This window comes from Mangrovibacter phragmitis (assembly GCF_040429585.1).
Lineage (GTDB): Bacteria > Pseudomonadota > Gammaproteobacteria > Enterobacterales > Enterobacteriaceae > Mangrovibacter > Mangrovibacter phragmitis.
Window position 1 is genome coordinate 4,890,641 of sequence record NZ_CP134782.1, and the last position, 115,343, is coordinate 5,005,983.

110 protein-coding genes, 3 tRNA genes and 1 pseudogene (2 of these 114 running past the window's edge) are annotated in these 115,343 nt (G+C 50.2%); 47 read left to right on the plus strand and 67 right to left on the minus strand.

The window, feature by feature from the left end; translation table 11 throughout:
- The 3 genes in view from MPHASIOC01_RS23525 to MPHASIOC01_RS23535 are tightly spaced (at most 2 nt apart) and all read left to right on the plus strand, a layout consistent with a single transcriptional unit that may run on beyond the window.
- On the plus strand, positions 1–589 hold the 3' portion of the coding sequence (locus tag MPHASIOC01_RS23525; protein WP_008305551.1) for a ParM/StbA family protein. The gene continues 386 nt to the left of window position 1, outside the view; the window shows 589 of its 975 coding nt (coding positions 387–975); its start codon lies beyond the left edge, outside the window; it ends in the stop codon at positions 587–589.
- A 2-nt stretch (positions 590–591) separates the two neighbouring features.
- Entirely contained in the window at positions 592–861 is a 270-nt protein-coding gene (locus tag MPHASIOC01_RS23530) for a hypothetical protein (protein WP_109248251.1), read from the plus strand.
- Position 862: 1 nt separating this feature from the next.
- Positions 863–2,104: an integrase family protein gene (locus MPHASIOC01_RS23535; protein WP_028870222.1), complete on the plus strand. Its 1,242-nt coding sequence runs from the start codon at positions 863–865 to the stop codon at positions 2,102–2,104.
- A 16-nt stretch (positions 2,105–2,120) separates the two neighbouring features.
- Here MPHASIOC01_RS23535 and MPHASIOC01_RS23540 read toward each other — a convergent pair whose 3' ends face one another.
- The 7 genes and pseudogenes from MPHASIOC01_RS23540 to MPHASIOC01_RS23565 form a co-directional block, all read right to left on the minus strand.
- The gene (locus tag MPHASIOC01_RS23540) at positions 2,121–2,315 is read right to left on the minus strand and encodes an AlpA family transcriptional regulator (protein WP_012368405.1); all 195 of its coding nucleotides are present in this window, start codon (positions 2,313–2,315) and stop codon (positions 2,121–2,123) included.
- 216 nt (positions 2,316–2,531) lie between these two features.
- The gene (locus MPHASIOC01_RS23545; RefSeq protein WP_248953018.1) at positions 2,532–3,746 is read right to left on the minus strand and encodes a type II toxin-antitoxin system HipA family toxin; all 1,215 of its coding nucleotides are present in this window, start codon (positions 3,744–3,746) and stop codon (positions 2,532–2,534) included.
- On the minus strand, positions 3,739–4,059 hold the full coding sequence (locus MPHASIOC01_RS23550) for a helix-turn-helix domain-containing protein (protein WP_109248253.1): 321 nt from the start codon (positions 4,057–4,059) through the stop codon (positions 3,739–3,741). Before MPHASIOC01_RS23550 ends, MPHASIOC01_RS23545 begins: the two co-directional genes overlap by 8 nt.
- Positions 4,060–4,839: 780 nt before the next feature.
- Positions 4,840–4,917, minus strand: a pseudogene (locus tag MPHASIOC01_RS27715) (hypothetical protein); the annotation flags it as partial.
- Positions 4,918–5,011: 94 nt separating this feature from the next.
- Entirely contained in the window at positions 5,012–5,689 is a 678-nt protein-coding gene (yjjG, locus tag MPHASIOC01_RS23555) for a pyrimidine 5'-nucleotidase (protein ID WP_064598650.1), read from the minus strand.
- 29 nt (positions 5,690–5,718) lie between these two features.
- A complete protein-coding gene (gene rimI / locus MPHASIOC01_RS23560; protein WP_353613401.1) occupies positions 5,719–6,162 on the minus strand; it encodes a ribosomal protein S18-alanine N-acetyltransferase in 444 nt (147 codons plus the stop codon).
- Positions 6,131–6,544, minus strand: coding sequence for a DNA polymerase III subunit psi (locus tag MPHASIOC01_RS23565; protein ID WP_064598647.1), 414 nt, complete (start codon positions 6,542–6,544; stop codon positions 6,131–6,133). The genes rimI and MPHASIOC01_RS23565 overlap by 32 nt, the downstream gene beginning before the upstream one ends.
- Positions 6,545–6,648: 104 nt before the next feature.
- Between MPHASIOC01_RS23565 and rsmC the strand changes: the two genes are divergently transcribed.
- From rsmC to MPHASIOC01_RS23585, 4 genes are all read left to right on the plus strand, one after another.
- Positions 6,649–7,677, plus strand: a complete 1,029-nt coding sequence (rsmC, locus tag MPHASIOC01_RS23570) for a 16S rRNA (guanine(1207)-N(2))-methyltransferase RsmC (RefSeq protein ID WP_064598645.1) — start codon at positions 6,649–6,651, stop codon at positions 7,675–7,677.
- 136 nt (positions 7,678–7,813) lie between these two features.
- Positions 7,814–7,900, plus strand: a tRNA-Leu gene (locus tag MPHASIOC01_RS23575).
- A gap of 26 nt (positions 7,901–7,926) precedes the next feature.
- Positions 7,927–8,013 (plus strand) — tRNA-Leu (locus MPHASIOC01_RS23580).
- A gap of 27 nt (positions 8,014–8,040) precedes the next feature.
- Positions 8,041–8,127, plus strand: a tRNA-Leu gene (locus MPHASIOC01_RS23585).
- A gap of 110 nt (positions 8,128–8,237) precedes the next feature.
- Here the strand turns inward: MPHASIOC01_RS23585 and MPHASIOC01_RS23590 are convergent.
- On the minus strand, positions 8,238–8,483 hold the full coding sequence (locus tag MPHASIOC01_RS23590) for a DUF1435 family protein (RefSeq protein WP_231889199.1): 246 nt from the start codon (positions 8,481–8,483) through the stop codon (positions 8,238–8,240).
- Between the two features lie 289 nt (positions 8,484–8,772).
- Here MPHASIOC01_RS23590 and MPHASIOC01_RS23595 point away from each other — a divergent pair, with 289 nt between their 5' ends.
- Together MPHASIOC01_RS23595 and fhuF are read left to right on the plus strand one after the other, a co-directional pair.
- Positions 8,773–9,843, plus strand: a complete 1,071-nt coding sequence (locus tag MPHASIOC01_RS23595; protein ID WP_353613402.1) for a diguanylate cyclase — start codon at positions 8,773–8,775, stop codon at positions 9,841–9,843.
- Positions 9,844–9,928: 85 nt separating this feature from the next.
- Complete coding sequence (fhuF, locus tag MPHASIOC01_RS23600) at positions 9,929–10,714, plus strand: siderophore-iron reductase FhuF (protein ID WP_353613403.1); 786 nt, start codon at positions 9,929–9,931, stop codon at positions 10,712–10,714.
- Between the two features lie 194 nt (positions 10,715–10,908).
- Here the strand turns inward: fhuF and MPHASIOC01_RS23605 are convergent, their stop codons facing one another.
- Entirely contained in the window at positions 10,909–11,568 is a 660-nt protein-coding gene (locus MPHASIOC01_RS23605) for a helix-turn-helix transcriptional regulator (RefSeq protein WP_064598639.1), read from the minus strand.
- A 759-nt stretch (positions 11,569–12,327) separates the two neighbouring features.
- Here MPHASIOC01_RS23605 and MPHASIOC01_RS23610 point away from each other — a divergent pair.
- From MPHASIOC01_RS23610 to MPHASIOC01_RS23635, 6 genes are all read left to right on the plus strand, one after another.
- A complete protein-coding gene (locus tag MPHASIOC01_RS23610) occupies positions 12,328–13,104 on the plus strand; it encodes a threonine/serine exporter ThrE family protein (protein ID WP_064598636.1) in 777 nt (258 codons plus the stop codon).
- Entirely contained in the window at positions 13,095–13,568 is a 474-nt protein-coding gene (locus tag MPHASIOC01_RS23615) for a threonine/serine exporter (RefSeq protein ID WP_064598633.1), read from the plus strand. The genes MPHASIOC01_RS23610 and MPHASIOC01_RS23615 overlap by 10 nt, the downstream gene beginning before the upstream one ends.
- A gap of 260 nt (positions 13,569–13,828) precedes the next feature.
- Positions 13,829–14,257 carry an organic hydroperoxide resistance protein gene (locus tag MPHASIOC01_RS23620; RefSeq protein WP_064598630.1) on the plus strand — a complete coding sequence of 143 codons (429 nt, stop codon included), beginning with the start codon at positions 13,829–13,831 and terminating at the stop codon, positions 14,255–14,257.
- A 178-nt stretch (positions 14,258–14,435) separates the two neighbouring features.
- The gene (gene dnaT / locus MPHASIOC01_RS23625; RefSeq protein ID WP_353613404.1) at positions 14,436–14,981 is read left to right on the plus strand and encodes a primosomal protein DnaT; all 546 of its coding nucleotides are present in this window, start codon (positions 14,436–14,438) and stop codon (positions 14,979–14,981) included.
- 2 nt (positions 14,982–14,983) lie between these two features.
- Positions 14,984–15,727, plus strand: coding sequence for a DNA replication protein DnaC (gene dnaC / locus MPHASIOC01_RS23630; RefSeq protein ID WP_369936274.1), 744 nt, complete (start codon positions 14,984–14,986; stop codon positions 15,725–15,727).
- Between the two features lie 88 nt (positions 15,728–15,815).
- On the plus strand, positions 15,816–16,298 hold the full coding sequence (locus MPHASIOC01_RS23635; protein ID WP_353613405.1) for a DUF2501 domain-containing protein: 483 nt from the start codon (positions 15,816–15,818) through the stop codon (positions 16,296–16,298).
- A 122-nt stretch (positions 16,299–16,420) separates the two neighbouring features.
- On the opposite strand, the gene tnpA is transcribed toward MPHASIOC01_RS23635, so the two are convergent.
- Entirely contained in the window at positions 16,421–16,879 is a 459-nt protein-coding gene (tnpA, locus tag MPHASIOC01_RS23640) for an IS200/IS605 family transposase (RefSeq protein WP_353613406.1), read from the minus strand.
- Between the two features lie 765 nt (positions 16,880–17,644).
- Here tnpA and opgB point away from each other — a divergent pair.
- On the plus strand, positions 17,645–19,933 hold the full coding sequence (gene opgB / locus MPHASIOC01_RS23645; RefSeq protein WP_353613407.1) for a phosphatidylglycerol--membrane-oligosaccharide glycerophosphotransferase: 2,289 nt from the start codon (positions 17,645–17,647) through the stop codon (positions 19,931–19,933).
- A gap of 45 nt (positions 19,934–19,978) precedes the next feature.
- On the opposite strand, the gene MPHASIOC01_RS23650 is transcribed toward opgB, so the two are convergent.
- On the minus strand, positions 19,979–21,817 hold the full coding sequence (locus MPHASIOC01_RS23650; RefSeq protein ID WP_197499280.1) for a diguanylate cyclase: 1,839 nt from the start codon (positions 21,815–21,817) through the stop codon (positions 19,979–19,981).
- Positions 21,818–22,107: 290 nt separating this feature from the next.
- On the opposite strand from MPHASIOC01_RS23650, the gene MPHASIOC01_RS23655 reads away from it, so the two are divergent.
- Positions 22,108–23,424: a D-serine ammonia-lyase gene (locus tag MPHASIOC01_RS23655; protein ID WP_353613408.1), complete on the plus strand. Its 1,317-nt coding sequence runs from the start codon at positions 22,108–22,110 to the stop codon at positions 23,422–23,424.
- 32 nt (positions 23,425–23,456) lie between these two features.
- On the opposite strand, the gene MPHASIOC01_RS23660 is transcribed toward MPHASIOC01_RS23655, so the two are convergent.
- Positions 23,457–23,975: a gluconokinase gene (locus tag MPHASIOC01_RS23660; RefSeq protein ID WP_064598614.1), complete on the minus strand. Its 519-nt coding sequence runs from the start codon at positions 23,973–23,975 to the stop codon at positions 23,457–23,459.
- A 214-nt stretch (positions 23,976–24,189) separates the two neighbouring features.
- Between MPHASIOC01_RS23660 and idnD the strand changes: the two genes are divergently transcribed.
- From idnD to MPHASIOC01_RS23680, 4 genes are all read left to right on the plus strand, one after another.
- Entirely contained in the window at positions 24,190–25,221 is a 1,032-nt protein-coding gene (gene idnD / locus MPHASIOC01_RS23665) for an L-idonate 5-dehydrogenase (RefSeq protein ID WP_353613409.1), read from the plus strand.
- 22 nt (positions 25,222–25,243) lie between these two features.
- The gene (gene idnO / locus MPHASIOC01_RS23670) at positions 25,244–26,008 is read left to right on the plus strand and encodes a gluconate 5-dehydrogenase (protein WP_064598608.1); all 765 of its coding nucleotides are present in this window, start codon (positions 25,244–25,246) and stop codon (positions 26,006–26,008) included.
- 79 nt (positions 26,009–26,087) lie between these two features.
- A complete protein-coding gene (locus tag MPHASIOC01_RS23675) occupies positions 26,088–27,407 on the plus strand; it encodes a gluconate:H+ symporter (RefSeq protein WP_353613410.1) in 1,320 nt (439 codons plus the stop codon).
- Between the two features lie 106 nt (positions 27,408–27,513).
- On the plus strand, positions 27,514–28,512 hold the full coding sequence (locus MPHASIOC01_RS23680) for a LacI family DNA-binding transcriptional regulator (RefSeq protein WP_064598604.1): 999 nt from the start codon (positions 27,514–27,516) through the stop codon (positions 28,510–28,512).
- Between the two features lie 184 nt (positions 28,513–28,696).
- Here MPHASIOC01_RS23680 and MPHASIOC01_RS23685 read toward each other — a convergent pair whose 3' ends face one another.
- From MPHASIOC01_RS23685 to MPHASIOC01_RS23710, 6 genes are read right to left on the minus strand one after another with little or no spacing between them, the layout of a single operon-like run.
- On the minus strand, positions 28,697–30,211 hold the full coding sequence (locus MPHASIOC01_RS23685; protein WP_064598602.1) for an ABC transporter substrate-binding protein: 1,515 nt from the start codon (positions 30,209–30,211) through the stop codon (positions 28,697–28,699).
- On the minus strand, positions 30,192–31,229 hold the full coding sequence (locus MPHASIOC01_RS23690; protein ID WP_353613411.1) for an ABC transporter ATP-binding protein: 1,038 nt from the start codon (positions 31,227–31,229) through the stop codon (positions 30,192–30,194). The genes MPHASIOC01_RS23685 and MPHASIOC01_RS23690 overlap by 20 nt, the downstream gene beginning before the upstream one ends.
- Entirely contained in the window at positions 31,229–32,212 is a 984-nt protein-coding gene (locus tag MPHASIOC01_RS23695) for an ABC transporter ATP-binding protein (RefSeq protein WP_353613412.1), read from the minus strand. The genes MPHASIOC01_RS23690 and MPHASIOC01_RS23695 overlap by 1 nt, the downstream gene beginning before the upstream one ends.
- Complete coding sequence (locus MPHASIOC01_RS23700; RefSeq protein ID WP_353613413.1) at positions 32,209–33,060, minus strand: ABC transporter permease; 852 nt, start codon at positions 33,058–33,060, stop codon at positions 32,209–32,211. Before MPHASIOC01_RS23700 ends, MPHASIOC01_RS23695 begins: the two co-directional genes overlap by 4 nt.
- Positions 33,057–33,995, minus strand: coding sequence for an ABC transporter permease (locus tag MPHASIOC01_RS23705; protein ID WP_353613414.1), 939 nt, complete (start codon positions 33,993–33,995; stop codon positions 33,057–33,059). The genes MPHASIOC01_RS23700 and MPHASIOC01_RS23705 overlap by 4 nt, the downstream gene beginning before the upstream one ends.
- Positions 33,995–34,894 carry a proline iminopeptidase-family hydrolase gene (locus MPHASIOC01_RS23710; protein WP_353613415.1) on the minus strand — a complete coding sequence of 300 codons (900 nt, stop codon included), beginning with the start codon at positions 34,892–34,894 and terminating at the stop codon, positions 33,995–33,997. Before MPHASIOC01_RS23710 ends, MPHASIOC01_RS23705 begins: the two co-directional genes overlap by 1 nt.
- A gap of 219 nt (positions 34,895–35,113) precedes the next feature.
- On the opposite strand from MPHASIOC01_RS23710, the gene MPHASIOC01_RS23715 reads away from it, so the two are divergent.
- The 3 genes from MPHASIOC01_RS23715 to MPHASIOC01_RS23725 all read left to right on the plus strand — a co-directional run bounded on the left by MPHASIOC01_RS23715 (position 35,114) and on the right by MPHASIOC01_RS23725 (position 37,469).
- The gene (locus MPHASIOC01_RS23715) at positions 35,114–35,866 is read left to right on the plus strand and encodes a LuxR family transcriptional regulator (protein ID WP_064598591.1); all 753 of its coding nucleotides are present in this window, start codon (positions 35,114–35,116) and stop codon (positions 35,864–35,866) included.
- A gap of 84 nt (positions 35,867–35,950) precedes the next feature.
- Entirely contained in the window at positions 35,951–36,844 is an 894-nt protein-coding gene (locus tag MPHASIOC01_RS23720; protein ID WP_064598589.1) for a proline iminopeptidase-family hydrolase, read from the plus strand.
- Between the two features lie 202 nt (positions 36,845–37,046).
- The gene (locus MPHASIOC01_RS23725) at positions 37,047–37,469 is read left to right on the plus strand and encodes a DoxX family protein (protein WP_064598587.1); all 423 of its coding nucleotides are present in this window, start codon (positions 37,047–37,049) and stop codon (positions 37,467–37,469) included.
- Positions 37,470–37,520: 51 nt separating this feature from the next.
- Here the strand turns inward: MPHASIOC01_RS23725 and proP are convergent, their stop codons facing one another.
- Complete coding sequence (proP, locus tag MPHASIOC01_RS23730) at positions 37,521–39,023, minus strand: glycine betaine/L-proline transporter ProP (protein ID WP_353614975.1); 1,503 nt, start codon at positions 39,021–39,023, stop codon at positions 37,521–37,523.
- Between the two features lie 419 nt (positions 39,024–39,442).
- On the opposite strand from proP, the gene MPHASIOC01_RS23735 reads away from it, so the two are divergent.
- Positions 39,443–39,631: a hypothetical protein gene (locus MPHASIOC01_RS23735; protein WP_353613416.1), complete on the plus strand. Its 189-nt coding sequence runs from the start codon at positions 39,443–39,445 to the stop codon at positions 39,629–39,631.
- A gap of 60 nt (positions 39,632–39,691) precedes the next feature.
- On the opposite strand, the gene MPHASIOC01_RS23740 is transcribed toward MPHASIOC01_RS23735, so the two are convergent.
- From MPHASIOC01_RS23740 to MPHASIOC01_RS23760, 5 genes are all read right to left on the minus strand, one after another.
- Entirely contained in the window at positions 39,692–40,828 is a 1,137-nt protein-coding gene (locus MPHASIOC01_RS23740; RefSeq protein WP_082917880.1) for an ABC transporter substrate-binding protein, read from the minus strand.
- Between the two features lie 130 nt (positions 40,829–40,958).
- Complete coding sequence (locus tag MPHASIOC01_RS23745; RefSeq protein WP_064598583.1) at positions 40,959–41,216, minus strand: hypothetical protein; 258 nt, start codon at positions 41,214–41,216, stop codon at positions 40,959–40,961.
- Entirely contained in the window at positions 41,197–42,009 is an 813-nt protein-coding gene (locus MPHASIOC01_RS23750) for an N-acetyltransferase (RefSeq protein WP_064598581.1), read from the minus strand. The genes MPHASIOC01_RS23745 and MPHASIOC01_RS23750 overlap by 20 nt, the downstream gene beginning before the upstream one ends.
- Before the next feature lie 513 nt (positions 42,010–42,522).
- Positions 42,523–43,164, minus strand: coding sequence for a TenA family protein (locus MPHASIOC01_RS23755; protein ID WP_353613417.1), 642 nt, complete (start codon positions 43,162–43,164; stop codon positions 42,523–42,525).
- The gene (locus MPHASIOC01_RS23760; protein ID WP_353613418.1) at positions 43,164–44,006 is read right to left on the minus strand and encodes a BtpA/SgcQ family protein; all 843 of its coding nucleotides are present in this window, start codon (positions 44,004–44,006) and stop codon (positions 43,164–43,166) included. Before MPHASIOC01_RS23760 ends, MPHASIOC01_RS23755 begins: the two co-directional genes overlap by 1 nt.
- 26 nt (positions 44,007–44,032) lie before the next feature.
- On the opposite strand from MPHASIOC01_RS23760, the gene MPHASIOC01_RS23765 reads away from it, so the two are divergent.
- Positions 44,033–44,902 carry a PfkB family carbohydrate kinase gene (locus tag MPHASIOC01_RS23765; protein WP_353613419.1) on the plus strand — a complete coding sequence of 290 codons (870 nt, stop codon included), beginning with the start codon at positions 44,033–44,035 and terminating at the stop codon, positions 44,900–44,902.
- A 13-nt stretch (positions 44,903–44,915) separates the two neighbouring features.
- Here MPHASIOC01_RS23765 and MPHASIOC01_RS23770 read toward each other — a convergent pair whose 3' ends face one another.
- The gene (locus tag MPHASIOC01_RS23770; RefSeq protein ID WP_064598576.1) at positions 44,916–45,860 is read right to left on the minus strand and encodes a substrate-binding domain-containing protein; all 945 of its coding nucleotides are present in this window, start codon (positions 45,858–45,860) and stop codon (positions 44,916–44,918) included.
- Positions 45,861–46,166: 306 nt separating this feature from the next.
- On the opposite strand from MPHASIOC01_RS23770, the gene MPHASIOC01_RS23775 reads away from it, so the two are divergent.
- The 7 genes from MPHASIOC01_RS23775 to MPHASIOC01_RS23805 all read left to right on the plus strand — a co-directional run bounded on the left by MPHASIOC01_RS23775 (position 46,167) and on the right by MPHASIOC01_RS23805 (position 53,807).
- Complete coding sequence (locus MPHASIOC01_RS23775; protein WP_064598574.1) at positions 46,167–47,186, plus strand: LacI family DNA-binding transcriptional regulator; 1,020 nt, start codon at positions 46,167–46,169, stop codon at positions 47,184–47,186.
- Positions 47,187–47,537: 351 nt separating this feature from the next.
- The gene (locus MPHASIOC01_RS23780; protein WP_353614976.1) at positions 47,538–48,284 is read left to right on the plus strand and encodes an ATP-binding cassette domain-containing protein; all 747 of its coding nucleotides are present in this window, start codon (positions 47,538–47,540) and stop codon (positions 48,282–48,284) included.
- Positions 48,285–48,303: 19 nt separating this feature from the next.
- Positions 48,304–49,305, plus strand: coding sequence for an ABC transporter permease (locus MPHASIOC01_RS23785; protein ID WP_197499281.1), 1,002 nt, complete (start codon positions 48,304–48,306; stop codon positions 49,303–49,305).
- 3 nt (positions 49,306–49,308) lie between these two features.
- Positions 49,309–50,388: a phosphotriesterase-related protein gene (locus tag MPHASIOC01_RS23790; RefSeq protein ID WP_353613420.1), complete on the plus strand. Its 1,080-nt coding sequence runs from the start codon at positions 49,309–49,311 to the stop codon at positions 50,386–50,388.
- Positions 50,389–50,401: 13 nt separating this feature from the next.
- The gene (locus tag MPHASIOC01_RS23795; RefSeq protein WP_353613421.1) at positions 50,402–51,160 is read left to right on the plus strand and encodes a glutamine amidotransferase; all 759 of its coding nucleotides are present in this window, start codon (positions 50,402–50,404) and stop codon (positions 51,158–51,160) included.
- Positions 51,157–52,296 (plus strand): M20 family metallopeptidase, encoded by a 1,140-nt coding sequence (locus tag MPHASIOC01_RS23800; RefSeq protein WP_353613422.1) that lies wholly within the window; start codon positions 51,157–51,159, stop codon positions 52,294–52,296. The genes MPHASIOC01_RS23795 and MPHASIOC01_RS23800 overlap by 4 nt, the downstream gene beginning before the upstream one ends.
- Before the next feature lie 215 nt (positions 52,297–52,511).
- Positions 52,512–53,807, plus strand: a complete 1,296-nt coding sequence (locus MPHASIOC01_RS23805; RefSeq protein ID WP_353613423.1) for a hypothetical protein — start codon at positions 52,512–52,514, stop codon at positions 53,805–53,807.
- A gap of 55 nt (positions 53,808–53,862) precedes the next feature.
- On the opposite strand, the gene MPHASIOC01_RS23810 is transcribed toward MPHASIOC01_RS23805, so the two are convergent.
- The 17 genes from MPHASIOC01_RS23810 to MPHASIOC01_RS23890 form a co-directional block, all read right to left on the minus strand.
- Positions 53,863–54,936, minus strand: a complete 1,074-nt coding sequence (locus tag MPHASIOC01_RS23810) for a VasL domain-containing protein (RefSeq protein ID WP_353613424.1) — start codon at positions 54,934–54,936, stop codon at positions 53,863–53,865.
- Entirely contained in the window at positions 54,921–57,464 is a 2,544-nt protein-coding gene (gene tssH, locus MPHASIOC01_RS23815) for a type VI secretion system ATPase TssH (protein WP_353613425.1), read from the minus strand. Before tssH ends, MPHASIOC01_RS23810 begins: the two co-directional genes overlap by 16 nt.
- A gap of 17 nt (positions 57,465–57,481) precedes the next feature.
- Positions 57,482–60,913, minus strand: a complete 3,432-nt coding sequence (locus tag MPHASIOC01_RS23820) for a type VI secretion protein IcmF/TssM N-terminal domain-containing protein (protein ID WP_353613426.1) — start codon at positions 60,911–60,913, stop codon at positions 57,482–57,484.
- Between the two features lie 5 nt (positions 60,914–60,918).
- On the minus strand, positions 60,919–61,536 hold the full coding sequence (locus tag MPHASIOC01_RS23825; RefSeq protein ID WP_064598554.1) for a DotU family type IV/VI secretion system protein: 618 nt from the start codon (positions 61,534–61,536) through the stop codon (positions 60,919–60,921).
- Complete coding sequence (tssK, locus tag MPHASIOC01_RS23830) at positions 61,536–62,897, minus strand: type VI secretion system baseplate subunit TssK (RefSeq protein ID WP_353613427.1); 1,362 nt, start codon at positions 62,895–62,897, stop codon at positions 61,536–61,538. The genes MPHASIOC01_RS23825 and tssK overlap by 1 nt, the downstream gene beginning before the upstream one ends.
- 1 nt (position 62,898) lies before the next feature.
- Positions 62,899–63,549, minus strand: coding sequence for a type VI secretion lipoprotein TssJ (locus MPHASIOC01_RS23835; RefSeq protein WP_353613428.1), 651 nt, complete (start codon positions 63,547–63,549; stop codon positions 62,899–62,901).
- Positions 63,546–64,619 carry a type VI secretion system protein TssA gene (gene tssA, locus MPHASIOC01_RS23840; protein WP_353613429.1) on the minus strand — a complete coding sequence of 358 codons (1,074 nt, stop codon included), beginning with the start codon at positions 64,617–64,619 and terminating at the stop codon, positions 63,546–63,548. The genes MPHASIOC01_RS23835 and tssA overlap by 4 nt, the downstream gene beginning before the upstream one ends.
- A 13-nt stretch (positions 64,620–64,632) precedes the next feature.
- Positions 64,633–64,929 carry a PAAR domain-containing protein gene (locus tag MPHASIOC01_RS23845; RefSeq protein WP_064598547.1) on the minus strand — a complete coding sequence of 99 codons (297 nt, stop codon included), beginning with the start codon at positions 64,927–64,929 and terminating at the stop codon, positions 64,633–64,635.
- Positions 64,926–65,381: a DUF6931 family protein gene (locus MPHASIOC01_RS23850; RefSeq protein WP_353613430.1), complete on the minus strand. Its 456-nt coding sequence runs from the start codon at positions 65,379–65,381 to the stop codon at positions 64,926–64,928. Before MPHASIOC01_RS23850 ends, MPHASIOC01_RS23845 begins: the two co-directional genes overlap by 4 nt.
- Before the next feature lie 9 nt (positions 65,382–65,390).
- Entirely contained in the window at positions 65,391–67,370 is a 1,980-nt protein-coding gene (locus tag MPHASIOC01_RS23855; RefSeq protein ID WP_353613431.1) for a type VI secretion system tip protein TssI/VgrG, read from the minus strand.
- Positions 67,371–67,383: 13 nt separating this feature from the next.
- The gene (gene tssG / locus MPHASIOC01_RS23860; RefSeq protein ID WP_353613432.1) at positions 67,384–68,325 is read right to left on the minus strand and encodes a type VI secretion system baseplate subunit TssG; all 942 of its coding nucleotides are present in this window, start codon (positions 68,323–68,325) and stop codon (positions 67,384–67,386) included.
- The gene (gene tssF, locus MPHASIOC01_RS23865; RefSeq protein ID WP_064598538.1) at positions 68,316–70,115 is read right to left on the minus strand and encodes a type VI secretion system baseplate subunit TssF; all 1,800 of its coding nucleotides are present in this window, start codon (positions 70,113–70,115) and stop codon (positions 68,316–68,318) included. Before tssF ends, tssG begins: the two co-directional genes overlap by 10 nt.
- A complete protein-coding gene (locus MPHASIOC01_RS23870) occupies positions 70,108–70,536 on the minus strand; it encodes a GPW/gp25 family protein (protein WP_064598536.1) in 429 nt (142 codons plus the stop codon). The genes tssF and MPHASIOC01_RS23870 overlap by 8 nt, the downstream gene beginning before the upstream one ends.
- Positions 70,537–70,590: 54 nt before the next feature.
- The gene (locus tag MPHASIOC01_RS23875) at positions 70,591–71,073 is read right to left on the minus strand and encodes a hypothetical protein (RefSeq protein WP_064598534.1); all 483 of its coding nucleotides are present in this window, start codon (positions 71,071–71,073) and stop codon (positions 70,591–70,593) included.
- A 27-nt stretch (positions 71,074–71,100) separates the two neighbouring features.
- Complete coding sequence (gene tssC / locus MPHASIOC01_RS23880; protein ID WP_064598532.1) at positions 71,101–72,582, minus strand: type VI secretion system contractile sheath large subunit; 1,482 nt, start codon at positions 72,580–72,582, stop codon at positions 71,101–71,103.
- Positions 72,582–73,070, minus strand: coding sequence for a type VI secretion system contractile sheath small subunit (tssB, locus tag MPHASIOC01_RS23885; protein ID WP_064598530.1), 489 nt, complete (start codon positions 73,068–73,070; stop codon positions 72,582–72,584). The genes tssC and tssB overlap by 1 nt, the downstream gene beginning before the upstream one ends.
- Positions 73,071–73,455: 385 nt before the next feature.
- On the minus strand, positions 73,456–74,436 hold the full coding sequence (locus MPHASIOC01_RS23890; RefSeq protein ID WP_000019402.1) for an IS5-like element IS5 family transposase: 981 nt from the start codon (positions 74,434–74,436) through the stop codon (positions 73,456–73,458).
- 733 nt (positions 74,437–75,169) lie between these two features.
- On the opposite strand from MPHASIOC01_RS23890, the gene MPHASIOC01_RS23895 reads away from it, so the two are divergent.
- Together MPHASIOC01_RS23895 and MPHASIOC01_RS23900 are read left to right on the plus strand one after the other, a co-directional pair.
- Positions 75,170–76,129 (plus strand): hypothetical protein, encoded by a 960-nt coding sequence (locus MPHASIOC01_RS23895; protein ID WP_353613433.1) that lies wholly within the window; start codon positions 75,170–75,172, stop codon positions 76,127–76,129.
- 16 nt (positions 76,130–76,145) lie between these two features.
- Positions 76,146–76,742 carry a hypothetical protein gene (locus MPHASIOC01_RS23900; protein WP_156519062.1) on the plus strand — a complete coding sequence of 199 codons (597 nt, stop codon included), beginning with the start codon at positions 76,146–76,148 and terminating at the stop codon, positions 76,740–76,742.
- On the opposite strand, the gene melR is transcribed toward MPHASIOC01_RS23900, so the two are convergent.
- Complete coding sequence (gene melR / locus MPHASIOC01_RS23905) at positions 76,739–77,680, minus strand: transcriptional regulator MelR (RefSeq protein ID WP_064598524.1); 942 nt, start codon at positions 77,678–77,680, stop codon at positions 76,739–76,741. The genes MPHASIOC01_RS23900 and melR overlap by 4 nt on opposite strands.
- A 273-nt stretch (positions 77,681–77,953) precedes the next feature.
- Here melR and MPHASIOC01_RS23910 point away from each other — a divergent pair, with 273 nt between their 5' ends.
- Together MPHASIOC01_RS23910 and melB are read left to right on the plus strand one after the other, a co-directional pair.
- The gene (locus tag MPHASIOC01_RS23910; protein ID WP_353614977.1) at positions 77,954–79,309 is read left to right on the plus strand and encodes an alpha-glucosidase/alpha-galactosidase; all 1,356 of its coding nucleotides are present in this window, start codon (positions 77,954–77,956) and stop codon (positions 79,307–79,309) included.
- A gap of 112 nt (positions 79,310–79,421) precedes the next feature.
- Positions 79,422–80,849 (plus strand): melibiose:sodium transporter MelB, encoded by a 1,428-nt coding sequence (gene melB, locus MPHASIOC01_RS23915; protein ID WP_353613434.1) that lies wholly within the window; start codon positions 79,422–79,424, stop codon positions 80,847–80,849.
- 177 nt (positions 80,850–81,026) lie between these two features.
- On the opposite strand, the gene MPHASIOC01_RS23920 is transcribed toward melB, so the two are convergent.
- The 9 genes from MPHASIOC01_RS23920 to MPHASIOC01_RS23960 all read right to left on the minus strand — a co-directional run bounded on the left by MPHASIOC01_RS23920 (position 81,027) and on the right by MPHASIOC01_RS23960 (position 89,854).
- Positions 81,027–81,824, minus strand: a complete 798-nt coding sequence (locus tag MPHASIOC01_RS23920) for a PhzF family phenazine biosynthesis protein (protein WP_353613435.1) — start codon at positions 81,822–81,824, stop codon at positions 81,027–81,029.
- 81 nt (positions 81,825–81,905) lie between these two features.
- The gene (locus tag MPHASIOC01_RS23925) at positions 81,906–82,964 is read right to left on the minus strand and encodes an AbrB family transcriptional regulator (RefSeq protein WP_197499279.1); all 1,059 of its coding nucleotides are present in this window, start codon (positions 82,962–82,964) and stop codon (positions 81,906–81,908) included.
- A gap of 5 nt (positions 82,965–82,969) precedes the next feature.
- Positions 82,970–83,527 carry an isochorismatase family protein gene (locus MPHASIOC01_RS23930; protein WP_353613436.1) on the minus strand — a complete coding sequence of 186 codons (558 nt, stop codon included), beginning with the start codon at positions 83,525–83,527 and terminating at the stop codon, positions 82,970–82,972.
- 10 nt (positions 83,528–83,537) lie between these two features.
- Complete coding sequence (locus MPHASIOC01_RS23935; protein WP_064598519.1) at positions 83,538–83,969, minus strand: MarR family winged helix-turn-helix transcriptional regulator; 432 nt, start codon at positions 83,967–83,969, stop codon at positions 83,538–83,540.
- A 150-nt stretch (positions 83,970–84,119) separates the two neighbouring features.
- The gene (gene ansB / locus MPHASIOC01_RS23940; RefSeq protein ID WP_064598518.1) at positions 84,120–85,172 is read right to left on the minus strand and encodes an L-asparaginase 2; all 1,053 of its coding nucleotides are present in this window, start codon (positions 85,170–85,172) and stop codon (positions 84,120–84,122) included.
- A 220-nt stretch (positions 85,173–85,392) separates the two neighbouring features.
- The gene (locus MPHASIOC01_RS23945; protein WP_064598517.1) at positions 85,393–86,349 is read right to left on the minus strand and encodes an ABC transporter permease; all 957 of its coding nucleotides are present in this window, start codon (positions 86,347–86,349) and stop codon (positions 85,393–85,395) included.
- Positions 86,346–87,317 carry an ABC transporter permease gene (locus tag MPHASIOC01_RS23950; RefSeq protein ID WP_064598515.1) on the minus strand — a complete coding sequence of 324 codons (972 nt, stop codon included), beginning with the start codon at positions 87,315–87,317 and terminating at the stop codon, positions 86,346–86,348. The genes MPHASIOC01_RS23945 and MPHASIOC01_RS23950 overlap by 4 nt, the downstream gene beginning before the upstream one ends.
- Positions 87,310–88,794, minus strand: coding sequence for a sugar ABC transporter ATP-binding protein (locus MPHASIOC01_RS23955; RefSeq protein WP_353613438.1), 1,485 nt, complete (start codon positions 88,792–88,794; stop codon positions 87,310–87,312). The genes MPHASIOC01_RS23950 and MPHASIOC01_RS23955 overlap by 8 nt, the downstream gene beginning before the upstream one ends.
- 76 nt (positions 88,795–88,870) lie before the next feature.
- Positions 88,871–89,854 (minus strand): autoinducer 2 ABC transporter substrate-binding protein, encoded by a 984-nt coding sequence (locus tag MPHASIOC01_RS23960; RefSeq protein WP_064598511.1) that lies wholly within the window; start codon positions 89,852–89,854, stop codon positions 88,871–88,873.
- A 446-nt stretch (positions 89,855–90,300) separates the two neighbouring features.
- Between MPHASIOC01_RS23960 and MPHASIOC01_RS23965 the strand changes: the two genes are divergently transcribed.
- The gene (locus MPHASIOC01_RS23965; protein WP_353613439.1) at positions 90,301–91,899 is read left to right on the plus strand and encodes a DUF2235 domain-containing protein; all 1,599 of its coding nucleotides are present in this window, start codon (positions 90,301–90,303) and stop codon (positions 91,897–91,899) included.
- A gap of 42 nt (positions 91,900–91,941) precedes the next feature.
- Here the strand turns inward: MPHASIOC01_RS23965 and MPHASIOC01_RS23970 are convergent, their stop codons facing one another.
- Positions 91,942–92,664: a GntR family transcriptional regulator gene (locus MPHASIOC01_RS23970; protein ID WP_353613440.1), complete on the minus strand. Its 723-nt coding sequence runs from the start codon at positions 92,662–92,664 to the stop codon at positions 91,942–91,944.
- 296 nt (positions 92,665–92,960) lie between these two features.
- Here MPHASIOC01_RS23970 and MPHASIOC01_RS23975 point away from each other — a divergent pair, with 296 nt between their 5' ends.
- The 3 genes from MPHASIOC01_RS23975 to MPHASIOC01_RS23985 all read left to right on the plus strand — a co-directional run bounded on the left by MPHASIOC01_RS23975 (position 92,961) and on the right by MPHASIOC01_RS23985 (position 96,579).
- On the plus strand, positions 92,961–94,580 hold the full coding sequence (locus MPHASIOC01_RS23975) for an alpha-glucoside-specific PTS transporter subunit IIBC (protein ID WP_064598505.1): 1,620 nt from the start codon (positions 92,961–92,963) through the stop codon (positions 94,578–94,580).
- Positions 94,577–95,902: a 6-phospho-alpha-glucosidase gene (locus MPHASIOC01_RS23980; protein ID WP_353613441.1), complete on the plus strand. Its 1,326-nt coding sequence runs from the start codon at positions 94,577–94,579 to the stop codon at positions 95,900–95,902. The genes MPHASIOC01_RS23975 and MPHASIOC01_RS23980 overlap by 4 nt, the downstream gene beginning before the upstream one ends.
- Before the next feature lie 392 nt (positions 95,903–96,294).
- Positions 96,295–96,579, plus strand: a complete 285-nt coding sequence (locus MPHASIOC01_RS23985; protein WP_353613442.1) for a hypothetical protein — start codon at positions 96,295–96,297, stop codon at positions 96,577–96,579.
- A gap of 364 nt (positions 96,580–96,943) precedes the next feature.
- Here the strand turns inward: MPHASIOC01_RS23985 and MPHASIOC01_RS23990 are convergent, their stop codons facing one another.
- The 6 genes from MPHASIOC01_RS23990 to MPHASIOC01_RS24015 all read right to left on the minus strand — a co-directional run bounded on the left by MPHASIOC01_RS23990 (position 96,944) and on the right by MPHASIOC01_RS24015 (position 100,464).
- Complete coding sequence (locus MPHASIOC01_RS23990; RefSeq protein ID WP_064598496.1) at positions 96,944–97,204, minus strand: HipA domain-containing protein; 261 nt, start codon at positions 97,202–97,204, stop codon at positions 96,944–96,946.
- A gap of 82 nt (positions 97,205–97,286) precedes the next feature.
- Positions 97,287–98,093 carry a DUF6933 domain-containing protein gene (locus MPHASIOC01_RS23995; RefSeq protein WP_353613443.1) on the minus strand — a complete coding sequence of 269 codons (807 nt, stop codon included), beginning with the start codon at positions 98,091–98,093 and terminating at the stop codon, positions 97,287–97,289.
- 211 nt (positions 98,094–98,304) lie between these two features.
- Positions 98,305–98,784, minus strand: coding sequence for a discoidin domain-containing protein (locus tag MPHASIOC01_RS24000; protein WP_353613444.1), 480 nt, complete (start codon positions 98,782–98,784; stop codon positions 98,305–98,307).
- Positions 98,785–99,172: 388 nt separating this feature from the next.
- Positions 99,173–99,748: an AAA family ATPase gene (locus MPHASIOC01_RS24005; RefSeq protein ID WP_353613445.1), complete on the minus strand. Its 576-nt coding sequence runs from the start codon at positions 99,746–99,748 to the stop codon at positions 99,173–99,175.
- Positions 99,745–100,182 (minus strand): PTS sugar transporter subunit IIA, encoded by a 438-nt coding sequence (locus MPHASIOC01_RS24010; RefSeq protein ID WP_064598488.1) that lies wholly within the window; start codon positions 100,180–100,182, stop codon positions 99,745–99,747. Before MPHASIOC01_RS24010 ends, MPHASIOC01_RS24005 begins: the two co-directional genes overlap by 4 nt.
- Before the next feature lie 9 nt (positions 100,183–100,191).
- Entirely contained in the window at positions 100,192–100,464 is a 273-nt protein-coding gene (locus MPHASIOC01_RS24015) for a hypothetical protein (protein ID WP_353613446.1), read from the minus strand.
- A gap of 53 nt (positions 100,465–100,517) precedes the next feature.
- On the opposite strand from MPHASIOC01_RS24015, the gene MPHASIOC01_RS24020 reads away from it, so the two are divergent.
- Positions 100,518–101,498 carry an IS5-like element IS5 family transposase gene (locus tag MPHASIOC01_RS24020; protein WP_026141915.1) on the plus strand — a complete coding sequence of 327 codons (981 nt, stop codon included), beginning with the start codon at positions 100,518–100,520 and terminating at the stop codon, positions 101,496–101,498.
- 230 nt (positions 101,499–101,728) lie between these two features.
- On the opposite strand, the gene MPHASIOC01_RS24025 is transcribed toward MPHASIOC01_RS24020, so the two are convergent.
- The 5 genes from MPHASIOC01_RS24025 to MPHASIOC01_RS24045 all read right to left on the minus strand — a co-directional run bounded on the left by MPHASIOC01_RS24025 (position 101,729) and on the right by MPHASIOC01_RS24045 (position 106,764).
- Complete coding sequence (locus MPHASIOC01_RS24025) at positions 101,729–102,571, minus strand: class II fructose-bisphosphate aldolase (RefSeq protein WP_064598483.1); 843 nt, start codon at positions 102,569–102,571, stop codon at positions 101,729–101,731.
- Positions 102,558–103,925, minus strand: coding sequence for a PTS sugar transporter subunit IIC (locus MPHASIOC01_RS24030; RefSeq protein WP_064598481.1), 1,368 nt, complete (start codon positions 103,923–103,925; stop codon positions 102,558–102,560). The genes MPHASIOC01_RS24025 and MPHASIOC01_RS24030 overlap by 14 nt, the downstream gene beginning before the upstream one ends.
- Positions 103,918–104,232: a PTS sugar transporter subunit IIB gene (locus MPHASIOC01_RS24035; protein WP_064598479.1), complete on the minus strand. Its 315-nt coding sequence runs from the start codon at positions 104,230–104,232 to the stop codon at positions 103,918–103,920. Before MPHASIOC01_RS24035 ends, MPHASIOC01_RS24030 begins: the two co-directional genes overlap by 8 nt.
- 11 nt (positions 104,233–104,243) lie before the next feature.
- Entirely contained in the window at positions 104,244–105,224 is a 981-nt protein-coding gene (locus tag MPHASIOC01_RS24040) for a 6-phosphofructokinase (RefSeq protein ID WP_064598995.1), read from the minus strand.
- Between the two features lie 598 nt (positions 105,225–105,822).
- On the minus strand, positions 105,823–106,764 hold the full coding sequence (locus MPHASIOC01_RS24045; protein WP_353613447.1) for a sugar-binding transcriptional regulator: 942 nt from the start codon (positions 106,762–106,764) through the stop codon (positions 105,823–105,825).
- Between the two features lie 218 nt (positions 106,765–106,982).
- Between MPHASIOC01_RS24045 and dalD the strand changes: the two genes are divergently transcribed.
- From dalD to MPHASIOC01_RS24070, 5 genes are all read left to right on the plus strand, one after another.
- Entirely contained in the window at positions 106,983–108,350 is a 1,368-nt protein-coding gene (dalD, locus tag MPHASIOC01_RS24050; protein WP_353613448.1) for a D-arabinitol 4-dehydrogenase, read from the plus strand.
- A gap of 9 nt (positions 108,351–108,359) precedes the next feature.
- Entirely contained in the window at positions 108,360–109,832 is a 1,473-nt protein-coding gene (gene xylB / locus MPHASIOC01_RS24055; RefSeq protein WP_353613449.1) for a xylulokinase, read from the plus strand.
- 58 nt (positions 109,833–109,890) lie between these two features.
- On the plus strand, positions 109,891–111,168 hold the full coding sequence (locus MPHASIOC01_RS24060) for an RbtT/DalT/CsbX family MFS transporter (RefSeq protein WP_064598471.1): 1,278 nt from the start codon (positions 109,891–109,893) through the stop codon (positions 111,166–111,168).
- 45 nt (positions 111,169–111,213) lie between these two features.
- Complete coding sequence (locus MPHASIOC01_RS24065; RefSeq protein WP_353613450.1) at positions 111,214–111,876, plus strand: HAD-IA family hydrolase; 663 nt, start codon at positions 111,214–111,216, stop codon at positions 111,874–111,876.
- A gap of 662 nt (positions 111,877–112,538) precedes the next feature.
- Positions 112,539–113,021, plus strand: a complete 483-nt coding sequence (locus MPHASIOC01_RS24070; RefSeq protein ID WP_353613451.1) for a hypothetical protein — start codon at positions 112,539–112,541, stop codon at positions 113,019–113,021.
- A 223-nt stretch (positions 113,022–113,244) separates the two neighbouring features.
- Here MPHASIOC01_RS24070 and MPHASIOC01_RS24075 read toward each other — a convergent pair whose 3' ends face one another.
- The 3 genes from MPHASIOC01_RS24075 to MPHASIOC01_RS24085 all read right to left on the minus strand — a co-directional run.
- The gene (locus MPHASIOC01_RS24075) at positions 113,245–113,874 is read right to left on the minus strand and encodes a hypothetical protein (RefSeq protein WP_353613452.1); all 630 of its coding nucleotides are present in this window, start codon (positions 113,872–113,874) and stop codon (positions 113,245–113,247) included.
- 659 nt (positions 113,875–114,533) lie between these two features.
- The gene (locus MPHASIOC01_RS24080; protein WP_353613453.1) at positions 114,534–115,040 is read right to left on the minus strand and encodes an SRPBCC domain-containing protein; all 507 of its coding nucleotides are present in this window, start codon (positions 115,038–115,040) and stop codon (positions 114,534–114,536) included.
- Positions 115,041–115,163: 123 nt separating this feature from the next.
- Positions 115,164–115,343 carry the 3' portion of a LysR family transcriptional regulator gene (locus MPHASIOC01_RS24085; RefSeq protein WP_353613454.1) on the minus strand. Its footprint extends 738 nt past the window's final position, so only the last 180 of its 918 coding nucleotides appear in the window; the start codon falls outside the window, past its right edge; the stop codon is at positions 115,164–115,166.

Sequence of the window (115,343 nt, forward strand, 5' to 3'; positions counted from 1 at the left end):
AGGAGTCCATCAAGTGACGCCTAAGCGCAGCATCACTGTTCATGACGTCAAAGTGCTGCCGCAGCCTGCCGGTGCCTATATGGATCTGGTTCAAACAGGTGGAGATTTGGGCTTGATTGAAGAAGGTCGCGTCGTCGTCATAGATCCCGGCTTTTTTTCTGTTGACTGGGTTGCCCTTGAGGCCGGAGAAATTCGCTACAGCTCATCAGGAACCAGTCTTCAGGCAATGTCCGTGCTACTGGAAACCATTGATAAGCTGATTTCGGAAGATCACGGTGCCAAAGTAGGTATGGATCGACTTGAAAAAGCCATGAGAACCGGCGACTTGCAGGTGCTGCTATTTGGTGAAAAAGTCGATATTTCACCTTATCTGAATGCTGCCATGAAAAAGGTAGCGCCTGTCGCTCTTACAGCCATGCGCCAATCAATGCGCGACGAAAGCATTAATGCGGACTTGGTATTGATCGCCGGAGGTGGAGCCTTGGCTTATAAGGAAGCGGCCAAGGAGATTTTTTCACGAAGCAAGATCATCGTGCCGGAACAGTCTGTTTTGGCGAACGTCCGAGGCTTCTGGTTTTATGGGGCCTGATTATGAGAGTTGTCGTCAACATTCCCCCAGGGAGCCACCCTGAACTGCTTAAAGAATTAGAAAAGACGCCACCACGGGAACGCGCTGAGCGTCTGCGGATGCTGGCCACCTTTGGGTTAATTCACATGAGCCAACCCAATCTATCCACGGCATCTGTACCGGTGGATGGCCATGCTCCAGAAGTTGAAACTACTTCTGTGAGTACAGCGCCAGAACCCAAAGCAGAATCACGTAAACAATCATTAAAATCAAAACTAGGGCTGGGCTTATAACATGGCGTTATCAGTTAGCTGGCTCGATGCCAGGTTAAATAAAGAAGCAAAAGAAACCGTAGTAAAAGCCGACCGAGATGGGCTAAGTGCTCGGGTATCGCCCAAGGGCAAAATTGTTTTTCAGTTTCGTTATCGTTTCGATGGCAAGCAACAGCGGGTAGACATAGGTACTTACCCACTAATGAAGCTTGCTGAAGCCAGGAATGAGCTGGACAGGTTAAGGGCGGTACTTGATCAGGGCAGAAACCCCAAGCTCTACCTACAGCAGGAACGGGCCAAGTATTCTGCCAACCAAAGCTTCGAATCGATTTTTCGAGACTGGATAGACTCTGCCGGTAAGCAAGGGCTAAAGGAGAAAACGTGGCACTACCAAAAACGCAGCAGTGAAATATATTTGCTGCCCCGACTTGGCAAGTACCCATTAACTGACATCAATGAATTGTCCTTGCGAAACTGTCTTCGTGAGGTTTCGGAGTCGTCCCCTTCAAACACAGAACGTCTAGTGTCTGTGCTGCACAAGTTTTATGACTGGCTGATTGATGAACAAATTTTGGAAATTAACGCTGCCGCTGGGATCACAGCAAAAAAGGTTGGCGGTAAAAAAGGCAAACGAACTCGGGTGCTAAATGACAACGAGATCAGGATACTTTGGCGCTATTTGCACGAGTCAAAAATCACAGAGAAGAACCGCATCTACATAAAACTGCTTCTCTTATTGGGAGGGCGCAAGGGCGAACTCATTCAAGCTGAAAAGCATCACTTTGACTTGCAATCTGCAATGTGGACAGTGCCCATAGAGATCCGCAAACAAGGTGAGAAAATTGGAGCGCCGATCATGCGGCCATTGATTAAGCCAGCTATTGAGCTGATTGAACTGGCGATGCAGATGAGCAAATCAACCTACTTGTTTCCCGCGAACGGACAAGAAGAGCTTGCCACAAATGGCTTTGATACCACTATTCCTAATAATGTGAAAATCTGGGCTCGCAGATCGCTTGGTGTTGAGATGGAACATTGGTCTATGCATGATCTTCGCAGAACGATGCGAACGCGAATGTCTGCCATCACGACGCAAGAAGTTGCCGAGTTGATGATTGGCCACAGCAAAAAAGGGTTGGATGCTATCTACAACCAATATCAGTACCTGGATGAAATGCGTCATGCTTACGACGTTTGGTATCAACAGCTAGAGACCATCATCGAGCCGACAGGCTTTCCATTCAACTGGCGTTTCGGACAATAAAATAAAAGAAAGAGGCTCAGTCCTCTTTCTTCTCATACTCCTCCAAATCTTCAATGTGCCACAGCTTGTTTCGTGTATTTCGGTTGATACGAGGTTGCGGCAAGCTGCCATCTTTTATTCTTCGCCAGAGAGTCGTATAGCTAATGTGGTAACGAGCCATCACTTCGTAAGATGTTAGAAAAGGGGTTATCTGGTGCGCTACGGCTGTCATCTGCATTCTCCTGAAAATCAATGTAAAGCTATCATCGCCTGATTCATCACTTGTTGATGGTCAGAAAGATGCATGATTTGTTCAGAAGATCAGCCTTATCATGACACCGGTATCATTGTGCAGTTTACCAAATTTCCAGTTTACGGCGAAAAGCGCCGTAAAATCGCATTAAGTTAAACCATCTTTATCGGTATGCACGCTCTAGCTACTAGGAATTCAGCGTAGCGGTATACTTCGTAAGTGCATTTCGATGGCTTCAATCACTGACCTAGTGAGGGGTAAATGCGCTTTTTCTTTTGCCCATACCTCATGGAAGCCAGCTACAGTTTGCTTTGCAGTATCTAACACCAATTTTTCTGGCAACATGGCTTTAGCCGCTAAGTGTGATAGCTCATCCAGCGTGAAATCGCTGAATTTCTTGCTACGGCTCACCTTCAGCGATGCACTATCATCGGGGATATAAGGAATGGTTGAAACAAAGTCATAAACAGGTGCAATAGACGCAGTGCGCTTATCTTTGTAAATCACAGACCAATTCTTCAAATGCATATCGGCATTGCCAATTAGCGTGTTGAACACCAATCGGCGAGTAAATTCTGCAATGTCTTCGTCTTGCCCTTCAATACCGATAACCTGAGCAATATTTCGCATACTGGCTTTTTTGTATTTATCTTGAGGATAGACGCCAAACACTTGCGCAAAGTCCTCAATGTGAACAGCTTGACCATCTGCACGGTCAAAACGCTTGATCACAAAAGCGCTATCTCCAAATTTGCCAATGCCATTTGGGATATTAGTAATCCGATTAATAGGGAGTAGCTGCGTTTCTGGCACGTCCATTCCCAACATTCGAGCCAGTTCCATCATTGAATATTCATTTTCTGGCACAGCTTCAAATCGAGACGACGGTAATTTTACAATCCAAGAGCCACCTTGACCGGTTGCTGGGATCGTCAAACCGCCATTTGCCTGCTGCACAGCTGAAAACTTCAATTGCACTCCCGCCAATGAAAAACGCATTGGTCCATCTGTCTTCGTTTCATCTTCTATGTCTTGATGCACATTAGGTGGTAAGGCTTCACCATTCGCAGGCTCAACCGTGATTGCGCCAGCCAAATCCTGTCCAAGTACCCACAATAGAAAAAACTCCCGCGCTGGATTAACACCGGCACGCTCAGCCAGGTAATGACGCATGGTTTCTTCTGGCAAAAGGTTAGAGAAAAACGGAGTTAACTTGGTTTGGGTCGGTTTGAAGTGAGTCAGCAGGCCACCTAGCGAATCTTTAAAGCCAAGTCCTAACACAGGACGCGATTCGTCATGAATGTACGAATCCATAAAGGCAAAAAGCGTTCTGTCATTGCCCACGTTGGTGATCGTTGCAATGGGTTCACCGTAAAGCAAAACGTTGAGCGTAGAGACATGGTTAGTCATTGTCGTCTTCCTCTAACTGATATGCGGGCGACATTGGCTCACCCTCGTCGCTGATGCCGTTAACACCTTGGCCACTTCGAATGATCGACTTGATGGCAGGTACAGATTTTTTTGGCGCAACAAATAACTCTAGGTCCAGTACACGGGCAAGTGCAATCAAACTGGATATTCTTAAATCAACACTGCCAGACTCGATTTTCGAAATATGGCTTTGAGGCACACCCGAACGAGCACTTAACTCTCTCTGGCTAAACCCCTTTCGTACCCGAGCTTCTCGAAGACTTTCTAGTATCTGCTCTGTTACATAGCTCATTTCGATACGCCTTAATGCATCACTTAAGAATAATTATATACAAAAACATATCACAGCAACTCAAATAACACAAATTTGATTAGCCATTACATATCAAAAGCCATGACCTGATACATAATTACATATAAGTAGAAGGAGATTTTTGTCATCGACAAAAGAGCGATACTCTCCCTGATAATCGCGAACTGACGCATCAAACTCCCTAAGTACTTTTGTCGCTCAGCCCTTATACAGCAAGGGCTACAGAAGAACTCGCGTCAAATCGCCAGAAGATAAGTGCAACAAAGAGGAAGTTTGTACACAGTTACAGGAAATTTTGTACACACAAGTCGAAAAACAAGTGCAAAATGATGGTGTAAACAGCAACTAAATTTGAAGGTAAGTCTGATATCTCAATTAGAAATAACCGTATTGGTTCGCTTCAAGCATCTTCAAAAACAAATACTAAAGCAAAAATCACACCAACAATAAACTCCCTCATTAAATTTTGTAATTTGGTACAGAAGAAAACATTTACCAAAAAAAGAGACTCTTTTTAACGGTAGTACTTTTTACGCCAAACCCAGTAACTACAAGGCCTACAGCCAGGTTTGTGTCATGGAATTTTCGCAAAAGGCCTCTAAAACGGAATTTGTACTCAAGTTTGTACACACTTTCCGAGGTTACGCTTGAACATCATTGAAAAGCAAAGAAACGAGAAAAAGACAAAAAGCCTTTAAATTCAGTAAGTAGAGATGTTATTGTGGTGTGCAATGAAAGGTGGTTTTAAGCGTTGAAAGGCTGGGCGGCATCAGGGTGCGAAATAATGGCAAAAGTGCGGCGGCGGGCCACCTCTTGCTCGAAAGGAGACAACGTCATAATTCAGTCTTCTGTGTCAGGGCGCGAAGCATGTTCACGCCACAAGGATTGGTAAAAATGTGCGCTATTTTACCCAACAGTCCGGGCCAGACAATCATTGTTTACACAGGCGTTGCTCCAGTTCGCTAAGCGTTGTCACCTGCCAGTCTGGTGTAATCCCTTCGGGTAGTGTGCGCTGATGGCTGTTGACCCAGCAAGTTGCCAGACCTGCATTGATGCCACCAAGAATATCGGACTCGGGTGTATCCCCAACCATTAACACACGTTCCCGGGGCGGATTTCCCATTTTATTCAGTGCGTAATCGAAGATTGAAACATCCGGTTTCGCCACACCCACCTGCTCAGAAATCACCAGCAGGTCGAACAAATGCGCGGTACCCGTTCGCGCCAGGCGGCGTTCCTGTAGCGCCGTAAATCCGTTGGTGATGATACCCATTTTCACTTTGCCATGCAGAGCATTGAGCAGGGAGATAGCGCCAGGCAAAGGCATACAAATTTCCGCCATGGCATTTAAAAAGGCATCATTCAGTTCAGCAGGTGGCACACGTAGTTTATCGGCCCACCCCTGGAAGCGTTGGTGCTGTAATTGTAACGCGCTAATCGCACCATTTTGATAATCCACCCACAACGGTTTATTTACCGCCTGATAATCCTGGAAATCTTCGGATGTGAATGTAACGCTATAATCCAGAAACATTCTTTGTAAGCCGCTGAATGCGTCAAATGTAAACAGCGTTTCATCGGCATCAAACAGAATCCAGTCCCACTGCATGGCTTCGCTCCGTTGTTTCTCGTTTTTACTCACCCCAGCGGCAGAGCCATGACAATGGCATCCTCACGCCCGGTTGCGCACGGATAGTAATTACGGCGCACGGTGACTTCGTTAAACCCTAATCGCTCATATAAGGCGCGGGCGCCCTGGTTCGATTCACGGACTTCCAGCCACAATGTTAAAACATCAGACTGTTCCAGCACCGCTATTAAATAATCAAGCAGCTCTCGCCCCAGCCCTTTACGTTGCCAGGCAGGATCAACGGCAATATTGAACAAGGTCGCCTCATCCAGCACGACCTGGGTGATGGCAAACGCCACCAACTGACTATCCACCCATAAGCCATAATTGCGGTAACGCTCACCCTGGTTGCTGATAAGCGTTTTTTCACTCCATGGGAAAGCATGGCTGCGTTGTTCAATCGCCCAGGCAGCGGCGAGATCAGCCTGCGTCAGGGAAGAGATCGTGTTCATGTTGGCAAATTTGTTTCCACAGCGCCTGGCGCGCCTGGTGGTCCTGATAAAGTTCATCCAGCCCGGGCGAAGACAGATTTACCCCGGGTAACGCCACAGTGCATGAGGCCCCCAGCCACCAGGTATGGCAGCGGCTGCCAGACGGTAACATGCCAACCCGTTCAGGGGATAACAACATGACCTGCTCTGCTGAGAGTTGCAAACTACGCAGAACATCCTGAATAAAAGGGTTGTGTAATTCAGGTAATGGCCGGGCGACTATCAATAGCCGCACCGCAGACGGCACTGTGATAGCAACCTCACCTTGCAACACGCCCGGGCGACGTAGCACCCATTGGGTGATGCCCAGTTGCTGCAATTGCCAGTCTCGTCGGGATGTCATGTGTAGCCTTGTTTCTCGTCAGAAGGGCGCAAATATAGCAAATCCGTCGAATCTGCGCCAACAAACCACTATAATCACGCCTCAGAATATTAAGGAGACAATTAATGTCAGCGTATACCCCTGCCAGTGAAGTACTGCTGCGCAACAGTGATGATTTTCAGGACAGCCATATTTTATTTGCAGGTGACCTGCAAGACATGTTGCCCGCACAACTCCCCTGCGCCTCAGCCAGAGTATTTACTCAACAATATCATCACTGGCAACAGCTACATGCGCAAATGGGTGAACAGGCTAGTTGGGGTATGTATGCAGAGGCCGAACAGGTTGCTGGCTGCGATACGCTGATTTATTACTGGCCGAAAAACAAGCCTGAGGCACATTACCAGTTAATGAACCTGCTGGCTCTGCTCCCCATTGGCAGCCATATTTTTGTTGTGGGTGAAAACCGTAGTGGGATCCGTAGCGCAGAACAAATGATTGAAGCATTTAGCCCATTAACCAAAGTTGACAGCGCACGCCGTTGTGGTCTTTACCATGGTCAACTTGAAAAATACCCCACATTCTCTCCTGACGCCTGGTGGGGTGAATACCAGGCCGACGGTGTTACGGTAAAAACACTCCCGGGCGTTTTTAGCCGTGACGGTCTGGACTCTGGCAGTCAACTGCTCCTGTCCACCTTCACACCGCACACCAAAGGCAAAGTGCTGGATGTCGGTTGTGGTGCTGGTGTACTGGCCGCATCACTGGCGGCACACTCGCCTAAAGTGCGTCTGACATTATGCGATGTCAGCGCTGCGGCGATTGAAGCCACTAAAGCCACGCTGCAGGCTAATGAAGTAGAAGGCCAGGTTCTGGCCAGTAATGTATTTAGTGACATCCAGGGCCGGTTTGACATGATAATCTCAAACCCACCGTTTCATGATGGGATCCAGACCAGTCTGGACGCGGCCCAGCAGTTAATCCGCGGTGCGGCGCGTCACCTGAATATTGGTGGGGAGTTACGCATCGTCGCCAACGCTTTTCTTCCTTATCCAAAGGTGTTGGATGAAACCTTTGGCAGCCATGAAGTCATTGCTCAAACCGGGCGTTTTAAAGTCTATAGCGCCATACTGCGACGTCCTGGTAAAAAATAACGCAAAGTGTGGGGTGTTTCCTGATGCCGTTTTTTACACCATTCAGAAAAACGGCATGTAATTAACAGTTGACGAATAGCAGAAAACCACTAGAATGCGCCTCCGTGGTTACAACACTTTCATGTGTTGATGGTATGCGAAGGTGGCGGAATTGGTAGACGCGCTAGCTTCAGGTGTTAGTGTCCTTTCGGACGTGAGGGTTCAAGTCCCTCCCCTCGCACCAATAATCACTGATATCGTTCGCACTGCGCGAAGGTGGCGGAATTGGTAGACGCGCTAGCTTCAGGTGTTAGTGTTCTTACGGACGTGAGGGTTCAAGTCCCTCCCCTCGCACCAATGCGAAAACGATATATCTCTTACTGTGCGAAGGTGGCGGAATTGGTAGACGCGCTAGCTTCAGGTGTTAGTGTCCTTTCGGACGTGAGGGTTCAAGTCCCTCCCCTCGCACCAGTTCTCTGAATTTTCCCTGTCGTCTTGTGTCATTATTGTCTGTTTGCCTTTATCTCTCCGTTTCTCTATATCAAAGCGCATTACCGGCGGCGATACTGCATAACTTGTGCTCAGGGGAAAACTGGCCATGCCAGCATAGCTTTTAGCAACAATACAGCACCGCTCCCCAGCGCCATCGCAGAAGAGAGTAAAATAAAATGCCGCAGCCGGGGGTGCCACAACATGGCGGCCGTGATTAATAACGCCACCGCAGTTAACACTCTCCATAACGAAAATGGCAGGTCAATAAACGCGAGGCCAAGAATCACCCCGCTTCCCAGTATTACTCCCCATCCCCCTTCAAGATACTTGCACATCACTTCCCCACTACAGGCAGCAAATTGATAACAAGTATCATATGCTAATGGTTATCATTTTCAATTAAATCTTGAATTCCAGGAACCGGGACACAGCGTTATCAAAATGACAAATAAGGCCAGGGTGACAGATTATTCTTAAGATGATAAATTGAGCGATTACGCATAACACTCATCCGACCTCGTTCTGGCTGAACGCCCACGGTTTAAGCCTTTAGATAAGGTCTGGACGTGAAGCCATGTAATATCTTTGATATTGCTATATATTTTATTCTTATCACTAATTTTTATGACAACACCATCATGGCAAGGCCTGATGAAAGAAAAATATCGACTTTCATTACGCCTGTTTTTGCTCCTGAACGCGCTGAGCTCAATTTATTGCATGCTCAACCCGTTAGCCAACAAAGCGCATATTATTGTGCGTACTCCTGTTGCAATGATTTTCATTGGCAGTACTTTTCTGCTTATCACAAATGTTAAAAATAAAAATTTACGTGTCCATATAAATATCATCTCACTGATATTCGGTATTTTTTGGGCCTGGAATGCCGTACTGGCACAACATGCTTTACAGACCACAGACCTTTCATGGTTTATGGTCACATTGCTGGCGGTTCTGTTTATTGGGGCAATTGCGTTTATCAATAACTTAATCAGTTTCCTGCTGCATTGTCTGCCTACCACACTAACCATTCTGTTTCTTTCCAACTGGGAATACTGGGTGCCGGTGTTGTTTGCTTTCGCATTACCAACCATTGGCATCGCCATTCACCAGATAATTAAACAGCGTAACGACCGGTTTATTCTGAGCCTGCTTAACACTCTGGAAGCAGAAAAAGAAACGTTAATCGATCTCAGTATGATAGACCCTCTCACCGGGCTGTATAATCGGCGGGGTTTTGAGAACCGGACAGAAAACGCCTTAGCGGATCCCTCGTCTGTACATACATTATTACTGTTGGATATTGACCATTTCAAAGCTTATAACGACCATTACGGGCACATGATGGGCGACCAGGCATTGACGCGTGTTTCTGCGGCCATTCGCGATGCCGTTCGTTCCAGAGACATTGTTGGTCGCTATGGTGGTGAAGAGTTTATGGTCTTACTGGTCAATACAACGCCGCAGCAAGCCAGCGAAACGGCGGAACGCATTCGCCAGCGGGTTTATGATCTCTCTATTCCACATATGTTTAATGAAAGTGTCGCAACCAATGTAACAATCAGCATTGGTACCGCGCAGGTCAAAAATAATGATATGGAAACAGCCCTGAGCCAGGCAGACCAGGCGCTTTACAGTGCAAAAAATCAGGGGCGCAACAGTATTCTGTCCTTCGATACCTGGAGTGTAGCCTGATACCCGGGTAGCAACGCTTGTATGTGTTCAATATCGTGGTTAGTATTGGTAATTATTATCATTAATATTTACATTACTAACCACTATGGCTTATCTTGCGTTTCGCGAACCAGCAGAAAAATGGGAAACAGTTCCCCGCTTATTCCCCCGCACCCTGTCTGACAAAGTAAAGATAACCTTTACGCGCTATAGTCCATGGTTTAATGATTTTATTTTCCCGGGCACCTCTACGCCCTCAGGCACCCTGACGCTGGCTGAGTGGTCGCAGCCAGCGGAACTGGCCGCCTTACTGGAACGCTACGCCAGCCATTGTTACCGTGATACGCCCGAGAAAAAACAGCAGAATAAGCCCCTGCTTTCTCTATGGGCTCAATGGTACACCGGGCTACTGGTTCCCCCTCTGATGCTGGCGCAACTGACCATGCCATGCTCTCTTGACCTCTCACCAGAACGGGTCCGTGTGCGTTTTCATGAAACAGGCCGGGCAGAAAAATTCTGGCTGAATGTTCAGCCAGCACAACACAGTGCACCACAGGATGCCATTGCCCGCATAGAAGACCTGATAGAAACCGGGATCACTCCTGTGGTCTCCGCCCTGGAAGCAACCGGCCATATCAACGGCAAGCTTGTCTGGAGCAACCTGGGTTACATTGTTAACTGGTTTCTTAATGAAATGAGCAAATTCCACTCCCAGGAAGAGCTCAATACACTGCATCACCACTGCTTCTGCTCAGCGCAATTACGCACCGGGCGTGCTAACCCACTTTTTCGCACCATGCTGGAACGGGAAGGTCAGTGGGTACGGCGCACATGCTGCCAGCGTAACCGCCTGCCGGGCGTGCAACAATGCGGTGACTGCACACTTGCATAAGTGTCAGTAAGCCGCGACAGACTGGTTGTAGTTGCGCTTGCCTCTGGGGCACACCCTGCTGAACCCGTGCAGATTACCAGAGTAAGGTGCCTGCCATTAACCGGTTATACAAACAGACACTGGTTTGCGGGAAAACACAAATGGGCCACAAAGGCCCATTTGCAGAAATGCGACGACAGACTGGTTGCCATGCCTCAAAACTCAGTAGAGAGCTCTACTTTTCCGGCTTCACTGTTAATCCATGCATACATATCAGCATTGCTTCGCAGCGATAAACGACGCAAGGCACTCCGTTTCTGCGCGCTGATCGTTTTATTGCTTTTTTGCAGCACATTCGCCACCTGGTTCACTCCAAGCCCACGCCCAAGCAAGCGCAAAACACGTTTTTCCGACGCTGTCAGTTTATATTGCCCCCTGGTTGCCCGGAGGTTGCCGCACGCGTCAGTGTCTACATCTGTTTCCCCAGAGGAATACATACAATCCAGAAGTGGATGCAACAAATCTACCAGTTCAGATTCAGGAACCAGTAAAGGAATCAAATGGATATTGGGTAAGCCATGCCATTTTTCATATTGTTGCTCATCTGCAGAGATCAACATTACCCACTGGCATCTTTGCCCACTATGAACACTTTCCAAATAGTGATAATAAACATTATCACTTTGTCTTTCATCGGAAAGATCATAAAAAATGATATCGTTATTAGTGGTTATACTAACCTGACCATCGAGTTTTTCATCAAAAACATTCAGATTAATATTATCGAAATTTCTTAAAATCAACGTTTCAATCCCGGCTGCGATTATTGCTGAACGACTAATAATCACACCGTCTTTATAGCTTCCTGCTGTCATATTTTTCTCCTGTTGATATCTGAAATCTATACCCTGCGTCGTTTCTGATGACTTACAGAGCCCTATGCAACTCTGGCATTTAAAATGACATTAATTTTTAAAAATCAATTAACTAGAAAAAACCCACATCATCATGATAACGATGGGCACCAGAAAACCGCATGACACGGAGTACAGACCTGGATAAGTTGAATAGAAAAGACATAACTTTAAAAAACCAGAACTATATTTAAATACAGAACCTGTTCAGATGAACATTATGCCTATAATCCCACGCCACACATGAATAAAACCTAAACACTACGCAATATGCAGCAAGATGAATACAACCAGGGTGCTTTACAATTATAACACGGCACATTTAAGCAAATAATTAATAGACCACAGTAAAAAAGTTTTGATGGAATATTCCTGGCTGGAAAAGTCAAAAAGTAAAAAAATCATTAATACAACGTTAAAGAAAACACACATTCAGGACATAAATCACCTCCACTGCCCGGGCACACTTTCCCGTGTAACTTTTACTCTGCCATCATCAGCAAAATGTTCACCAGACGGTTTCCCATTGCAGGTAAATATCTTAAATTGAATAAGTGTTGAACGGAGAAACCTTCTCACTAACAGTGCCTGTACATCTTAAAACAGGTCATACACCCGGCAGTTTGTGCGGGTAGCCGTTCTGCACAAAATCTCCGGCACCTCGCGTGCGCATTGGTAGCCGCGCTTTTATCTCTACTTTTGGTTTTAGCAGGTCTGAAAATGGAAGCAATAGCGGTTAAACAGCGTGAAGTAACCCGGCTGTGTATTCAGTGCGCACTCTTTCTGCTTCAGCACGGCGCAGAAAGCGCACTGGTGGAAGAACTCTCCGGGCGTCTGGGCAAAGCCCTCGGAATGGATAGCGTGGAAAGCGCTATTTCAGCTAATGCCATTGTTCTGACCACTATCGTTGATGATCATTGTCTGACCTCCACGCGCAAAAATATTGACCGCGGGATCAATATGCATGTCGTTACCCAGGTACAGCACATTGTCATTATGGCTGAACACAAACTATTGGATGATAAAGACGTCAGGCGCCGTTTTGCTCATATCCGCCCTTTGCGTTATCCCCGCTGGCTGGTCGTGCTAATGGTGGGGCTCTCTTGTGGGTGCTTTTGTAAACTGAATAATGGTGGTTGGGATGGCGCTTTTATCGCTTTCCTTGCCAGTAGCGTTGCTATGTTTGTTCGCCAGGTGCTCACTCACCGCCATTTCCACCCTCAGATTAACTTTTGTATCACCGCGTTTGTTGCAACAACGCTATCCGGGTTATTGCTTTCCACTCCTTTGTTTCGCAACACGTCCACCATTGCCATGGCGGCCAGTGTTTTACTATTAGTGCCGGGTTTTCCATTGATTAATGCCGTTGCTGATATGTTCAAAGGCCATATCAATACCGGTCTTGCTCGCTGGGCTATGGCAAGCCTGCTTACCCTGGCAACCTGCATTGGTGTGGTCACGGCACTGGCACTGTGGGGGTTACGCGGATGGGCATAATGACGTTCTTATTGAGTCTGCTGCAGGATATGGCGCTGGCCTCTATTCCGGCAGTCGGTTTTGCCATGGTATTCAACGTGCCACTCAGAGCATTGCCTTACTGTGCTTTGTTGGGAGCCATTGGTCACGGAGCCCGGTTTATTCTGATGCACTTTGGTGGCAACATTGAGTGGAGCACATTTCTCGCATCCATTCTGGTCGGCTGCATTGGAATTCAGTGGTCGCGCTGGTACCTGGCTCATCCCAAAGTTTTCACTGTTGCGGCTGTCATACCCATGTTTCCAGGTATTTATGCCTATACCGCCATGATATCCGCAGTAAAACTGAGCCACTTTGGCTACACACAACCACTGATGATAATGCTGGTGACCAATTTTCTGAAAGCCGCATTTATTGTCGGTGCGCTATCTATTGGTTTATCCCTGCCTGGCTTATGGTTGTATCGCAAACGCCCACGGGTTTAACCGGCGGCGGGTTTTCACCACAAATCACAAAGTTGTGCCAGGATTGATAGAGCTTAGGTGAAATAAAAAATAACTTGCAATTAAATAGTGCACTATTTAAATTATCGACAGAGCAAGGCTGAACTGTCGCGCGCAGGCAATCAACATTGTGCCCTGCAGCCCAGAGATTCGGGAGCTATCGACGGCATCGTTTCAGTCACTTTTATCACCGCCAGATAAGTCGCTTACGACTTAATAGCGAAATATACAAAGGAGTAAACATGTCTTTAGAACAAGTGGTTTACCGGGCAAAAGCAAAAGCCACCGGGGGCCGTGACGGCCGCGCTGTTTCATCTGATGGAGTACTGGATGTCAAACTCGGTGTGCCAAAAGAAATGGGCGGAGCCGGTGGTGAAGTTACCAACCCCGAACAACTTTTTGCCGCTGGTTACTCGGCATGCTTTTTAGGCGCGATGAAATTCGTTGCTGGCCGCGATAAAATCGCTCTGCCAAAAGAGGCCTTTATTGAAGGTGAAGTGGGCATAGGCCCGATTCCTGACGGCTTTGGCATTGAAGCTACGCTGAATATCCACCTGCCCGGCATGGACAGTGCTGAAGCCAAAAAACTGGTTGATGCCGCTCATATCGTCTGCCCGTATTCCAATGCCACCCGCGGTAACATTGATGTGACGCTGAATATCATTAACTAAGTGTTGTTACCACGGCAGCCAGGCCGCTTGTGCGGTCTGGCGCTATCTGTTTTTCTCGTCACACTGATTCAATGCTTTCCTTTCAATCTGTCCCACAGGTTATGCTACTATCTGCTGGTATGTTCCCGTTCTTTTTTGCCTGAAAGGGCGCAGTCAAATTCAGCTTTGAGATGGTGTTATGTCTTCCAGAACGCTTACCCCGGATGTTATTGGTCTTGATCAATTTAATGATGACCCGCTTTCTGCTCTGAAGCAGGCGGAAAACGGTGCTATTGCTGTTTTCCATAACAACCGCCCGGCATTCTATGCACTGACACCGCAAAGGCTTGCTGCACTGTTAGCTATTGAAGCGGCACAACAGCAACCCGTCCCCCAGGCAGATATTACTCTGGATGACTCACTTTTCAGTGACGCCCCTTTACTCACCGGCCCGGTTCCCCTGGGGAAATTTGCTATGTATTCAGGCTGGGCGCCGGATGCCGATTTTCTCCGCCAGGCTGCATTGTGGGGCATTATATTAGCCACACCCGTGGCGGCAGAGGAACTGGCGGCATTCACAGCATACTGGCAGGCGGAAGGCAAAGTATTCCATCATATTCAGTGGCAACAAAAACTGGCGCGCCATCTGCAAATCAGCCGTCAGGCCAACGGCAACACAGCACGGCGGGACATTTCGCAAATATCACGTCCGGACGAAAGCATTCCTGACGGTTTCCGGGGGTAATGATGGTAAAAAAAGCAACCGACCTGCTATCCCGTGTCCGGCGCCATATTCCTGATGGCGTTCGCCCCGCGTTTACCACACCCCAGGAGTGGCACCAGTGGCAACTTGAACAAGGCCGACAGCGCTCGCTGGCGCTCGCACGGGAAAACCAGGCGATGAAAATGCAACGCACCTTCAAGCGCTCAGGCATTCGTGAATTGCATATTAATTGCTCGTTTGATAATTATCTTGTCGAGTGTGAAGGCCAGGCTCTGGCACTGGCGCGTGCACGTAAGTATGCCGATGAATTCGAAGGAAACATTGCCAGCTTTGTCTTTTCAGGCAAACCCGGCACCGGGAAAAACCACCTGGCTGCAGCCATTTGCAACGCATTGTTATTACATGGGAAATCTGTACTGATTATAACCGTGGCAGATATCATGTCGGCGATGAAAGGCACCTTCAGTGAAGGGGCTGAAACCACAGAAGAGCGCCTGATAGAAGACCTGAGCAGAGTGGACTTACTGGTCATTGATGAAATTGGTGTCCAGACAGAATCCCGTTACGAAAAAGTCATTATTAACCAGATTGTTGACCGGCGCTCTTCTTCCAAGAGGCCAACAGGCATGCTTACCAATTTGAATATTAACGAGATGAACCAGCTATTGGGCGAGCGGGTAATGGATCGTATGCGGCTGGGCAACAGCCTGTGGGTCATTTTCAACTGGGACAGTCACCGCAGCCGGGTTACCGGAAAAGAGTACTAAAATCCGAATTATTGGGCAGGCAGCAGCACTGCCCGAAATCAGGTTTATACTAGAGCCACAATGATTGGCTTCCCTGATGGATTTTCTTATGAGCGTTAACCAACCTGTACGTCTTTCTCTTGCGCTAGCCTTTGGGCTGGTATCGGCAACAGCCAGCGCCGTAAATCTGCAGCAACTCTCCAGCTCAGCAGAGCAATTAATGGGCAGCAGCACTGGCAGTGCGAACAATAGCAACACCTCTTCACTGACCAGCCTGCTGAGCAGCAGTAATTCCCTGAGTGCGGGAAATATGAACAATGCGGCGGGAATACTGCAGTATTGCATGAAACAAAAACTGGTGAATGCAACCTCCGCAGATAACGTAAAAAATCAGTTACTTAATAAGCTTGGGCTGGAAAACCAGAGTAGCAGCACCTCACAGGATTACCAACAAGGGTTAGCTGGCCTGCTGAACAGCAAAGAGGGTCAACAAATTAACCTTGATTCACTGGGTAATTCAGAACTGGGTAAAAAGGTGAAAGCCAAAGCCTGTGATTTGGTACTGAAGCAGGGAGCCAGTTTCATATCTTAACTTACTGTATAAAAAAAAAATATCCTCCGGCATAGCCGGAGGTTTTTCATATGCGCCTGTAAGGCTCTGTTACCAGCCGCGCCCTAACAGGCGCATCGCGATCTGACATTTGCATCTAACGATTACTTACTGCCCGTGAACGGGCTGCCCGGATAAGGGATTGACAGCTGTTCCCCCATTTTATCCTCTGCAAACTGGTGCTTTATGTATTCTTGTATCCTGGCCGTATTTTTCCCTACCGTATCAACGTAATACCCTCGGCACCAAAACTCCCTGTTTCGGTATTTGAACTTCAAATCCCCAAACTGCTCATAAAGCATCAGGCTGCTTTTTCCTTTCAGGTATCCCATAAATCCCGAGACACTCATCTTGGGTGGGATTTCCAGAAGCATATGGATATGATCCACACAGCATTCCGCTTCCAGAATATTCACGTTTTTCCATTCACACAGCTTTCTTAAAATACTGCCAATTACTCGCCGTTTTTCCCCGTAGAACACCTGTCTTCGGTACTTCGGCGCGAAAACTATATGATATTTACAGTTCCATCGCGTGTGCGCTAAGCTCTTTTCGTCCCTCACTGGGACCCCCCTTTTGATTTCTTGTTGAACGTTTGCAGTTGCCAGACCGCAACCTGTTTTAACAAATCAAAAGGGGTTTTTATAACTGGCCCAAAGCTGAAAGCTTTACTGAACCCCCAGCCTAGCTGGGGGTTTTCTGTGCACAAAGAAAAAGCGCAGAAATCTGCGCTTTTTTTCTCAAATGCAACGCGCTGTTCAACTATCAACGCCGTTTTACACGATGCCGCACACGATCTGTATCCAGCATACGTTTACTGACTTCACGATAATGTTTGAAAAAACAAAACATTACGAAAGCAAACAGTCCCGCAAGACTAATAATATATAACCACATAAAGGTATCCACGATTGCTGTGCGGAATAAAGGGAAAATATCCCCAATAAAGTTGCAGTAATGTAGCATGGAGACCTTTCAGATTATCCTGAGGAAAGTCTGAAAATCATTATGTTTTAACATGATATCTTGCTAAAGAAGATCAGACAAAACCGCACTAATCCAGATTAAACACTAAAAAAAAACCTGTTTCAGGGGATAAGTCCAGAATAAAGCGCCACACCACAATAAACTTTCCTGGCTAAATCACTAAGGGAAGTCCGAAGTTTCTCTGTTTGATGACATACCCACATACACATTAAAAAAACCTCTTACTGCAGCACATTTTTGTTGCAGAAAAATTGCACGGCGTATTAACTCAGGCTAGATTAGGCTGCCCAGGATAGTCGCTCGCCTGAAGAGCCCCCGGGTATTCAGATGAGGAACCCGTAGTGTCAGAAGTTATCTCGTTTTTTCTGTTTGTCGCATCTATCGTTGTTTATACGTGGAAGGCTGGCCGCCACACCTGGTGGTTTATCTCTACGATTGTGGTACTTATTGTCTTTGTTTTGCTGAATATCGTGCTTTATGCCAGCAATTATTTTACTGGCGAAGGGATCAACGATGCCGTGCTGTACACTCTCACCAGTAGCCTCACAGGTGCAGGCATACACAAATATATCCTGCCGGGTATCGCTCTTGTTGCGCTTCTGGTGGGCCTTTTTTTCGGGTTGTCCTGGTTGTTACGCCGCCGTAAATACGCACCACATCACCGTGGCTACAGCTTGCTGGCGTTAATTCTGGCGCTGGCCTCTGTTGATGCCAGCCCGGCATTTCGCCAGCTGTCTGAACTGGTGAAATCCCAATCCCGTCAGGGTGACCCGGATTTTGCTGTTTACTATAAAGAACCCAACAAAGCGATTCCTTCCCCTCATCTGAATTTGGTGTACATCTATGGGGAAAGCCTTGAGCGCACTTACTTTGATAACGAGGCATTTCCCGGCCTGACGCCTGAACTTGGCGCACTCAAGCAGGATGCCATTGATTTCAGCAAAACCGGTCAGCTACCGGGCATGGACTACACCATCGCAGGTATGGTGGCGTCACAGTGTGGCATTCCCCTTTTTGCGCCATTTGAAGGTAATTCATCGGCCTCGATGTCCACTTTTTTCCCACAAAACATTTGCCTTGGCGACATTCTGAAGAATTCTGGCTACGAAAACTATTTTATGCAGGGCGCCAATCTACGTTTTGCCGGGAAAGATGTATTCCTCAAATCTCACGGTTTCGACTACCTCTACGGTTCGGAAGAACTCAAGCAGAGAGTCAGTGATCCGGCGTATAAAAATGACTGGGGTTACTACGACGACACCGTACTGGATGAAGTGTGGCAGCAGTTTGTCACGCTATCCAGCCAAAATAAACGCTTCGCTTTGTTTACTCTGACAGTGGATACTCACCACCCGGATGGGTTTATTTCCCGTTCCTGTACACGCCGCAGTTATAAAATAGACGGTAAGGCAAATCAGTCGTTCAGCGCTGTCACCTGCAGCCAACAGCATATCGCCGCGTTAATTGAAAAAATCAAAGCATCGCCCTGGTTTAAGAACACTGTCATCGTGGTGTCTTCGGATCATCTGGCAATGAAAAATACCGCATGGCCCTATCTCAATAAACAAGACAGGGAAAATCTGTTCTTCATCATTCGTGGAGACAAACCTACGCAACAGCTGGTTTCCGTGAAACGTAACCCCATGGATAACGGCGCAACCGTGCTGGATATTCTGGGTGGAGATAACTACCTCGGCTTAGGGCGCAGCAGCCTGTCCGGGCAGTCGCTCTCTTCGCTCTTTTTGAATATGAAGGACAAAATCCTCGCCTGGAAGCCAGACGTGATTCGCTTGTGGAATTTCCCAACGCATATTGACACCTTCAATATTGATAAAGGCAAAAACACAATCAGTTTCTCCGGCAGCACCTTCCGCCTGCCGTTACTGTTACGCGTGTCCGACAAAAAAATCGAGCCATTGCCAGAGAGTGAATATTCCGCTCCATTGCGCTACCAACTGGCAGACTTCGCGCCCCGGGATAACTTTATTTGGGTTGATACCTGCTACAAAATGGCGCGCCTGTGGTCGCCAGAACTCGCGCTTTCCAGCGATTTGTGCGTGGCGCAAGGGCAGTTGGGGGGCCAACAACAGGTTCAGGCAGTCAACACTCAGGCCTGGCAAGGCAAGGCTCATTTCCCTGACACTGTCATTGATATGGCGCGTTACCGGCAAAATATCGATAAGCTAAAAATTGTCGATAATGACATCCGCTACAAAGCAGACAGTTTCATTTTCAATGTAGCCGGGGCACCGGAAGAAGTGAAAAGCTTCACCGGAATTTCCCGCCCGGAAGCATGGGGGCGCTGGTCTAATGCCAATATCTCTCCTGAAGTGAAAATTGAATATACACGGCCCTTGCCAGCGCACTTTGATGTGGTGATTAAGGCCAAAGCCTATGGCCCCAATATCAACCAGCCAATTCCAGTGCGTGTAGGTGACCAGGAACAGGTTCTGACTGTCGGTGATACCCCAGTCACAACAACATTGCGCTTTGATAACCCGGGCAACAGCAGTACGCTGACCATTACACCGCCAGCACCGCAGGAATCCAATATGGACAATATCCTCGGGCACTCGCCGCGTAAATTAGGGGTTGGTCTGATAAGCGTGGAAATTGTCCCGTTATCCTGAACAGGCTCAGCAAGGGCCCTGAGCCCTTGTTATCTGCCCCCGATGTTACGGCCCACAAACCTGGTTACGCCCGGCAGATTTCGCCTGATAAAGGTTGGTATCTGCCCGTTGTACCCAGTCATCCATTGAGGCAAACTCTGGCTGCCAGGGTGCCACACCAATACTTACCGTAAATGAGACAGAAACTGCTTCCCAGTCAAAGGAATAAGCTGCAATTGCTGCCCGTAGCCGCTCCATTGCCAGGCAGGCATCCCGCGTCGTCACATCCCGCAATAACACAATAAACTCCTCGCCACCCAGCCGGGCCACCAGATCCGTGCCCCGGGTATGCGTCTCCAGTAAGCGTGCCAGTTCCTGCAATAAAGCATCGCCCGCCAGGTGGCCATATTTATCATTAATCCGCTTGAAGAAGTCCACATCAACCAGCGCCAGGCAATGCCTGGACATCCCTTGTGAAGGTAAGTTGAGATCAGGCAAAGCATGTAATGATTCAAAAAAAGCAATACGATTTGGTAACCGGGTCAACCCGTCGTGGGTGGCGTTGAAGCGTAACCGGTCTTCCATTTCCGAACGTTTGTCTTCGAGACTGCGGGCCCGAATGAGTGTTCCCAGGGTGGTGACTATCGGTTTCAGTTGTGCGACCAGATCGTCATCCATCCCTTGTGGCCTGTTCGCCAGGGCTATCATACCTACAGGCTGCTGATTAAACACAATGGGAATACCCAGGAAATTATGCAAAGGAGGATGGCCCGGAGGAAAACGGCGTTTTCCCGGAAATGCTGGCACATCGTTCACACATATAATTTTGTTGTGCGTAATAACTTGGCCAAACATGTTATCCAGCCGGTGAAAAATCAGCGCGTTATTCGCCCGCATCTGCTCATCAAACCACTGAGTAACAGAGTCATTCCACGATATATTTGAAATAGCCGGAATATGTAAAGACAGCCCTCCTTCGGTATCCTGCACAATACCAATAAAGCCGAATTCACACTGGGTCATATTCAGTAATGGCGTGAAAACATGGTCACAAGCCGAAGCCAGGTCGTGATCGTGCAAAAAACGGTTCTGTGCATCCAGTAAAATATCCAGTAATGCACGTTGCTGAACCATTTTCTTTTCATTCGCTACATGCTCAGTAATGTCATGAGCATACTTCACTATGCGGCACAAGCGGCCTTCAGAATCAAAGATAGGGTTATAATTGGCCTGGATCCATAATGGCTGGCCGTTCTTACGGATTCGTTTAAATCGCCCTTTCCAGCCTTCACCACTGCGCAACGCTTTCCAGAAACGCTTGTATCCGCTGGCAGATACTTCATCTTTGGCACACAAAAAAGCATGATGGCGCCCCACCAACTCACGCTCAGTGTACCCCGTCATCGCCAGGTAATTGTCATTGGCACACAGAATGAAACCGTTTTTATCAAATTCAATCACACCCTGAGCACTATCGAGCGCCTGCAAACGAGCATGATATTCCACATACATCAATTTTTCTTGAGTAATGTCCATTGCCATCATCAAAATACTTTGTAATTCATTATTTTTATTCAGTACGGGTGAATAAGATGCATGTAGCCACACAACACAATCATCATGATGGCAACGTTTAAATTCGCCACAGGTAATATTCCCGGCCAGCACATCCTGCCAGAAAACATCACCGTAACCATGACTTAATACAAATTGCGAATGGTTAATATTCGCCATTTCTTCAGCATGAGAGAAACCCATTAAATTAGCAAACTGTTGATTTGCTGAAATAACATTACCGGACAAATCAAACTCAGCCATCGCCCAGCCACTATCAAGTAATAGCTGACTGGAATCACCAAATGAAACAATGTGTTGCTCATAATTATTGTGCTGTGTTGTCATCATCGTTTTGCCTGAAAGCATTACTTAAGCCAAATAGAGAGAATGAAGAATCATTCCCCATACAAAGTTATTTTTTCTTACCATGGCTTTTAATTGAGTATGGTTTAAAATTGTATTTGCGCCACTTACAACGGCTTCATAAAAAAACAATATTCATCTCTGATAATATCCGGTACTTAATGGATTTTTTGCCTGCGACCCGGAGAACTGTGCACGCATATACACCTGCAATGTGAAAAAGTAAGAGGATAACTGCTATGCTCCTTTTATCCTTGAGCAATAAGGACACAGTCATGACAACAACGATTGCAATGCTACGTGAAACCCGCCCTTTACTGGATGACCTGGTTGCAATGAAAGAAACGGTTTGGTGCAACCCGGATATCACCTCCGCCGAAGAAGGGCTGCGCTATAGTGGGCTGACCCGCAGGGATGTACAGAGCGCAGAGCAACGTCTGACACGTTTTGCTCCCTGCCTGAAACAGCTCTTCCCGGAGACAGCGGCTGCCGAGGGTATGATTGAATCGGAACTGGTTGACATACCCGCTCTCAAGGCAGCCCTGAACCAGAAATATGGTCACGCGGTGCCCGGCCGGGTAATGCTAAAAAAGGACAGCCATTTGCCTGTTGCCGGGTCGGTAAAAGCCCGGGGAGGTATTTATGAAGTGCTCACCTGGGCTGAACACCTGGCTTTTCGTACCGGGTTACTCAACCCTCATGACGATTACAGCAAACTGGACAGCGATGTGGCCCGCCAGTGCTTCAGCGATTACGAAATTGCCGTCGGCTCCACAGGAAACCTCGGGCTGTCTATTGGTCTGATGGGGAAAAAACTGGGATTTCGTGTCACTGTGCATATGTCTGCCGATGCAAAAGCATGGAAGAAAGCACTACTGCGGGAATGTGGTGCTAATGTCATTGAATATCAGGATGATTACAGTGTGGCCGTCAGCCATGGCCGGGAAGCGGCCAAACACCATGAAAATACATTGTTTGTTGATGATGAACATTCACGTACTCTGTTTCTGGGGTACGCCGTAGCTGGCGAGCGCCTCAAAAAACAGTGTGATGAACAAGGTATTATTGTCGACCATGAACACCCGCTATTTGTCTACCTGCCATGTGGTGTGGGTGGTGCACCGGGTGGAATCAGCTTTGGGCTGAAACTGGCGTTTGGCGATAATGTGCACTGTTTTTTTGCTGAGCCAACACACTCACCCTGTATGTTCCTTGGCGTGTATAGCGGCCTGCATGACCAGATAAGTGTTCAGGATATTGGCCTTGATAACCATACCGTTGCTGATGGACTTGCTGTTGGCCGGGCGTCTGGTTTTGTCGGTAAAACGATGGCACGCCTGATTTCAGGGTATTACACTCAGTCTGACGAAACGTTGCTTTCCCTGTTGGGCGATGTCTGGCGCCATGAAAATATTTTTCTCGAACCTTCAGCTGCGGCAAGTATTTCTGGCCCATGGGTGACTGCGGCTGAAAGTGCCAAATCCTTCAGCGCGCAACAACTGGCTGGTGCCACCCATATTCTTTGGGCTACAAGTGGCGGCATGGTGCCACAAGCGGAGCGCGAAGCATTACTACTCCAGTCGGGCCAGTAAACCTTCCGGCCTGCTCCACCGCAGGCCGTAATTCACTCTGGATTCAGGCTCTGTAGCACAGCGATACAACGCGCAGTAACCTCTTCAACAGTGGCATTCACATCTACAGCAAACACATCTGTCTCATCCGCCTGAGGCTCCTCCAGTGTGGCAAACTGGCTTTGCAATAATGTCACCGGCATAAAGTGCCCCGCCCTGTCAGCCATACGAGAGTAAATTGTTTCATAATCACCCTTTAACCACAGGAATATAATATTAGGGCTGCCTTCACGTAATTTATCGCGGTAAATTCTTTTTAATGATGAACAGACAATAATTCCCACTTCATTTTTCTTATAAAGGCTATAAGAAACATCATTTAACCTTGCTAACCAGGGAAAACGGTCATCATCATTTAGTGATTCACCACGAGACATTTTATCAATATTATTTCGCGGATGAAGATCATCACCATCAATAAACTTTGCGGGTAACTGCTGTGCCAGTTTTGTTCCCACCAATGATTTACCACTACCAGAAACGCCCATTAAAATAATACTTTTCCCCGCCATTATTCGACTCCCAGCGATTGAATTGCCAGAATACTAACTCACCAATGGTAATGTCATACACCCTTTTTTCAGCCACGTTTCAGAATTTATGGCTTCATCACGTTATGCGTAACATTGTTTTGTAACAGCCATACAATGTGACAACGGTCACAAATAAACATCAAAAAAGTGCGTTTTAATGATTTGTGTCAAAACCAATCAGAGAATGCACATCATGGAAATTACGACCAGGTCCTGTGTTGTTTCAGGCAAAGAAGACGTGTCAGTTATTCAGCAAAATGTTATCTGGAATAACCAGGAAACTTTAGTAGAAATAGTGCGTGGTGGTATTTGCGGGTCTGACCTTCATTATTACCAGGAAGGTAAAGTAGGTAATTTTCAGGTTAAACAACCTATGATTCTTGGTCATGAAGTTATTGGCCGTGTGGTAGCAACAGACTCACCTGACTTACAAAAAGGACAGCGCGTTGCCATTAATCCATCGCGCCCTTGTGGACAATGTAAATATTGTCTTAATCACGAGGAAAATCAGTGTACCACCATGCGATTTTTCGGTAGTGCAATGTATTTTCCTCATGTTGATGGCGGGTTCACACAATATAAAGTGGTTGATACTGCACAGTGTGTGCCCTATGCCGAGCACGCTGATGACAAAATAGTCGCCTTCGCGGAACCCCTGGCTGTCGCTATTCATGCCGCTCACCAGGCGGGGGAGTTAGAAGGTAAACGTGTGTTCATCTCTGGTGTGGGGCCAATAGGATGTCTGATTGCCGCAGCGGTTCGCACCCTTGGCGCTGCTGAAGTGGTGTGCGCCGACATCAGTGAACGCTCACGCCAACTGGCGCAAGAGATGGGCGCAACACAAACTGTGGATGCCAAAAACGGTGATTTTACTGCCTGGGAAGAAGAGAAAGGCTATTTCGATATCGCCTTTGAAGTTTCAGGTAATGCAGCATCGGTACAACGCTGTATTGCAGTTACCCGTGCTCGCGGCGTGCTGGTACAAGTTGGTATGGGCGGCAATATTCCTGATTTCCCGCTAATGAATATTATTGCCAAAGAACTGGTTCTGAAAGGATCATTCCGTTTCACCACTGAATTTTCCACCGCCGTCAACTGGCTGAGCAATAATACTATCAATCCACTCCCGCTGCTGTCTGCGGAATATCCATTTACTGATCTGGAAAATGCACTTAAATTTGCCGGCGATAAAACCAGAGCAGCGAAAGTCCAACTTGTTTTTTAATACCAATACAGGACATTACATAATGAACGATTTATTTTCTCTTCAGGGAAAACGTATTCTTATTACCGGTTCAGCCCAGGGAATTGGTTTCTTACTGGCAAATGGTCTGGCGAAATATGGTGCGCAAATTATCGTTAATGATATTACTCAGGAACGAGCAGAAGCCGCAGCCAATAAACTGACTCAGGCCGGTTATGTGGCAAAAGCGGTGGCTTTTAATGTCACCAATAAAGCAGATATTGATAAAGCCGTCAGCCAGATTGAACAAGATATTGGCCCCATTGATGTACTGATTAATAATGCCGGGATCCAGCGCCGCCACCCATTTACCGAATTTCCGGAACAAGAGTGGAATGAGGTTATCGCCGTCAACCAGACTGCTGTTTTTTTGGTTTCTCAGGCAGTCACTCGCCACATGATGGAGCGCAAAGCAGGCAAAGTTATCAACATCTGTTCTATGCAAAGTGAATTAGGCCGGGACACCATCACCCCCTACGCGGCATCCAAAGGCGCAGTAAAAATGCTTACTCGCGGCATGTGCGTAGAACTGGCCCGCTACAACATTCAGGTCAATGGTATTGCTCCTGGTTACTTCAAAACTGAAATGACCAAAGCGCTGGTTGATGACCAGGCATTCACTGACTGGTTATGTAAACGCACACCGGCCGCACGTTGGGGTGACCCTGAAGAATTAATTGGTGCTGCTGTGTTCCTGTCAGCTAAAGCGTCTGACTTTGTAAACGGCCATCTATTGTTTGTCGATGGCGGCATGCTGGTCGCAGTCTGATTTTACTTATTAACCCTTTCCCTATATATGCGGGCGGTTTTACCCACCGCCCGATTAACCATAAAAGAGATAAAACATCATGCCACTGATTATTATCGCCATAGGCGTAGCGTTGCTGTTATTGCTTATGATTGGTTTTAAAATCAACGGCTTTATTGCCCTGATACTTGTTGCGACCGTCGTGGGCTTTGCAGAAGGAATGCCAGCCCATGACGTTATTCATTCTATTCAATCCGGCATTGGCGGAACCCTTGGTGGTCTGGCCATGATTTTAGGGTTTGGCGCAATGTTGGGGCGCCTGATTTCCGATACGGGCGCAGCACAACGCATTGCCACAACACTCATTCACTCATTTGGCCGCGAACGCGTTCAATGGGCGCTGGTTATCACCGGTTTAGTGGTTGGGCTGGCCATGTTTTTCGAAGTTGGCTTTGTTCTTTTATTGCCACTGGTATTTACCGTTGTTGCCGCATCACGTTTGCCGTTGCTGTATGTCGGCGTACCAATGGTTACGGCGCTGTCCGTCACGCATTGTTTCTTACCACCACATCCAGGCCCAACGGCTATTGCTGCCATCTATAATGCCAACCTGGGTACAACATTGCTGTACGGTATTATCATCACTATTCCAACTGTAATAGTCGCAGGCCCTATATTTTCGCGCTTTCTCACCAAATATGAAAAAACACCGCCTGAAGGGTTGTTCAACCCACATCTGTTCACTGAAGAAGAGATGCCGGGCTTTTGGAACAGTATTTTTGCCGCCATTATCCCTGTGGTACTGATGGCAATAGCCGCTATTTGTGAGATAACACTGCCCAAAGAACACCCCGTCCGTGTATTCTTCGAATTCATTGGTAACCCAGCCGTCGCGCTCTTTATCGCAATTGTGATTGCTGTCTTTACCCTGGGTTTGCGCAATGGCCGGTCTCTGGAACAGGTGATGAACATCACTGGCGATTCCATTGGTGCTATCGCAATGATTGTATTCATAATTGCTGGCGGTGGCGCATTTAAGCAGGTTCTGGTAGATAGCGGTGTGGGGAAATATATCGCTGACCTGATGAGTGGCACCACACTCTCGCCGTTATTGATGTGCTGGACGGTAGCCGCAGTGCTACGTATTGCTCTGGGGTCCGCAACCGTTGCCGCCATTACGACAGCAGGGGTTGTACTACCTATTATTGGTGTCACCCATGCAGACCCGGCGCTTATGGTGCTGGCAACCGGGGCTGGCAGTGTTATCGCCTCCCATGTGAATGACCCGGGCTTCTGGTTATTCAAAGGTTATTTTAACCTGAGTGTCACAGAAACATTGAAAACCTGGACAGTCATGGAAACACTGATTTCATTTATGGGTCTGGCTGGCGTTCTGGCCATTAACGCAATTATCCACTAATACAGACAACGGGTGGCAGGACGCGTATTCCGGGCAAAACCTGAGCAGGTCGTCTGCTTTTGCCACCCGGCTCATTCCACTGGCAGGCGAGTGTTATCCAAACATCATGAGAAACCATCGCATTTCATTACAGGATATTGCTACGCTGGCAGGCGTCACAAAAATGACCATCAGCCGTTATCTGCGTACGCCGCACAAAGTTTCACGGGAGACCGGAGAAAAAATTGCCAGCATCATTGAAGAGATAAATTACGTACCAAACCGCGCACCAGAAATGCTGCTTAATGCCCGGAGCTATACCATTGGCATCCTGATTCCTTCCTTTCAAAATCAACTCTTTTCCGACATTCTGGCAGGGATTGAATCTGTCACATCGGGCCATAATTACCAGACACTGATAGCAAATTACAATTACTGCCAGCATTCAGAAGAGGAACAGGTTATCAACCTGCTCTCTTACAATATTGACGGTATTATTCTCAGTGAAAAACACCATACATTACGTACCAGCAAGTTCCTGCGTGCGGCAAAGATCCCCGTGGTTGAAGTCATGGATACCCAGGGTAACAGGCTGGACATGGAAGTGGGGTTCAACAATAAACTGGCCGCTTACGATATGGTCAATACTATGCTGGAAAAACGCCAGCGGAAAAAAATTGTCTACCTTGGTTCAAAAGACGACGTCAGAGATGAACAACGTTTTCAGGGCTACAGTGAAGCTATGGCAGAAGCCGGGTTACCTTGCCTGCGCATCAACCCTCACTCTATCTCATCTATTCATCTCGGCTCCCGAATGCTGCAAGATGCACTGGCACAATACCCCGATTTAGACGGTGTATTTTGTACCAATGACGACATTGCGATGGGGGCTTTACTGTGGTGCCACATGCAAAATATCTGTGTACCGCAAACCCTGTCAATTGCCGGTTTCCACGGGCTGGAAATGGGTAAGCGCATGATACCAAGCCTTGCCAGTGTGATTACTCCCAGGTTTGACATTGGCCGCACTGCGGCACAGATGCTATTAAAGAAAATAGAGGATGACGAAATAGTGGGTAACAGTGTTGATTTGGGCTACCAAATCTATATGGGCGATACCTTGTGAAATGGCGCCATTTTCAGATTGATGAAAAAGAAGGAAAAAGCGTGGTTTTTCCTTCTTTTTAGTTAGCAGCCGAAAATCAATAAATTGATTTTCCTGATTTTTTATTGGGTGACATACTATCGTTCTGTGCAGACATGAGGTTTGTCACCAGACTCAAAATGGCGCCATTTTAAGGATAAAACCGTTACTCTTTAACTGTATTTTCCAGGAAGAAACGGCCTAACGGATTCTGGTAGAAACCCTTAATATTCTTACGGCTGACATTACGGTACGGGCTGTAATACAGATCGATCCAGTTCACGTCGGCTTTCGCCATTTTTTGCAGACTGATGTACATCTGCTCACGTTTTTTCGGGTCCATTTCCAGGCGAGCCGCAGCAACCAGCGCTTTCACTTTCTCATTGTGGTAGCGGGTCATGTAGTTCATGTTCGCGTCATGGCCTAGCACAAATGTGGTTTTTTGGTCCGGGTCGAGAATATCGTTGGTCCAGTACATCACAGAAATATCGTAATCACCGGCCACCAGCATGTCCCAGCTTTGGCTTGGATCCACTTTCTGTAAGTTAACTTTCACCCCGGCTTTTGCCAGTTGCTGCTGCAACAGAATAGCGATTTGTTCATCCACTTCATCGCCCGCATTCACCACATAGTTCAGCGCCAAATCCGATGCCCCGGCAGCTTTCAGCATCGCTTTGGCTTTTTCCGGATCATAAGGGCGGCGCAGGTTATCACTGTAGTGGTACAGCGCGCCCGCAGGAATATAGGAATTCGCCACCTGGCCGTAACCAAAAGTCACCGTTTTAACAATTGCGTCTTTATCAATGGCAAAATCCAGTGCCTGGCGTACCGCTACTTTGCCAAGGGCACCGTGAGAATGGTTGATCAACAAGTGATCTTCACGGGTAGAAGGATCCAGTTCAACTGTCAGGTTTTTATCTTTTTGTAAGGAAGCGATGCGCGAAAACGGCACGGTGAGCGCAGCGTCCAGTTCGCCAGCCTGCACTTTCAGCATACGGGTATTATCATCCGGGATGGTCAGCCACTCGACTCCATCCAGGCTGACATCTTTCGCCTGCCAGAACAGTGGGTTCTTCTCCAGAACCACTTTCTCACCACGCACCCACTCTTTCACACGAAACGCGCCAGAGCCGACAGGTTTTTCAGCAAACTCATCTTCCCCTTCCGCTTTCAGTGCTTTTTCTGAAATCACCGAAGCATTAGGCAATGCCAGTTGCGATAAGAAAGGTGCCGCTGGCGCTTTCAGGGTAATAACCAGTGTGCGGTCATCCGGGGTTTCCACTTTAGCGATATTACTGTAGGAATCGCGCCACAGTGATCCTGCGTTGTCCCGAATACGTAACAAGCTGAAGGCCGCATCGTGAGAGGTCAGTGGTGAGCCATCAGAAAATTTGGTATCACGGATTTTGAATGTATACACCTTACCATCGGGTGAGATAGTCCAGCTTTCCGCCACACCAGGTTCAAGTTTGGTGCCGGTCTTATCTACCCGAATAAGTGGGTCGAACACATTGGAAAACACCCAATTATCCGCATTTTGCGCCGATTTAATCGGGTCGAACGTGGTACTGTCTTCACGGCGGCCAATGGTTAAAATACCGGCTGCCTGCGCCAGTTCACTCATGGCGCTCAATGCCAACAATAACCCTGCTGCTGCCAATTTAACGTGCTTGCGCTTCATTCAACACTCCCCCAGTCAACGGAAATACAGTCTCTTCGCCTGCATGAGCTAACACGCAGGTCCAGCTATGGTCGGCAACATGCCGGGTCTGTGGTGGTGCGCCAGTGCAACATTGTGCCTGGGCATATGGACAACGCGGATGAAACGCACACCCGGCCGGAATCGCTATCGGGCTGGGAGGCTCGCCGCCCAATGGTTGGGCAGGGAGCGGTTTATCCGGGTCGATTTCGGGAATCGCGGCTACCAGTGCAGCGGTATACGGGTGGCGCGGATGAGAGAACACCGTTTCAGACGGCCCCTGTTCAACAATACGCCCCAAATACATCACCGCCACGCGGTCACATAAGTGGCGCACAATGGCCAGGTCGTGGGCGATAAACAGAATCGCCAGCCCCATTTTCTCGCGTAAGCTCATCAGCAAATTAATGATTTGCCCCTGAATAGAAACATCCAGCGCCGCCACACATTCATCTGCCACAATTAAGCGTGGTTCAATCGCCAGCGCCCTGGCAATACCTGCCCGCTGGCATTGCCCGCCACTGAGCTGGCCGGGTTTGAATGCCGCCTGCATGGGGCTTAAACCCACCAGCGTCAGCAATTCATCCACTCGCCCGGCAATATTCTCCGTGGGGACTTTGCGATGCACCCGCAGCACTTCGGCAATGCTTTCGCCAATAGTCTGGCGCGGGTTCAGTGATGAGAACGGGTCCTGAAAAATCATGGCAGTTTGCTGGCGCAGGCGAGCTACGTCGCTGCGCAACCCATGGGTAATACGCATACCATCAAACCGTACTTCGCCACTTGCCGGGCGTTCCAGTTGCAACAGCGCCCGGCCAAGGGTACTTTTGCCACTACCAGACTCACCCACCAGCCCGAGTGTTTCTCCTGGTGAAATTGCCAGGCTTACCTGATTAACCGCGTGAACAACGCGCCGCGCGCGTCCCCAACCGCCTCCGGCCGGAAAAGTTACGCTCAGGTTTTCCGCTTCCAAAAGCGGCCAGCTTTCCTGTTTCGCCATTATCCCTCCCGCTGTGTTAGTGGTTGAAAGGGGTGAAAACAGGCCGCGGCATGAGACAGGCTGTTCTGTGTATAGTGCAGTGCGGGTTGTTGCTGGCGACAGGTTTCACTGGCTGCATGGCAGCGCGGGTGAAACCGGCACCCTTCAGGAAAATGGTTTGCCACCGGTGGCTGACCGGGAATGGTTTTCAAATACCCGGCACTGCCTTCACTTTGTGGCTGGCAATCAATAAGGCCCTGAGTGTAGGGGTGCGCCGCGTGGTGGAGCACTTCGCGTTTTCCGCCTGATTCACACAACCGGCCGCCATACATTACTGCGATACGGTCACAGGTTTGCGCCACCACTCCAAGGTCGTGGGTAATCATTATCATCGCCACGCCCAGTTCACTGCGTAAATCGCTCAGCAAACGCAGGATCTGCATCTGCACGGTGACATCCAGCGCAGTCGTCGGCTCATCGGCAATTAACAGGCGTGGTTCTGCCGCCAGTGCAACCGCAATCATTGCCCGTTGCCGCATGCCCCCAGAAAACTCATGTGGGTAATTTTTTGCCCGGTTTTGTGGGTCAGGGATCCCCACCTGGCGCAAAAAATCCAGGGCATCGGCCCGCGCCTGCCTGCGGCTGGCGCCAAAGTGCAGGCGGCGGCTCTCGGCAATTTGCTCACCCACCGTCATCACCGGGTTAAGGTGGCTGGTCGGGTTTTGGAAAATCATACCGATTTCCCGCCCGCGAACACCCGCCATCTGCGCCTCACTCAGGGCAACAAGATCACGCCCGGCAAGGATGATACTTCCCCCGCTAATGCGCAGCCCCTGCCCTGGTAACAAACGCATCAGCGCACGGCAGGTCACTGTTTTACCTGAACCACTTTCCCCAACCAGGCCTAACATTTCCCCTTCAGCCAGACGAAAGCTGATGCCATCCACCAGCGTCACTTGGTTTGCGGTTGTCACGGTCAGCTGTGAGACATCCAGTAAGGTCATACGCGCTCTCCTAACCGGTCACCTAACCCATCAGCCAGCAGGCTGAACCCCATTGCCAGCAGTACAATTGCCAGCCCGGGGAAGGTGGTTATCCACCAGGCGGTGGTAATAAAGCTCTGCCCTTCAGCCACCATCACGCCCCATTCAGCAGTTGGCGGCTGAACGCCTAAGCCGAGGTAACTCACCGCGGCCCCGTTCAGCAGAACCAGAACACAGTCAGACATGGAGAACACCAGTGCGCCCGTCAGCGCGTTGGGCAATAAGTGGCGAAACAGAATACGGGTGTGGCTGTACCCCAGGCTGCGCGCGGCGAGAATAAAATCACGCTGTTTCAGGGTTAACACCTGCGCCCTCACCAGGCGGGCATATGACACCCAGCCCACCATTGCCATCGCAATATAAAAACTGCCGAGCCCGGGACCCAGAATGGCGATGATTGCCAGCATCAGAACCAGGAAAGGAAAAGCCAGGACGATATCAATGACGCGCATAACGACTGCATCCACAACACCGCCCAGGTAACCAGAAAGCGCTCCCAGCACTGTTCCCAGCGAGAACGGGAAAATCACCCCCAGCAGGCAAATTTGCAGATCCACGCGTGCGCCCCACACTACACGGGAAAAAATATCGCGCCCGAAGTTATCGGTACCAAACAAATGAACACCACCAGGAGGGAGCAGGCTCACTGACGGGTCCTGGTTTATAGGGTCGAAAGGTGCCAGCCATGGCGCAAAAATTGCGGCCAGTAACCACAACCCGATAATGCAGGCACCAGCTACCAGCGCGTGCTGGCGCGGAATAAAACGCCGCCGCCACTGCGCCACACTTGCAGACAAGGTCAGGTTCATAGTTTCACCCTCGGGTCCAGAGCAACTGTGAGCACATCCGCCACCAGGTTAACGGTGACCGTCGCCAGTGCAAAAACAATCACCACGCCCTGAACCACCATGTAGTCCCGGCTGAAAATCGCTTTGATAAGTAACTGCCCCATTCCGGGTATGGCAAACACACTTTCTATCACTACCGTGCTGCCAATCAGCCAGCCAATGTTAACCGCCAGCAGGTTGATGGTTGGCACCAGTGAATTCGGTAACACATGCCGCCAGAAGATACGTGATTCCCGCTGGCCCCGTGCCCGGGCAGCCACCACATAATCACTGCTCATTTCCATCAACAGGCTGGCGCGCAGGTTGCGAATCAGCACCGCCGATAACGCCAGCGCCACAGTAAAACACGGCAAAGCCATGTGATGCAGGCGTTCGGGCAGGTCATCGCCATAACCCGAAACCGGGAACCAGCCCAGCGTCACGCTGAACACGATTATCATCATTATTCCCAGCCAAAAGGCAGGAAAACCCAGCCCGGCGGTGGTAAACAAGCGAATACACTGATCCCACACTCCTCCTCTATGACGTGAAGCCATGGCGGCCAGAGGAATGGTAATCAAAATTGCCAACAGGACACTCCCTGCCACCAGCCAGATTGTTGGCTCCAGCCGGGAGCTTATTAACTTCAGGGTATCAACCCGGTAAACAATGGACTTACCCAGTTCTCCATGGAGCAGGTTGCGCAGAAAATAGAGATACTGCACCCATAAGGGTTCATCGAGGCCAAACTGGGCGCGAATACGGGTCAGTGCTGCAGGAGTACTGCGCACACCAAGTAAAATGCGCGCCGGGTCACCCGGGATGGCGCGCACCATGGCAAACGTGATAATGCTTATTCCCAGCAAAACTGGCAGCAATTGCAGGGGGCGAAACAGCAGAAACCGGTAACGGTGCATCAGTCGCCTCCTCCGCTACGCTGCCGTTCAAGAAAATCCAGCAGGACCGGGTAATAGGCCTGGGGTTCTTCATAAAACGGCATGTGGCTACTATTGGGGAATACATGCAGTTCCGCCTGGGGCAGACCCTGCTTCATTTTCATCGCACAGGCAGGTGTCAGTTCATCATGCTGGCCGGTGGTAATCAGGCAAGGCACCTGAATCATGTGCAAATCAGCACTGCGGTCCCAGTCTTTTAAATTACCGGTATAGAGAAACTCATTCGGCCCCTGCATTGTCTCGTAAGGCCCCATATTCCAGTCGTCCAGGGAACGTTTTACCGGGGCAGGCCAGACATCAAGCCGGCAAACATGGCGGTAATTCAGCAAGGTGACTGCGGCCTGGTATTGTGGGTGACTCAGCCAGCCCAGAGCTTCATAACGTTGCATCATCGCAACCGTTTCTGGCCCCAAAGCTTCGCGCAGGCGGTTGAGTTCTTGCACCAAATGGGGCATATCCGCCACCGTGTTTTCGAGGATCAGGCTACGAATCGCACCAGGGTGGTGCAATGCCACTTCAATAGCCAGCCAGCCGCCCCATGAATGCCCCAACAAATGCACTTTCCCAAGATTCAGCGCACGGCGTACTGTTTCAACTTCCTGAACATAGCGCTCCATTGTCCAGAAGCGCGGGTCCTGCGGACGGTCGGATTTTCCCGTCCCCAGTTGGTCAAAAGCCACCACCCGGTAGCCCTGCTGTTTCAGGCAGGAGTGGGCTTCACGCAAGTAATCGCAGGGCAACCCCGGCCCGCCATTGAGGCAAAGAACGACGTCGTCACCTTCACCAAACTCCCAGGCAACCACGTTGTAGCCATTAACCGTAATATCATGGCGTTTATCTGGCTGAATTTCGCTCCACATATTTCCCTCCGGTGCCCGTTATTCAATTCGCGGGTGTTTTCCTTACGCTAACGGCTTCGTCAGGCACTGAACAGTTAGCAAAAATACTAGTTTTGCCTGCCAGGTCAGTACAAAAAACAGGCAATTAATGGCACTGTATTTGCATATAAAGCGTTACAGACTGAAAAGGTTTTGCACAAACCATGCCGTTCACGGCACAGACAGAAAATGGAGGGGAACATGCAACCCGCTATTCAGCACCCTGGTTCATCATTTCCCAATGGACTGGATAATGCGTTCGCTGCGCTTTTTGACCAGACACAGACGCTGGGCTTTGACGCGGTTATTTATGACTACACACCCGTCCCCCGTTCACTGGAAGGGGAATTGATCACGCCGTCATTGTTACGGATGCACAACGTACCGGACGATATGCGCCAGCGCTGGTGCGATCAGGGCTATTACCAGGTTGACCCGGTACAACACTGCGCACTGGAAAGCTGCGCGCCTTTTGTGTGGTCTTATCAACGCCCGGATTACACCTCTCTGCGCGGGCGGCTTAACGACCAGCATAAACCGGTGACTCATTACATGCGTGACCACGATATGCCATGCGGCGCAACTGTACCGCTTCACTTGCCTCAGGGTGGTTTTGTCACCCTGACCGGTATCCTGACCGCACCCCATCAGGAACGGGATGTCATTGACAACCTGGCGCAACTGACCTTTATCGCCCACCGTTTCCAGGAAAGCGCATTCCCGCTATTCGATGCATCAATGCTGACCTGTCGCCATGTCAAACTCAGCAACCGCGAGCGCGAATGTCTTACCTGGTCCGCAGAAGGGCTGACAGCCAAAGAAATTGCCCGCAAGTTACACCGCTCAGTAGCCACCGTAACATTGCACCTGAACACCGCGGCGAAGAAACTGGGAGCCAGTAACCGGGTTCAGGCGGTGGTACGCGCATTGCACTACCGTTTACTGGACAGTTAAGAACTAGCATTTTTACTAGTATTCACTGCATGCGGCTGCGTTCTACCCTGAGCAAACATTCACATCACAGGGTAAACAGCAGCCATGTATACCATCCAAGAAGGCTATGCTCCGTTTCGGGAATACCAGACCTGGTTTCGTATTTGCGGCAGTCTCCATACGGGGCGCACGCCTCTGGTGGTCGCCCATGGTGGCCCGGGTTGTACCCACGACTATGTTGATGCTTTTCGTGATATCGCCCGCACCGGACGGCCTGTTATTCACTATGATCAACTCGGTAATGGTAACTCCACACACTTGCCCGACATGCCCACAGATTTCTGGAACCCGGCACTCTTTCTGGAAGAACTGGATAACCTGCTTAAGCATTTAGGTATTGAACAGGACTATGCGCTTCTGGGGCAATCCTGGGGAGGGATGCTGGCAGCCGAGCATGCAGTACGCCAGCCTGCCGGACTGAAAGCACTGGTCATCGCCAATTCCCCGGCATCTATGGCACTCTGGTTGTCGGCGGCGGCCAGACTACGTTCTGAATTACCACCAGAGGTTCAGGCTACCCTGCTGGAGCATGAAACCGCAGGCACACTGAACAGCGAAGCCTATAAAACCGCCAGCCAGGTATTTTACCAGCGCCATGTTTGCCGACTCGACCCCTGGCCGGTGGAAGTGCGCCGTACTTTTGACGCTATGGATGAAGACCCTACGGTTTACCACGCAATGAACGGACCGACAGAATTTCATGTTATTGGCACCATGAAAGACTGGACGATTATCGACCGGTTAAGCGCCATTAACGTTCCCACCTTATTGATTTCAGGCCGTTACGACGAAGCCGCCCCCGAGGTGGTACAGCCCTTTGCCGACAATATTGCCGGTGCGCAGTGGGTTATTTTTGAAGATTCAAGCCACATGCCTCATGTTGAAGAACGCGAGCAGTGTATGAAAACCGTCAGTAACTTTTTAACCGCCAATTTATAATTTTTAGCGCCAACACCACTCCCTTGCGGTTTCATTGAACAGGATGAAACCGCTACCTGCCAAAATCTGCCTGGTTTTCCCTGCATTCAGGTTGATTTAGCGCAGTTTTTTTCGAGCAGTTCTCCTGCAGAATTAAAATGCGACTCATAATTAATACACTAATTATTTAGCATACTTACCAGGACACTGGAGGGAGGGCATCATGCTCAGGCAACTCAATGTATTATTGGACAAACCCGATACTGGCAAGCTCCTGTTACGCCTGGCTATCGGTTGTATGATGTTGTTTCACGGTATCCACAAAGTGATAGACGGCATTGGGCCAATTATCAACATTGTGGAAAGCCACGGTATGCCAGGCTTTGTTGCCTGGGGCGTGTACCTGGGAGAAGTGGTGGCACCCGTTCTGTTGATAATCGGCCTGCTGGTTCGCCCGGCGGCGCTGGTGATGTGCTTTACCATGTTATTCGCCTGGTTGAGTACAGACCCGGGGCTGATTTTCACCACTACCAAAGTGGGTGCATGGGGGCTTGAAGAGATTGCGTTATTCTTTTTTGGCGGTATTACCATTGCGTTACTGGGGTGTGGCCGGTTCAGCCTGGTGAGCAACCCGGCATTGCGTTAATCGGGTGCGCCACCGCCGGGCAAACTGGCGGTGGCGGGTAATCACACCTGGTTATTCGTTGATATGCGGGTGTTGCTGAACCAGTTTGGTTCGTTTAGCCTGGAGTTCAGCAATTTCTGCATCAATTTCCTCAATTTTCTGCTCAATGTTATCGTGGTGCTCTTTGAGGATCTCTTTGGCTTCCTGAATGTCCGATGCCGCAGGCGTTGCGCCTTTTAACGGTAAATTCGCGGTTTCTTTCATCGTCAACCCGGTAATCAACCCAATCACGGCTATCACCATCAGATACCATGCTGGCATCATCAGGTTACCGGAGGTTTCCACCAGCCAGGCAGCAAGTGTGGGAGTCAGCCCCGCGATTAATATGGAGATATTGAAAGCACTGGCAAGCGCACTGTAACGAATATGCGTGGGGAACATCGCCGGGAGTGAAGAGGCCATTACCCCGGTAAATGCATTCAGTATCACAGCCAGAATCAGCAACCCGGCAAAAATTAACCCAATCACATCGCTGTTAATCAATTTAAACGCAGGAATCGCCAGTACTAATAAGGCAACACTGCCACAAATCACAAACGGACGACGACCAAAGCGGTCACTGAGCAGCCCCATAACAGGTTGCACAAACAGCATCCCAATCATGATGGCGATAATAATCAGCACACCATGGTCTTCCGAATAATGCAGGTTGTGGGACAAATAGCTCGGCATATAGGTCAGCAGCATGTAATAGGTGACATTAGTTGCAATGACTAACCCAATACACGCCAGCAGGCTGCGCCAGTGCTGTGTGGCGATTTCTTTAAATGAAATCTTCGGCCCTTCCTGTAACCCCTGGCGGTCGCCCTGTTCAAGCTTATCGACATGTTGCTGAAAGGCCGGGGTTTCCTCCAGGGCATTTCTCAGATAGAGCCCAATAATCCCAAGCGGCAACGCCAGGAAAAAAGGTAGACGCCATCCCCAGGCCATAAAATGATCCTGACCAACAATGGCGGAAATCAGTACAACCAGGCCAGCCCCCAAAACAAACCCGGCGATCGACCCAAAATCCAGCCAGCTCCCCATAAAACCACGCCGCCGGTCCGGCGAATATTCAGCCACGAAAATGGAAGCCCCTGTGTACTCCCCGCCGACCGAAAAGCCCTGCGCCATTTTGCACACTAACAACAGCACTGGAGCCCAAACCCCAATCGTTTCATAACCCGGAATTAAACCAATACCGAAAGTACTGAGCGACATAATCACTATCGTAATAGAGAGAATTCGCTGGCGACCATATTTATCACCCAGCATGCCGAAGAACAGCCCACCCAAAGGGCGAATTAAGAAGGGAACAGAGAATGTCGCTAAGGCCGCTATCATCTGCACCCCAGGGCTGGCATCCGGGAAAAAGACTTTACCCAGCGCATAAGCAACGAAGCCATAAACACCAAAATCAAACCACTCCATAGCATTTCCTAAAGAGGCTGCGGTAATGGCTTTTTTTAATTTAGCATCATCAATAATAGTGACATCGCTCAGGGCGATTGGCTTAATTTTTTTCCTTGCTCGTATCATTTGTATCCTCTTTTTTTTATTAACTATTTTCCTCTTACAGGCAGGTTTACAGAACCCTGTAGCCGGGAGCGATTACACGCATTCCCCTTACATCACACGTTCAGGTGAATGGTTACAGAATAGCAGATTCAGGGCATTACATTTGCCCAGATAGTAAGCAAACAAAATAACTCTCTAAAAAAACAAAAGAACAACCAATTGAATTTAATGTAAAAAAAATGAAAAACCTGAACATATCTGATTTTGCAAACGTTCACCAGGGGCAGTCTCAAACACCTGAATAAAATAAGGGTTTTATTCCAGCCCAAATACCCATTCCAGACAAAAAAATTACTTCATTTTTGGCGGCAGATAATTGACGGGTATTTAACCGGGATTATCAGAAATAGAATAAATGCCAGACAAGCCAAATATTGATGGTTATTATTGCGCAGACGGTTACCCATTCTGCCTGGTGGCCCGGGCTGCAATCTTCTGCAGGGCTGGTCTCCGCCAGAGGTATGTTGCCAGAACAGGCACAACGTGCAACTCACGAAATCGGGCGCCAGTGGGTACTGGACAGAATCAGCTTTATTGCTGGCAGTGATTTTTCGCCAGATAACTAAGCGTTGTTAGGAATAAACAGAGCAAACCCGCTACCGGCATACCGGAAGCGGGTTACGTTATCAGGGCTGGTAACTCAGGTTAATTGGTGCATCAGGCAGATGCGTAAAGTGGGTTACGATATAGTGGTAATCGGCTGTTGGGTCGATATCTTTCATCGCTTCAGGGTAGAAAATCTTACCCAGGATCTCCAGGCCAATAATATTCCACGGGTGGTTATAGAAGTGGTGGTAAATTCCTGCCACATGCCCGGCCTGCACTGCCGGAATACCAGCGACTGCATTACGTGCCAGTAAAGCATCAAACTTGGTTTTAATGGCCGCCGGGTCCGTATTGTAACCAAACGGGATCAACGGGTTCTGCGCATTACCGCGTTTGGAACCGGTCATCAGGTAAAAATCCGGTTTCATGGCAATAATTTTCTCCGGGTTGATGTACCCACTGGCGCCCGTTAACAAGGAAGAGCCAATGTTACGCCCACCCGCGGCTTCCACCAGCCCACCCCAGCCATTGTGCCCATGGGTAAAGCAACAGGCTCCGGATGTGCCGCCAATACCGGCGATAGGTTCAATAAAGACCTCGGGCTTTTTCTTTTGCACGGCAACAATCTGCTGGAGTTTAGCCAGGCGCTGTTGGTAGAAATCGGTATAGGCTTTTGCCTGTGATTCCCGGTTCAGAACTTTGCCTAACAACGTAATACTGGGCAGCGTGTTTTGTACCGGGTGCAATTCGTAATCAACAAACAATACCGGAATATGCAGCTCTTTTAAGCGCCCAAGCACACCGGTTTGTTCCAGCGCAGGTTTTGCCCGCAACTGCGCAATCATCAGGTCTGGCTCACTGGCAATGACCGTTTCATTATTGACTTCGCCCTGGTCGGAGAACCCCATATCCGGTATTTTTTCCGCTGCCGGCCAGGCCTTACGCAGAATATCCCAGGTTTGTTCATCTTGTTTCTTTAACAAGTTATTCCAGGCAATGACCCGGTGAAACGGGTTATCCCGGTCCAGCAAAGCCAGCGCCATCAGGTCGCGCCCGTCCTGCAAAATAATATGTTGCGGTTCGTGGTTCAGTACAACTGTACGGCCATCGATATCTTTTACGGTTAGTGGATATTGCGTGGCAATCGCCGCGGCAGGAAGCAGCACCAGAGCCATCAAGCAACTGTGCAGTAACCGGCCAGCCCATTGTTTAATCATCTTCAGTCACTCATCCCTTAACAGGTGTACTCACACCCATAACCCATTAGCTGGGGAATATAAATCAGAATGAGAAGTATTATCACAATGAATACATAACTGCAAAGAAACTTAAGGAAAATCTCATCGATTATTGAGTGATTGTTGAAGTCATATCCAGTTCAGGTAACCAGTCAGGTTCAGGATACTGGCATGGCGGCACTGCATTGTTCATTGAGCCAGCAAAACCACAACCTACCGGAACCATGCGGATCCCATACCTTACCTGGCACATTTCCCCATCCCCGTTTTCAACCAGGCCAATGAGAAAAGGAATATCCCCCCTGCAAGGCGGGCAAATAATGCTGACAGCCAGGTACACGCCACACTCAATGGGTTGACATTTCATACTGTATGACAGGCAACAGGCGATACCCGGCACGCAAAAACAACGCAGAAAAATGCTCAGGTACTGAGACTGCCGAAGTAAGGTGCGGATAATGCATCGCCAGGGCAGATAACATGGCACATGCTTCACCCTGGCGGCGGAATTCAGGTGCCGTATAGATAAAACGCAGTTGTGGTACACCGCCCAGTTCACTCACCACCGCGGTACAATGGCCGAGAACCCATGCCTGGCAAGGTAGCCCACAGAGTGTTTCTGGTGCCAGCATCCAGGGAAGGTCCGCCAGGCCCTCAGCACAGACAGCCGCCAGCAACTGGCGAGGATCACAGGTTTCACTCAGCAATGATTCACCAGACAGGCCGTTGCCCTGAGGAGCAGTAAACCCCACCAACCGCTGTGTAATCTGAAACCCCAAAGACTGATACAGGCGAATTGCCGGAACATTGTTAACCAGCACTTCCAGGCATAATGTACGGGCACCCTGTTCCCGAATGCTGCCGAATAACTTGTTCAGGCAAGGCCTTGCAACCCCTTTACCACGCCAGGGTTCCGCCACAGCAAAAGCCGCCAGCCTGGCTCCCCACCCACGGCGCGCCACCAGCCCAACAGCCACTGGCTCCCCCCGGGAAAGCCATACACCAGAATCCGCAAGACAAACACCTTCAGCACTGAAACGGCGCGTAAAAACCGGCTCCGAAAAGGAAACCGGAACGGTGTAGCCAGTAAAGCAGGCATTCAGCAAATCACAAAGTTGTGTACTGCTCCAGGTACTCGCAAGGCTGAATTCCGGTTGCATAGTTCAGTTCCCTTGAATGGAATAGTTCTGTTGAATGGAACAGAGATGAGCATAAGTTAAAGCCGGTCATCTTTCATCTGCCTCCATTGTCATTTTGCGCAGGATTTCTCATTTTTTACTTAGTCTACCTGGCCGTACCCGATTGCGCTTGTTCGCCTGTAGTTACTGACCATATGGGTAAAAAACTTATGCCTCCCCTGGGTGCTTCACGGCAGACCGCAAGCCGGCTGGAAGGCTCTCCACTATACCAAAAGCCCCCAGACAGGAGGCGGATGAGGTGGCGGATGAGCTCCATACCTGAAAAAACACTGGGGCTGGCTGTCGGATGTGGCCAATGCGGGAAATCTTCTGCTGACCCGGCAACTGCATAACCCGCCACAGATGTTTATGGAGAATATTCACAAACCAGCCTGTGCCCGGGCGAGTCATTAGATCTCTTTTTGCCTCAGGCTTTAACCAGCCAGTTACAAACACCCTGCCACGGAGTCAATTCCCCGTGGCAGGGTATTATTTTTAACCCAGCATCGCCTGGTGAAAATCAATTTCCCACGCCAGCACATCCCCATATAACTGGCTGAGCCGCTGCTTTTCCTGCCCGGAAAGCGTTAAACCGCACTGGTCCACTTCCTGTTTTAACCAGCACGCCTGCTGGTAAAAAGCATCATCCGCATGCATAGATAACCAGTCGCGCAGGTCTTCATCGTACTGTGCCCGGGAAGCAGCACGCGCGCACCAGTGGTAATACATCCACTCGGCGCCAAACATCAGAACCATGATATCGGCGTACCCGCCAGTACGGGCGGCCTGTAGCATGCCATCACGAAACCGAATAAACCCGGCAGGCGCGGGTTGCCAGTGCTCAGCAACCACACCGCGCTTTGCCATTACGCGTTCAAACCAGCCAAGTTGAGTATCCACCAGGCCATTCAGCCCCTGGATTAACCGGCGCTGGCGTGATACATCCGGCGCATGGCTCAACCCCTGAGCCAAAATTTCCACCGCACTGAACACAAACTCCCCTTCGAAAACCAGGTAGCGGTGAAAAGCGGTTTCCGGCAAGGTTCCCTGCTCTATGGCCTGAACAAAGGGGTGTTGCTGCATCTCGTTCCATACATCACTATGCCCGGCCAGCAGTTGGTCACTGAATGTGGTCATCAGGCCTCCAGCGCGGGGCGTGCCGCTGCCATAAACTTCACCACCCGTTCACGTTCTACCGGGTTCCACCAGACGCCACCTTCTTTCAGCGCACTGGCAACAATCACGCCCTGTGTACGGCCTAAAATGGTCGCCACGTTGTCCGGCGTCACACCCGAGCCCACCAACAAAGGCAGCGACGTGGCACTGCGAATATCGTCAATTTCACTCAATGTGGCGCTGTCACCAGTACGTTGCCCGGTGGCAATCACTGCATCGGCTTCAAAAAACTCAACATCGCGGGTTAGCTCAGCAACGGAGCGGTCTGCCACAATGGCATGGCTGCCATGTTTAACGTGGCTGTCGGCAAAAACACGAATGTGGTTCGCCTGAAGTTGGTTACGGTAGCGCAGAGCTTTTGCCGCGGCCCCTTCCACAAAACCTTCATTGGCAATATAGGCATTAGCCCACTGGTTAACCCGTACAAAATCGGCCCCGCACGCCAGCGCCGTCGCCAGAGCCGGAATAGCAGCATTAGCCAGCACATTAATCCCCAAAGGAACGGAAAAACGCTGGCGGATATTATCAGTAATCACCGCCATAAATGCCGCTGTTTCCGGGCCAATATCTTCGGGTTTAGAAAAAGGAATATCGCCATGGTTTTCCACAATCAAACCATGAACACCACCTGCAATATAATTTTCAGCGTCACGCAGTGCACGTTCAACAATATCACCAAAAGCTTTGCCATTATATTTTGGCGCACCTGGAAAGGCTTCACAATGAATAACACCAATCACTGCTTTATCTCGTGAAAAAATATCTTGAATTGCGCTCGTTTTTGTTGCTGATATAGAACCCATGTTAACCCTCTAAAAAGGAAGCGGCTATGCATATCTATGTTGCCGGGAATATTACTGTCGATGAAACCTGGCAATGCTCTGCCTTACCGCATAAAGGTGAATCGTTGCACGGAAAAAAAATAATGGCCGATACTGGTGGCAAAGGTGCAAACCAGGCCATTGTTTTATCCCGCTGTGGATTACCTGTAACGTTAATTGCCGCAAGGGGAAATGACCACTACGGAGAATGGATTTACCAACAACTTCAGGCCGAAACATTACAGTTATTTCCAGAAACACCATTAGCTGTTCACACCGACACCTCAATTATTTTCACTACCAATGATGACGACAACGCAATTATTACCAGTTGCGATGCCGCCAGTGCACTGGAAACAGCAACCATTACTGCATTACTGGAAACTGCCCGCCCCGGTGATGTGCTGGTACAGCAAGGTAATTTCACCCCGGAAAAAACCCGGGCATTATTTACCTGTGCGCGAAGCAAGCAGATGCTGACTGTTTTTAACCCTTCGCCTGTCCAGGAGGATTTTCGCCAGTTGTGGCCCCTGGTGGATATCGCGGTGGTAAACGAGCATGAATCCCGTTTACTGCAGCCCGACACCGCTCACACCCTGGTGGTGGAAACGCTGGGTAGCCAGGGCTCCCGGTTACACGCCCACGGCCACACAGAGCATGTTCCTTCGGTGGCTGCCACCGTGGCCGATACCACTGGTGCTGGCGATACATTTTTGGCGGTGATGCTGGCCTCTGCACTGCTGCGCAACACCCGGCCAGATGCCCTTGCCCTGCATCATGCAAGCCAGGCGGCGGCTATCACCATCAGCCGCGCAGGAACACGCCTGGCTTTCCCGAGCAGGGCGACACTGGCGGCGCTACTGGCACAAGCCGGGTAGCGCTGCCAGTGGGTTATTTAAACAGTGGGCGGAACGTATCAACGTTCGCTTTTGTCACTACAGTTGCCGGAACAAGGATGTTCTTACTGACAGTCTTACCGCTGTTAATCGCATTCAGCGCTTTCACCGCTTCCTGGCCCATTTTTTCCGGGTCCTGTTGCAATACAGCAGTCACGTAACCGGCATCAATACCACTAATGGCACGGGCGGTGAGATCCCAGCCAAACACCTTGATTTGGCTCTGTTTTCCCTGGTTTTCCACTGCGGCAATCGCCCCCAGCAATGCGGGTTCGCCAGTGGCATAAATAGCCGTCAAATCCGGGTTACCGGTTATCAGGTTTTCAGCTGCGGTCATGGCGTCATCCTGGATATTTCGGCCATCGACTACATCCGCCACACTGATGCCTTTATGGCCTTTCAGTGTTTCTTCAAACCCTTTCTGGCGCTGGTTCTGAATCGCGGAGTTAAGTGCGCCGACAATACCAACGCGAGCCTTGCCAGCGGCGTTTTTATTAATGTAATCAACAAAGAATTTACCTAAAATTTTGCCACCTTCTTCATTATTCACCCCAACCTGAGCAGCCTGAGGCCCGGCAGGCAATACCGCATCAATAGCAATGACAGGAATATTTTTCGCCGCGGCTTCTTTAATAGCGGGCATGATGCCATTCACATCAATGGCATCAACCATAATGCCTTTAACACCCTGTTCAATATAGTTTTCAATGGCATCATTTTGCGATACAGGGTTGTCGTTAGCATTAAAGATAACTAAATTTTTCCCGGTAGATTTTGCTTCTTCTTGTGCGCCTTTATTCATCAGGTTGAAAAATAGCGCCTGCTGGTTAATTTGCACCAATGCATAGCCCGGCGTTGCCGCCATTGCTTTACCGAACAAGAGTGCAGAAAGTATCAGTGCGCCAGAAATAACATTTTTTTTGCTGGTGTTGAATAACATTGGTCATGCCCTCGTCAGAAAAATTATGAACTTGTTTACAAAGTAACAAGGTGTATTTTGGCGGGACAAATAAAGAACACAGACGCCAAAAATGGGCCTGCGAGAGAAACGAAACTTGTTTTCTCAGGTGTTCCTTAACCAAAGAAAACACAGCAAAGGCAACGTCGGGAACAGGTTATTAAAATTCGCGCTTTAGCATCTCTTGTCAAGTGCTAATTTTCATCGCCCGGAAAAGGTGACAAAACGCTATATTCCTGAGCGCTATCTGTGTTACTGATATGAACACTCAATACGATAACGGCGATCATGACCAAAAAACGGGTTGTTCTTTCAGACGTTGCAAACCTGGCAGGGCTGTCGAAAGCCACTGTCTCACGCTACCTCAACCATAATCTGGTGTTGCCTCAGGAAACGGCAGCGCGGATTGAGGCAGCCATTCGTAAGCTGGATTACCAGCGCAACAGCCTGGCACGCCGCCTGAGCAAAGGTGGCAGTGAAACACTCGGTCTGGTGCTGCCGGATATCACCAACCCTTTCTTTGCTGAACTGGCCGATGCCGCCGAAGAAGCCGCCTCTGCACAAGGTTACAGCCTGGTGCTGTGTGTCACACGGAATAACCCTGAAAAAGAACGGCAGTTTATTCGCTGGCTGGATACCTGCCAGGTCGATGGCCTGTTGTTTACCACCAACCGCCCGGATGACGGCCTGCTGCGCCGCGAGGTGCAGCACCACCAGCGGATAATTTTGCTCGATGAAGACATCCCGGGCAGCCAGGTTCCGAAAGTGTTCGCCGACAATCAACAAGGTGGGCGCCTCGCAACAGAGCAGTTAATCCGCGCCGGGCACCGCCATATCGCGTTTGTTGGTGGGCCGGATGCCCTGATGAGTGTACGCGAACGCTACCTGGGTTTTTGTGAAGCACTGGCAGCTGCGGGCCTGTCATGCCCACCGGAATGGGTGCTGTATGGCGAATACCAGCGTGAATATGGTAGCAAAGCGCTGGATCAGTTATTCCGTGGCGCACAATGCCCCACGGCGATTTTCGCGGCCAGTGATTACCTGGTATTAGGCATTCTTGATGGCTTACGGGCACGCCAGCTTCAGGCTCCTGAGGCCCTGTCACTGGTAGGGTTCGATGATGCCAGTTACGCTAATTTCACCCAACCACGCATTTCCACTATCCGCCAGCCTGCTCACCAAATGGGGCGCACGGCGGTGCAACTGATGTTGCGTCTGCTTAACGGCGAAACCGTGCCCGAGCATACCCGTTTCCCGGTTGAATGGGTTGCCCGTGATTCCATCATGCCGCCCCCCGGGCTGCGCTAATTGTGTGCAATGCCTGCTCAGTTTTAGCGCAACACGCCCTGTTAAGACATCACTCCCATCCGCTGCTTAGTAAACCGGTTTACTAAAAAATATCAATTCTAATAATTTAAATTCAATAAGTTATAAAAATATCAAGTGGGCATTTTTTAACCTGGCATGGTTACTGCTTGGGTAAATGCGGCGAACAAGTAACGAACACAGCAAACCTGACGGATGGTCGTCACCATTAAGTAAACCGGTTTACAAGAAGTGGACCGGTGTGGCGACCATCCGAATACGCAACGTCATCTACCGTCACACGACATTGGGAGTAATGGCATGCAACAACAGGCAGTCCCGGCCAGAGTCGAGATGATGAATATCACCAAAACTTACGGCTCTATACGTTCATTACGTGGCGTAAACCTGCGCCTGGCCCCCGGTGAAGTTCTCGGGCTGGTCGGCGATAATGGTGCGGGCAAATCCACACTCACCAAAATCCTGTCGGGGGCTGTAGTCCCCACCAGTGGGGCAATTCGCATTGATGGTGAAGAACACAGTTTCCAGACCCCGGCGGATGCCCGGCGTTGCCAAATAGAAATGGTTTACCAGGACTTATCACTGTGCGACACCGTTGATGTTGCCGGCAACCTGTTTATGGGCCGCGAACCAATGAAACAGGTGTTGGGTATTCCTTTCCTGGATGAACAGCGCATGCACAAAGAAGCCCAGGAGATGCTCAAGGGCCTGGGAATTTCTATTCCTGATACCCGGCTAATGGTGCGTAACCTGTCCGGTGGGCAGCGCCAGGCCATCGCCATTGCCCGTGCAGCGGCGTTCAACCCTAAAGTGCTCATTATGGATGAGCCCACTGCCGCCCTGGCCGTTGCCGAAGTGGAGGCCGTGCTGGAGTTGATCAAACGTGTCAGTGCCCGTGGTGTCAGCGTGATCCTGATAACTCACCGCTTACAGGATCTGTTCCTGGTCTGTGATCGCATCATGGTGATGTACGAGGGCACCAACGTTGCCGACCGTCGCGTTGCCGAAACCAGCCTGAGCGATATCGTCAACCTGATTGTTGGCGAGAAATTCACCGCCCACTCCGCTCAGGCTCATTGAGGGGATAACCATGAGTACCATTAATATGTCCAGCCCCCGCGTCCTGCAGCACAGCCTGCCCAAACGCATTTTGCACAACCACTCCGGCGTGGTGAGTATCGCGCTATTTTTCGTGTTCTGCTGCCTGGTGTTCACGCTCATCACCAACTACTTTCTGACTGGCAATAACTGGCTGAATATTATCCGCCAGACTGCGCCACTATTGATTGTCGCCAGCGCCATGACCTTTGTGATAACCACTGGCGGTATTGATCTTTCCGTAGGATCCACACTGGCTCTGGTGGGCGCGCTGTCGGCTATTGCGCTGAATCACTGGGGCCTGCCCTGGCCTGTCGTATTTATTGGCGGCCTGGCGGTTGGCGCACTGATAGGCCTTATTAATGGCTTTTTCATCGCCCGTGAAGGGATCCCCGCGTTTATTGTCACGCTGGCAACGCTGGCGGTCGTTCGTGGTGTGGCACTGCTGATAACCCAGGGCTATTCCATACCGGTTCCGGCCGGGAGTGGTTTTACCTTTATGGGCAGGGCGTGGGTGGTTGGCATCCCAATGCCCGCACTGATCGGTATCGCGGTGTTGATCATTGCCCATTTTGCGCTGAACCATATGCGTTTTGGCCGCTATGTCACCGCGATTGGCGCAAATAACGAAGGTGCACGCCGCAGCGGGATCAAAACCCAGTCAGTGACAATGCGTGTTTACATGCTCAGTGGCATGGCCGCGGCACTGGCTGGCATGATAATCACCGCCCGCCTCGGTAGTGGCTCATCCAACCAGGGCGAAGGTTTCGAACTCCAGGTTATTGCCGCTGTGGTGTTGGGCAGTACCAGCCTGTTTGGCGGGTTTGGCACTATCATCGGCACTTTGTTGGGCGCGCTCTCCATTGCGGTTATCCAGAACGGCCTGATCCTGTCCCATATTTCACCGTTCTATACCCAGATTGCCACGGGCTGCATCATCCTGCTCGCCATCTGGCTTAACACCCGCATTCTTAACCCCACCCGTTCTGCCGCAAAAGGATAGCTCATGAAGGGTTCAATTTTTCGCCACTCCACACCGCTGCCCGTTGGTGTGAACAGTGGCAGTGTGATGACCGTGCTAGGGCCACTGCCTGTTGGGGAAATGGGCGTCACACTGATGCATGAACATATTTTGCTGGATGCGGCAGGCAAGTGGGTTCCGCCGTGCTGTTGCAGCGACCGTCATATTGCCGAAGCGCCGGTCAGTATCGAGAACCTTGGGGAATTATCGCTTAACCCGTTAATGAGCCGTGATAACTGCCAGTTGTTCGATGCAGATGTCGCTATTGAAGAGCTCATGAAATACCGCGCGCTGGGTGGAGAAACCGTAGTTGACCCAACTAACCTTGGCATTGGCCGGGATCCCCATGCGTTGCAGCGTATCTCGCGGCTCACTGGCCTGAATATTGTGATGGGCACCGGGTTATACCTGGAGCCATCACACCCGGACTGGGCCAAAACCCTGGATATCCAGAGGCTGGCCGACAAACTGATTTACGACCTGGGCGGCATGGATGAAAAACCAGACGTGATTGCCGGGTTAATTGGCGAAATTGGCATCTCCAGCCGCTTCACACCGGAAGAAGAGAAATCGCTGCGGGCTGCCGGGCGCGCCAATGCCGCAACCCAGGTCCCCATTGAAGTCCACCTGCCGGGTTGGGAGCGGCTGGGCCACAAGGTGATGGATATTCTGGAAGAAGAAGGGGCAGACCTGCGCCATACCGTGCTGTGCCACATGAACCCCAGTTTTGCCGACAAAGCCTATCAACATAGCCTGGCGAAACGGGGCGCGTTTCTGGAGTACGACATGATTGGCATGAGCTACTACTATGCCGACGAATCTGCCCAGTCGCCTTCCGATGAAGAAAATGCCCGTGCTGTTCGCGAACTGATTGACGCCGGTTTTATTCACCAGGTGCTGCTTTCCCAGGATGTGTTTTTGAAAACCATGCTCACCCGTTATGGCGGCCATGGTTATGGCTACATCCTCAAACATTTCGTGCCCCGCTTACGCCGCCACGGCGTTACTGGCGAACAACTGGAAACACTAATGATAACCAACCCGCAACGCGTATTTGGCGGGTAACAGGAGTTTATCCATGCAAAAGTCTGTTTTACTGGTCGGCGAATCCTGGACCAGTAGCGCCACACATGTCAAAGGGTTTGACCAGTTCTACACGGCCACTTACCACACCGGAGCGGACGCCTTTATCGCGGCACTGAAAGAGAGTGACTACCAGGTCACCCACATGCCCGCTCACGAGGCCCAGGCCCAGTTTCCCACCACTCTTGAAGCATTACAGGCGTGGGATGTAGTTATTTTATCAGACATTGGTGCGAACACCTTGCTGCTGCACCCGGACACCTGGCTGAAAAGCCGCCGAACCCCCAATCGCTTAACGTTACTGCATGATTATGTTGCCGGGGGCGGGAACCTGATGATGGTTGGCGGTTACTTCAGCTTTCAGGGTATCAATGGCGGTGCCCGCTACCGCAATACCGCAGTCGAGAAAGTTTTGCCGGTGCGCTGCCTGCCCTGGGATGACCGGGTAGAAGTGCCGGAAGGCGCCAGCGCAGAGTGCATTACCCAACACCCGGTGCTGGACGGGCTGGCAGGCGAATGGCCGTGGCTGCTGGGCTATAACGAAGTCGAAATGCACCCGGATGGCCAGTTGCTTGCTACCGTATCTGGCACCGGGCACCCACTTTTGGCGGTGCGGGAATACCAAAAAGGCCGTACTCTGGCCTGGACCAGCGATATGTCTGCTCACTGGCTCCCCGATGAATTTTGCCAGTGGGACGGTTACCGCCGCCTGTGGATCAATGCGCTGGACTGGCTCACTCAGGCCCGCTCATGACGACACCACTCATCGCCCTTTCCCGGCAGTTACTCGGGTTCAACACCATAAACCCGCCGGGCAATGAACACGCCTGCATGGCATTTCTTGCCAGCCACCTGGAAGAGCGCGGGTTTGAAGTAAGCCTGTTACCCTTTGGCGAAAATCGTACCAACCTGGTTGCCCGGTTACCGGGCGATACTCAAGGTGCGCCACTTGGGTTTACCGGGCATCTTGATACCGTGCCGCTGGGCCAGCAACAGTGGCAGTATGACCCGTACGGCAAAGATATCGTGGGCGGCCGCCTGTATGGGCGTGGCAGCAGCGATATGAAAGCCGCCATTGCCGCATTTATTGGTGCCTGTGATGCACAACGGGCGGCCATTCGTGCTGGTACGGGGGTCACCTTGTGGCTGACCGGTGGCGAAGAAACCGGGTGTGATGGTGCGCGGGCATTACTGGAGTCGGGCCTGGCCGGTACCGCGCCAGGAGCGTTGATTGTGGGCGAACCCACAGCCAATTACCCGGTGATTGGGCATAAAGGTGCGCTCTGGCTGCGGGCAGAAACAACTGGCAAGACAGCCCACGGAGCCATGCCTGAACTGGGTGTCAATGCCATCTACCTGGCGGCAGACGCACTGCAAAAAATCCAGCATTTTTCACCCGGGCCGGATCACCCGTTAATGCGCCACCCAACTCTGAATGTTGGCCGCATTCACGGTGGGCTGAACATTAATTCAGTCCCGGACCACGCTGTGTTTGATGTGGATATCCGCACCGCCCCGAATCTGAGCCACAGTGATATCTGCCAGCGGCTGCATCACCATATTGGCGAACATATTCGCCTGGAAGCGCAGGTCGACCTGCCCGCCGTTCTGACGGACCCGCAAGACCCGTGGATTCAGGCGGTTTTCGCGCTCTGCCAGCCACTACATGGCACACCACTTACACCGCGAATCGTGCCTTACTTTACCGATGCCTCGCTGCTGTTACCTGCGCTGGGAAATCCACCCTGTATTATTCTCGGGCCAGGGGAACCCGCCATGGCACACCAAACGGATGAATATTGTGAGGTGAACAAACTGGAACAGGCACAAAGCCTGTATGGTGAAATCATTGCGGGCTGGATGAAAGACCCCATGGCATCATCAGCATAAAGACGCCCGCACACACCACCCAGCCTAACACACAGGCCATCTTTCAGAATGGCCTGAATACCTGGTCTGATTTTTACCTCAAGAGGTTGCCCCTGCCCTTGGCTGACAGGTACATTTCACCCTCTGGCAGACCCGTTCCATTCCGGGCGTTATGCTGTAGGCTTCCTGCAGTTTTTCTCCACGGATTCATTTACCCCTGAGTGATACCCCTTACAATGAAACACTTCTCCACCACGCTGGCCTGGATGAAGCAGACCGAGGCGCAAATCAGGCAGGCCGATGCCTCAGCGCTGAAGGCAATTATGCAACACCTGGCACCACCAGGTATCTGGCTTACACTCAAAACTTTCTGGCCCAGCCCCCCCGGTCTGGCAAACATGCTGGCTGTGTGTCTGGTTTTATACACCTTCGTTATCTTGCAACTTAAGCTGTGGTTGGCAATTTTTAACTTTGCTGGTTGGCCTGTATCTGCTTTTTTTACCCATATTCTGCCGTTCGGTAGCGGCTTTCTGGTGTTGCTCATTGCTATGGGTATTGCTGGCGTGCGTGGATATATTGGCGTGCTGAAAAGTGCCCTTTTTATGGCTGCGGGTATCGCCATGATTGCCACCGGATTTTTTACCTGCACATGGGGAATATTTTTGTATGGGGGGAATATTCAAGTCTGGGAATTAGTCGCCTCAACATCAGGTGCAGGGTTTACCGTGCTAAGCCTCTGGCTACTCAGCGCCCGGCGTTTTCGCACGCTGGCACAAGTGGTTCTGTATCACCATGCAAAGTTTAAACAGGCACAACAGGCTTCAATTCCAGCGAAAAAACTGATGCAGAAAACCGCGCAGGTGAAGAAAATCGGCCTGAAACACTTCTCCACTACTCTGGCCTGGATGAAGCAGACCGAGGCGCAAATCAGGCAGGCCAACACTCAGGAATTAGCTGCATTGGTTGGCACTCACTCACTGGATTCCGGCAGTAAGCACCCAGATGCTCCCTATAACCTGGCCCTGAATGCCGGGTTTGCCTTGCTGAGTTATCTCCTTGCTCATGGGATGTTCTGGCAATGGCTATGCCATCTGTTTAACTGGCCTGTTCACATACAGGTTGTTGGTATGCTTGCGCTCCCTGCCTTGTTTATTGCCAGCTTAATAACATTACTCAGCTTTTGTGTCCGGGGGTACTACCGGGCAATGAAAGGCTATTTAATTCAGTTTGGTGTGACGGTGGTGATAGTGGCCGGGTATGTGATTTTCGCCTGCCTGTATTCACTGGCAGGGCAAAGTGACAGTGCGCATTCTTATCTGCTCACGGCAGTTATCGCTCTGGGTGGGATTACTTTTAGTTACGCCATGCTGAATGCTCGCCGTTTTCGCACTGTTGCAAATATGGCGCTGTATAACCGGGCTATGCGTAAACAAACTGAACTGGGTATTCAGGCACGCCATGCAAAGCAATTATACAGCCAGCGCGCCAAAGAACGCCGCCGCCTGCGGCAAAAGAAAACCAAACAGCCTTAACAGAAAACCGTGTCTGCTGTTAAGGCCGGTGACCAGTATCCGGCCCCAACAATGGCTACCAGGAGAGAAGCAACACACGGTATTGCAGCGCTTCCAGTTGTAACTCTAACGCCTGTATCACTGCAGGCGAAACAGGTTGCTGGTCATTGCGCTGTACCTGTAACTGGTTCAGTTGGTTTTCGAGCAAAGCCTCCTGCATTTTTAAGGTTTCACGCATCTGGTAAACATGGGTTTTCAATGCAGAAATCGTCATATAAGGCGTACGTTTATGCTCTGCATCCAGTAAGCGCTGTTCCAGGTCAATTAGCTGCTGGCTTAGCCGCTCATAAGAGTGATTAGCAGGATAAAGGGCCACATGCTTTTCGGCCTGCTTGCGCCATTTCATATACCATGCATTATCAGGCCATAGCTGGTGAGAATAGTATGCCGCACGGGAATTACCCAGCCCCCAAATACCCCCCATAAACATCACTGCAACCACCCCACCCAAAGCCCCCCATATACAACGCGCCCGCCATGTCAGTAACGGGATGCTGGCTGTGCTGCTGTCAGGCTGCACCACTGGCTCAACTGGCGGAAGGGGTTGGGGTACCCTCTCCGACTGCGCGGCATTTTCCAGCCAGCGAAACAGCACCTTAAATTCGCTGGCAGACACCAGTTGGTGAGCCACGGCCTGGTGGTATAACTGATCCACCACTTCCAGTAACTGAATACGCGAAGCCGCACTGCGCTTTTTCCCTGGCAAGGCATAAATAACAGGCAACAGCTGTGAACAACACCACTCCAGCAAATTGCGCCGCAAGTCCTTTGCCGCCAGTGGCGGCCAGCAAGGGTTTTGTTGGCTCACCAGGCCTTTTACCAGTAACTGGAGCGAATGTGTCAGACCTTGCCAGCCATGGCACTGGCAGGCAATCATGCAGTACCAGACACCACTTTGCAGGTCATACCCATGCTGGCGAAACAGCGTGTGGCACTGTTTTTCTTGCTCCAGCCACCATGCCCGTTCGCTGGCATGCTGCTTCCAGCGGCTCATATTGTGGCTGAGCTGAAGAAAAACCTGGTGGCAGCGCGGGTCGAAACAATTAAACCGGATAGCGGTTAAACTCCCATCAATTATGGCTGAGCGCATTTAACCTCCCGGCCAAAACGCAAGGTTATCCCATTTTTTCCCGCATCAATTTTTAGTGAACCTGAAGAACCACGTTTACCAATATTGCCAGCCAGACGCGGTAACAAGTGCTGATTAAGGACCTGATCGATGTCCCTCCCGCCACTCTGTTTCACCTGGCAGCGTTCCGCAACCCAGTTCACGACACGCCGGGTATAGACGGGCAATATCTGGCCTTCGGTCGCCTGCTGATACCGCTGACACAGGCACTGTAACTTCAGGTCAATAATTTTTCTCAGTGTCTCTGGCTGCAGTGGCAGATAGGGGATCAGCACCATTCTTCCCATCAGCGCAGGTGTGAAAACACGTTCAAACTCAGGCCGAATAAGTTGCGCCAACGCCAGTGGTGATTGTTCACCGCCGTCACATGCCGCAGTAAGCGTGGCACTGGCGAGGTTGGACGTCATCAGAATCAGGGTATTACGGAAGTTAATGACCTGGCCTTCTGCATCTTCAATCAGCCCCTTATCAAAAATTTGGTAGAACAATTCCATGACATCCGGATGTGCTTTTTCTACCTCATCAAGCAAAACCACGCTATAGGGGTTACGGCGCACAGCCTCTGTCAGTATCCCGCCTTGCCCGTACCCCACATAGCCAGGAGGCGAACCTTTCAACCCGGAGACAGAGTGCGCCTCCTGGTATTCAGACATATTAATCGTGACCAGGCTATGCTCCCCCCCAAACAACAGCCCGGCAAGCGCCAGGGCTGTTTCCGTTTTCCCGGTACCGGATGGCCCGGCTAACAGGTAAACCCCTGCGGGTTTTAGCGGGTCGCCCAGCCCGGCGCGGTTGATGCGGATTTGTTGAGTTATCTGTTCCAGCGCATAAGACTGGCCAATGATGCGTTCTGCAAGACGCCCGAACAGCGCCTCGGATTGCTGGTGTTCTTTCTCCAGCATGCGGCCAAGAGGGATACCGGTCCAGTCTGCAACCACATCTGCCACACAGGTAGCATCCACGCATTCAAACACCATCGCGTGGTGTTGATGCCAGGCCGCCAGCATTTCACGCCCCTGAGCCAGTTCACTGGCATCTTCACAGCGCAATAATTGTTGCACCAGTTCACGCTGGCGTTGCCATTCAGCCAGCAAACTCTCTCGCTGTTTTTGCAAAGTAACAGTCTGGCTCGCCAGTTTTACCTGGCGTTCGGCCCCGGATTGCTCCCGCACCAAAGCCTCATGCTCACTCTCAATAGCACGCAGTTGTACATTAATAGCTTCAATTTCTTTCGGCTCATGTGTCTGTGAAACGGCAACCCTGGCGCAGGCGGTATCCAGCAAGCTGACTGACTTATCAGGCAGTTGCCGCCCGCCAATATAGCGGCTGGCGAGATGAACCGCCGCGTGAATGGCATTTTCCAGTACAGGAATACCATGATGGGCAGACATCGCGGGGGCTATGGCGCGTAACATGGTTGTCGCATTCTCAATATCCGGTTCAGCGACCTTCACTACCTGGAACCGCCGTGTCAGGGCGGCATCTTTTTCGAAATATTTTTTATATTCTGCCCATGTGGTTGCAGCAACTACCCGTAACTCCCCCCTTGCCAGTGCAGGTTTCAACAGGTTAGCGGCATCATTTTGCCCTGCCTGACCACCCGCGCCAATCAGCGTATGTGCTTCATCAATAAATAAAATAATCGGCTGTGGGGCACAGGCAACCTCTTTGAGTAAAGACTGGAGACGATTTTCAAACTCACCTTTTACACTTGCTCCGGCCTGCAACAGCCCCAGGTCAAGGGTCATCACTTCCATATTTTTCAGCCGTGGCGGCACTGTACCGGCGGCAATACGCAGCGCCAGCCCTTCAACCAGCGCAGTTTTCCCCACGCCGGGTTCCCCGGTGAGAATGGGGTTGTTTTGCCTGCGGCGCAGCAAGATATCCACCATCTGGCGAATCTCCGCTTCCCGCCCCAGAACCGGATCAAGGCTCCCTGTGCGCGCCAGTTCACTCAGATTCCGGGTATATTTCGCTAAAGCGCCACTGGCACCAGACACAGCCCTCTCTGGAAGTGATGGAGCCTGGTCAGCCCCGGACGTACGCAGCAGCTGAAGCGCCTTATCCCGTTCGCAGTTCAGCGCATGTTGTACACCCGGTGCGCAAACATGCTCACCTTCATCATGTAACAAACTTGCCAGCAACACGGCAGGGTTAATCTGCGCCTGTCCCCAGGACGCACTGGCAAGCAACCAGCTATCGGTCAGCCATCTCTCCAGTTCCGCTGAGAACACCGGCATAGAGGCTGTCCCCCGGTTAATTCCATCGAGGACTTTTTGTGTCTCCGCCAGCAACATGTTTGCCGGCAACCCCGCCTGTAAGCCAAGAGACTCCAGCAGCGCACTCTCCTGCTGGATTAACGCCAGCAATACATGCTCTGGCATAACTTCCGCCTGGCGGCGTGACGCGGCATGGCACACGGCGGCATCCAGTGCGCTACGCCCTTCATTGCTGAGTTTACTCATAATAGATTTCAGATAATGGCTCATAACGGTCCTTGTCATATTTACAGGCACTGGGCGATATCACCCGGCAGTGCTGAAATGGGGCTTGCCAGCGTAGCGCGTGACTGCTGGCGGGCAGAATGTGCATCAAGATTAGCGAGTTGTTCGCGGGCATCACTCAGGTAGCTGGCCAGTTCCAGCCAGCGTTGCCAGCCTTCATCCAGCGCATAAGGGTCAGAAACACTCAGGCGTACGAGGATTTGCTTAATGCCGAGCTGATTAAGCAATGATTCATCTTCTCCAAATTCATGGCTGTCGAAGTAGGCTTCTCCCGAAGCAAAGCGCTGTACAAACCAGGGCCAGGCATCGTCACCAGTTAATGCATATTTAACTGAAAAATCAGGAAAATTAATATCAAGACTGACACTATTGCACTGCCCTGGTTGCCAGGAGAAATCGGCCCGCTCGGTGAAATTCATGTTGGTTAATTGCTGGCTGTTTTTCTGGCAATTCAGTGTCAGCCGGGTGCCAGTGGGCATGACTGCCGCTCCCCCCGGAATAGTCGCCGGGTGGCTGGTCACCTGTAGTTTCAGGGCGTCTTTCTCCAGTGCCCGCTGCTGGGCCACCAGGTCATCAACCTGGGCCTGCAGGGAGGCACGTAAGTCACCTTCCCGCGTGGTTGCCCGTTCAGGTACATCCAGAAAAAGCTCAGCAGGAAAAGCGTGACGCACCAGATACAGGAAATCGTCTTCAAGAGGTACGCGCATATCTGCATATTCGGCCGCGTCCACACCCTGTGGCCCCAGAGTTAATAAAGCTTTCGCCGGCCCACTCAAGAAGTCGCTGACAATTTGATGACTTAATGATTGTTGGTCGGCATAACTACGGACTTCAGCCTGGTTGCCCAGAGGCCTGATGACCGTAGTCTTCCACTGTGAATTAAGCCAACACGCACTGTGCGCCATGGCATTCCCCAGAAGGCGGCGGGCATCATCTTCGAAAATGGCCCATATGGCCGCCACTGCGGTATCGTCACTTCCGGCTGAAAAATGCCCTTGCAACACTTGCATAGCAGGCAACAGCTCCACTATTGGATTGCTGGCGTCATTCTCTTCGTTGCCCGCAAACAACCCCCGGGTTAACCGGCCACCTGACTGGCTCTGCGCCACCGCATCCTGTACAGATTTGTTGCGAATATCCAGCCATTTACGCCAGGCCTGTTCCGACTGTTGCAGATTCCAGGTGGGTTTAACATCCGGGAATCCTTTCAACCATGAACCAAGAGACTGGCGCATTCTGTTGTCTGTCTGTGCAGCGCGACGTAGTAGCGTTGCCATATCATTCTCGTGGGATAACCGCTGCAACTGGCGCAACGTCACCAGCCAGGGCTGTGCCAGTGAGGTGGGAATATCGCTCAGTTCTTCTACGGCATTGGTGGCAAAATTCATCGCATAGCTTTTATTTTGCCCAATGGCGATTAACGCCTCACGCGGCATCATGACCGGTAGTGGTGACACAAGATGCGCGGATATATCAGCCAAATACTGGCGCCAGGCATCCTGCCGCTCCACTTGCCAGCGCGCTTGTGCCTGTTGTAATAAAGGAAGTGGTTGCCCGGCGCTGTGTTCCAGCAAAGCGACCCATTCATTCAGCGTGGCTTTACCAGACCGGGTGCGAGCACCAGGCAGCGCAATATCACCCGGTAACGAGGGCCAGAATGCTGATGCCTGCAAAGGGATCAGCGCATCACCCGGAGCAACCAACCACTCCAGTTCCGGGTCATGGTTGACCAGGCTTATTAACAACTGTTGTGCTGTGAGATACCACTGCACGCCTGCCGGGCTCTGCATGTAGTGGCGCTCAAAAGCCAGCCGCTCCAGCAAAGAACGCTCACCCAACCAGGTGCGGGGTTGCAACGCTTCGTCTACCGGAGCTAATTGTTCAAGGACGGCCAGCCCTGCCCCATCCTGCATGTGCTGCCAAATTTGCAGGGCATTCGCCAGTTGCAGAATAAGCTCACGCTGCTCTGCCGGTTCAGCAGACAAAACGCGTTGCTGCCATGCAGAAAGCGTGGTACCTGCCAGGCGGGGCAGGCTGTCTGACTGGCTCAATAACCGGGTTTCTGCCCGGGTATGCTGCCAGTTAAGTAATGGTGAAAATGGCAGGTAACGCAATGAAAATGCAGAGTGCTTCTCTTCATCCGCAAGAAATACGGCCAGCGCCTGAGGCGATAACTGCTCAAGATCAGAACGTATCCGGCCAGTACTGAATACTGCACTCACGATAATCCAGCAAGCACATATGCCAAGGCCAATACGGCATGCAATATGGCTCCATGAGCGGAAAAACCAACGCGAGCTATGGTGATGCAGGCTTAATGCATGCAGGTGCTGTGTCAGCAAATCATGCATAAATACACTTTCCCGCCTCCCGGTATTGTCGGCCTGTATTTCAGCCGCACCAAACCATACTCCGCTGAGCGTGGTATGGCTGAAATAGGCGTTGGGTTCACAAAGTGCGGCCAGAGCATAACGCAGTGCCGGCTCCAGGCGGCCGAAGGCTTCAGGAAAATCCAGCAATGTCGCGTAATCCTGAGCACTGAGGTGCTCAGGGCGACCCATGCTCATCCGTACCTGAGACATACCATGGTGCAGGGCGGTAAACAGTGCCTGCAATGTTTGTTCATCCTGACCATCAACAGGCAAAGGTGTACGCCAGTTATAGCCAAGGGTTTGCTGACGCTGTTCAGGAGATAACTGATTGTGCCACAAGCTAAAACCGGGGAACGCATCACATTGTGTAACCAGCACATACAGTGGCAGACGTGATGAAAAACGGCGCATAAGCGGCTCAATTAATGCACGCTGGCGGCGAGCGCTGGCATGCAGGGCATTGAAATCTCCCTCAATCAGTGCACTCATCGGGATTGTCACAATCATTCCCGCCGGCGCTGGCATACGCGCACACCAGTGAGCAATCTTGCCCCAGGCATAATGAAAAGGCGCACTGCCTTTCAGAAAATTACTGGAGAGGTCAAGAACACATAAGTTACGGAAAAACCACCAGCGCAGAGTACGGGTAGGGCCAATAACGGTATTATCACCATCATCATAAAAACGCGGTAACCCGGCACTTGCCAGTAATGTGCTTTTACCACTTTGCTCACCCAGCAAAATATACCAGGGCAGGCGGGTGCGCTTACGCCGGATACGCCTGATAACGCTCGCGCCGGGATTCCAGTGGCTAAGCAGCACGCCTTCCCGGCGTGACAGGCGGTATCGGCGCAAGAACCGTTGCCCTTTTTTCCCTTTGAAAATGGACACCAGGCTCTGAGCCCCGGCCCAAATCACAGCAGTAATCAATAACATCAGCAACCAGCACAACACAATCACTGGCGTGCTCCAGTTTTGCCATAAGCCCAGAGTGAAACAAAATAGTAGCGACAGGCATATCACCAATAGCCAGCCGGTAAAACAGGCTAATTTCTTGAGCATAACGTTCAATTAATATACAGGGAGAGAGAAAGGAATACCGCACCGTATAACAGCGTAACTGCGACAGTGAGATTGAATAACGGCCGTTTATGCAGCGACATCACTGCCGGTGGCTCAGTGGAACATGGCGTTATGGCGGCGGCACAGGGCCACTGATGCCAGGCCTCCGGTAATAAGAGTTTGCGCTGTTGTGCAATAACGCCGAGCAAGGCCGCTTTATCATCGGGTGAGCCGTACTGGCCATGAAAACCGTTATGTAAACAGAATAAGAAGACTTTACGCGCCTGCTGCCAGGTCACCTCAAGTTGCTCAAGCTCGCTGAAAAAACGCTCTCCACCAATGGTGATATTCAGATACTTACGTTGCAGTAACTCACCTTGCCATTGCTGACGCCAGGGCAATAATGAGCAAAGGATGGTTTCATCCATCCAGGCTATCACAGCCAGCCTGGCCGCCTCTTTTTCCTGTTCACAGGCATCCTGTTGAGCAGCGCGTTGCATGGCTGTTTCAAGTGCATCAATGCAGGCCTCGCGCGCGCTGTCATACTCCGGATATGCCGCATGTTCGCCAGACATCAGGATTATCTTTTTGAACACAGGGAGGTAACAATCCAACAGAGCCATTAATTGTCCTCCATGAAGATAACCTGGACCTGAAGGTCCTCGGGTGCGCCATCCCAATAAAAAGCGATGTCTTTATCCTGCTCAATGCCTTGCCACAAGCTGTCTTGTGAATTAAGGCTGAAGTAAAAAGCGTCTTTACTGTCAGGCACGCCTCGTGGAGTCGGATTCAATAAGGTGGCGTTAACGCCCGGCAACGCGTGCTGAATCAGCCGGGTGATAGCGCGGGCGGGCGCCACTTTGAACCCCGGATTTTCTGCTGGCGCCATTGCTGCCAGCGTATCCGAGCGCAATAGCAGCAACACACTGCCTGTGTTCTGCCATGGCAATGACTGCAAATCACCACGAAACACATTCTGTTCATCCGCTACCAGGTGAACCCAGGTGTTATCTTGCAGCGTTAAATTTTTCAGTAAGGAGGTCAGCACCCGCCTGGCGCTGAGAAAACAAGCCGCCGGGTTATAATGGTCATAGGGTAACAACATGCTTTCGCCTCCCCATTCGCCCGTAAAGGAGCACTGTTCACTGAAACTGGATAACTCCCCCACAAGCTGGGTTAATAAGCCAAACACGGGCCAGGAGTGCATATTGGGCGTACGGCAAAAATGGTTCAGCAGAGGAAGTGTCCGGCTTAATGTGCGCATAGCGAGCAACTGGGTAATATCGCCCTTGTCGCTATGTTTACTCTGTTTCGGACGCTTGTATTCTTCAAATTTGTGCATGCGACTGGCCAGTTCAGCATACAACCCTGCCAGTAAGTTTTTCAGCATTGCACAACCATTAATGTTCACCAGCGGGGGGCAAAAGTCCGGGTCAACAATCACACGGTCATTGTCATAACGCAGACGCAGAAATGGCAAAAACTCACAGTCCACAACAACGGCTTTTTCTTCATCACTGAGAATTTGTACGTTGTAGATAATGCGGGCAACACTGCATTCCGGGCCATTGAAATACACATCTTTCATAACGCCCTCTTCCGGCGTCTTTACCCAGCGGCTGTTGGAGGTATCGCCCACATTGGCGTGGCCCGGGTCAAAGCGCCGCAACGCGAGCCACAATGTGAAAGGTTTCTCCAGGTGTTTCCAGGCATCGCGAAACTGGCGGGGTTGCAACACACAATTTCCGGGAAATTCGAGATAATCACCGGAAGGCAAAATAGCCTGCAACCGTGTCATTTTTATTGAGAAATCGACCAGCGGTTCTGGATTAAAATCGCACTGGATGATGCCCACATTCCATGGTTGCGCCAGTTGGCGATGCCGGGAAAGCATAAAATTATGGTGCAGGTCTGTAGACTGTAAATGCTGTGGTTGCAGGTAAACACCTGAATACCAATATACCTGCTGGAGCTCTGGCAACATATCAACCCTCCTTGTTTTCCGATTCAGGCCCGGCTTCCGGTTCCGGTGCGGCTTCAGCGTTATTATTCATAAACGTAATCGGGATGGGGCTCCCTCCCTGGAACTGGCTGATTCGCTGGCTTCCCAGGCGCATGCTCAATGCTGCAGGTTGTAATTCAGCCTGCCAGGTACGCTTCCACCACCCGCGGCTTTTCGTCTGTACCGGAATAGCAAAAGCGACCATGTGCTGTTTTTGTGGGAATGGATAATAACCAGCGACAATTGCCACATGACGCGTGTTTTCGCTGCGATCAATATGCAGAGTGACACTTTGCCCGGGCATGGCCGCGTAACGGTCAACTTTCAGGATATCCCCTTGCGCACCTGCGCCACTGAATACACCTTTCAACATCACCGGGTTGGAGAGCAACTTATTCAATGTGCTGACCTGTTCAGACTGAATCACCAGCAGGGTACAGCTGTTGGCAATCCCATTAAGTGCATTAAGGTCCGGGTCAGTTTGAATGGCGAGTGAGATTGCGCCCTGCGCAAAAGGCGTATTTGCCTGCTCAATAGCTTGCTTTTCCGATGTCGCCGCGGTCTTATCTGAGGCGCACCCGGCAGTCAACAACGCCATCATCAATATCAGGCTGCCCAAAAATGTTTTTTTCATTCGTGGTTTCGCCCCAATACATTGTTGATATCATTGATGCTATTGGTGTCGTTCAGCATCTCTTCCAGCCACTCTGTCAGGGTCATTCCTGCCCAGCGCGCAGCCCGCTCCATTAAGTACGGTACCGGGCTGGAAGGCTCATTTGTACGAAAATGGTCGGCAATCGCCAGCATTTGGCTAACCGCCAGTTCACGCGTCATAACAGAGGAAGGGGTAACCACAGACTCCGCTGAAACGAAAGGCATTGCACTATTGTCTTCAACCACGGCAACAGGTATCAGCGCTTCCGTCTCCGCGTTCGCCTGCGGTAACACACGTTGCGCCATACGTTGCAAATAATCCTCAATGTCCTTAAGTGTGGACCGTGTTTTAGTAAAAACCCCACCTTCCATGTCCTGGCTGATGGACACATAACGGGCATCCAGTTGCGCCAGCGCACTGGTTAGTTGGGCGGTTAAATCCGCCAGCTGACTAATTTCGAAAGAGGAAAAATGTGCCGAAATCTTTTCGAAGGTTTCAACCGTCAGATCGCCTTCTTCCTCAATAAGCGCATCACGCGCATCCGGATGAGAGTTGATCTTGTGCTCAAATGCCAGAACCTGCCGCCAGTGCGACAGAGATGATTGCGCGTGGCTTAACAAAGGAAGGCTGAACAGATGCTGGCTGAGATCTCTGTCCAGGCGCGTCAGACGGCCTCGCCGTATAACCACGCCATCGTCTTCCAGCGATGGCCAGCACTGAAACCAAAAACGGGTAATAAACTCGCTCAGGAAATCAACACCAGAGATTAACCCTGCCGGGCCCAACAACTGGCAACGTGATTCAACGAACCAACATGCCAGTTGCAGGTCTTTGCTTTGCAGGCTAAGAGCCTCAGAACAAAGTGTGTTGACCTTTTTCCAGTCTGCTTTTTTGGGTTCCCTGAGCGCCCACTCGCCTTGTGAAACATCAACAGGATCGCTTTCACGCGCATCGCGAATCACATCGAACAGGGGTTCATATTCCAAATTTTCCCCACCGGGTTTTTCAGGGCTTATTGGCACTAAAAGCGCGGCTATTTCAGGTTGCATAATCATCCTTAATTTATCCAATCAACACGGTAGGACACCCGCTAACAATGGTGCCACCATGGGCACAGGTGTCCCCCATCCGTGCAGCGGGTCTGTTGCCAATCAATACTTTGGTACTTCCCATAACAATCGTATCCACGGGGCCAACACACGTCGCCATGGAGCCAACTGTGGCGGCAGGCAAACCACCAATCAGTACCGTGGGTACACCTGGAGGCATAATGGGCCCTCCAACATGCGGAACAGGCGGAACCCCTGGTGTAACCATGGGGCAAACATGCATATCAGACACTCTGGCCGCCGGTTTCATTTGCTCATCGCCTCCCATGCCAGACAACGGTTTAAAAGTGCGCGAGTGCCTTCGACTGGTGAGTCATTAAGCTGAGCCGCCAGCAATAACATCGTGGTATGCAGCATTTGCGGAACCAGCGCCGGGTCGGGATAAACGGGGTCAACACCTTCCGGCGCCAGACTGCCTTCGGACCAAAATAGCGCCAGTGCCAGCGCACCGACAGGTGAACCAAATCCCTCAAGTGAAAAGCGATTAAAAATACGCCACCGTAACGCGTTATCATGTTTCTGAAAGCAGCGGGTAATCTCGTCCAGAACCGCATGTTGTTCGGGCGGGGTTTCCTCCCGCAATACGGAAGCCAGACATAAGCCAGTAGCTTGTGCCGGGTGAGAATCCACCCATTGCTGTAACGCCATTTCCCAGTCACCACGCTCAAGCCATTGCTGGTGTGAAAATCCCTGTTCGGACATAGTGTTTCCTTAACCGATATTGGTGATGCCGCCAGATACCCGGGCCATGCCGCTACCGGATACTGTCGCCATTGCACCTTTGAGTTCCGCAGTGCCGCTGCCTTCCAGCTTGAGGATGGCCCCCTTCATTTCAGCCGTACTGCTGGCCTGTAATTTGAGGGTTGCTCCATTAATAGAAATACCACTGGCAGACAAAGTGATTTTGTTAGCACCCACTTTGAGTTCAATAGATTGCGTGGACTCAAGACTGAGCGCCTTGTCAGTTTTAACCTGCCCGCCGCCTGCGACTTTCAGGGCGTAATCGCCGTTTTTCAGCTCTGTCGCCATATTCCCCGTGATACTTTGCTGCCAGTTTCCCTTCTCCAGCACCAGCTTCATATCACCCTGGCGGAGCACCAACTGGTCATTACCTTTGGTCAGTTCTGTAAACCGGTTAGCGGCGATAGTATTTTTCACCTCATTTTTTACCGTCAGCTCAAGGTCTTTTTGGGCCACAATGGTCAACCGCTCTTCGCCTTTTTTATCGTTAAAGCTGAGCCGGTGCCCGTCATCAACACTCCCGCCAGTTGCACTGCGCGTCATAAAACCGCTCTCATTTTTTTCATCCGGCAAAGCAAAAGGAGGTTTATTCTGGCCGTTGTAGACCGAGCCCGTCACCACCGGGTGGTCCGGATGCCCCTGAACAAAACTCACCAGCACTTCACTCCCCACACGAGGAATGAACTGTGCGCCAAACTTTCCGCCAACCCACGACTGAGCAACCTGTACCCAACAAGAACTGGTGTCGTCTGCCGGGTTTTCCTGGTCCCAGGGGAACTGAATCTTGATTCGCCCGTATTCATCGGTATGGATCTCTTCCGATGCCGGGCCAACCACGGTGGCGAGCAGTACGCCGGGGATTTCTCGCGGGGAATATTTCACTGGTGGAGCCCATGGCGAGTCATTGCTCATGGCTTCAAACTTACAGTGGCAATGGCTGGTTTTCCCATCCGAGTGATTGGCAATATCCAGCGTTAATGCCTGCACACGGTATTCTCTTTCACCAGAAGGATGGTCAGTGAGCGTGAAGGTTTCCCCGCTGGATAACCAGTGAACCGCTGAGGTTGCCTGATATTTCAGCACATTCGCTTCCCTTGCAGCCATGGCATGTTCTGCATGACGGGTAATCACCCCACGTTCGCCCGCGGGGGTAATATCAGTAAACACGACATCATCAAGTTTTGTGCCTTGTTTGCCTGCACTATGGCCAACATCAATTGCCGCTGCCTGCGGCATGGAAAATCCATGATACTCAACACGCCCAGGCAATAACGAAGCCTCTGAAACCCAACTATCAATGACGCCGCCGGACAGTAAACGCCCGGCATCGTGCCAGGCCAGAGAACGTCCACTGATAGCGACATGGCTGGCGGGATGGTCGGCAAGGATGAGCTGATGCCCTGATTCACTGTGACGGAAGAAATAGTAAATCCCCTCTTCTTCCAACAGACGCTGGATAAAATCAAACGCAGATTCGCGGTACTGTATGCAATATTCCCGTTCCGGGTAGGAACCATGTAATTGCATCTCCAGCTCGTTAATCCCATGAGTGCGTAACAGTTCACTCACTAAATCAGGCACACTGATATTTTGCCAAACCCGCATCACCCGCCCCAGTTTCAGTGGTGCCAGCGCAGGCTCCAGAGTGAAAATACATTCCGCTTCATCCTTCCCCTGCCGGGCATACTGAATACGTGTGACCACACCGTGGACATAGCGCACCGGGCCCGGCATATTTTCTTCACCAATCCGGCAGGACACCGCCTGCCCGTGCCATTGGGCGATCTGCTCCTCTGTCTGGCGTGTCATAGAGCGCAGCAGGTAACAATAAGGCGACGATAACGCTTCCTCGCCCTGCAAAGAGACCAGTAACAGCGCATCCGCGATTGCACCATTCCAGCTCAATAAGTGCTGTTGCTGAGAACGTTTTGGTTGGTCGAGCAGTGACATAAAAACATCCTGTTTAGTCAGTGGGGGCAACCAGACGCACCTGGTAAAGGTGCGCTGCCGCATTACTGCCAAGGCAGAGATTGAGACCCAGAATCTGCTGCCCCAGTGACCTGGGGGCAGAATCAGTACTCTGGATAGTCAAGGAAACGGAAAAGTTGACAACAGGGCCAACATAGTCGCGAATAGCGCACCATACCGCACGCCAGGCACTTCCCTGGGCGGTAAATTTACGCGATATTTCCGGCGTCATTGGCCCTAAAACAACATCAAAACTGGCATGTAACTCAAGACGCGACTGGCCCATCATGGGCGCTGTTGCCAGCGTGTGATGCGGGTTGCCAAGCTGGCAACACTCTTGCGCCGGAACGGGTTGCCAGCCACCAGTAAAAGGAATTATCTGCGCCGGAACCCCGAACATCTGGCGCAATAGCTGTTCAAGGTTCACCATTGAGCGAACCGGTGCTGAAAATAACGAGGCGTAACGGGTATTTTCTGGATGAGACTGTGCGCAAAGCCGCCCGGTAAGCGCCTGTATTGCGGTGTGTAACGGAGGTTCATCCTGAGACTCAGCCAGGGCACAGAGGTTATGTTTCTGCCAGGCCAGGTAATCCAGGCAATATAAGCGGTGCCCGAACAGGTCAATAAACGCTTTTGCACTGCTGTCACTGTAGCGGTAATAACGATTAATCATCCATTCGCTGTATACCGTTGGCAACGCACCCAGTGACCCCGTCAAACCGTTATAGCAAGCCGTTATCTCTACTGGCGAATCCGCTGTTTCGCGTGTGATACTCGCTATTTGCCCGTCTGGCGCATCCAGAGAAAGCGACGATGTGATATGCAGTTGTTCATCCAGCAACGTCTCTTCCGGCGTATGGCCGTCACGCAGTTTGCGCAGCAACAGGCGAATTTGTTGGTAAAAATTAAACTTACTCGCCACCGGAATCAGATCCATGACAGTTTCCCCGCCCGCACAGGCCACACACGGCGGGTTGCCGTTTCATGTTCAACACATGTCGTGAGACGGGTAAAACTATTTACCGGTGCATACAGAGCCAGTAAACGGTCCAGCAAGCTACACAGCAGGTAATACTCCGGCTCATGCAGAGCCTTCCTGTCAAACGTGACGGTCAGTTCAATACCACGGGCCAGAGAATGGGGATCATTACTGATAAGCCTTGCGGTCACAGGCTGGCAATCCAGTGACTGGATTAAGTGATAGAGCTGAGGTTTGCCGGGCTGATCCGTGAAATTGTACAGCGCCAGCATGGCTTTCAGATGTTGTGCGCCTTGATCACCCGATAGCAACTGGAAATTTAATGAAAGCTGTGACAAAAAACGCCAGCGTATATCCGCCTTTTCAGGCGCAGAGACAGGCCGGGTTGGCTGAGTCAGCGCGGAAATTCTCAGCCCGGCAACCGGGGCATCGGTATCAAAATCCCCTTTTTGTTGCCCATAAGGCATGTGATGCGCAAGTGCGTGATTGGTGCATAATAAGCTAAGTGTGACCACTTCCGGTGACGAAGAGGCCTGGCGCATAGTACGCACACTGAACCCAATGCTGAAGCGGGTTTGTGGCCCATCGGCATGCTGAGTCTCGCGGCGAAAACCTTGCCATGCTATCCCGGCATCCTCGCCTTGCAATGCCCCCTGGTAGCTTTCCAAAAGCGGCGGGACAACGTAATGCTGAATGCGATCATCCACTTTACGCTGCACTGATACCGATTCAACAGACCATACTTCAATATGGCGCTGATGGCGGGTATCCGGTATGACCGGATATTCACTACTGGCATCAGTCAGGCTGATGGGTTCCGCGCGCTGAGTGAAGAGATTAATAGCGGGAGTGCAATGCAAACGGAAAAAGCTGACGTCAATCAGACCGGCTAATTTTTCGAGCCGCTCAGTCAGAGGATTACGCCTAAAGACAGCCTGTAAAGTAAAAACGCTGTTACCACTGGCCTGAAATCCGGCAGGCAGAGCAATATCAATGAACGAAAATTTTTGTGGAAACCAAAAATAGTCCAGCAACAGAATATGGACAGGTGCGATGCGTGAATCCTGAGAAATGAGCGCATCCTCTGAATTGAAACCCACTGCGGTAATCACACCAGGATCCAGCTCAATAGCAATACCGTTATGGCGCAACACCAGGCTGCTGACTTCTGAACAGAGCAGTGTATACAGTGTATTGACCGCATTACCCGGGCCATGCAAGTAGAGACGGATGGTCTCATCACCCAGTATTGCCCCTGGCCAAACCTGAAACTGGAGTTGTAATTGCCAGCGCAGTTCATCACTGTCGAAGTGCAAGACAGCGTTATCCACTGCGAGAGGCAACAGCGTGACCGGGTACACGGTATGGAACTGGCAAGGTAACGGATCCCGTTGACGAGAAAACAGCGCCATGCCCGCAGCCAGCTCGTTCTTACCGGTTATTCCGCTTTTTTGCCTGTCAGGCTCTATCATCACAATGCAGCACGAAGGCAGTGGGCGCAGAAACTGAGGTGCCAAAACAGATAACAGCGCTTCTGTTACCTCAGGCATATCATCATCAAGGCGTTGATGAATGCGCGAAGTCAACAAAGCGAAGGATTCAATAAGACGGCTCACATGCGGATCTTCGGTTTCACCATCAACAAAACCAAGCCGCCGGGATATTTTAGGAAACCGTTGAGCAAATTTCTTACCGTGATTTTTCAGAAAGTGCATTTCTTTCTGATAATAAGCAAGCAATCTATTCATGAATATAAAACTGCCCCGTCATATTATTCCATTTTAATACTACTATGATGGGGGCATCTTCATAATGAGCCGTAATAGTAAATACCATGAGTTCTGGTTCATTTTCATCTGCGGCGCGGGAAACGGAAAAATGTGCTATACGGGGTTCAAAACGTTGCATCGCCCTGGTTACTCTTTCCTCCAGTACGATGTAACGATTCATTGTTTCTTCGTCAGAAACAAAAGTCTCATTGATACCATAATTTAAAATCGAGGCATTAATTTCTGGCATATTATCAATATCAGGCATCCGGACACGCGAAGTTAGCATCATTTTTAATTCATTAACCAATAACTCGCACGATTGTAAATCCCAGGGATAATCATCCTCTTCCTGATGAGGCTCATTATCGCTGAGGCGAACAAGTAATGAAGTAATCACAAGCACAGGCTCCTGAACCCGGTAGCACTTGTGCTACCGGGTGGTCACAGCAACTTATTTAAGTGCTTTTTCCGGAATGTCGTATTTGATTGGCCCAATCTTATCCAGGCCACTTCCGTTGGCATTCGGTACGTTAAATACCACTTCAATCATTCCCTCAAGAGAGAAAATAATATTCATGAATAAGTCATCACGGCGCTCAATACTCAGTGAATTAATTTTACACTTGGTATAAACCGTGCGCTGAACTTCATAGTCCTGATCAAACTGGTCAGAACCACGATGAACGATGGTAATTATGATTTCTTTATAACCACGCTTCAGGTAATACTCATAAAAGCTACTTGTGTCCTTGGTCATTAAAATGGACATATTTACATGATCGAAATAAGCACCATCCTGACCAGAAACCGTACTAATTCCCCCAGAGGCATAGCCTTCCATCCATTTATTGTATTTCTTCTCTTCAGAAGAGCCAGAAATCACTTTGCCATCAATCTTAATTTCAATAAATTGACAATCTTTTAACTTAGCCATTTTAAAACGTCCTGTTTACATTAAATATTATGCGCCAGCAGAAGTAGGTAAATCTGCTACTAACCGCAGCGACATGCTCAAACCTTCCAGTTGGAAATGAGGCTTTAACCAGGCAACCGCACGATACGTACCTGGCGCTCCGGGGACTTCCAACACTTCAACTTTTGCCTCACGTAACGGATAACGCGCTTTCGTTTCCGGCCCTGCGTTATCAGAGGCGACCACATACTGCATTATCCATTTTTGCAAATACTCTTCGCATTCTGCCCGGGACATAAAACTGCCCACTTTATCCCGGACAATGGATTTTAAATAATGAGCAAAACGTGATGTGGCAAGAATATACGGCAACTGGCTGGACAGACGGGCATTTGCATTCGCCTGGTCAGAATTATACAGCCGGGGTTTATTGATTGACTGAACGGCAAAAAATGCAGCGTAGTCTGTACCCTTACAGTGAACCAGCGGAATAAAACCAAGGTCAGACAGCTCTTTTTCACGCCGGTCAGAAATTGCTATCTGGGTAGGGCACTGCATAATACGCTCACCGCGACCAGACGTATAATTATACGCCGGAAGGGATTTCACTAATCCACCACCTTCCACGCCGCGAATTGAAGCACACCAGCCATATTCTTCAAACGATTCGACAATGCGACCAGCCAGTTCCCATGCAGAGTTAATCCACAGATAATCGCTTCCGGATTCATTTTCCCCGACATGCTCTTCAAAATTGAAGGTTTCCGCAGGAATTGTTTCCGCACCATAAGGTAAACGCCCCAATACCCGTGGCAGTGTCAACCCGATATAACGGCTGTCATCATTCTGGCGGAATGAACGCCAGCGGGCATAATCGGTGGTCTCGAACATTTTCGCCAGATCGCGCGGGCGCGGCAATTCAGAGAAATCATTCATAGACAGCATCCCCGGCGCTATCGCACTGAGGAATGGCGCATGAGCGGCAGCGGCAACATGGGAGATTTGCTCCAGTAAAGCAATATCCTGCGGGGTATTGTCAAACTGGAAATCGCCGACAAAAGCAGAAAAAGGTGTGCCACCAAAAGTGCCGTACTCGCTCTCGTAGACACACTTAAACAACATGGACTGATCAAAATCACTGGCTGATTTAAAATCTTTAATTAAATCCTGTTTAGTGCATTGTAACAGACGAATTTGCGTATTTTCCGTCACACTGGTTTGCACTAATTTGTGTAAACCACGCCAGGAAGACTCTTTTTTCTGGAACTCAGGCGCATGCACTATCAGGCTGACCTGACGCGACAGTATTTCATCAATTGCCGCAATACGCTGCTCAATACTGCCAATCAAGTCACTGGAAATGACCACCGCGCCAGAGAGCACTTCCGCCATGAAGTTATTTAACTGTGACTTCATCCGGCCTCGGTCAGATTCCCTGCGAATAGCCTGTGTATTGTCAATAACCTGATCAAGAAAATCATCACTGAATGCCTGGTCTGCAACATTCAATTCCGCGAGTTCACCACTCATTATTCACCTTCTCCCTGGCTATCTTCCACCGGGCCTTTTGCCACACTTTGCTGTTGTGCCATTTCGGCTAATTGTTCTTTTAAACGTTCATTACTGGCAGCGCGATTACGCAAATCACTTAACTGTTCGCGCAATGCCATTAATTTGCGTAGCGGCTCAACCTGGCGAACGATATTATCCGGAGTAAAGTCATCCATATTTTCAAATGTCAGCGAAACCGCGATCTTACCGTCCTGTTCTGGTAATGCACTATCTACCAAAAACTCAGCGCTGGGCTTCATTGATGACATAATTTCGTTGAAATTATCTTTATCAACATTCAGGAATTTTCGTTCACGGAGTTCTTCATCTGATTGTGTAAAATCGCCCATAACACCGACAACCAGCGGTAATTCTTTCGCTGCCTGTGCATCACCGACTTCAACATCATAAGTAATTTGGACTCGAGGAGGGCGTGTTTTATCCAGTTTATGTTGGGTGTGGCTCATATTTTCTTATCATCCAGTTTGAATTTATCATCGGCGGCTCCGGCCTGACGATTAGAAAGCAAAAGTTCTGACTTGTACTATCCCACTTTGTATCAGGCCCAAAACAGAAGTGGTTCTTTTATTCATCAGCGACCACTTCTCTCATCAAGCTCATTTCGGCTATAAAACAGTTAAGCCTGCGCCAGATACAGTTACTACTCGAAAGGTCAGTTAATCTCAGGTAGTACAGAGTCCTCTAAGGAAGGTGCGAATAAGTGGGGAAATTCTTCTCGGCTGACTCAGTCATTTCATTTCTTCATGTTTGAGCCGATTTTTTCTCCCGTAAATGCCTTGAATCAGCCTATTTAGACCGTTTCTTCGCCATTTAAGGCGTTATCCCCAGTTTTTAGTGAGATCTCTCCCACTGACGTATCATTTGGTCCGCCCGAAACAGGTTGGCCAGCGTGAATAACATCGCCAGTTGGTTATCGTTTTTCAGCAACCCCTTGTATCTGGCTTTCACGAAGCCGAACTGTCGCTTGATGATGCGAAATGGGTGCTCCACCTTGGCCCGGATGCTGGCTTTCATGTATTCGATGTTGATGGCCGTTTTGTTCTTGCGTGGATGCTGTTTCAAGGTTCTTACCTTGCCGGGGCGCTCGGCGATCAGCCAGTCCACATCCACCTCGGCCAGCTCCTCGCGCTGTGGCGCCCCTTGGTAGCCGGCATCGGCTGAGACAAATTGCTCCTCTCCATGCAGCAGATTACCCAGCTGATTGAGGTCATGCTCGTTGGCCGCGGTGGTGACCAGGCTGTGGGTCAGGCCACTCTTGGCATCGACACCAATGTGGGCCTTCATGCCAAAGTGCCACTGATTGCCTTTCTTGGTCTGATGCATCTCCGGATCGCGTTGCTGCTCTTTGTTCTTGGTCGAGCTGGGTGCCTCAATGATGGTGGCATCGACCAAGGTGCCTTGAGTCATCATGACGCCTGCTTCGGCCAGCCAGCGATTGATGGTCTTGAACAATTGGCGGGCCAGTTGATGCTGCTCCAGCAGGTGGCGGAAATTCATGATGGTGGTGCGGTCCGGCAGGGCGCTATCCAGGGATAACCGGGCAAACAGACGCATGGAGGCGATTTCGTACAGAGCATCTTCCATCGCGCCATCGCTCAGGTTGTACCAATGCTGCATGCAGTGAATGCGTAGCATGGTTTCCAGCGGATAAGGTCGCCGGCCATTACCAGCCTTGGGGTAAAACGGCTCGATGACTTCCACCATGTTTTGCCATGGCAGAATCTGCTCCATGCGGGACAAGAAAATCTCTTTTCTGGTCTGACGGCGCTTACTGCTGAATTCACTGTCGGCGAAGGTAAGTTGATGACTCATGATGAACCCTGTTCCATGGCTCCAGATGACAAACATGATCTCATATCAGGGACTTGTTCGCACCTTCCCTAACTAGCGGCATCATCATACTCACCACCCAATCAAACAAAAGTTTATATCGATAGAAACTGAAAAAACAGAATTAAAATCCACAATACTCATATTTTTAATTTTTTACTATAAAAAAATACAAGAAAAAAAGAACATTAATCCAAAAAGATTAATCAAAAAATAACAAGTATTTCCCAAAAAATATTAATCAAAAAAACAAAGCAACCAATATTAAAAAAACTTCACTTTATTAAAATATCAAATACTCTGTTCCACTCAGGATTTATTTAAAAAATATCAGTAAGATACATCTGTTCAACAGAAAAAAAAGAAAGAAATGTTTAAAAGCGTAAAGTTATCAAAAAAGGAGAACGATACTCCCAACACATAATCGCTCATTTAATCAGTCTTTTCATCCAGGGGATTTACTTCTCCTGTCCGTCTGGTCAGTGCCAGACAGTATCTGTTTTTTCACTTTACTCAGCACACTTCACCCATGCCTGTCTCTCGCAGATCCCTGATTCCGGCTCAGGATAATAAGAATAATCTTAAATACCCTGTTCAGGCAGCCCATTAACCTGTTGCGTTAAATAACAATGAATTCCCCCACCACTCGCAGTTTATTTGTTTTGTTTTCTTGTTAATCAATACAACGCATGGTTCTGGAGAGAGGAGTTTCAACATGCAATACCCTGGCAATAACATAGAAGCAGGCATGCCTGACTATGCCGGTGCGCGGTTGTTTGGCGCAAGCGGCGCAGCAGATATCGATTTTCAAAAACTGGCCGATACACTGGATTGTTCCCGTAATTTCTACCAGGTCGGGATTATTTATGATGACGGGAAACAACGCTGGCTGGTGCGCCCTTCACGGCGGGCAAAGTCCAACATCAAAAGTGAAGTCAGCCATGTCATTGTGACCAAAGTACGTTCGGTTTCTGCAACCCAGGCAACCAAAGCAGTGGTCAACACCCTGCAGGCGCCTTCACTGACCAATGAAATCACTTCCACGGCTATCGCCTGCGGTGCTACCGTTGCCACCGTGGTGCTGGCCGTTGGCGCGTCTGCCGCAGTTCCCTTTACGGCAGGGGGTTCAGGCGTTATCGCCGCAATGATTGTGGCAGGCGGTTTAGCCACTGCCGCTCAGTGTGTGATTGGCGCGGGGCGCCTGGCGTTTATTGGCACTGGCCACAGTGATGACGTAGCATGGCTGGATAGCCAGGGCTGGTACAACACCACCAGTACAGTGCTGGATGTGATTTCTCTGGCGGGAGCCGGGGCAGGCCTGAAAAGTACCCTTGAAACCTGGAAGCTGATGAAAAGCGTGTCTTCTGCCAAAGCCGTTGAATGGCTCAAAGGCCTGAGCCGGGCTGAACGTAAACGCCTGACAGAAGAAATTATCCGCGCCCAGAACCCGGGCATTTCCGGTGCTGGCATCAAAGCCGCCATGAAAGCCGGCGTGTACCCGAAACGTTTCCCGGCAGAAGCCTTGCAACACACCCTGCAGCGTGAATTAGCCAATGCGCTGGTTAATACCTCGGCATTTGCAGGCAGTGCGATGACCGGCACCATTCGCCATCCGGGGAATGCGGTACAATCTGGCCAGTATGTGATTGGTCTTCTTCAGTCTTTCTCTCTTTAATGTGTACTGCGGTGAAATGAAGCAACTTACAGCGTGCCTTGCCCGGATGAAATTGTTGGATGCCCGAATACGCCAGGCCAGTGAATCCGAACTGGAAGCCGTAATGCAGGAACTGGTTTTTCCGGGCGTTCTTAACCCATTTAAACTTGGCTTACCCCTGGTGCTGAGCATGCTGTGCACACTATGCAGCTTTGCCATGCCGCAACCGGCGCTGTGGATGGGGATATTTTATCTGGCAGGCTGGCCGGGCCATGCAGTGTTCGCCGGTATTGTTCCTGGTGTACTGCTCTTTTGCCTGGTGTTGTTCACTCTGGGGTCGTTGACTGCCAGAGGTTACTGGCTGGCACTCAGGGGCTACCTGATTTTGTTACGGTGCGTGGCTGTCCTGGCAACCGGGTATCTCCTCTTTATGCTGGCCCAATTGTTTCTGGGCCATGCACTACACCCGTTGTTTGTAGCGATGTCTGTTGCGGGGGTGGCTTTCAGTGCACTCAGTTTTACCAGCCTTAACACACCAGGTTTTGAACGGGCGGTAAATGGCTTTCTGCACAACCGCGCGTGGCGTAAGGCCTGGCTATTACGCCGCCAGCAAACACAAAAGTCACGTAGTTAACTGTTTTCTTCACGCCCCATCAGCCGCCGTTGCTGGCTTAATTTGCGGTACTGCTGGGGTGACATTCCCACATAGCGGTCAAAAGCGCTGTAAAAACGGCTACTGGAACGAAAACCGGCAGTCAGTGCAACATCCAGTACCGTTTTATCCGTGTCGCTTAATAATGCCCGCACATGGTTGATACGCATCGCGGTAATGTATTGCTTCATTGTCAGTTGCATCACACGCTGGAAAATGCCCATTGCATAGTTAGGGTTAAGTTTAACATGCTCCGCCACATCATTAATGGTGAGAGACTGGTCGTAATGGCGGGCAATAAACTCCAGCATCTGGCTGACATAAAATTGCGCATGGCGCGACACCCGGTTTTTATGTGTTGGGCGGGTTTTATTCACCACCAGCGGCTGCCAGCCAGACAAACTAAAGCGCTTGAGCATCAGACCTATTTCATCAATGGTCACCTGGCGAATTTGTTCGTCTTTACTACTCAACTCCTGTTGCCAGCGCCGGACTTCAAACTCACTCAATTGCTGGCTGGCAAGGGAGTTAATAACCATTCCGTGCGTTACGTAGTTGATCAGTTCTTTATCCAGCGGCCACCCTAAAAAGAGGTGCATTGGCAGGTTGAAAATAGCCATACTTTGGCAGTGACCAGGGTTAGTAAGCTGGTGCGGGGTACAGGCCCAGAACAGAGTAATGTGCCCTTGTTTAATACGCACAACATCGTTGTTAATGACATACTCCACATCCCCATCAAACGGGACATTAATTTCTACCTGCCCGTGCCAGTGGCTGGTTGCCATGGCATGGGGCGCACGCAGCTCAATTTCCATTTTTTGGTATTCAGAATACAGCGACAACGGGCTGCGTGTTTCCCGTTCATCGCTGCTACACATAAAGGGGTCGGCTGGCAGTGCTGAAAAAGCGGAGTGTTCCATTGTTGCTCCTTGTTCAGGAAACTAAGAATAATGGCGTAACCCTGGGCAAAAAAACGCGCTGTCACCCTCATTCCGGGTTATAGCAGAGTAATAATGGAACAGAATTTCTGCCAAAAACTCTGCAAAACCGAATATTTTCTCCCATTTACTTATTTTTAATGCTCTGGCGCGCAAGTTCTGAGTTTCCGGCACAGTTCAACCGGTTACAGGGACGAGAATCTCTGGCCTCCGGTGCCATGCTGGCATCATTAACAGACGTGAGGAGAAACCATGATGATGTCCGCCCCCAAAATTGCCTTTATTGGCGCAGGTTCTACTATTTTCGTAAAAAATATTCTGGGCGATGTGTTTCAGCGCCCGGCATTGAAAGCCGCGCACATCGCGCTGATGGATATCGACCCGGTTCGTCTGGAAGAATCACATATTGTCGTACGTAAGCTGATGGAATCTACCGGGGCGACAGGCAATATCACCTGCCATACCGGGCAACGCGAAGCGCTGAACGGCGCTGATTTTGTGGTGGTGGCATTTCAGATTGGTGGCTACCAGCCCTGCACGGTCACGGATTTTGAAATCTGTAAACGCCACGGGCTGGAGCAGACCATTGCCGACACACTCGGGCCTGGCGGCATCATGCGGGCATTACGCACTATTCCGCATTTGTGGCGTATTTGTGAGGATATGACGGAATTGTGCCCCGAAGCGACCTTGCTGAATTACGTCAACCCCATGGCGATGAACACCTGGGCAATCTATGCGCGTTACCCGCACATCAAACAGATTGGCTTGTGCCACTCAGTTCAGGGAACGGCCGAAGAACTGGCCCGTGATCTGGATATCGACCCGGCAGACCTGCGTTACCGCTGCGCCGGCATTAACCATATGGCGTTTTACCTGTCGCTGGAAAAGAAAACCGCGCAGGGTGATTACACCTCTGTCTACCCAGATTTGCTGGAGGCGTATGCCCAGGGCCGTGCGCCCAAAGCCAGTATGCATGGCAACCTGCGCTGCCCAAATATTGTGCGCTATGAAATGTTCAAAAAATTGGGCCACTTCGTTACTGAGTCCTCAGAACATTTTGCCGAATACACCCCGTGGTTTATTAAACCCGGGCGCCAGGACCTTATTGACCGGTATCAAATTCCGTTAGATGAGTACCCCAAACGCTGTGTTGAGCAACTGGATAACTGGCATAAAGACCTGGCGGCTTACCAGCAAGCGGAACGTATTGATGTATCGCCGTCACGCGAATATGCCAGCGCCATCATGAATGCCATCTGGACTGGCACACCCGAAGTCATTTACGGCAACGTGCGTAATGACGGGCTTATCGACAACCTGCCAGAAGGTTGCTGCGTGGAAGTCCCCTGCCTGGTCGATGCCAATGGCATCCAGCCAACCCATATTGGCAGGCTGCCAGCCCACCTGGCCGCGTTGATGCAAACCAACATTAATGTACAGACGTTAGTGACTCAGGCTGTGCTGAATGAAAACAAAAACGATGTGTACTATGCCGCCCTGCTCGACCCGCACACCGCAGCCGTGTTAAGCATTGACGAAATTTATGCACTGACTGATGACCTGATTGCCGCGCACGGAGACTGGTTGCCTGACTGGTTGCACAGCTAAACAGGCAAACAAGCAGTACGCAAAAAACACGCGGGAGCAACCGTCTCCCGCACTGGCAGGTAACCGTATCACTCTACATGAGGCAGCCCCTGGAAACAGAGACTGGTACCCTATGAGTATTTCAATGACAACAAAGCTCAGCTACGGTTTCGGTGCATTCGGTAAGGATTTCGCTATTGGCATTGTTTACATGTACCTGATGTACTACTACACCGATGTAGTTGGCCTGTCCGTTGGCGCGGTTGGGACACTTTTTTTGGTCGCCCGTATCTGGGATGCAATTAATGACCCCATTATGGGCTGGATAGTCAACGCCACCCGCACCCGCTGGGGCAAATTTAAACCGTGGATACTGGTGGGCACACTGGCGAACTCCGTCGTTCTCTTTTTACTCTTCAGTGCGCACAAGCTGGATGGCGATACGCAGCTCATTTATGCCGCCGTGACGTACATTCTGTGGGGAATGACCTACACCATTATGGATATTCCATTCTGGTCGCTGGTGCCAACCATTACGCTGGATAAACGTGAACGCGAGCAACTGGTGCCTTACCCACGCTTTTTTGCGAGCCTTGCCGGGTTCGTGACCGCCGGTGTCACGCTGCCATTTGTCGAAGCCGTCGGTGGCGCAAATCGCGGTGATGGGTTCCAGTTGTTTACCCTGGTGTTAATTGCTTTTTTCATTGCTTCCACACTGGTCACACTGCGTAACGTGCACGAAGTGTATTCATCTGACAGCCCGGGTACATCTTCTGCCTCCACCACCAGCCTGAAAGCGATTTTTGGGCTGCTGTATAACAACGACCAGTTACGTTGCCTGTTGGGCATGGCGCTGGCTTACAACATTGCCGCTAATATCGTGAATGGCTTTGCCATTTATTACTTCACTTATGTGATTGGCGACGCCAGCTTATTTCCCTGGTATATGTCTTATGCTGGCACGGCTAACCTTGTTACGCTCATCCTGTTCCCCCGTCTGGTCAGGCAGCTTTCCCGGCGCATTCTGTGGGCCGGTGCTTCGTTAATGCCCCTGCTGGGCAGTGGTGTATTACTGGTTGCCGCTCTGAGCCAGTTCCACCCGGTAATGGTCATCTTGCTGGCGGGCGTTTTGTTTAACATTGGCACTGCGTTGTTCTGGGTTTTGCAGGTGATTATGGTGGCCGACACCGTGGATTACGGCGAATACAAACTCAATGTGCGCTGCGAAAGCATCGCTTACTCAGTACAAACCCTGGTGGTGAAAGGTGGCTCAGCATTTGCCGCATTCTTTATCGCGCTGGTGCTGGGAATCATTGGTTATGTTCCCAACGTGGCCCAGTCTGCCGGCACTCTGGCAGGCATGCAGGTCATCATGATTGTATTACCGGCATTTTTCTTCCTCGCCACGTTATGGCTCTATTTCCGTTACTACAAACTCAATGGCGATATGTTGCGGCATATTCAGATTCACTTGCTGGATAAATACCGCAAGCCGGGCCCGGTAAAACCGGCAACACCCCTTCCACGCCCTGTAACCGGGCAGCCGGAAACCGGGGTATAACATGGAGTGGCGCACATTCTGGTGATTAAATACCGCACAGGTTAACAATATTAACCAACTGATTTTATAGCGGATAAAATAGCAGTACCTGTTTTATCCGCTACTTAACCAGTGGCCCCGGCCCGATTATTTCGGTGGCACGCTTTTCCTCACCTCATACTGGCGAAGCCGTGACGCTTAAACTATAAACTGCCCCACCAGCACAGTACGCGCCTGCCCGCCAATATTCACCCGGCCAGGTTCACCCAGCGCGAGCGACAACTCACCACCACGCGCAGAAGCCTGGAACGCACGCAACTGCGCTTTCCCAAGCTCAGCGCACCAGTAAGCCGCCAGGGCGCAATGCGCAGAGCCGGTTACCGGGTCTTCGTTAACCCCCACCCAGGGCGCAAAGTAACGCGAAACCATATCGAACCCATTTTCGCCACGGGCACTCACTACAATTCCGCGCCCGGGTAACGCCCGTAAGGCCGCAAAATCCGGTGCCAGCTGGCGTACAACCGCTTCGCTACTGACCACAATAAAATGCTTCTCACCAAACATGCCCTGTGCTGTTACTTGCTCATCAGTAAGCCCCAGCGCGGCAAGATATGACTGCCCGGCAGGCACTGCCATATTGGGTGGCAACAGCGGGAAATCCATAGTGATTGCATCCCGCCCTGCCGTTACATGCAGCGGGCCAGAAAGGGTTGAGAACGTTAATGTATCCCCGAGATTAAGCGCACCGGTTTGCTGTAAAACATGCGCAGTAGCGAGTGTGCCGTGCCCGCACAAATTAACTTCAGTGAGCGGAGTAAACCAGCGTAACTGCTGGTTGCCAGGGGCATAAAATGCCGTCTCGGAAACAGCCATTTCTGCGGCAATTTTTTGCAGCAGAGCATCAGGTAGTGGTTCGGGAGTAATGCACACCCCGGCAGGGTTCCCGGAGAAGGCCTGGTGTGCGAATGCATCCACCAGGTACATAGCCAGTTCCATGCAGACATCCTCTGTGTTAACGACTGAGCCAGTACCCAGTATCACACAGTCCGGTTCTTCTGCGAACCACGTATCTTTTACCTACTCCGTCTCACGCCTGTGCATCCAGTTGGCTATCCAGCGTGACAACACCGGGCCGGTCAGCATCACCAGGATAAACCGCCCGGTTTGCATCGCCATCACGAAAGGCAAATCCACCTTGCTGGACGAGGCAATAATCGCCACCGAATCCGCACCGCCAGGGCTGGTTGCCAGGTATGCAGTTAACGGGTCGATACCTGCGAACCGGACCAGCAGCCAGGCAAACCCGGCACACACCGCAACCAGGGTGAATACGGAGAGCAGCACGCGCGGCAATGCATGGGCCGCATGGCGCAGGATCTCAGCGGAAAAGCGCAAACCAATGCCCCAGCCAACAAACGCATAAGCCAGCGCCAGCAAGGTTTCTGGCAGTGTAATTGCCAGAACACCGGCATCTTGCGCAACCGTTGCCAGCACCAGAGCCAGCAACATTGGGCCTGCAGGGAGCTTAACCCAGTGAGCCAGCAATACGCTGCCAGCAATAACCAGTAAAGTGGCACACAGCGGCCATAAAGGTACGGGAGCAAACCAGTTTATCCGGGCTGCGGCAACATCCGGCATATCGCTCACCCACAAGCGGGTCACCAGCGTAGCGACCAGCGCCACCACCATCACCCGCAAATACTGCATAAACGCCACCAGGCGCACATCCGCGCCAAAGCTTTCCGCCATCAGTGTCATGGCGGTAGCAGCCCCAGGTGAGGAACCCCAAATCGCCGTGGAACCCGGCAGAACCCGGAAGCGGGCTAACAGCCCCCCCAGCACCAGGCTGGCCGCAATTACCGAAACCACACACCCCAGAAACAGCGGCCACTGGCGGGCGATTTCATGAAAAATAGAAGGGGGAATAGCGGCGGCAATCATGGCACCCACCACCGCCTGCGCACTGCGAAACAGTGGCCGGGCAATGTTCACCGGGCGGCTGGTTGCCGCAAAACCAATAGCTGCAAACATCGGCCCCAGCAATAAAGCCGCCGGGATCTGTACCGTTTCCAGAACCAGAATCAGTAAAGCAGAAATCAGTACCAGCCCGCACCAGCGGGCCAGTGATACCGGCACCTGAATCACCTGGCGTTAACCTGTGCCAGTACATCAGCTGTTGTTCCGGTTTCCCCCAGGCGCGGGAAAATACGTTCAATACTATTCACATGGGTTTCTGCCGCCAGATCTGCCATAGCATCTACCGCCAGCGTCACGTTGTAGCCCAGCTCATACGCCTGGCGGGCTGTGGATTCCACACCAATACTGGTTGCCACACCCACCACAATAACCTGGGTCACACCCCGTTGTTGCAGTTCATCATGCAGCGGCGTGTTGCTAAATGCGCCCCAGGAGTGTTTGGTCACCGTGATATCGCCAGCCTGTGGAGCCATCTCCGGGATAAGCGTTGCCCAGTTGGCAGGCAGTTCACCACTGCGGCGCGGCTGTTCTGTGCGCCCGGGCGCGCCCCCGGCAACATTCACCAGCACCACGGGTAACTGTGCGTTACGAAAAGCGCCGACCAGCTGGGCGCATTTTTCAATAACCGGGCGGGTATCCTGCGCGGTGGGCAGAGAAACAATGCCATGTTGCAGGTCGATAACAATCAGTGCCGTATTGGCATCAAGGGTAGTAATAGCCATGTATAACCTCTCAGGATGAATAGTCAGCCAGTTTCTGGAGTAAAGGGACAAGTTGCGTTAATTGCTGCTGTTCTTCCTGTGAAAGCTGGCTTTCCATAGCTTGCAATAACCAGTCATCACGCATTGCGCGGTTAGCTGACACCAGCGCCAGGCAGGCCTCTGTTGCGTGATAACGTGTCTTGCGCCCATCGTTCGGGTCTGGTTCGCCGGTTACCATGCCGGATGCCTGTAAACTGGCCACGGTTGCGCCCATTGACTGGGTACGCACCCCTTCAGCGTCTGCCAGCTCTGTCACTGTCATTGCGCCATCACGCACCAGATAACCCAGTACGGCAACCTGTGACCAGGTTAAATCGCCCGGAGGTGCAGACTCACGCAAGCGGCGTACCAGCCTGCCAACCAGGCTACGCAGGCTGGCGGCAGTTACGGTTAACTCGTTCATTTTCTGCTCTCCTTACACCATGCAGACAGTCTATAATTACGAAGGCAAACTTAGTAGTTTACCTTCGTATCAATTTGTAACTACCCTGTTAGCAGGCACAAAAAAACCTGCCAGCCGGAAAGCGGGCAGGTGGGTAGCGACGATGTTGTGTTAATAGGAATCGAAAATAGCCTGAATAGCTTCTGGCGACTCAGTTTGCGTCAACGCCAGTTGCAACAGAACGCGTGATTTCTGTGGGTTGAGTGTGCCTGAAGCCACAAAACCATACCTGGCATCATCAATCTCTGCATCACGCGTGGTTGCCCCACCAGGTACGCGTGATGAACGAACAACTGCAATGCCCTGCTTTCGTGCTTCAACCAACGCATCAAACACCTGGTGATATAAATTACCGTTACCCACACCCGCACTGACAATCCCTTTTACACCCTCGCCAGACAACGCCTTCACCGGAGCTGCCGAAGCATTGGCATAGTTATAGACGATATCTACCTTTGGCAGGGCATTGAGTTTGCTGATATCAAACACGGTCTGAGCCGGGTGCCTGCGCGCAGAAACCCGCTGGTAATCGACTCGCCCATTGTGAATAAGCCCCAATGGGCCAAAATTCGCCCCCTGGAAAGTCTGCACTCCGGTGGTATGGGTTTTCGTCACGTCCCGCGCATCAAACACCATGTCATTCATTGCCACTAAAACGCCCCGGCCCGCAGAATGTTTATCCACCGCGACCACCACTGCGTTATACAAATTAAATGGCCCGTCGGCGCTCATTGCGGTTGCCGGGCGCATCGCTCCCACAAGAACCACTGGTTTATCGCACTTTACCGTCAGGTCGAGAAACCAGGCCGTTTCCTCCAGCGTGTCGGTACCGTGAGTAACCACAAAGCCATCGCTGCCCGCGCATTGTGCATTAATCGTTTTGGCTAATGACAACCACACCTGGTCATTCATGTCTTGTGAGCCAATATTAGCCAGTTGCTCACCTTTAATTACCGCTATATCAGTGAGTTGAGGTACTGCCGCGACTAACTGGTCAACATTAAACTTCCCGGCGACATAGTGAGATTGTGTGGCTGATTCGCCACCACCAGCGATGGTGCCACCTGTCGCCAGCAGGGTGATAGTCGGTAAGGTTTGCGCAAAAACGGGGGAAACGAGTGAAAAGACAAAAGTACTTAATATGAACGAACGGGAAATGACCATTCTCAACTCTCCTGTCGAGGCTATATTCCACCTGGGCGATATTCCAGTAACCGTCAGCCTTCCCGCCGCCGGGCGATAAAACCACCTACCGCCCCACGGGGAAACGCCACGGGCATTATCACCAGGCCCGTGTTTTTTTCTGTGATACACCCCCAGGGAATCCCGTTCCTGTCTGGCAAAATAGCAGGCTTGCGGTACAGACCGCATAATGGCCTGCTATTTAGCGCCCATTAACATCCCCCATCATGCCGCGCACCTGGATAAAGCCCAGTAGCAATGTGCCCCACAGTGCCATGGTGAGGTAAGGGCTGACGCCCATCATGTTAAATCCACTTTCAATGGTTTGCAGAAGAAACAGCGCCAGCACCATACCAATAATGCGCCCGCTACCGCCATCGGGGTTCACCCCGCCCAGAACCGCAGCCAGAATCGACACCAGCAGGTAAGATTCCCCGTAAGAGGCTTTGGCAGAGTTCAGTTTGGACATCATTAAAAACGCGGCAACTGCGCACAACAGCGCAGAAATCACATACACCTGAATCAGCACCCGGCGGGTATTAATCCCGGCGTAGCGTGTAGCCCGCTCATTGGAGCCAATCAGGTAGATGGCGCGGCCCAACGGGCTTTTCTCCAGCAGAACCCACAGCACCACCGCCACCAGCGCAAACAACCATAATGGCAACGGGATACCAAACCACTGTGCGTGGTTCAGCCACAACACCCAGTCCGGATAATTGGCAATGGCGCTGCCGCCGGTTATCAAAATATTAATGCCTTTCAGCAGTGTCATCATGCCGAGGGTTGCCAGAATCGGCGATACCCGAATCCCGGCAATCAATACACCATTACATAAGCCAATAAGCACCGCGGTACCGGCACCAGCGCCCAATGCAGCGAGCGCGGAAAGCCAGCCTGGCGGGTAACTGGTTGCCACCCAGGCCATCACCAGTGAACAGGCGTTGGCCGTGCCAATAATCGACAGGTTGATCCCACCACATAACATGGTCATCGCCATTGCCAGCGCCAGAATCCCCAGCACCGGCATTTGTGATGCCACTGACTGGAAATTACTGACCGACCAGAAAATATCCGGCATCAGTACACTGAAAGCAGCCACCACCAGCAGCAGCAACCCCACCAGGTAAAACTCCACATTATTACGCCAGGCGATTTTCATAACAGACTCCGGTTCTGGTGCTGGCTCCAGGCGGTCGCACTGATACTCACAACGATAATGCCGCCGGTAATCAGTGTTTGCCAGTAAGAGGATACGCCCAGTAAATTCAGGCCGTTTTGTACTACCGCCAGTAATATCACCCCCAGCAATGTGCCGCTGAGTGTCCCCCGCCCGCCCACCAGGCTGGTACCGCCCAGCACCACAGCCGCCAGCACTGTCAGCTCATAACCCAGCAGTGAATCAGGTGCCACGGTTTGAACTGTCCAGGCCTGAACCACACCCGCCACGCCAGAAAGAAAACCCATGTAGCCATAAACAAACAGGTGCAACCGCAATACACTAAACCCAATACGGCTGGCGGATTCCCGGTTGCCCCCCATTGCATATATCTTGCGGCCTGTGGTGGTGAAATTCATGATAATCCCGGTCAGCGCCACCACCGACAGCATCGCCAGTAATGGCAGGCTCAGCCCGTAGTCATAGCCATCTGCATCGGTGTATTTGAACAGCATGATGCCTTTTTCAAACCAGGGGGGAAAATCGTACAGCCAGACACCTTTACTCAGCCATAACAGCAGGCCGTAGAAAATATTCAGCGTGGAAATAGTAATAATGATAGATGGCACATTCAGGCGATTAACCAGCAGCGCATTTACCAGGCCCAGCAGCACACCAATACCGCCAGCCAGTAAAAACGCGACTGCGAAGTTGCCGCCAATGTGGTGCAACAGCAATACCATGCCATACTGGGCAATAATGGTCATGGCGGGAAAAGAAATATCAATACCGCCAGAAATCAGCACCATAAACAGCCCACAGGCCAGAATGGTTAACATGGCGTAGTTGTTCACCAGGTCATACAGGTTACCCAGAGTAAAAAACTCATCGCTTTTCCAGGCTAACCCGGCAAACAGCACTACAATCAGCAGCCCCAGCCAGGTTTCGTGGCGTTTGAATAAATCAGCCATTGACCACCCCGGCTATCATCTCTTGCGTGCTGTTTTCTGGCAGGAAACTGTGGGTTAACCGCCCCTGTTGCATCACCAGAATACGGTGGCTCTGGTACCAGGCTTCTTCGATTTCATCGCAAACCATCACCACCGCAATACCATGGTTTGCCAGGTCACTGATAATCTGGTAAATCCCGGCTTTGTTAGCGATATCAACGCCAACCGTTGGGCTGTCGAGAATCAATAACCGGGGAGTAATCGCCAGCCATTTGGCAATCGATACCCGCTGGGCGTTCCCCCCCGATAACGTATTCACCGGCAAATGAACATCAGGCACTTTAATGCGCAGAGCTTTTACCAGGCGGGAAACCAGCTCACGACACCGGGTTTCATCAATCAACCCCACTGAGTTAGTGACTTGTGGGAACACTGTGCTGATGACGTTATTCTCGATAGACTGCGCCATGACCAGCCCACGGTTCATCCGGTCTTCTGAGACATAACCGATACCATGGCTGATAGCATCCTGGTTACTGCGCAGTTTCACCGGTTGGCCGTTAATACGGATTTCACCGCTGTCTGGCCGCGTCAACCCGAACAGGCTCAGGCAAAGTTCAGTGCGCCCGGCACCTAACAGCCCGACAATGGACACCACTTCCCCGGCCTCCACCTGAAACGACACGTTCTGGTATTCCCCGGCACGGGACAAGTTCACCACTTCGAGCACCGGCGTACTGCCCGCACTCTGGCGCAGCGCCCGGGTCTGGTATTCAAACTGTTGCCCTGTCATCAGGAAACCCAGTTGCTGCGTTGTCATTTCTGCTGCCGGCCAGGTACCCACAAGCTCACCATCCTTAAGCACCGAAATGTTGTCAGATACCGCCAGCACTTCTTCAAGCCGGTGGCTGACAAACACCACACAGATACCTTTTTCCCGAAGCTGGCGCACCACCGCCAGCAACCCTTCCACTTCCTGGTGGGTTAGCGAGGCCGTGGGTTCATCCATAATAATCAGCCTGGCATCCTGGGCCAGCGCGCGGCAAATAGCCACCAACTGGCAACGGGCAATAGACAACGATTCCACAGGGGCATCCAGCGGCAGGGAAACATGAATACTCGCCATTGCCTGTTCAGCAACCTGGCGCAGCGCCCGGCGTTTCACCAGCCAGCCATGGTGGTAATGGTTGACGGCAATGTTTTCCCACACACTCAGGTTGGGAAACAGTGAGAGATCCTGGTAAATCACCTGGATCCCCTCGGCAACAGATGCCGAAGGTGTCAGGCGCGGCCAGTGTTGGCCGCCAAGGGTTATCTGCGCACCCTCATCGGGGCGATAAACCCCGGAAATAATTTTGATGAGTGTGGATTTTCCACAGCCATTTTGCCCGGCAAGGCAGTGCACTTCACCGGGCAGAAAATCGAGCGCCACATCGTTAAGCGCACGGGTTCCGTGAAAGGTTTTACTGATATGACGCAGAGAAAGAAACGGTTCCATAATCTTAATCCACCCGGTCCTGGTGCTGGCACAAACCGGCCAGAGGGCATAACAGCCCCCGGGCCTGGTACCAAACTCAATACAGCGAATTGATATTGTCTTTATTCACCAACAACACTTTGTGGAAGCGAATGATGTGCTTATCCATATCGACTTCCGCTTTCCCCAGGTTCTTCACTTCAAACCCGGGCTTAATGGTGCCGCCATTCAGCAACGTACTGGCGACAGCCGTCAGGGCATAACCGGCAGTTGCCGGATCGTAAGTGATCCCTTCAGTGATATCGCCGCTGCGGATCAGCGAAGCAGCCTGAGACGGGATCATCATGCCGTACACCGCCACTTTGTTTTTCGCACGCTTTTCTTTCACTGCACGGCCTGCGCCAATCGGCCCGTTGGAACCGAAGGAGACAATGGCTTTCAGGTCCGGGTAGGTTTTCATCAGATCCAGTGTGGTGCGGCGTGAATCATCCACGCTTTCCGCAACCGGCATACGGCGGGTCACTTCATGCATTTGGGGGTAATGCTCTTTCTGGTATTTCACCAGTAAATCAGCCCACAGGTTATGTTGCGGCACAGTCAGGCTGCCAACATAGATAACATAGCCCCCTTTGCCGCCCATACGCTTCGCCATGTGCTCAACGTATTCAGCCGCGAATTTCTGGTTATCAATAATTTCAATATCCCAGTTGGCACTGGGTTGACCGGGGGATTCATTAGTTAGCACCACAATACCGGCATCGCGCGCTTTCTTGAACGCAGGCTCCAGCACGTTGGCATCATTCGGCACAATGGTGATGGCATTCACTTTGCGGGCAATCAGGTCTTCAATAATTTTAACCTGCTGCGGCGCATCGGTGCTGGCCGGGCCTACCTGAGAGGCATTCACGCCAAAGTCTTTTCCCGCCTGTACCACTCCTTCGCCCATGCGGTTAAACCAGGGCATACCATCGACTTTGGAAATATTCACCACCGTTTTTTCTTCAGCGTGCAGCGGCGCAGACAACGCAGCCGCTCCCATCAGTAATGCAGACAACATACTGGCAATAAATTGCTTACTCATTTTCAGCCTCATTATTTATTCGTCAGAACAGCGGTAAGAAAATGCGGCATACACAACCAACCATGAAATGTTGCCGCCTATCATGATTTTGTTACGTTTTTTTAACGATAGTCAGATTTGAAAATAGTTGGCACGCCGGAAATATCCTGCTGGAAATATGGATAAAATAGCTGTTGTTTTTCTATGTGATGAGACTCACGCCCTGATGAAAAATTAACGGGGAATTACGTGAAAAATTAGCATCCGTGAAATATGACGTAGTGCAAAACCCGGCAGATGCCAGCGCTGGCATGCCGTTTTAATGATTATTATTGAGACCCTTAGCCGGTTTTTCACAAAATACGAAGAAGGTATGAATAAAGTGATATTTTGAGTCAATTATGACATCTGCACATATCGCACAGTCTGAATAAAAATAGCCAAAGTGTAATAACCATGAACTATAAATGGATAATTACCCAGCTGTTAAGGGCGACGAAAAACACTACGACACACAGGATAAAATCATGCTCAATCTCATTGTTTGCTGTGATGGTACCTGGAATACACCGGATCAAATGGACGACGACCTTCCGGCTCCCACCAATGTGGTGAAACTCTATAACGCGCTGGAAACCTCCCCAACACAACACCGCTATTATCACCCCGGAGTTGGCACCGACGGCACCTGGTTTCACCGCATGATTGGAGGCGGCACCGGCGCAGGGTTGAATGAAAATATCATGAGTGCTTACGGATGGCTGACACAGAATTACCAGCCAGAAGCGCGTATCTGGTTATTTGGATTCAGCCGTGGCGCCTGGACCGTGCGCAGCCTTGGCGGAATGATTGCCCGCTGTGGTTTGCTGAATCCGGTGGCATCGCAAATGGATGAAAAGCAACGCTGGGCGGCAATTAAAGACCTGTTCGATACCTACAAAACGCCAGAAGATAAAGCTAAGCCAGTGGTCGCTACCGCTCAGCGAGCCTTTTTTGATACACCGCTGGGCACACCAACTAAGCACAGTATCAGTATTGAATTCATTGGCGTGTGGGACACAGTTGGTGCGCTGGGGGTGCCGGATGATATGGCCCTGCTCAATCTTCTCGACAACCCGGACAATTACCGCTTCCACGATACCAGCCTGAGTAACATTGTGAAGCACGCGCGCCACGCCATTGCCATTGATGAAAAACGCCAAAGTTTTTCGCCGACCCTGTGGGACAATGAAGCAGCTCATACAGATATGAAGCAACTTTGGTTTCCCGGCGTACATGCTGATGTTGGCGGGGGTTATGGGCAAAGCGCGTTATCAGACGGGGCGCTGAAATGGATGATGGAAGAAGCCAAAAACTGTGGTCTGGCGTTTCGCCCGAATACCATGGAGCAACTTCATCCGGACTATCTGGGCTACCTGCATAATTCTGTTACCGGTGTTTTTAAATCGCTGAAAACCCGCCCGCGTAATGTGCCCTGCTTTACCACACAACCTAACAAGTTGCATTCATCGGCAATAGAGCGCCACAACAACCCACCACTGGCACAAGGTGGCTACTGGCCCACAAAAGTATTGGCGACGGGAGAAAAACAAACTGTCACGGTGTTTGCCCGTGAGCACTGGAATGCAACGGGGTTGTACCTGGAAGCCGGGAAAACCTGGCACTTTCAGGCGCAGGGCGAATGGGTGGATGGTGATATTCCCTGTGGTCCGGCTGGCTGTGATGACGGAAAATTTCAGTTAAGTAAAATGGCACACAGTGTTTCATCCCTGTTAGGGAAAGCCGAAACGCTCTACCAAAAATTCACCCAAAACCATACTGCTGATTTCTGGTACACCAAACGTGAGGAAGAGTATCCCTGGTTCGCGCTGGTTGGTATGGTTGCCAACGATGTTCCTTCGGGAAGCCAGCAGGATGAAAAATTACCCCATGAAGTCTTTCTGATTGGTGACACAACCACCTTCACACCTAAGGCGAGTGGCTACCTCTACGCTTTCGCCAATGATGCATGGCAGACTTACCACAATAATCGCGGCAGCGTCACGCTGACCGTAACCTGTGAGTAATAAGCACTGGAGCAGCCGGGTATCCTGCTGCTCCATAGCCACTCACAATACCGGTTGGTGCGGCGCACTGCGGCGCAAATGGTAATCCACCTGGTATTCGCGGGTATTACGGTACATTACTGAGTAATTGAGGAATACCCCGCTGTCGTTATAAGACAATGAACTTATCCGTAGCAAAGGCGTGTGCTCAGCAACATTTAACTGTTCAGCCAGTTGGCGGTCTGCCAGCACGGGCGTGAGGCTTTCATAGTTGCCACTGATAGTCAGCCCGCACTCTTTCTCAATATAATCAAATTTCGACCCTTCAAGATGCGCCAGCGATAAATAAGGAAACAGTGCGACAGGCATATAGCTGTCTTCCAGCATCAAAGGCTTGCCATCCACATAGCGCAGACGGCGGGAAAACCAAATCCGCTCATTGACCAGCACCCGCAGTTGCCGGGCAATTGCCGGGGGCGCGGGCATTACCTCAAATTTCAGCACCTGACTGACAACCTCTTTGCCCTGCAGACGCAGCACTTCCGCCAGGCCACATAAGCTGTTGGTTTCATGATGAACATCTTTGCGGGCGACAAAGGTGCCGCTACCATGGCGGCGAACCACCACCCCCCAGCTCACCAGCAAATCCAGCGCGTTACGTATTGTCATGCGTGCAACGCCAAATTCCTGCGCCAGTGCTTTTTCACCAGGCAATGGGCTGCCCACAGCATAATCCGATGAATTAAGCCGTACCCGTAATTTTTCCGCGATAGATTTGTAGATCACTACTGGACCTCTTTTTGCCTCAGCCATGAGTAAAATGAACTGGCATTTCTATTATAAAATTATTCAAAAACAAATAATTAACATCGATAACAGCAACATATTCCCAACCGATTCCTGCACTTGTCTGGTTTTACGATAAAAAGTAGACATCAGGTACTGAAATAAAACTTTGAGAGCTATCACAAACCCAGTTTTCTCACCCGGCCACCCCATGCGCCAGTTCTTATTCTCAATACCGGCCAGCACGACAATGAAATAAGGCCTCTTACCCGGTTGGTTTATGTGAGGATTTTACAATGCTCAGTCAAATACAACGTTTCGGCGGTGCGATGTTCACCCCGGTATTATTATTTCCATTTGCAGGAATGGTTGTTGGCATAGCTATTATGCTCAGCAACCCGCTTTTTGTCGGGGAGTCACTGACCGCGCCTGAAAGCTTATTTGCACAAATTGTTCATATTATCGAAGAAGGTGGCTGGAGCGTATTTCGCAATATGCCACTGATTTTCGCCGTCGGCCTGCCCATTGGCCTGGCAAAGCAGGCTCAGGCCAGAGCGTGCCTTGCCGTACTCATCAGTTTCCTCACCTGGAACTATTTTATTAATGCCATGGGAATGACCTGGGGAAATTTTTTCGGCGTAGATTTTACTCAGGATCCCGTTGCAGGAAGTGGGCTGACACTGATAGCCGGAATAAAAACTCTCGACACCAGTATTATTGGCGCAATTGCAATATCTGGCATAGTTACAGCATTACATAACCGCTTTTTTGATAAACCCTTACCTGTTTTCCTGGGAATTTTTCAGGGCACATCATTTGTTGTGATTATTGCATTTCTGGTCATGATCCCTTGTGCCTGGCTAACATTACTGGGCTGGCCGAAAATCCAGATGGGTATTGAATCATTACAGGCATTTTTACGCACTGCTGGTGCCACTGGCGTGTGGATCTATACCTTTCTGGAACGCATTCTGATCCCTACCGGCTTACACCACTTTATCTATGGCCCGTTTATCTTTGGCCCGGCAGCAGTCGAGGGCGGTATTCAGGTTTACTGGGCACAACATTTACAGGCATTCAGCAACAGCAGCGAACCGTTGAAAGTGCTGTTTCCTGAAGGGGGTTTTGCCTTACACGGTAACTCCAAGGTGTTTGGCTCTGTGGGGATTGCCCTGGCACTCTATTTCACCGCCGCGCCCGAAAACCGGGTAAAAGTCGCCGGGCTGCTGATCCCGGCCACACTCACCGCCGTTCTGGTGGGCATTACCGAACCACTGGAATTTACCTTCCTGTTTATCTCCCCGTTGCTGTTCGCTGTACATGCTGTGCTGGCTGCCAGCATGGCAACGGTGATGTACCTGTGTGGCGTGGTTGGCAACTTTGGCGGCGGCTTACTGGATCAGTTTTTACCCCAGAACTGGATCCCCATGTTCCACCACCACAGCGGCATGATGTTCACCCAGATAGGTATCGGCCTGTGCTTCACCGCACTTTACTTTGTGGTGTTCCGCACTCTGATTCTGCGGCTCAACCTGAAAACTCCAGGGCGCGAAGACAGTGAAGTGCGCCTGTACAGCAAGGCCGACTACCAGGCAGCCCGCGGTAAAAACCCGGCCCCTGCCACCAGAGATACCCGTACCGGCCAGGCGCTTGGGTTCCTGGAAGCGCTGGGCGGAGCCGCCAATATCGACAGCATCAATAACTGCGCCACCCGCCTGCGCATTGCCCTGGTAGATATAGCGCAAACCCAAAGTGACGACGTTTTCAAAGCCCTTGGTGCTCATGGCGTGGTGCGCCATGGCAACAGTATCCAGGTGATTGTCGGGCTGCATGTTCCGCAGGTGCGGGAGCAACTGGAAAGCCTGATGAACAACCCTTTAACGAATGAATCCAACACCATGACGGAGGCAGTATGACTAATAAATTTTCAGTGGTAATCGCCGGAGGCGGCAGCACTTTTACCCCAGGCATTGTGCTCATGTTGCTGGCGAACCAGGACCGTTTCCCATTACGCGCTCTGAAATTCTATGACAACGATGGCGCACGCCAGGAAGTTATCGCCGAAGCCTGCAAAATTATTCTGCAGGAGCAGGCGCCTGATATTGCATTCAGCTACACCACCGACCCAAAAGAAGCCTTTACTGACGTGGACTTTGTGATGGCACATATCCGCGTGGGTAAATACCCAATGCGTGAGCAGGATGAAAAAATCCCCCTGCGCCATGGTGTTCTGGGCCAGGAAACCTGTGGCCCGGGTGGGATTGCCTACGGCATGCGCTCTATTGGCGGCGTACTGGAACTGGTGGATTACATGGAGCAATACTCCCCCAATGCCTGGATGCTGAATTACTCCAACCCGGCCGCCATTGTTGCTGAAGCCACCCGCAGACTGCGCCCGCATGCAAAAATCCTTAATATTTGCGACATGCCAATCGGCATTGAAGGGCGCATGGCGCAAATTGTTGGGCTCAAAGACCGCAAACAGATGCGTGTACGCTACTATGGCCTGAACCACTTCGGCTGGTGGACACAGATAGAAGACCTGGCCGGCAACGATTTAATGCCACAGTTGAAAGCCTATGTGGCGCAACACGGCTATGTTCCCCCGGCAAAAGATACCCATACCGAAGCCAGCTGGAACGATACCTTTGCCAAAGCAAAAGATGTCCAGGCGCTGGACAGCGCAACCCTGCCCAACACCTACCTGAAGTATTACCTGTTCCCGGATTATGTGGTGGCCCACTCAAACCCGGAAAGAACACGGGCAAACGAAGTAATGGACCACCGTGAAAAACAGGTATTTGGTGCCTGCCGGGCCATTATTGAAGCAGGGAATTCCAGCGCGGGAGAACTGGAAATCGACGAGCATGCTTCTTACATTGTTGACCTGGCTGCCGCCATTGCGTTCAACACCCAGGAACGCATGTTGCTGATTGTTCCCAACAACGGCGCCATTGCCAACTTTGATGCCGATGCCATGGTGGAGATCCCCTGTCTGGTTGGGAAGAATGGTCCGGAGCCCCTTACCGTAGGCGAGATTCCGCATTTCCAAAAGGGAATGATGAGCCAGCAGGTGGCGGTTGAAAAACTGGTGGTGGATGCCTGGGAAGAGCATTCCTACCAAAAATTGTGGCAGGCAATAACCCTGTCGAAAACGGTGCCCAGCGCCAGTGTCGCCAAAGCGATTCTCGATGACCTTATTGAGGCGAATAAAGCTTACTGGCCTGAATTAAACTAACCCTTCCTTTGTTGCTTCCCGTTTACCCGGGAAGCAACACCCCTGAACCGTATAACGGCCAACCCGCGCTGATTATCCCCACCAGGCAGCACAATATTTATATGGCAGATAATGCTGCAACTGATTCCCACCATAAGAAAAGCAACCAGAAAGAGAACCATACTCAGCATGATACACAGGAATTTTTTTCGTTTAAAAAATATACTATAAAAGCCAATAACACCGGTGCAGTGCTTAATTAACAACATAGTGATTTAAATCAAAATGCACACCACCCAAAACGCGGAGAAATATCACAAACAACTATTTAGATTTTCCCGGCTCAGGTTTGCTTCTCAGCCGCACTACGTTGCAAGGCAACTTAGCGATGGGCTTAATGTGAGGTTTTGACAATGGAAACTGTAGTAAAAGGTTCTAACTCACTGGGTGAGTATTTTACTCTGTTACTGGATAAAACCCAGTACGACAAAGACGCAATTCTGAAAGCCAGTTATGGTTTAGCCGAGTATTATTTTGTGCATATTACTAAAGCAACCACTGAAAAATTGGCAATCTCTTTCTATACCAAAAATATCACTGGCACCCCTTTAGTGATTGAGAGTGCGGTAACCCTGTTCTTAAACGCACTGCATGCCACCCCGCCTGTGCCATTGCCACTGGCAGAAACCCACCATTGAAGGTGTTCCAGCTAATGGCACACTTTACTTTGCCATAAAGTCACTTTATGCTGGTTCACTACCTGGGGAAATATATTAATCAGCCGCCCAATAATGAATAATCTGGTTATTCCCCGGCAAGCATAACTGAGCCAGAATCGCTTTAAAAAAAGCCCAATAGCTGAAACAATTCAGCTTATTCAACCCACGGATTCTGGTTGCAATTTCACCTGTAAGATTATCCCCTGTTAATAAACACCACCCAGCAGTACGTTTTGCCATACCAGCGTTTTTATTCGACTGTCGTTATGCCAGCAATGGAGCATAGTCCGGTCGGGCAGGTGACTGCTGGCGTCTCCAGTTAATATGGCATGAATTAAATGAATTAAATAAATTCATACTTTCTGATGCGAAACTCTTTTCCCTCAGCCAACTTCAGCAAATGGGATTTATCGGTGAACGCCTTACTGCTTGCGAGCTTAAGCGCCATCTTGTTATCTATGGTGTCGTAGATAAGCGTATGAGTGATATCAAATGGTGGTGAAACAAAAATCTGTGGCGTATCAGGCGAGTACTGCAAAGCAAAGTTCTTTAGGTGCGCATCGCCATTACCAATAGAGCAACTAAACACTATGTAACGAAACATGGTTTCAACTTCAGTTTGGCTCGTGATACGGGGTGCGCTCAGTTCAACCCGAACTTACTTCAGGTAATTGATTACCATGCAGTTACTTGCTCTTTTTATTGGCTCTGGCCTGCTGAAAATCAATCACGTTATCCACACGCGCAGGCTTACCTTCAAAATTATTCCGCAACACTGTCTCTGTTATGCCCTGCATTTCATCCTGGCGTTCTGGGACTGGTAATAAAGGCGGCATTTGCAGGCGCAGGGCGCGGAAATACTCCCGAACCAGCGGCTCTTCACTGCGGTCCAGTTTGCCATACTGGCTTATCCACTCAAGAAACATCTCTTCATCGGGGTGGAAATAGTCTTTATGCGTTTTAGTGGAGCGCAGTGTGCTGTTTATTGACTCATCAAATAATGACGCCTGCACCAGGTCTTCAGGCAACCCGCCCGTTTCATCAGCCAGATATTCAATGTTCCACACGACATCAGAAATATGACTCTGAACGCTTCTGTCGCCGCGCTGGCAGAAACAGGGGTTTGGGTTCTGGCGAATAAATTGCTCAACCATCGTATGGAAGCTGGTTTCATCGCACAGCTCAAATTGTTTACCGAAGAACTGCATGTTATTAAACAGCCGCTCCAGCCACTGCCTGGAAAATTCAGCGTAGTTACCTTTTTGCAGGCCAGTAAACACCATAGCGTAGCGAGTATGTACATGCATGGCGATTAACACATTTTTACGCTGAACCTTAATGGCATGCACCAGCCATGAACTGACGGGCAGGTTTTCGTGCTGAGTATCAATAATCGCCGGTGTTGGTGGTTTTTCCAGCGGCGACTGTTTTTTACCCTGACGTGTCACAGTAAAAAACTCCGCTGCCGTTTTGGTGCAGTTAAACACTAACATGGCGGTTTTCCTTTTTGTTCAGACAAAACACGGGTACGCAATAAGAGCAAAACCTTTACCCGGCTGCGACAGGAACTGTTGCAGGTTCGCAATCAACACCAGCCCGACTTCGCTGTTTTGCTGTGAAATGCCGGGTAGCCATTATGACGACCCGGCATTCTATGCACAACGGTACTTTTCTGAAGCCTTTCCGGTTCACCACCGGCAGGTGTTAATTCAGCATGGTTTCTGGCAACGCTTCATCGCTATTTACAGCGACCTGGTGTAACGAACTCCATGAGTTGATATCTGTGCCATGAACCTGCAGTTTTATCCAGCGAGCTTTAACCGGATTAACCACGAATTTCTCGCCATGCAGTGACACCGTCGATGTCTGAACCCCTTGTGCCAGTGTGACCCAGTCCTGGTTATCCTGCGAAACCAGCAAATCAAACTTAAGCCGCCGCTCTGCTGGTTTAAAAGTATGCAGAGCAATATTATGAATCTCTGTTTCATCGGCTAACTGGAACAACGCCCAGTTCCCCTTGCCACTTACCGCCCAGCGGGTTTTAGCGTTACCATCCAGCATAAATTCAGGCTTGTGGCCGTTCTTTTCATCAAAACCAGAAGCCGTAACGCCACTGATTTGGGTGGCGAACGCTGTTGCAGAGCATGCCAGTAAGAGTGCTGCGCTAACCAGTCCTTTAAACATAGAGCTGTCCTTAATAAGTCAATATGCGGGTATGTTGTGTAAGGCACAGTATCGGTTGATACGAATGCTACGCAGCGTAATAAACCGGAATGCCGGAGTGAAAACAACAGAACAAACAGGTATGGCGAAATAAAATTACAAACTGTGGTGGATTTCCTGTTTTTTTATAACCGGAATGCACTTCCGGATAGCAAAATTAATTACAATTGCACTGGTTAATTAATGCTTGTATTAACTGAATGTACGATTAAATAAACACGCAAGGCCGTTCGCATAACGTAACCAATTTATTCATGGTAAACCGTCTCCCCAACGAGCCAGGTAGACAACAATATGAACAAGCCAGGCGCTATGGTAAAAATACGCCTGACTGCCCCTGCCAGTGCACTCACTCAACCAATGCTCCACTGGCTATATGGTGCGTAACCCAGTTAAAAAGTGCCCCTGAATCACCACCGTCTTCATCCTGCTCAAATGTGTACACCGGGCCGAGGCTCATTGGACGGGCAGATTGCGCTAACAAAGCCAGTTCTGGCAAATACTCTTCTCCCGGGTGGCCCGGTTTACGTTGCTCAAGCCGCCGGGCATAGCGTGATACAGCCAGCTCCGGTGAAACCTGATTCCAGATTTCCAGCACTTCGCGTACCCGGGCCTGTTGCAAAAAAACCTGGAGTTGCTCACGGGGCTGAAACCCAAACCAGGCATCAACCAGCCAGATACAGTTTGCTGGTGCCGTAGCAATAACTGACCAGATAGCGGCATAAGCCGCGCACCCAAGCTGGCGGTTAAGCTGGCGATCTATGGCCGGGAACTGCGCCATAAAAGGCTCTTTGATACCATCCAGCGTCAGTGAGGGCAGGCCGAATTGCTGTGAAAGCGCCTGGGTGACGGTACTTTTTCCTGATGCCGGAATACCATTAACCAGAATGACGGTTTTTTGTTCAGCACTAAGTAACTGTTTCATAGCAATGCTGCCACCTCCTCTTTGCTGCGCGCTGCCCGCAGGCTGGACAACCGGACATCGTTATCCAGTAAATCGACAATTGCGCGAATCCCCTCTTCAATATGCGTATTGCTATCCTGAGCACCAAATAAAATAACAATATCTGCCGCGCCACTTCCGGCAAAACTGACCGGGTTTTTAAGTAACACCAGACTAAAACAGGTGCGGGAAACACCGTTTTCAGGGCGGGCATGAGGTATCGCAATACCTTCATCAAAAACATAATACGCGCCGTGTTCGAGCGTATTTTTGATTACGGCTTCTCCATAATTATGTGAAATAAAACCTTTATTCACTAATGGGCTGGCAGCCCGGCGAATCACATCCTGCCAGTTATCAATATCTACACCGACCTGGATAGCATCTGCTTCCAGCAACAAATCTTTAATGGACATGCGCACTCCCTAAATATTACGGCGAATAATATTTCGCAGTTCATCAATTCGTGTAAACAACGTCTCCACCTGTGGCCGATAAACAGGGCTTGCGGCATAGGCACGTAATGCACGGTTGTACTCAAGCATTAATGCTTTCTGTGTTTCAGCATTATCTGGCTGTTGTGCCAGAGATTGCTCCAGCAGAGCTATTTGTTCAGACAACTGTTGTGCCTGCTGATTATTATCTTCCTGGTTCACTGGCGCTTTTTGCCATAATGCTTTTAGGGAAGGTGCGAACAAGTCCCTGATATGAGATCATGTTTGTCATCTGGAGCCATGAAAAAGGGTTCATCATGAGTCATCAGCTCACCTTCGCCGACAGTGAATTCAGCAGTAAGCGCCGTCAGACCAGAAAAGAGATTTTCTTGTCCCGCATGGAGCAGATTCTGCCATGGCAAAACATGGTGGAAGTCATCGAGCCGTTTTATCCCAAGGCTGGTAATGGCCGGCGACCTTATCCGCTGGAAACCATGCTACGCATTCACTGCATGCAGCATTGGTACAACCTGAGCGATGGCGCGATGGAAGATGCTCTGTACGAAATCGCCTCCATGCGTCTGTTTGCCCGGTTATCCCTGGATAGCGCCTTGCCGGACCGCACCACCATCATGAATTTCCGCCACCTGCTGGAGCAGCATCAACTGGCCCGCCAATTGTTCAAGACCATCAATCGCTGGCTGGCCGAAGCAGGCGTCATGATGACTCAAGGCACCTTGGTCGATGCTACCATCATTGAGGCACCCAGCTCGACCAAGAACAAAGAGCAGCAACGCGATCCGCAGATGCATCAGACCAAGAAAGGCAATCAGTGGCACTTTGGCATGAAGGCCCACATTGGTGTCGATGCCAAGAGTGGCCTGACCCACAGCCTAGTCACCACCGCGGCCAACGAGCATGACCTCAATCAGCTGGGTAATCTGCTGCATGGAGAGGAGCAATTTGTCTCAGCCGATGCCGGCTACCAAGGGGCGCCACAGCGCGAGGAGCTGGCCGAGGTGGATGTGGACTGGCTGATCGCCGAGCGCCCCGGCAAGGTAAGAACCTTGAAACAGCATCCACGCAAGAACAAAACGGCCATCAACATCGAATACATGAAAGCCAGCATCCGGGCCAAGGTGGAGCACCCATTTCGCATCATCAAGCGACAGTTCGGCTTCGTGAAAGCCAGATACAAGGGGTTGCTGAAAAACGATAACCAACTGGCGATGTTATTCACGCTGGCCAACCTGTTTCGGGCGGACCAAATGATACGTCAGTGGGAGAGATCTCACTAAAAACTGGGAATAACGCCTTAAATGGCGAAGAAACGGTCTAAATAGGCTGATTCAAGGCATTTACGGGAGAAAAAACGGCTCAAACATGAAGAAATGAAATGACTGAGTCAGCCGAGAAGAATTTCCCCGCTTATTCGCACCTTCCTTAGCGAATTAAACATAGCCGACTCCAGCCCCGACGGGTGCCGGGGCACCAGGGTGAGTGATAAAAACAAAAGAATAAGGGGTATTTATTTAAACAGTGCGATCTTTTCCATTAATACCTGCGTAACGGCTTCGTTTGCCGGAATTAAAAACTTCCGCACACTGTCATTCACTTTTCCTTTTTCAAACGTGGTTTTACATTGCCCTACCCACTGGACATTCATTTCTGTACCCACATTCACTTTATTAATCCCTTCGGTCACCGCCAGGCGCATATCTTCATCGCTGACGCCCGTCCCGCCATGTAATACCAGCGGCGTGCCAGTTGCTTTACTGATTGCAGTTAACCGTTCATGGCGAATTTGCGCTTTACCCGTATACAGGCCATGTACCGTGCCAACAGAGACCGCCAGCATATCAACCTGCGTTTCATGCACAAAGCGCACAGCATCTTCCACGGTAGTAATGGTGATGTCTTCATCTGCCACGGCTTTGCCATCTTCCGAGCCACCAATCGCTCCCAACTCACCTTCTACTGTGATATTTTTCGGGCGAGCCATTTCCACCACAATACGCGTATTCGCAATGTTGTCATCAATACTAAGATGGGAACCGTCATACATCACAGATGTAAAACCGGCATTCATCGCTGTTTCAATCGCGTTAATATCCGTGCAATGGTCCAGGTGCAGGCAAGTTGGCACATTCTCACTTTCCGCCAGAGAGCAAACAGAATCCACCAGCAATTTATAACCCAAATATTGTGCTGTTCCGGTAGATATCTGAATCATTAACGGACTGTTCGTTTTTTTTGCAGCCCGGAAATAGGCAGGCAGCATTTCAATACAATGTAAGTTAAATGAACCAATTGCCTTAAATTGTCGTTCCTGAGCAATACGTAGAATATCGTTGAAATTAAGCAGGCTCATGACCTTTCTCCCCTTTAGGATTAACAGACTTACCATTTACAAACCAGGCAAGGGCGGCAACAAACACAATAAATAAGGCAACAAATAACCAGTTATTTTGGAATGCATGCCCCAGCACCAGGCCAGAACTGATCACATCTGAGTCACTGAATGTGACGCCATTAAAACCGTAACTTTCCAGCATCGGCACCAGCACAGACGGCAGGAAAGTGATAAACAGGCCGTGGACAACACCACCAATCATGGCTCCACGCCGCCCTCCCAGCGCATTGCCAAAAACACCAGCAGTCCCACCTGCAAAAAAGTTCGTCAATAACCCGGGAAGAATCATCGCCATCCCGAACATCGGGAAGACCAGCATGCCGATAATAGAACCCACTGTTGTTGCCAGAAAGCCCACTATTACTGCATTGGGGGCATAGGGAAAGAGAACCGGACAATCCAGAGCGGGTTTAGCGTCCGGCACAATACGCATGGCAATTCCCCTGAATGCGGGCACCAGTTCATTAAGCAGTAAACGCACGCCGCTATAGAGAACAAAGACACCAGCGACAAACTGGATAGATTGCATAAACGCGTACATCAGGTAGTTCATACCGCCAGCAAACTGGGCAATATACGCAGGGCCTGCCGCCAGTGCCGGGATCAGGTACATGGGCACCATCACCACCGCCATAGACAAATAGGTATCTTGCAGGAACTTGAAATTATCCGGCAGCACCAGGTCTTCAGTTGAGCGGGAGCCTTTGCCAACAACCTTTGCCACCGCCGCCTGAACCAGGTAGCCAATGGTACAAAAATGCCCCAGAGCGACGTCATCCGAACCGGTAATTCGCCGTACCACAGGTTGCGCCAGCGCAGGCATCAGCACTGCCATGACCCCGCCAAAAACACCACCAGTCAGGATCAGGGGTAAACCTGTCAGGCCCGCTTTATAGCCAATAACGGTGCCGATAGTTGCCATCCAGAGCAGTGCCTGCCCGGTCAGGAAGATGTACTTAAAGGGTGAAAGACGCGCCACCAGGATATTGACGGCAAATATCACCATCAGCGTTAACGCCACTTCGGACCCCAGCTCGCGGTTTGCCAGCCCGGCTATCGCTGCCACATCGGTGATATACCCTTTCATGCCGAAACCATGGGTAAAAATGTCGTTCAGGAAAGTCAGCGTGGCGACTATAATGTTGATGCCTGCCATCATTATCAGAAAGCCCAGCAGCGTTTTAAATGTACCCTCTGCTATTTTCCCTGGTGATTTTTTTTGCAGAATCAACCCGAGCATGGCAATAAATGCCACCAGGATAGATGCCTGGCCAAGTAAATCTTTTACAATAAATGAAATAACACTATTCATGATTAACCACCATTAAATTTTGTGCTTTCATAAAGGCAACTATTTTTGTTTCTATTTCCTCTTTATCAGTTAATTTGTTCAGAATAATAACGCGTTTAGCCTCTTCTTCACTGGCGTCGGCTGTTAAAATATCTGCAAATGTTTTAGAGGTTAAGATAATATCTGATTTAAATGCTCCCGCTTCAGATACTGTGGTGTGTTCAATTTGAGCAGGGATCTCCAGTTTTTTAAGAACAGCTTTCGCAGTCATTTCAATGGCAAAGCTTGAGCCGAGGCCGCAGCCACATACGCAAAGTACTTTTAACATGTAGGGTCTCCTCAAAGGATATTGAGCTGCCTTGCAAGTTTATAATGATGCCCTTCAGTATCGACCAGGCGTTTTTGCATACTAATTAAATCAATGGGAATAGGTTTATTACTCGAATTAATAACAATGGCTTTATTACGCATTCCAGACTGAATACAACGAACAATTTCACTGGCCATAATCGTTCCCTGATAAATTTCCTCGCAACTTGGCTCGCCACTGCGTAAGCCAAAACCCAAAATGGTCTTACGGATACGCACACCTATTTGTGGCTCCAGTTGTTTTATCATAGTGTCTATCGCCCCCTGAAAGCCGGGCGAATACTCCTTTGTGTAGCCTTCTGAGCACAGGATGATGACACTATTTTGTTCAGCCAGCTTATGCTGGATCCTTGATACCAGTTCAGCCACTGGCAGCTGCCTTTCAGGAATTAACGCTATATCGGCATTACTCTTAATAGCCGCCTGCAAAGTCAGTTCGCCACAGTACCCACCGAGAACTTCAATCATAAATACTCGCCCAGGTAATGCTCTGCCGGTATTACGTAATTTGGATACTTCCTGACGGATTTGTTCACAGGCAGTTGAGAAACCAATCGTGTAGTCACTGCCGAATACATCATTATCAATCGTCATACCCACACCAAAACAATTAACACCAAATTCACTAAGGGTATTCAGAAATTGTAAAGAACCATCACCACCTGCCATGATTAATATATCAATATGGAGTGACTTAAGTTTTTTACTGATTTCACTGTACTCAGAGCGTATTAATTTTTTCGACGTCCTCCCGGATGTGATTACCGGCATTGATGAGATAGAGAAATCTACCAGTTCACGCCATGAAATCTCGTGGTGTTTTTTCTCCAATAAGCCAGAAATTCCACCATTAAATAGCGTAATATCAGCCTGCGCCAGCCTGGCCACCTGGAAAATAAAGTTATTTATCCCGGAAACATCTCCGCCACTTACGACAATACCGATTTTCATCATTTGCCCTTATTGCTTGCGACACCCATATTTTTCCCTGGCTGCAAGCCCTTTATTTGCAACGGAGATCTCAAAAACTGGATAAATGAATCCATACAGAACATTGACAACCTGTTTTGTTAATGTTTTTTTGTGGACTCAGTCACATTAAAGATTTAACAAACAGCAGAAATCATATATTTTTATTATGAAAATACAGTGAGTTATTGAATAAATGAAAAAGCTGAATTGAACAGGGAGCGAGGCGAGTAATAGCCAAAAGGTGAGATGACAAATTTGTGAACACCACCTCATTTTTTGCTTTCAGGAGGTGCCATTAAGGCACCTGAGTCTGATGACAAACCTCATGTCCGCACAGAAAGAAAGGATGTCACCTAATAAAAAACCAGGAAAATCAATTCATTGATTTTCGGCTGCTAACTAAAAAGAAGGGAAAACCACGCTTTGCCCTTCTTTTTCATCAGTCTAAGGTGCCATTAAGGCACCTGTTTATTTTTACCGGGATAATAAGGCGCGAAAATTGCCAGATGTAATAGCGAAAACAGGCACCATAAACACCAACCTGGTAGCACAAAAAAAGTGGTGCAAACAATGGCACTCAGCGCGTCAACAACCAGCGGGCGGTATGCTCATCGGTAACCAGGCTGTTAATCCAGCCCCCTTTTAACGCGGCTAAAATCGCCGGGCGTTTGTAATCGCCACAGGCCACACCAATACGTGGGCAGGGATTTTTACGAATATCATAACTGGTTATCAACTGGTTGATTTCGCTGTTAACAACGTTACCGCTGGTATCAATAAACCGCCCCAGGATCTCGCCGACAGAGCCCAGTGCAGTTAATTCATCCAGTTGCCCCCGGTTAATAAACCCGTCTTTATAAATGGGGCTTTGCTCACCTAAAGGCCCCACACCAACAAAAATCACATCCGCCTGGTTGGCTAACTCACTCACGTTATTAAACAAGCGGCTGGAGCACCACATGGCGTATTCATCATTAGTTTGTGCATAGCGTGGGGCCGGCCACTGAGAATATTTGGCTTCCAGTTTACGCGCTAATAACAGAGGAACGTCGTCGTAGTAATTACACTGGCCGTTTTCATCCATAGCACTAATCAACGCCACACAGCGGGCGTTCTTACAATTAAAATCGATGCGCTGAATGGTTTTTTTCAGGGTAAACCCTGAGCCAATGCCAATGATTTTCGGTGTATCGGCTCGCAGAAAACGGGACATCACCTGGTAACAGCCAAATGCCACGCTATCGAGAATACTGTCTTCGCTGTAGACCGGCACAATATTACATTCATGCAACTGGTACTTTTCCTGCAACAACTGCGCATAATCAAGGCAGTTCGCCACCGGGTGATGCAAACCAATTGAAACAATCCCTTCTTCTTTCGCCGCCGCAATCAGGCGTTGTACAACTGGCCTGGAGGTACCCAGGCGGGTAGCGATTTCACTCTGATTCTGCCCGGCAATGTAATACATCCATGCCGCACGCACTTTTTGATCCAGCCTGGCATCATCTTCTTTACTCACTTTTCCCTGCCTTATTCCTGCGCCTGCGGGCACTTTACCCCGGCAATACCCGCATTCTGGCGGGAAGATCATAGTGAAGCAAGTACCCTTGTCACAATTAGATGCACATTATTGGTCATTTGTATTTTTGTCGGTCTTTTGCTCTTTTGTGATCTATAGCTCTACATTTGATCAAATGATTACATAGAGTGTGCCCACACCTTAATGGAGAACAGAGCATGAACAATCAATTCACATGGCTTCATATCGGTTTGGGTTCTTTTCATCGTGCACATCAGGCCTGGTACCTGCACAGCCTGATTGCCTCAGGCGATAACCGCTGGCATATTGCCGCCGGGAACATCCGCCCTGATTCAGAAAACGTTCTTCAGGCACTGAAAGCACAGAATGGCCGTTATGTCCTGGAAACCGTCAGCCCGGAAGGGGAAAGAAAATACGAAGAAATCACTTCAATTCAGAAGCTCATCCCCTGGCAGGAAAACCTTCAGCCACTGATTGACGAAGGGGCTAAACCAGAAACCAAAGTGATTGCATTTACAGTCACAGAAGGCGGGTATTACCTGAATACCCGGCACCAACTGGATACCAGCAACCCGGATTTGGCGGCAGACCTGAAAGGCGCCTGCAAGACAATTTACGGCACCATTACCCGCATTCTTGAAGCGCGCATGGCAGCGCAGGCGGGCCCGTTAACCCTGCTGTGCTGCGATAACGTCCGCCATAATGGCGAGCGCTTTCATGGCGGGTTAATCGAATTTTTACAACAGACGGGCAAACAGGCCGTGATTGACTGGATGACAGCCAACACCACCAGCCCGAATACCATGGTGGACCGTATCACACCACGCCCGGCGCCAGACCTGCCAGCCCGTATCAAAGAAAAAACCGGTATTGATGACAAAGCCCCGGTAATGGGTGAAACCTTTATTCAGTGGGTGGTGGAAGATAACTTCCGCGATGCCCGGCCTGCGCTGGAAAACGCCGGTGTAGAACTGGTGTCTTCTGTGATTCCTTATGAAGAAGCCAAAATCCGTATTCTTAACTCATCCCACAGCTGTATTGCCTGGGCGGGCACGTTAATCGGCCAGCAATATATCCATGAAAGCACCCAGACCGATTTTATCTATGCCATTGCAAACCGTTATGTCACCGAAGATGTCATTCCCTGCCTTGGCGATAACGGTATTGACCTTGCCAGCTACCGCGATGTGGTGCTTAACCGCTTTACCAACCCGTATATTCAGGATACCAACCAGCGTGTTGCCGCAGATGGTTTCTCAAAAATCCCGGCGATGATCACGCCAACGCTGCTGGAATGTTACCAGCGTGGCGCCACTCCGGATGCCACCGCGATGCTGCCTGCCCTGTTCTTCGTGTTTATGGAGCAATGGCACAACGGTGCCCTGCCTTATGAATACCAGGACGGCATTCTGGATGCACCCGCCGTTCATGCCATGTTCAACGCGGCCGACCCCATTGCTGTTTATGCCAGCAACCAGGCACTGTTTGGTGAACTGGCCTCACGCGCAGACTTCGCTGCTCTGCTGCGCGCGAAAATTGCCGCTGTATACACACTGATTCAGTGAGGAATGACTATGTATTTAGGCATTGATCTTGGCACATCCGAAGTGAAAGCACTGGTCATTGACGACAACTACCATGTTGTTGCCACCCACAGTGCGCCACTGAGCATCCAGCGGCCACACCCGCACTGGTCTGAACAATCTCCCCAGGCCTGGTGGGAAGCCACAGATTATTTAATGGCGACACTGAAAGAGAAATGCGGCCAGCACTGGTCGGCCATTAAAGCGATTGGTTTATCCGGGCAAATGCATGGCGCAGTGCTGCTGGATAACCAGGGCGAAGTGATTCGGCCAGCGATTTTATGGAACGACACCCGCTGTGCGCAAGAGTGCGCAGAGCTGGAAGAAATCGCGCCGGAACTCCACGCCATTGCCGGTAACCTGGCGATGCCGGGGTTTACCGCACCCAAGCTGCTTTGGGTGCGTCGCCATGAAAGCGACAACTTTAACCGCACAGCAACCGTGCTGCTGCCGAAAGATTACCTGCGCTTCAAAATGACGGGCAAGAAAGTCTCCGATATGTCTGATGCCGCAGGCACTCTGTGGCTGGATGTGGCCAAACGAGACTGGTCAGATACTCTGCTGGAGAAATGTGGGTTGTCGCGCAGCAATATGCCGGAACTGGTGGAAGGTTGTGCGGTGTCGGCAACACTGGCGCCAGACGTAGCACAACGCTGGGGGCTGAATGCTTCAGTGGTGGTTGCCGGTGGTGGTGGCGATAACGCAGTTAGCGCGATTGGTGTTGGCGCGGTCTCCCCGGGTGATGCATTTATCTCTTTGGGTACTTCCGGCGTGTTGTTTGTTGTAACCGACGCCTACCGCCCCGCACCGGAATCGGCGGTACACGCCTTTTGCCATGTGCTGCCCAATTTATGGCACCAGATGAGCGTGATGCTGAGTGCAGCCAGTTGCCTGCAGTGGTTTTGCCGCCTGACGGGCACCACCGAAACGGCACTGCTGGAAGAAATAGAACAGTTAAGCGATAGCGAGAAAGCCCATGCGCCACTGTTCCTGCCTTACCTTTCTGGCGAGCGCACACCCCATAACGACCCGAACGCACGCGGCCTGTTCTGGGGGTTAACTCACGCCAGCCTGCGCGCGCAAATGGGCTATGCCGTTCTGGAAGGCGTAAGCTTCGGGATTGCCGACGGCCTGCGAGTGCTGCAGGAAAGCGGCACCGATATTACGCAGTGCTCATTAGTTGGCGGCGGTGCCCGCAGCCCGTTCTGGGCACAACTGCTGGCAGACATTCTCGCCATGCCCGTTATCACCCACAAAGGTGGTGAAACAGGCGGGGCACTGGGAGCAGCACGGCTGGCCTGCCTTGCGGCAGGAAGACCAATGGGCGAAGTGTGCAGCAAACCCGAAATCTACAAAACCTGGCAAGCGAACCCCGAGCGCCACCTGGCACTAATGGAACGCTATAAACAATTCGCTGCTCTGTACCAAAACGACATTACTTACCGTACTCATTCATTTTTATAACAAAACCCTCCGGCTCTGTGCCGGAGCGGTTCCACTGTACCCTGAATACGAGGTCATTATGTCTGTAACCAACAAGCAGTGGCTGGGATTGCCTCTGAACCTGATATGGGGCTATATCGCTATCGCCTTCTTCATGACGGGAGATGGTTTCGAACTGGCGTTTTTATCCCACTACATTAAAGAATTAGGCTTTTCACCCGCCGAAGCCTCTTTGGCATTTACTCTCTATGGCCTTGCAGCCGCGCTTGCCGCGTGGGTGTCTGGCGTGGTGGCTGAAATTATTACCCCGCAAAAAACCATGCTGATTGGCTTTTTGATGTGGTGTATTTTCCATGTTCTGTTTCTGGTGTTTGGCCTGGGGCACGCGAATTACGCCATGATCCTGCTGTTCTATGGTATTCGTGGTTTCGCTTATCCCCTGTTCCTGTATTCGTTTATTGTCGCCATTATTCATAACGTGAAGAGCGACAGCGCCAGCTCAGCCATTGGCTGGTTCTGGGCGGTGTATTCCATTGGTATTGGTGTGTTTGGCAGTTATATTCCGAGCTTCACCATCCCGCATATTGGCGAACTGGGGACATTGTGGCTGGCGCTGGCGTTTTGTATCACTGGCGGGGTTATCGCACAGATATCTCTGCGCCATATTGCCACACCACGCCATATGCAAAACCTCACCACGCGTGAGAAACTCAGTGAGCTCACCCGGGCAGTGACGCTGATTTACAGTAACCGCAATATTATGCTGTCCTGCATGGTGCGGATTATCAATACGCTGTCGCTGTTTGGTTTTGCCGTCATCATGCCAATGATGTTTGTCGACCAACTTGGCTTCACTACGTCTGAATGGCTCCAGGTCTGGGCCGTCTTTTTCTTTACCACAATATTCTCCAACGTGTTCTGGGGCGTTGTGTCTGAAAAATTGGGCTGGATAAAAGTGGTGCGCTGGTTCGGGTGCATTGGTATGGCGCTCTCCAGCCTGGCGTTTTATTACATCCCTCAGCATTTTGGGCATAACTTTGCCATGGCGTTAATTCCGGCAATCGCACTGGGCATTTTTGTGGCGGCATTTGTTCCCATGGCGGCGGTATTCCCGGCGCTGGAGCCCAGGCACAAAGGCGCGGCTATTTCGGTTTATAACTTATCTGCCGGGACATCCAACTTCCTGGCCCCGGCCATTGCCGTGCTGCTGCTGCCCCACTTCAGCACCATTGGTGTAGTGATTGCCTACACCGTGCTGTATATCGTCGCGTTTTTCATCTGCCCATTCATTCACGTTGAACAGCCCGGTTTTAGCACTAAACCGGAATGTGCGGCAGAAAGTGCGCAATTGTCGTAAGCAACCAGTCTGGCGGGCAACCGCCAGCCTGCAGGAGAAGTAAAAATGAAGGTGAAAGCGGTTATTTTTGATATGGATGGTGTGATTATTGATTCTGAACCGTTCTGGCAACAGGCGCAAATCACGGCACTGGCTGCCTGCCAGGTTCAGGCCACGGTGGCGCAATGCGAAGCCCTGACAAAAGGCAAGCGGCTGGATGAAATCGCCAGGTTGTGGTGCCAGCATTTCAACTTGCCCACCCAGCCCGGGCAACTGGAACAGGCCATTTTGCACCATGTCACCACATCCATTACGGCAAACGGTAAGCCTTTGCCGGGTGTCGGAGCAGTATTACACACCTTACAGCAAAGCAACTACCGTATCGCTTTAGCCACTTCATCTTCACACCAGGTTATTGATGCCGTGTTCGATAAACTGCAACTGCGCCACTATTTTGAAGTGGTTTCCAGTGCTGATGACGAACCGCGCGGTAAACCAGACCCGGCGGTTTACCTTTCTACCGCACGCAAACTTTCACTGCCCGCCGCAGAGTGCCTGGTGGTGGAAGACAGCCTGAATGGCTTCCGGGCTGCACAGGCTGCCGGAATGCCAGTATGTATGGTCACGCCAGCCTGCCACCAGCCAGAATTTCACAGCGCTGCCGGGCGTTACTGTTCACTGGCGGAGATGCTCGCCACACTGCCAGAGCCTGCCACAGAGCCCGCATAACCACCTGTTTTCTGAATATGTAAGCGCAAACATTCCGGGAGATAAACGGTCTGTTCTTTCCTTGTTTGCGCTTACTTTTTTAACAGCAATGAGAGATCCGGAAAGACAGAATTTCCACAGGTATTCATATAAATCAGTATATTAATAATTAAAAATAACGCTTCAAAATGGCCGAGAACGCTTTTTTCTTGTGGCTCTGACTTGTGGCTCTGAGCATACCATTGCGCCTGGTTGCAACTGGGTAACGGGTATTTTGCGCAATGGTGTACCGCGTAAGATTTTACGCGCCGCACGGTAGCGGTCACACAGAAGCATTGCGCCACAAGCCATGAAGAAAATACCGATTAATATACTGATAGTATTCTCTATTTTCCTCACACTCTCATTCCAGACCTGTCAACGCAAAGCAGAAGTGGCACCTGCGCTGCGAAACACAGATGTCCTGTCGACGTTCAGAGAAAAAAATCGAAAAGGTCCGCTGTGGGCCAGGAGCGGACGTTACTAACTCCTCATTGCATTAGCCATTGGGGGCAGGTCATCTGACGATAAATCACTATCAATAAATTGTAGTCATCACTAGATTAGATTAGTACAATTTTACTTTGGAGGACTCTCCTATCCTTTTGGGATAGAAATAGAAAAATATCATGTAGGATAAGCACATGACAACAATCATTACAGGTATAGCAGTCGCTTTCTTTGTGGCCATCATGGCCAGACAGCTTAAAATATCAGAGTTTCGACAAATCTGGATCAACGAGATACGAAAGGAAATATCGGAGTATATAACTAAGGCTGATGAATGGTCGGAAACATATTTAGATTATAATCTTGAGTCAGAACATGAAAGAAAAGCACAAGGATATCTGAAATTAAATAGTATAAAGTACGAAGCTTTTCAGTTATACCGGAGTATTAAAATTCGGTTCAAGATTGACGATGATGAGGCTAATGAATTGTTGTCGACGCTGATTAATCTCTTAGACCCTAAATTTTCGGAAAGAAATATCTGGGGAGAAGAGGCTGACAAGGCAGTCTTGCAAGCTCGCATGCTACTCAAAAAAGAATGGGAAACAACTAAAAATCCTTTAAGGACCATCGCTGCTTACAAGTTCTTTGCCTTTCAGCATAAAGGCGACAAATGATGTTCTCTAAGATGCTTCTACTAATGGATTTGGCTTGGAGAAGGGGGAATATCCTACGTTAAGTTTACTTCCTTAGCTGGCATAACTGTCTGCTGTGTGCCAGCTAAGGACATGGCAAAAACAATAATGTGTAAATTAATAGTAAGTACTTAAGAGCATTACTCTATCAAGTAACTTAGGGTGATTACGTTTGCACAAAAAAATGAAAAAATCATCATCCAGATTATACAGTCGAATAGGCAGGATGAGATTGAACTAATAATGAAAAAGAAGTATCTATTTTAGTCATAATTTCTTTTTTTAAGATATTTACGATTTTATTTATTGATTCAGGATTAACATTATCAACATTTGCACTTAGATCACCGTGACCAAAGACATGACGAATGGCTGATAATAGCATTATTGGGTTAAAATCATTATTCGTTATAAAGGCATTTGTGTTTGCTTTATGACGAGGATTGCAATTTGAAGAAATAAATGTATAAAATTTAATTGTGTCATTACCAATCGCATTAAGTTTAATTCTAATGTCATGTTTTTCCTTTGCACCAAAGGAAAGACATGTATAAACATCAGTTAATCCGACTGGAAATATATTAAAATAAGTTTCCAAGGTGCTCCAGGTAAGTAATGCCCTCATCAATGCTTCATAACCAAGCCTTGTCCCTCTAGTAGAATTAATAATATCAACACCGTTGAAGTCCTCTGCCACAGAATATCTGGCAGAAAATCTATTTATGTCTCCAATAAGAATATTGGCTTTAATATTACTGGCGTAATATGAAAAACCATTATTCGTTCCTATGGTCTTGCAATATTTACTCCATTCTGATGGGTATGTTCGTGCCATAAATAACATCCTTCTGGGTTAAATGATGTAAAAAACTTCCTTTGATTAATATACCATAGTAATAGTAACGTCTGCTCCTCGCTCACAGCAGTCGCTCCTAAAGGTTTTCCATATAATGAAACGCTTTCATTAACTCATCTTCTGTAAGTGGCGATACCAAACTCGCCCCTGTATCTTTCTCAACCTTCATCAATAGCTCGCTGCGGGTTATGCCCAATCTATTCGCAACATGGTTAGCGCAACTCCGTGCGTGTGACGCTCTATGTGTAAGAAGGCCTTCTGCGGCTAGAACTTTTCTTCTTGATGACGAATGTGACATTGATTCCTCCTTTAGCCTAAATTACTCCCCATATAAGCATTATGCGATAAGAAAAATAACGATGTTTCTCGCTAGCTTCAACCGGGAAACACCGTAAGCGCAATTTCGTAAACGGCAATAGCTGAAGTTGGCAATAGTGTCCGCTGTTCGCTCATAGCGGACCTTAGCCCGCCGTCAGTCCGCTGTGTGCCAGAAGCGGACAATTCAAATACGCCGCGCGGTGTCACTTAGAGGGGGGTTACAGGATTTACCTGTGATCAAATGCAATAGAAAAGGAGCAAATATTCTTGAGGCTGCAGGGAAGTGCAACCTCACTGATATGACTATGGAAAACGGTTAATTATTTCTTTGCTGCTCGAATCAGGCCGTCAAGCCATTCCTGATGACCATTAAGCATTGGGTTCGGGCGGGTATTTGCCAGATCTTTTGCCGGGACTCCGTTCTGTGTTTCCTGCGTCAGGATACGGACCCTGTGACCGGAAAGATCCTCTAGTAGCCACGCATGATGAACATCGAGTCGTTGAGCGGTATTTTCTTCACCAGACCATCCGTGCCATGCCAGACGAGCAGGTTTACCTTCAGCAGGTGGAACAAACTCCACAACCTGAGCTTCAACTGGGAAACCAAACGTGCTGAAGTAGAAGCGCACCCCATTTTCCAGTTCTGGACCTTTGTTGTCATAAAAGCGCACATCGGCGGAATTTTTATAGTATCCCGGCCATAGCAATGGCTGACTCAGGAGCGGCCATACATCATTGACGTTCAGACCTGAGATGATCATTTCATTCGAAACAAAGTTATCGGTAAAACCCGGAAGAAAGCCTTCTGGCCAGTTAATCGCGTACATAAATTTCCCCAATGGCGATAGTCAATTGCACTGTGTGTGCCGTTACGGCGTCAACAAGTTGGCAGTGATTATTGGCGCAATGAAGTTATAAGACGAATTGTCATTACTTATAATATTAATAAGTTAAATTATATCAGGACCAGGATGTTGGCTTACTTCAGCGCATAAAGCACGAACCCATTGATGACTTGGGTCACGATGGGTTCGTTCATGCCAAGCCATGCTCTTGGTAAAGCCAGGTACTTTCAGGGGCAAAGGGAGAATGATGAGATCGTTGCTAATCAAGACCATGCGGTGAGGTAC

Bases quoted from the DNA above. Each gene is read 5' to 3' on its own strand.
- MPHASIOC01_RS23530 (WP_109248251.1), top strand. From the start codon at position 592: ATGAGAGTTGTCGTCAACATTCCCCCAGGGAGCCACCCTGAACTGCTT.
- MPHASIOC01_RS23535 (WP_028870222.1), top strand. From the start codon at position 863: ATGGCGTTATCAGTTAGCTGGCTCGATGCCAGGTTAAATAAAGAAGCA.
- MPHASIOC01_RS23540 (WP_012368405.1), bottom strand. From the start codon at position 2,315: ATGACAGCCGTAGCGCACCAGATAACCCCTTTTCTAACATCTTACGAA.
- MPHASIOC01_RS23545 (WP_248953018.1), bottom strand. From the start codon at position 3,746: ATGACTAACCATGTCTCTACGCTCAACGTTTTGCTTTACGGTGAACCC.
- MPHASIOC01_RS23550 (WP_109248253.1), bottom strand. From the start codon at position 4,059: ATGAGCTATGTAACAGAGCAGATACTAGAAAGTCTTCGAGAAGCTCGG.
- yjjG (WP_064598650.1), bottom strand. From the start codon at position 5,689: ATGCAGTGGGACTGGATTCTGTTTGATGCCGATGAAACGCTGTTTACA.
- rimI (WP_353613401.1), bottom strand. From the start codon at position 6,162: ATGAACACGATCTCTTCCCTGACGCAGGCTGATCTCGCCGCTGCCTGG.
- MPHASIOC01_RS23565 (WP_064598647.1), bottom strand. From the start codon at position 6,544: ATGACATCCCGACGAGACTGGCAATTGCAGCAACTGGGCATCACCCAA.
- rsmC (WP_064598645.1), top strand. From the start codon at position 6,649: ATGTCAGCGTATACCCCTGCCAGTGAAGTACTGCTGCGCAACAGTGAT.
- MPHASIOC01_RS23590 (WP_231889199.1), bottom strand. From the start codon at position 8,483: ATGTGCAAGTATCTTGAAGGGGGATGGGGAGTAATACTGGGAAGCGGG.
- MPHASIOC01_RS23595 (WP_353613402.1), top strand. From the start codon at position 8,773: ATGACAACACCATCATGGCAAGGCCTGATGAAAGAAAAATATCGACTT.
- fhuF (WP_353613403.1), top strand. From the start codon at position 9,929: ATGGCTTATCTTGCGTTTCGCGAACCAGCAGAAAAATGGGAAACAGTT.
- MPHASIOC01_RS23605 (WP_064598639.1), bottom strand. From the start codon at position 11,568: ATGACAGCAGGAAGCTATAAAGACGGTGTGATTATTAGTCGTTCAGCA.
- MPHASIOC01_RS23610 (WP_064598636.1), top strand. From the start codon at position 12,328: ATGGAAGCAATAGCGGTTAAACAGCGTGAAGTAACCCGGCTGTGTATT.
- MPHASIOC01_RS23615 (WP_064598633.1), top strand. From the start codon at position 13,095: ATGGGCATAATGACGTTCTTATTGAGTCTGCTGCAGGATATGGCGCTG.
- MPHASIOC01_RS23620 (WP_064598630.1), top strand. From the start codon at position 13,829: ATGTCTTTAGAACAAGTGGTTTACCGGGCAAAAGCAAAAGCCACCGGG.
- dnaT (WP_353613404.1), top strand. From the start codon at position 14,436: ATGTCTTCCAGAACGCTTACCCCGGATGTTATTGGTCTTGATCAATTT.
- dnaC (WP_369936274.1), top strand. From the start codon at position 14,984: ATGGTAAAAAAAGCAACCGACCTGCTATCCCGTGTCCGGCGCCATATT.
- MPHASIOC01_RS23635 (WP_353613405.1), top strand. From the start codon at position 15,816: ATGAGCGTTAACCAACCTGTACGTCTTTCTCTTGCGCTAGCCTTTGGG.
- MPHASIOC01_RS23650 (WP_197499280.1), bottom strand. From the start codon at position 21,817: ATGATGACAACACAGCACAATAATTATGAGCAACACATTGTTTCATTT.
- MPHASIOC01_RS23655 (WP_353613408.1), top strand. From the start codon at position 22,108: ATGACAACAACGATTGCAATGCTACGTGAAACCCGCCCTTTACTGGAT.
- MPHASIOC01_RS23660 (WP_064598614.1), bottom strand. From the start codon at position 23,975: ATGGCGGGGAAAAGTATTATTTTAATGGGCGTTTCTGGTAGTGGTAAA.
- idnD (WP_353613409.1), top strand. From the start codon at position 24,190: ATGGAAATTACGACCAGGTCCTGTGTTGTTTCAGGCAAAGAAGACGTG.
- idnO (WP_064598608.1), top strand. From the start codon at position 25,244: ATGAACGATTTATTTTCTCTTCAGGGAAAACGTATTCTTATTACCGGT.
- MPHASIOC01_RS23675 (WP_353613410.1), top strand. From the start codon at position 26,088: ATGCCACTGATTATTATCGCCATAGGCGTAGCGTTGCTGTTATTGCTT.
- MPHASIOC01_RS23680 (WP_064598604.1), top strand. From the start codon at position 27,514: ATGAGAAACCATCGCATTTCATTACAGGATATTGCTACGCTGGCAGGC.
- MPHASIOC01_RS23685 (WP_064598602.1), bottom strand. From the start codon at position 30,211: ATGAAGCGCAAGCACGTTAAATTGGCAGCAGCAGGGTTATTGTTGGCA.
- MPHASIOC01_RS23690 (WP_353613411.1), bottom strand. From the start codon at position 31,229: ATGGCGAAACAGGAAAGCTGGCCGCTTTTGGAAGCGGAAAACCTGAGC.
- MPHASIOC01_RS23695 (WP_353613412.1), bottom strand. From the start codon at position 32,212: ATGACCTTACTGGATGTCTCACAGCTGACCGTGACAACCGCAAACCAA.
- MPHASIOC01_RS23700 (WP_353613413.1), bottom strand. From the start codon at position 33,060: ATGAACCTGACCTTGTCTGCAAGTGTGGCGCAGTGGCGGCGGCGTTTT.
- MPHASIOC01_RS23705 (WP_353613414.1), bottom strand. From the start codon at position 33,995: ATGCACCGTTACCGGTTTCTGCTGTTTCGCCCCCTGCAATTGCTGCCA.
- MPHASIOC01_RS23710 (WP_353613415.1), bottom strand. From the start codon at position 34,894: ATGTGGAGCGAAATTCAGCCAGATAAACGCCATGATATTACGGTTAAT.
- MPHASIOC01_RS23715 (WP_064598591.1), top strand. From the start codon at position 35,114: ATGCAACCCGCTATTCAGCACCCTGGTTCATCATTTCCCAATGGACTG.
- MPHASIOC01_RS23720 (WP_064598589.1), top strand. From the start codon at position 35,951: ATGTATACCATCCAAGAAGGCTATGCTCCGTTTCGGGAATACCAGACC.
- MPHASIOC01_RS23725 (WP_064598587.1), top strand. From the start codon at position 37,047: ATGCTCAGGCAACTCAATGTATTATTGGACAAACCCGATACTGGCAAG.
- MPHASIOC01_RS23735 (WP_353613416.1), top strand. From the start codon at position 39,443: ATGGTTATTATTGCGCAGACGGTTACCCATTCTGCCTGGTGGCCCGGG.
- MPHASIOC01_RS23740 (WP_082917880.1), bottom strand. From the start codon at position 40,828: ATGATTAAACAATGGGCTGGCCGGTTACTGCACAGTTGCTTGATGGCT.
- MPHASIOC01_RS23745 (WP_064598583.1), bottom strand. From the start codon at position 41,216: ATGAAATGTCAACCCATTGAGTGTGGCGTGTACCTGGCTGTCAGCATT.
- MPHASIOC01_RS23750 (WP_064598581.1), bottom strand. From the start codon at position 42,009: ATGCAACCGGAATTCAGCCTTGCGAGTACCTGGAGCAGTACACAACTT.
- MPHASIOC01_RS23755 (WP_353613417.1), bottom strand. From the start codon at position 43,164: ATGACCACATTCAGTGACCAACTGCTGGCCGGGCATAGTGATGTATGG.
- MPHASIOC01_RS23760 (WP_353613418.1), bottom strand. From the start codon at position 44,006: ATGGGTTCTATATCAGCAACAAAAACGAGCGCAATTCAAGATATTTTT.
- MPHASIOC01_RS23765 (WP_353613419.1), top strand. From the start codon at position 44,033: ATGCATATCTATGTTGCCGGGAATATTACTGTCGATGAAACCTGGCAA.
- MPHASIOC01_RS23770 (WP_064598576.1), bottom strand. From the start codon at position 45,860: ATGTTATTCAACACCAGCAAAAAAAATGTTATTTCTGGCGCACTGATA.
- MPHASIOC01_RS23775 (WP_064598574.1), top strand. From the start codon at position 46,167: ATGACCAAAAAACGGGTTGTTCTTTCAGACGTTGCAAACCTGGCAGGG.
- MPHASIOC01_RS23780 (WP_353614976.1), top strand. From the start codon at position 47,538: ATGATGAATATCACCAAAACTTACGGCTCTATACGTTCATTACGTGGC.
- MPHASIOC01_RS23790 (WP_353613420.1), top strand. From the start codon at position 49,309: ATGAAGGGTTCAATTTTTCGCCACTCCACACCGCTGCCCGTTGGTGTG.
- MPHASIOC01_RS23795 (WP_353613421.1), top strand. From the start codon at position 50,402: ATGCAAAAGTCTGTTTTACTGGTCGGCGAATCCTGGACCAGTAGCGCC.
- MPHASIOC01_RS23800 (WP_353613422.1), top strand. From the start codon at position 51,157: ATGACGACACCACTCATCGCCCTTTCCCGGCAGTTACTCGGGTTCAAC.
- MPHASIOC01_RS23805 (WP_353613423.1), top strand. From the start codon at position 52,512: ATGAAACACTTCTCCACCACGCTGGCCTGGATGAAGCAGACCGAGGCG.
- MPHASIOC01_RS23810 (WP_353613424.1), bottom strand. From the start codon at position 54,936: ATGCGCTCAGCCATAATTGATGGGAGTTTAACCGCTATCCGGTTTAAT.
- tssH (WP_353613425.1), bottom strand. From the start codon at position 57,464: ATGAGCCATTATCTGAAATCTATTATGAGTAAACTCAGCAATGAAGGG.
- MPHASIOC01_RS23820 (WP_353613426.1), bottom strand. From the start codon at position 60,913: ATGCTCAAGAAATTAGCCTGTTTTACCGGCTGGCTATTGGTGATATGC.
- MPHASIOC01_RS23825 (WP_064598554.1), bottom strand. From the start codon at position 61,536: ATGGCTCTGTTGGATTGTTACCTCCCTGTGTTCAAAAAGATAATCCTG.
- tssK (WP_353613427.1), bottom strand. From the start codon at position 62,897: ATGTTGCCAGAGCTCCAGCAGGTATATTGGTATTCAGGTGTTTACCTG.
- MPHASIOC01_RS23835 (WP_353613428.1), bottom strand. From the start codon at position 63,549: ATGAAAAAAACATTTTTGGGCAGCCTGATATTGATGATGGCGTTGTTG.
- tssA (WP_353613429.1), bottom strand. From the start codon at position 64,619: ATGCAACCTGAAATAGCCGCGCTTTTAGTGCCAATAAGCCCTGAAAAA.
- MPHASIOC01_RS23845 (WP_064598547.1), bottom strand. From the start codon at position 64,929: ATGAAACCGGCGGCCAGAGTGTCTGATATGCATGTTTGCCCCATGGTT.
- MPHASIOC01_RS23850 (WP_353613430.1), bottom strand. From the start codon at position 65,381: ATGTCCGAACAGGGATTTTCACACCAGCAATGGCTTGAGCGTGGTGAC.
- MPHASIOC01_RS23855 (WP_353613431.1), bottom strand. From the start codon at position 67,370: ATGTCACTGCTCGACCAACCAAAACGTTCTCAGCAACAGCACTTATTG.
- tssG (WP_353613432.1), bottom strand. From the start codon at position 68,325: ATGGATCTGATTCCGGTGGCGAGTAAGTTTAATTTTTACCAACAAATT.
- tssF (WP_064598538.1), bottom strand. From the start codon at position 70,115: ATGAATAGATTGCTTGCTTATTATCAGAAAGAAATGCACTTTCTGAAA.
- MPHASIOC01_RS23875 (WP_064598534.1), bottom strand. From the start codon at position 71,073: ATGGCTAAGTTAAAAGATTGTCAATTTATTGAAATTAAGATTGATGGC.
- tssC (WP_064598532.1), bottom strand. From the start codon at position 72,582: ATGAGTGGTGAACTCGCGGAATTGAATGTTGCAGACCAGGCATTCAGT.
- tssB (WP_064598530.1), bottom strand. From the start codon at position 73,070: ATGAGCCACACCCAACATAAACTGGATAAAACACGCCCTCCTCGAGTC.
- MPHASIOC01_RS23890 (WP_000019402.1), bottom strand. From the start codon at position 74,436: ATGAGTCATCAACTTACCTTCGCCGACAGTGAATTCAGCAGTAAGCGC.
- MPHASIOC01_RS23895 (WP_353613433.1), top strand. From the start codon at position 75,170: ATGCAATACCCTGGCAATAACATAGAAGCAGGCATGCCTGACTATGCC.
- MPHASIOC01_RS23900 (WP_156519062.1), top strand. From the start codon at position 76,146: ATGAAGCAACTTACAGCGTGCCTTGCCCGGATGAAATTGTTGGATGCC.
- melR (WP_064598524.1), bottom strand. From the start codon at position 77,680: ATGGAACACTCCGCTTTTTCAGCACTGCCAGCCGACCCCTTTATGTGT.
- MPHASIOC01_RS23910 (WP_353614977.1), top strand. From the start codon at position 77,954: ATGATGTCCGCCCCCAAAATTGCCTTTATTGGCGCAGGTTCTACTATT.
- melB (WP_353613434.1), top strand. From the start codon at position 79,422: ATGAGTATTTCAATGACAACAAAGCTCAGCTACGGTTTCGGTGCATTC.
- MPHASIOC01_RS23920 (WP_353613435.1), bottom strand. From the start codon at position 81,824: ATGGAACTGGCTATGTACCTGGTGGATGCATTCGCACACCAGGCCTTC.
- MPHASIOC01_RS23930 (WP_353613436.1), bottom strand. From the start codon at position 83,527: ATGGCTATTACTACCCTTGATGCCAATACGGCACTGATTGTTATCGAC.
- MPHASIOC01_RS23935 (WP_064598519.1), bottom strand. From the start codon at position 83,969: ATGAACGAGTTAACCGTAACTGCCGCCAGCCTGCGTAGCCTGGTTGGC.
- ansB (WP_064598518.1), bottom strand. From the start codon at position 85,172: ATGGTCATTTCCCGTTCGTTCATATTAAGTACTTTTGTCTTTTCACTC.
- MPHASIOC01_RS23945 (WP_064598517.1), bottom strand. From the start codon at position 86,349: ATGAAAATCGCCTGGCGTAATAATGTGGAGTTTTACCTGGTGGGGTTG.
- MPHASIOC01_RS23950 (WP_064598515.1), bottom strand. From the start codon at position 87,317: ATGGCTGATTTATTCAAACGCCACGAAACCTGGCTGGGGCTGCTGATT.
- MPHASIOC01_RS23955 (WP_353613438.1), bottom strand. From the start codon at position 88,794: ATGGAACCGTTTCTTTCTCTGCGTCATATCAGTAAAACCTTTCACGGA.
- MPHASIOC01_RS23960 (WP_064598511.1), bottom strand. From the start codon at position 89,854: ATGAGTAAGCAATTTATTGCCAGTATGTTGTCTGCATTACTGATGGGA.
- MPHASIOC01_RS23965 (WP_353613439.1), top strand. From the start codon at position 90,301: ATGGATAATTACCCAGCTGTTAAGGGCGACGAAAAACACTACGACACA.
- MPHASIOC01_RS23975 (WP_064598505.1), top strand. From the start codon at position 92,961: ATGCTCAGTCAAATACAACGTTTCGGCGGTGCGATGTTCACCCCGGTA.
- MPHASIOC01_RS23980 (WP_353613441.1), top strand. From the start codon at position 94,577: ATGACTAATAAATTTTCAGTGGTAATCGCCGGAGGCGGCAGCACTTTT.
- MPHASIOC01_RS23985 (WP_353613442.1), top strand. From the start codon at position 96,295: ATGGAAACTGTAGTAAAAGGTTCTAACTCACTGGGTGAGTATTTTACT.
- MPHASIOC01_RS23990 (WP_064598496.1), bottom strand. From the start codon at position 97,204: ATGTTTCGTTACATAGTGTTTAGTTGCTCTATTGGTAATGGCGATGCG.
- MPHASIOC01_RS23995 (WP_353613443.1), bottom strand. From the start codon at position 98,093: ATGTTAGTGTTTAACTGCACCAAAACGGCAGCGGAGTTTTTTACTGTG.
- MPHASIOC01_RS24000 (WP_353613444.1), bottom strand. From the start codon at position 98,784: ATGTTTAAAGGACTGGTTAGCGCAGCACTCTTACTGGCATGCTCTGCA.
- MPHASIOC01_RS24005 (WP_353613445.1), bottom strand. From the start codon at position 99,748: ATGAAACAGTTACTTAGTGCTGAACAAAAAACCGTCATTCTGGTTAAT.
- MPHASIOC01_RS24010 (WP_064598488.1), bottom strand. From the start codon at position 100,182: ATGTCCATTAAAGATTTGTTGCTGGAAGCAGATGCTATCCAGGTCGGT.
- MPHASIOC01_RS24020 (WP_026141915.1), top strand. From the start codon at position 100,518: ATGAGTCATCAGCTCACCTTCGCCGACAGTGAATTCAGCAGTAAGCGC.
- MPHASIOC01_RS24025 (WP_064598483.1), bottom strand. From the start codon at position 102,571: ATGAGCCTGCTTAATTTCAACGATATTCTACGTATTGCTCAGGAACGA.
- MPHASIOC01_RS24030 (WP_064598481.1), bottom strand. From the start codon at position 103,925: ATGAATAGTGTTATTTCATTTATTGTAAAAGATTTACTTGGCCAGGCA.
- MPHASIOC01_RS24035 (WP_064598479.1), bottom strand. From the start codon at position 104,232: ATGTTAAAAGTACTTTGCGTATGTGGCTGCGGCCTCGGCTCAAGCTTT.
- MPHASIOC01_RS24040 (WP_064598995.1), bottom strand. From the start codon at position 105,224: ATGAAAATCGGTATTGTCGTAAGTGGCGGAGATGTTTCCGGGATAAAT.
- dalD (WP_353613448.1), top strand. From the start codon at position 106,983: ATGAACAATCAATTCACATGGCTTCATATCGGTTTGGGTTCTTTTCAT.
- xylB (WP_353613449.1), top strand. From the start codon at position 108,360: ATGTATTTAGGCATTGATCTTGGCACATCCGAAGTGAAAGCACTGGTC.
- MPHASIOC01_RS24060 (WP_064598471.1), top strand. From the start codon at position 109,891: ATGTCTGTAACCAACAAGCAGTGGCTGGGATTGCCTCTGAACCTGATA.
- MPHASIOC01_RS24065 (WP_353613450.1), top strand. From the start codon at position 111,214: ATGAAGGTGAAAGCGGTTATTTTTGATATGGATGGTGTGATTATTGAT.
- MPHASIOC01_RS24070 (WP_353613451.1), top strand. From the start codon at position 112,539: ATGACAACAATCATTACAGGTATAGCAGTCGCTTTCTTTGTGGCCATC.
- MPHASIOC01_RS24075 (WP_353613452.1), bottom strand. From the start codon at position 113,874: ATGGCACGAACATACCCATCAGAATGGAGTAAATATTGCAAGACCATA.
- MPHASIOC01_RS24080 (WP_353613453.1), bottom strand. From the start codon at position 115,040: ATGTACGCGATTAACTGGCCAGAAGGCTTTCTTCCGGGTTTTACCGAT.